The organism is Chitinophaga sp. XS-30, assembly GCF_008086345.1.
In the GTDB taxonomy this organism is placed as follows: domain Bacteria; phylum Bacteroidota; class Bacteroidia; order Chitinophagales; family Chitinophagaceae; genus Chitinophaga.
In genome coordinates, this window is record NZ_CP043006.1 from 115,343 (window position 1) to 230,685 (window position 115,343).

Sequence of the window (115,343 nt, forward strand, 5' to 3'; positions counted from 1 at the left end):
GCCAATAGCCTGCGACTGTAGGGAGGGGTCAAGGCTCATGAATTGCATGCCTTGCATGGTACTGGTCGCCTCTCTGGTTGCTACATCACGGCTGATGGCATGGGAAATATGGATGCCTGGCATTCCGCGTAGATCGTACACCGTTAGTTTTATGGGAATAACTGTCTGTCCGGCGGTGATGGAGGTTATCTCCACATGGTACCGATCGCCGGTTAAACGGCCCGTACCGCTGAGCAATACACCTTTGACGATGCGCTGGCCGCGAACGTAGATGTCCTGCGAGAGCTGCAGCGTAACAGATGCACCGCTGAGGACTTGCTGTGTGCCAAAAATTTCCGCTCTGATGGCATTGGGAAAAGCTATAGCCTGGCTATCGGCAGATTGAAGATCGTTGAAGGCGCTTATTGCCGGAATGGTATCCCCGGCTCCGGAACGGACACCCAGCGAAGAACTCCATTGTTTTCGGCTGGACGTAAATACGGGATAAATGGTATGCTGCGGGACTTCGGATCGCAAACGTTCCCGCACAAGATCCGGGTGTTGCACGTCCAGTACGTTTTTGAGCATTTGGTTGATGGCGGTGATTTCGCTATCGGTGGAGGTGGCGGATGCCTGCCGGATCTGCTCCTGCAGGGCAGACAGCTCCGCCTCTTCTGCGGTTGTCGTGGGTGGTTGAATCGCTGGGGTGCGCGGCATGTCCGATTCAGCGCTCTGCGCCAGTTGTTGTTCCAGCCGCGCCAGCTGGTCACGCACGCGCCGTTCTGTTTCATCGGTTCCACCAGGGTTAGTTCGTATGGGGCGCTTTGATCCATATTGTTCCATCCATTCCGGAATCTGTTCCCCTTCTTCATCTCCTTGTTGCGGATTAAAGAGGGGGTTTGCCCGCATAAGTTTTTCCCGCTGCGCAGAATCCTTATCCGCTTTGCGGTACAGCGCCAATTTGTCCAACGGGTTTTCCGGCAGTTGGGGTTCCGGCACAGATGTGTTGAGTCCTTGTTTTTGCGCTTTAGGCTGTTCGGTTCCTTTACCAACGCCGAGACCCCAGGCCATCAGCAGGATCAGCGGTACCAGTACCAAAGGTGCAAACAACAGCGCTTTCCCGGTTCTTTCCTTTTGTTCGGTTGTTTGTTGCATGATTAATTTTTTGAATGATGAAATTGTTGTTGCAATTGAAACAAGGTATCCCGCATACCCGGCCTGCGGGCAAAGAAGCGCTCAACTTGCAGGCGTCCGGTTTCTGTTTGCATCAGGCTATCGATCACCGCAGCAAAACGCTGAATGGAGACGGAATCTACCGGCGTGTTTCTTTCCGTGCGCAGGTCAGGTTGAAGTACCGGGGCCACCATCCGCTGCGGGTGCAGTACCTGTACCGTGGCGGACTTGCCGTTGAGGGTATGAAGCAGAATGGCTGCGCTGTATCCACCAAAGAGCAGCAGGAACAGCGCCAGCAGCAGTTTCTTCTGCCCGATAGATAACCTGGCTTCCAGTCGTTGCAGACGGTTGGCTGTATGAAGGGTAGCGCGTTGCAATAATCCCGGCTTACGGGGTCGGTCATCGAACGGCGTAATTTTTTTTCGTTTTAAAGTGAATATCATGGTTATCTTGGTTTACTGCTTTCATCGGCATTGTTGATAATGGTCCAGCGCTCAATGAGCAACCCGTGGGAATTGTTTTCCGTGCGTTCTATATTTCTCAAAGTCCCTTCTGTAATTAACCTGCGTATGATGGTTACTGTTGGACGATCAATTTTCTGATGGCCATAGTACCGGAAACGATAGGGATGGCTGCTCATATCTAGTTGGATGCTGTCGGCTGTGATCTCTTGTGATATATTGGCGTTGATGGCCCCGGCATAATAACCGGCTTCCTTCAGGTTGTCGTACTGGTCCTTCGCGCTCCGGTCGGCCAGGTACAGAGCTTTTCCTATATTGCGTTCTATGGATTTGTAGTCGGGCGAAAAGGAAAAGAACAACCGGTGAAATTCGGTTACATGGTCTTTCGCTTCCGCCGGTATATTTTCCCCCCTCGTGGAAGCCAGCGCTTCCATGATCTTACCTCCGCTCAATACATATATGCGGCTGCGTTCCCGCTCCACCGCCTGAAAAGCGGTAAAAGTCAGGTAACAGGTGATGCAGGTACAGGCGATGATGAGTGCCAGACTAAACAAACGTACATGCGTAAAGGCCCGATCTATATTTTTAAGTTGTTGAAACATTCATCCTCACATTTTCATTTTCACAATTGGCTGACCTTAGCGGCCTACCTTATCCTGGAAGTATCCTCCACTTGTTCCTGAACCCGCCATACCACCAGACATGCGGCCTTGCGCGTCTCCGTACATATCTCCCGACATACCTGCTGAGCGTTCACCACTGCTGCCAAACCCGCCACCCATGGACTGCACACCGGGAATTTGTCCCATTGCATTGCCCGCCATACCGGTCACTTTCTCCCGCAGTGCGCCTCCTGACCCCACATGTACAATGTATTCGCTGATACTGGGTACGGTGGTATAACCGACAATTCCGATGATCATAAATATGATGTAACCGAGATCGGAGGGATTAAAAAAGGAATCGCCGGTTTGGATGATCTGAGAGGTATCCATTCGTATCATATTCTCCTGAATCTTCCCCAGTAATGCACCAAAAATATTCGCCACCGGAAGCCACAGGTAACAATTGATGTAGCGGCCCAGATATACATTCAGCGTATGGGTGAACCCGTCAAAACAGGAAAGTCCAAAAACGATGGGACCCAGAATAGCGAGGATGATCAGATTGAAGGTGCGCAGGGTATTGATACAAAGGGCAACGGCTTCGTAAAGGATCTGCAGAACGATGGCTATAAATTCCTTCACCTCGTTCTTAAAATTGTAATACATCTTGTCCACCGTGAACATAAAATTGTTGCCGAGCTTCTCGAACCAGTTTTCGTCCCCTACATCTTCCGGGGCATATTCTTCTAGCCAGAGATTCCGATCACCCAAACCCGTTTCTCCAACCAGCATCCGCCATTTGGGCGTTTCGCGCATGGCTTTCTCTTTTGCCTCGAACAGCTTCTTCACCGTTTCATTGGAAGCATCCACCATTTTCTGTGTTCCTGCAACGGTGGGGTAGAGTATGGTGTCCATCAGCCGGATCACGTTGGGAAAGAATAAAAGGACCCCACAGAGCACAAAAGGCCGGAGCAAGGGGAATACATCAACAGGCTCCGCGTTCGCGATGTGCCGCCATACCCGGTAACCGATATAAAACGTGGCCCCAAATCCCCCAATAGCCCGGCCCGCATTGATCAGGTCGGCACACAGGGGCAGCATTTCATCTTTGAGATTGGCCAATACTTCATGCATGCTGCGGATGCCTCCGGCAATATCCTCACCGGTGGACTGTGCCAGGCACAGACCGGGCAGCAGTACGCCCACCAAGAGCAGTACAGTTCCATTCCACACGTTTTTCATTCCGCACATTTAAACTGTTTATAACATTGGTTTCTGCATACCGCTATTGTATGCCGTGTTGCTGCCGCAGCGTACTGATTTCCGCTTTTTCGCGGGTGAGTTGCACGGCCAGCAGTCGTGCCTCTGTTGTGAACTTCCGCAAAGCGATCAGCCGCCCCTGCATATTGTTGTGCAGCCGGTCAATGCCTTCCAGTCGCTCTGCATCGTTCATACGCATTTCTCCGGCGGTAAGCAGAAGTAGCAATTCCTCCAATTCCAAAAAGCTGCCGGAGGAGAGTTTCGATAATGTTTTCTCCAAAACCTCCATGTTTCCCGCGGAAAAAACGTCGGCAGACCGAAACATCGAAAGCGCCTTTTTTTTCTCGTCCAATACCTTAATCTGCATTTCGATGATATCGGCTACCCGCCAGTATTTTCGTACATCGGGGCTGACGGCATACAGACCATCCAGAAATACCTGATGCAGCTTAAAGTTGCCGGATGCCACATCCCGCACCTTATTGTAGCCATCGCTGAGCGTCTTATAACCATCGTACATGTTCTGCAAGATGGATTTGAACTGCGCCAGCTTCTCTACGTTCAATAGAAGTTGGGCAATTTCCTGTTCCTGCGCCCGGGATTTTCCGGGCCATAAGATTCCCATCAGCAGGAAATACCCTGCCGCTATCAACTTTTTCATACCTCACGATTTACAGGTTATACAAGCGGCGCAGTTGTTCGAGTTCCGCTGCCTCACGCGCGTATTGTATCAGCAACAGCTTACTGGATTGCTCGTCCTTACGGGTGTTGTTCTCCAGCGTTCGGCATTGTTGCAGCAGGGTTTCCAGCCGTTGGGTGCGCTGGTCGTCTGTAAGCTCCAGACTGCCGGAGGTAATGAGGGAGAGCAATTCCAGCGTAAGCTGTTCCACTTGCAGGAACCGCTTTCGGATGGTCTCTTGTAGGTTGTCCGGCGGTTGAAAAACGGCGAAGCTGGGGGAACGCAGCAACTTGCGGTGGCTGGTTAAGCAGGAAGAAGAAACTGCCAGGCTTTGTACGATAGCCGTTACCGTCGTACTTCCCCGAATAGCAGGCGTTACGGTTTTAAGCGAGGTAAAAAATACATCGTGCAGGTTAAATTCTCCTTTCTTCAGCTGGTCCACAAGACCAATGCCTTCCTTGGCGATGTCGTATCCTTTTTTCAGGGTTGTGAGGTGCAGTTGCAGAAAGGCGATCTGCTCGGCCAGGTATTTCCGCTGCGTGGCTTTTTGGCGGAACAGCTCGTTGAAAAGTTGTGCCTGCGCTCCGTCCGCGCATAAACATATTCCTATCATCACCATCCACTTTTTCATACTTCACATTTTTAGGTTTTGTCTATTCGATGCCATACAATGCCTTTATACGCAGCAGTTCACCGTAGTCGCGGGTCTTCTGCATACTGTACAGGGCATTACCATAAGTGTATCGGCGCAGGCGAGTGAGTTGGTTTCGGATTTCTTCTGTAACGGCGGCGATCCTTTCCACGCGGGCAGCGTCCGGCATTTGTAAAGAGAATGAGGTTACCACAGATTCGAGCTGGCCAATGCTTCGGGCACTTTCCTCGATCAGCGCCGTGTAATAGCCGATCATTTGAATTACCTGATCTGGCGTGAAGTTGGTGTCTTTGCTTACCGCCTGAATGGCACGGCGGTATTCCTCTACCATTGAGAGTTGCAATTGAATGGCCTCCCGCACTTTTTGTCCGTAGGCAATGGCGGTGCGTACACGCATCAGTTCTTCGTAATACACGGCGTACTGCTCCCGCTGTTTGTCCACCCAATCACCTATTTCATTGAGTTTTAATTTTGAAAGGGTGTTTTCCAGCGCTTTTTGCGCGTTCTGCAGTTTGATGGTCTGGTTCTGGATGCGCTGAATAGCCAGATCAGCGGCCTTGATGGCTTTCACCACCGCAGCTTTGATAATTTCCAATATGGGAAGCTGTGCTGCAGCCGGAGAAGCAGGCAGCATACACAGCATCATACCCATGACCATAGACCCTAAGATCCATCTCCTCATTTTCATACTTCACACATTTCAGGTCCCGGTAATAATTATTTATTGCCACACCGCCCGATTACCGGCAGTCGGTGCAGCGTGTATAGGTGATCTGACCGTTGGTCAGCTCGTCTTTGGCGTTTAGAATGAAGGGAACACCCTCCACCGTTAATGTGTTCGTGGCTTCATCGTAAGTGCCGGTGCGTTGTTTGCTGGTTTTGCGATCCGCAGCGGCCTGGTCATCCGTTCCCTTTGGTACCACACGCCCCCGGTTCGATAGGGTATATACCAGTGGTGTGGAAGCATCAGCCTGTTCAATGCGGATGGTATCGTACAAGGTATTGAACTCCGTTTCCATCACCCGTATATAGGTGCCAGCAAATTTTTGTTGCTTGTTGTTTCCGGCAGAACAGGCAGCTAAAGCTGTTAGTAATAGAAGTATTGGTGTACTTTTCATGGCAGATCGATTTTTTGATGATGTATAATTTGTGCTTATGGAAATTTACAAAAAAATCAGGCTGCTTTGTTCTTTAAATCTGCCACCAGCGCCTTCACCCCCGCCCGTATTGATCCATACTTTTCCGTATATTTTTCTACCAATACTTTTTCCTTCTGTTCCGTAGTATAGATGTAATATTCTTCCGGACTTACTTCGATGCGATATACCTTTGAGTGACCGCCCAGGTCGATCCACACTTCCTTGTACACCCTGCCGGGTTCTTTGTTCTTATTGAGTGAAAAGATCTCAGCTTTCTGTTTATCCGTAATACCCAACAGTTCCTGAATAAGTCCAAATTTATTCTGGTACTTGGTTTGGTCCAGCAGTATCTTACAGTCACTGTTATTGATAATTGCCTGTTTAACAACGGGAGACGAGATGATATCCTCTACTTCTTGCGTCACTACTATCGCTTCTCCAAAAAATTTACGTACTGTCTTAAACAAATATTTAATATACTCCGCCATACCTTCCCGCGCAATGGCTTTCCAGGCCTCTTCTATGAGAATCATCTTACGTACGCCTTTCAGCTTTCGCATCTTTGAAATGAAGACCTGCATTATGATCAAAGTCACGGCTGGCAGGAGGATAGCGTTCTCCTTAATTGCGTCCAGTTCAAAGATCACCAGTGGCTGATGCAGCAGGTTCAGGTTTTCCGTCGCGTTGAGCAAATAATCAAATTCTCCACCCTGATAGAAAGAGCGCATGACATACATAAAATTGCTCGCATTAAAATCCCTCTCTTTCAGGTTGTCGCGCCGGAATACTTCTAAATAATGATCCCGAAGGAATTCATAGAAACTATTAAAGCAGGGAAAGATTTCCGGATGATTGTCTAAGTGTTCGTAATAGCCTCCCAGTAAGTTAGACAGCGCGATGTATTCGCTGCGCGTAAAACCTTCGGTGTCTTTTTTCCATAAAGACAACAGTAGGGTTTTAATGCTTTCCTTCTTTTCTGTATCCAGCGTATCTCCCGGCTCAATATAAAATGGATTAAACTTTATAGGATTATCCTCTGAATAGGTAAAATAATAACCTCCTACCAGATCACAAAGTCCCTTGTAGCTGTGTCCTACATCGATCAACACGATGTGCGTGCCCTGTTCATAGTAAGAGCGTACCATGTGATTGGTGAAAAAGCTCTTACCTGATCCACTGGGTCCCAGAATGAAGCGGTTCCGTGCCGATGTCCATCCCAGCTTCATCGGAAGGTCGCTCAGGTCCGTCAGTACGGGTTTGCCTGTCTGGCGATCTCCGAGGCGGATGCCGAAGGAACTGACCGAACTTTCATACCCTGTTTCCTGCGACAGAAAGCAGGTGGCCTGCTCCATGAAGGATTCAAAAGTTTCGTTCAGCGGCAGGTCGGCGATATTGCCGGGTAGGCAGGCCCAATACAATTGCGCAGCGGAAGCTGTCTCCTGGTAAGGCAGCGCGTCCATCTGTGCGAGGGCAGCCGATACCCGGTTGCGGAGTTCGGTGAGCTGGTTCCTGTCTTCCGTCCAGGCCAGCAGCGAAAAATGCGCCCGTACCGGCGTGCGCTGGTGCGCAATGGATTCGTTGAGGTAGGCATTGGTGGCATCTAGATTGATCGCGTTTTCGCGGCTGTAGCGGGATAGGGATTGCAACCGCCTTCTGCGGGCCTCCATTTTTTTGAGGGTCTTGCTAGTGTCCTCAATTACCAGCACCTGGTTGTACACATGGTTGCAATGCAGAAGCTGGCCAATTGGGGCAGCAAAACTCACGCTGAACCGCGTTTTATCTGTTGAATACGCATCGTAATTCACCCGGGGACCGCAAATGGAGGGCAGATTGTCCACATCACTGAGCGTGTATAGCTGACAATACTTTGAGCCGATACGGAATTCGGGTTTGAACTCAATATCGGTCACGCCCGGCAGTTCCTTTTCTTCCAGCAAGCCACAATAGCGTTCCAATATGCCGGTATGCCTATCGGTGCCGCACCATTCATCGGTAGAAAGACGTACAGGGGTAATGAATCCACCCTCTGCCAGCAGCTTTTCAAATTGCGCGGTCTTCTCCTTGAACTCATCGTACTGGCGCTGTTCCATTTTGCCCGTGGCGATGAGTGCTGGCCGCAGCAAATTGGATAGGACAGAACTGGCTGGCCTTCGATGAATGTCTTTGCGGGTCACAAAAACATAGGTTTGATGCGCTAAAAACGGACGCTCGTTAAAAAAGCGATCGCTTGCTGCCGAGAGGAAGGACTTTTCTTCTGCGGTATCGGGCTGGTACGTGTCTTCCACAAACCAATCCTGTTTGTGTACAATGCAACCGGCGGGAAGTATTTTAATTGCCCGTAGCCATACATGATGCAGGGCTTCGTACTCTTCGTTGGATAGGGTGAATATCTCCGGCAGTGCCAGGCGGAAGCCCACGGTTACATCGCCCTGTTTGGAGAGTACAGCATCGTCCTCTACTTTATAGAGCGGAAAATGAGCCTCCATCTGCCTGGTCTTTTGCCGGGGCGCTTTCTCCTGCAGGATAAGCGCCGCCACCACCACCATCCCTATCATCAGCATCACTACCATACTTCACAATTTTAATATCACATGTTATTACTTATGGTGGCGCAATGCCCGGAAGCATTTCCGGGAGCGCCCACAAACGGCATCGGGTAGTTGTTTTTCCGCCAACTTTTTCATCAACCCGTACTCACCATACTTATGACTTAATGCATACATGCGGGTTATCAATACGCCTCCACAACCGCACACAATTGCAATGCACAGGTAAGGTGATACCCCCGTCATATACAGCACCGCAAAAACCAGCAGGAGCGCCACCAGTCCCGCCCCGAGGTACAGTATATACTGTGCTTTCAGCCCTTTGAACTCCAGCGGTTTGTTTATACCCTTATTGACGTTGTACACGGTACTCATGTTTGCCTGCGATTTAACCGAGAAAAAATGCCTTTAACACCGTTGCCACTACGATCAGAAAGATGCAGGAGCCAAACCACGCACTCGCCACTTTACTCGTATCCTGATCGCCACTATTCCATTTCTGAAATACTTTTACCGCTCCCACAAGCCCCAGTAACGCCCCCACCGCATACATGAGATCGGTTCCCGTATCAAAGTAGCCGGAAACTTCGGTGTAAGCCTGTAGTAAACCCTCTTCACCGCTTTGTGCCATCACCTGAATGGCAGAGGAACAGATCAGCACAGTTAGTATCAGCATCCAGGCGCGTTGGATACGGTGTTTACTTGTCAGCGGGCGGATCAATAACCTGCCGGGCCTGACTTTTTTTTCTTTTTCACATTTTTTCATACACACATACTATTTAAAAATCAATAATTTATTGGCAGATCAGGAGGTCGGCGCATCGTCCCAAAGACCGTTCAATTCTTCATCGGTAAGCTCCATACTGCACCAGGTTTTTGCCCCCTCGGCCATAACGCGATTGATGGCGCGGCGGAAGGCCGGCTTATGTTGCAGTGTAGGATATCGCCGAATCTCCTGACGAAGACCATTCAGCAATTGCTTGCGAGTACTCCCTTGTCCAGATTGCTGCAGTACAATGGTTACATCGGCTGCAAGCCCCTGAAGTCGTTCGTACTCCTGCTCTGTGTCCGGGCTTTCCCTGCCCTCTCCGTCACCTACTTCATCCAGCCCTGACTCGTTTGCTGCGGCGGTTGCATGCCTGTCGGGCTGCTCCTGCGGCTCCTCCACGCGCCATCTTCTTTTTGGAATATTGGCGGGGGGCTTACCCTGGCTGTGCCTGTTCTTGCGCCCATAGTTCCAAAACCACCACAGGTAATACAGCAACAGGGCACCCCCCAAAATCGTTAATATCGTTTCCCATGAAATTGCTTTTAGCATAACTGGTATTTTATCGTTTTGCAATAATCACAGGGCAAAGATGGTGTTGGCGAGAAGCGATATTTCACTAAAAATCACGGCGGGAAGAAAAAAAGGAATCAGTCTTTCATATCAAGATAGCGCTCCAGGTTGAGCTGCATCGTTTGACAGAATGCGGACCGGGCCTTTTTTCGCTGGCCGATCTCTTCAAATACTTTATGAATATTGGAATAACGCACACCGAAGAAGGCACAGCAATGATCTGCCAGTTCCCGCAAGGAAATGCTGCCGTTGTTGATGACGCCACTGGCATACCAGGCTAGTATTTGTTCAGCGAAGTCCACTTTTTTACCGGTAAACCGGAGGTTGGTTTCAGGTAGTGTTTGCTGAGGATTGGCCTCCATTTCATGATCCAGCCACCAGATTTTATGTTCTAAATCCTGTTGCAACTGGTCATAGGCTTTGATGCAGGCAAGGGTATGGCTCATGGGCGCGTTGTAGGCGTCACCGTATAACAGAAACTCATCGGCTGCAGCGCCGGGTAGCGGGCCTGCAACGGGCATAAAATAATAAGCATCCAGGTGGGTTGCTTCCAGCCGGTAGTAGCGGACGAACTCGGCGTGGGATACGTAAAAAGCATGTATCTTCTGTTGTTCCTGCCGGTAATAGGCGCGGATATGCTCCCTGCCCGTCACCGGGCATGCCTGCTCTATGCGCAGGAGCCGGTGGTAATAAATCAGCCGGTAATCCAGTTCCGGCTTAACCGTTTTGTAAAAATAGATGGCTTCCTTGTCGGTGCTAAAAGGATGCGCATCCTGGTAGGCTTTTAACAGAGAAATGGCCCTCTGGACTTCCTCCAGGCAACCGGCAATTCTTTTGAACGAATGGAGTTCTTTTAGTGTGAGCTTTTCAATCTCTTTGATCAGCTCGGCTATCAATGCACTGGGAGACTGAGACATGGCTGGATTGTTTTGGTGTACGTTAAAATTACCACCAAAACATCCTTATATATTGATTACCAGAATGTTACCGTCCATTACCAATCATTACCATTTGTAGAATAAATTACCTGTTCTCAGGTGAGATCAGTTGGTGCGGACCGTTTCATCCTCCAACGCTTTTTTTACTTTATCGACCCATTCCACAATACCGGTTTTTGCCGTTCTTACATTGGTAGCTCTGCTGTAATACTGCGTATGAAAAGAACTTTCGAGTATGGTCTTATCGCTGACGGACGAAAAGTTATTGGCAAAGAAACGAATGATCTCTCCAGGTTTGGCATCCGGGAAGAAACCCACCGATTCCAGTGTGCTGGCGAGTTGTGCCAGTTGCAGGGAGGATAAAGGCACTTTTAAGATGGTTTGCGAAGATCTGTCAACCTGGGTAGTGGCCAGCTCCTTAAGGTTTTCGCTGTCGATTAAATACTGGTATTCTTCTTCTATTACAGCAAGAGCCTGGTTAATGATAGAAGGCTGGCCGGGAAGCAATGCCACATGGGGCATCTGATGCAAACGGCGCAGCGTGCTTACATACCAATTTACTTTTTCGATTTTCTCCGAAAGGGTGGGCAGTTCCTCCAGTTTATCGTGCAGCCTTCCCGTACAATAAATACGGTACTCCACATTGTTAAAATTTAAGTAGTATAATTTATAATGCACCTGCCAGTTCATATCCTCTTCCGGTTTCATATCCAGCAATGGCAACCATTCTTTAATGAATGTTTGAAAGTACAGCAGTTCCCTGTATGTATATTGGCTATGGTTACGTTTCAGAAATTCGTTTATGGGGCGAAAAGCAATATCCAGTAAATGCGCATCAATTTCCGGACGCTGATAGAGCCGTTTTAATTCTAGCAAATTTCCAGCGATGCTTGCTTTTTCTTTTTGCAGGAAGAATTGCGGAAGCGGTAAATCCTGATCAATAAATGCGTTGTAGTATTTTAGAAGATGTACCAAAACTCTTTCCAGATAGGTGAGTAACATTTGATAAAATTCATTGGTAGAAGAGGGGTCTCTGCCAACAGTATTTTGGCTTTCGTCTTCAATGGAATCAATTAGTCGAAGGAGGTCGAGGAAATTCAACTGAATATATCTTTCAGCAACTTTGGGCTTTAGCAAATGGAAATTAGATTGAAATTTTTTCTGAATCCGGGATGTTTCTGCATGCAGGTATTCGTGCCAACTTTGCCAGTCGGCCTCAGAAGGGGGAGTAAGAACATTTTTTATCTGAGGTCTCAGATTTTCCATGAAATTTTCAAGCTCATGGATTTCCAAAGTCAACATAGTGCTCATTTTAAGGTTTAACAAACTAACCCGCCCCCTACACATATCAGTAAACTGATCTGCAAGGTGCTGCCATTTATTTCTACGGTTAACTCATTGCCGGAACTAAGTGCCGGCGAAAATGTAGGGTACTCGGAGTAATTCGGATGGGACTTTTGTACGCTGCAATTTCCACCTTTCACTTTGAGGACGTAATATATTAAATAATAATTACTTATCAAAATATAGGGTCATTCCATAGGGTATTATGACAGACTGAGAACTCTGATTATAACCTCGTGTTCGGAGGACGATTTTTTCCAAACACTATGTGCAGGTATGCAGGATAGCGGTATTCTTCATTCTTACAGAAGCGTAATACAACGCAGCGGTAATATCTTCTTTCTCCAATATCGGATGCTGATTAAGTATCTCCTCACTACTCATGCCATCTGCCAATAACTCTAAAATATCTCCGACAGGGAAACGCAGCCCCCTGATGGTAGGCCTGCCTCCCATTAGCCCAGGTGTCATTGTAACGCGATGTAAAGTATGTTGCCGGTGGGTGTTCATACTGCAAAAGTAAACAATCTATTTATTGCCTTGCCGAAAGTGACTGGCTTCATTGCACATTGACAGGTTTATTTTCAGCTTCTTTTACCAATTTGCCCTTACACACAAAAACATTAAATTATGTCAACTATAAGCCTTTTAAGCAGCTATGAAGCCATTCTCTCACTTCAATCCGTTTGCTATTCTATCATTACGGACCAGATCCACCGGGGAATTACTAAAAAACAGTTGGTTCAGTTCAAGGATGTTCTTGACATTACGTTTTCAGAATTGGCCGGGTTACTCCATGTGACTGACCGCACACTCTACCTAAAGAATAACGAAGACGTGCTTTCGGAAACTCTGGCTGATCATGCCTTTTCCATTGCACAGATATATAGCATCGTATATAATGCTTTCTTAAATAAAAAGAAGGCTGACAGGTGGATGAGGTTAAAGTCAAAGGCATTTGGTGACAAATCAGCCATGGAACTATGCAAAAGCATCGTTGGCAGGGAGGCTGTAGCACAAGAAATAATGCGCCTTAGGATGGGGTTATATTAAATCGCGGCAATTTCCATAAGCGCATAGAAAAGTGGGTCAGGAATGGCCCACACTGAAGATCAATCATATCTGTTGAAAAAATTTGAATGCTTGTAATCTCATTTCGTGCCATTGTCATGTCTTCTGACCAACCAGTACAAAGCGAGCGTAACATATTACTCACTCAAATCGGTCATCTTTCTTTTATCTTCCTGCTATTGCTCCTACCTTGTACATGGAATCGATACGTTCTACATGTCGGTCAGAAGACACGACATGGAATTCCGACTGCTAACAAAAAAAATCAAGAAAAAATGAATAAATAATTTTCTTCACATTTCATTAACGGACTTACCTTTTTTTTAAAACAGTGTCTGGACTGCCTAAGTCCAACTTAAAATCTCCGTACTTAATTCCTGCGATAACTGAACCACTAAGCATCGTAAGTAACCCCGCACCGACTGCGATCAGGAAAATGCTATCGATTTTCAAAGACAAAGAATCCTGAAACGCCGATAGCGCTGCAATGACAAATGAGCTTACAATTAATATCCATATTTTTAGTCTCCTCACCATCATGGTCCATTATCCTTTACTTTCCGGGAATCTTTTTGTATGACAATGTGGTCGTGTCCACTGTCAGATGCCGTTGTCATGCTTGCTGCTTGAAGCCGTTGCTGTGTCTTCTGACCAGCAATCTAAATTCCTGGTTGTGTCTTCTGACCAACCAGTACAGAGCGAGCGTGACATATTACCCAATCAAATCGGTCATCTTGCTTATAATTCTGGATATTCTGTGACTTCCATATCCCATTCTCGTTTGTACATGTCGGTCAGCAGACACGACATGGAATGCGGTGAGAATACGCAACTATTTTTCCCAGCCCGGATTTTGCGCAATACCCGTTTGCTCAATTATATCGTCCGGAATAGGAAAGGTGTATTTGTAGCTATTAGGCTCCAGCGTATAAGTAGTTCCGTCAACTGTACGGGTAAGCGTAACGGCAAAACGCGGATCACGATTCAGACGCCGTAAGTCGCTCCAACGCACGTTGCGGAGAATGAGTTCCTTTTTTCGCTCTGTCAATACTTTTCGAAGTGCATCTTCTGGATCAGTAGCAGTAATCTCGGGATAAGGAACATTCATATCCCACCTTTTCCTCATGAGTGCATTGAGATCTTCCATAGCATTGCTAACATTTCTGTCACGAGCGTAACACTCGGCTCTAATTAAGTACAATTCGTCCGTCGCCAATCCGCAGAAAAGGTTTGCTGTAGTGCCTTCGTAATTTCCCTTGAACGTAATATTGCCGGTACTCGCGTTTACTCTAAAAAATCGTGTTTTTCTAAGATCATCAGCATCATATTGGTCGTATAAACTCTTTTCTATTAAGCAATTTGATGTCAAAAATGGATCACTAAAGTATGCATGAAATATCACCTCTGCATTGTATCTTCCAATATTGCTGTTGGTGGCAGGTAGATTATTATAATCATACAAGGTTGAATAGATAGAAAGGGCTTCTGTTGAATACTTGAGTGCATTGTCGTAATCCTCCATACTCAGATAAATTCTGGCTAACAATGCCAGTACTGCGGATTTTGAAGCCCGGGTCAATAGATCCGGTCTGTCAGGTAGCAAATCTTTAGCTTCTAATAAGTCGCCCAAAATTCGATCATAAGTTTGCTGAGTAGTTGCTCTTTTAGACGCTATTGTAATATCTGAAGTGAGCCTTAAAATAACGCCTGGCATACTATTATCCCCATTTAGGTTATAGGGAGGTGCAAATATTCTCGATACTTCATAAAAACTAATGGCTCTTTGAAAAAGAGCTTGGCCCTTTATATTTTTGTATTCTATATTTTGAGTCCGATCTGAAAACTGCGTTGACTGTAGCCCATCCAATATTATATTGCAATATAATATTCTTTCATAGATTCGTCCCCACCCTGTGGAGGAGCCTATATAACGTACTGTTTTCGACCAGATATAGCTATCTGTAAAAACACTCTTCGCTCTATTTTGGTAACTAATGTCTGTTATAAAATGACCATCACTACCTATTTCACCATTTGAGGTTGACGTGTTTGTCATCATAGCTACATTATCAAGCATGCCCTGAAAGTCTGCTAGCGTAGTGGGCACAGTAAGAGATTTGTCTGTTTTGGCTTCCAACCAATCTTTGGAACAAGATGTTAGTATTGTGATTAAGCATGCCAATAGGTAGTATGTATGTTGTTTTTTCATAAATTTCCATATTACGATGTTAAGGTTAAGTTCATAATAGATATGTTATTGCTCGTTTTTTCCTCATCTTTCATTTCCTGTCGGTGTTCTCGCCTCGCGGATGCCCCGGTCGTGTCTTCTGACCGAACCGGAACAAATATTCACTTCCTATCTGCCGTGGTTGTGTCTTCTGACCAACTACTTTCCGTTCTGCTTAGTCTGGATATGCTGGTCGGACAATAATTTAAAAACTCACATTCACCCCTATAGCCCAGCTTTTGGGTGTTGGAATGCTTGACAAGCCCGGGAAATCGGGATCCAGTCCACTTTTATTTGCTCGCCATAATATTCCCAGATTATTGGCATACACATAAATCTGAGCGTTTGAAAAAGGTAATCGTGAAAAAGTGGCTCTATTAAAATCATAGGAAAGTCGAACGTCTTGCAATCGAATATGGTCTCCTTTTTCTACTAAATCTTCACTGTTACTGTAAAAGTTGAATCTATTGTCTAAGGAAGGAGGCAGCGAAGGGACTGTTGTGTTTTGTTCATCCCCGGATTCCTGCCATCTTTTCTCGTAGTCGAGATGACCACCCCAGTTTGCAACAAGGCTGTTGTAGTTAATGGTATTTCTTCTAAAGAAGTATTTGAATCGGTAGGTTATGTTAGCGGATACTGAAATGCTTTTAAATAACAAATTATTCCTAACAGCTCCAAAATATTGCGGAGTCAGTGTTCCAAAATATTTTATATCTTCCGGTTGTGCGTCAGTTAAGACTTTAGTAAAGTCCTCTACATTTCCATCCACATATCCTCTGGGATTACCATTTGTCGGGTCTAATCCAGCAGATGGATAGGCATAGGCTCGAATTAGAGGTTTGCCTATGACTGCAAAATTATCAATTAGATATAGGGTTGCTGACGAGGCAGTTTGCCTATAATCCGTTATTTCGTCAGTATTGTAACTCAATATAAAATTGGTCTGCCATTTAACTGATCGGTCTATATTAGTGGTATTTAGGATCAAATCAACTCCTTTGCCTTTCATACTGGCATAGTTTGCAACATAGTTTTGAACACCTACGGTGGATTCGATCACGAGAGAGCCTATAAGGTCTATTCCTCTTTTATTGTAATATTCAACACTTCCAGTTATTCTGTTTTTTAAGGTGCCGAAGTCAATACCCACGTTTATCATACGAATCCTCTCCCAACTTAGCCCAGGATTGGGTGGTGTCCTTAAACTTAATGTAGGTTCAGTATGATATGATCCTGATGGAAGATTATAAAAGGCTGTAGGTAAGGCAGTCGCACTATTATTCATGTTTCCGTTAAAGCCGTAGGTAGCTCTCAGTTTAAGATAGGGCAGCCATCCAACACTGTAAAACTCCTCTTTTGAGATATCCCACCCAATGCCTGATGACCATAAAGGAACCAGCTTTTGATTGGCCTTAATGCCAAAAAAATTACTCCCATCCACACGTGCACTGGCTGTTATTGCGTATTTACCTTGATAAGTATAACCCGCGTTGGCATAATAGCTGATGAAGCGATTTAATCTTCCGCTTAGAGCATCTCCACTTGAAATCCTATTATTATTTCCATAGTTTCCGTTTGGGCGGTTAGGGTAGGTGGAACTGTAATTGATAGTTGTTGCATAGAGATAGGTGTTGGGATTGTATCCGTACTTTCTGCTTCTGTTAAATTCATAAGATGTTTCTCTACCTTCCACTCCGGCAATAGCGTCGATCTGGTGGTCATTCCATCTCCTATTTAAATTTAGTTGTCCACGAGCATTCCAAGAAGTCTGGTTAGCATTTCCCTCATCCAGTATATCACCCAATGGAATGGGATAAACGGGTTTTCCTGTACCGTCTATTTGCATGAACCGGTTGATGAGATTCCGGGTAGTATATGTTGCTGTGTTGTAGTTGCTTCGGGAATTAGTCAGCCCTTTTTCATACTGGCCCCTGAACTCCGCAGTTAATCCTGGTATTATAGTGTATTTCACTGACCCGCCTAACCTTGCATTAAATAGTTTTACTTTATTATCACTGCTATTGAGTTCATCGATAGGATTATACGACCAATCGAGTAATCCAGGGGTATTAACTGTATCTAGGTATTTTTGCCTTAAGCCGCCAAAAGAATAGGGGATAGGTATTGGACTTCCATTATTATCAGTAAACTTAGTATAAGGCGCGGCGGGCAAAGTGCCTGTTGCTAAAAAATTCTGATAGGTTACATTGCTGCTTTGGCGCTCGCTTTGTGTATATACGATGTACCCATTCACTTCCAGGTTTTTTATAGGTTTAAACGTGTTGTCCAGCCGGAAGGTAAAGCGCGAATTGCCATTGCCTAGCTCATTGGATAGGTTTTTATCATATCCAATAGAGCCATAGTAGTTATAATTCCCGGTTCCACCATTGATGTTGACATTGAATTGCTGGTTGACTGATGTACGCAGCAAATATTTATCAATATCGTCCCGAACATCACGATTCGATAGCGCATTCAACTGCGCATCTGCTTCCGTTTTGGTCAATTCTCCCCGTCGCTCAGCCAGCATAATTTCAACGGCAGGCGACACTACAGGAAAATAGTTGAGGCTGGGATACAAATCATCATAGTCATTAAATACCCCGGTGGCAAACCTGGCTCGTTCAAACTCAATGGCATCTCTAGAGGAAATAATGGGGAGGTACCCAAGATTGGGCTTTTCAGTTATATTTACATTAGCATTGAGCTGAACCTTTGCCTTTTTATTAAAGCGCCCTTTCTTGGTTGTAATCACTATTACGCCATTCCCAGATCGAGCCCCCCAAATGGAAGCCGCAGCCGCATCACGAAGGATAGTTATGCTTTGCACATCATTGGGGTTAAGGTTATTAAGGAGGATATTTGTACTATTGCCATCCTCTTCATATGGAAAACCATCAATCACAATTAGCGGCTTCATGTTGGCATTAATGGTACTAAACCCCCGAATACTGATATTACTCCCATTAGCATTGGGGCTTCCTGGTCGCGGTTCAAACTTCAAACTACTGGTCACATTGTAGATGCGATCCAGGATATTGGTAGAAACAGTGCGATTCACCAATTCATTATCCAATTGCACAAAGGAACCCGTTGCACGTTCTTTGGGGATATCCTGGTAACCCGTGGAGACAACCTCCACATTTTCGAGCTCCGTAACCACTTCATTGAGTGTGATATCAATCACCGACCGGCCATTTAACTTTATTTGCTTTCCTTCGTATCCTATGGAACTGATTGACAGCGTTGCATTGGAAGCAACATTTGTAAGGATAAAACGTCCTTCGGCATTGGTACTCGTGCCCTGGTTAGCTCCTTTCTCAAGCACGGTAGTACCTGGCAATGGTTTACCCTTGGCATCCACTACTATGCCAGAAACAGTGATTTTGGGGATAGTATCCGCAAGCCGAGCTGCAGGTATTTCCTTTGGCATCGGCCTTGAGCCATTATCCTTCGGCAACACGGATATTACAATCGCTTTCCCCTCCATCGACCACTTCAGTTTTCTGCCTTCAAGTATCATATCCATGGCCTGCCCTAAGGATGCCTTCTGTACGTGTATGCTTATTTTCTCCGAGGGAGGGAGAAGTTGCGTATTGTACACAAAGGAAAAATTTGTCTGCCGCTCGATGGAGCGGAAAACTTCCTCTATGCTTGCATTTTTTACATTGATGGTAATACTGGCGCTATCTTGTACTGCCCTAGCGGAAGTGGAGGTAAAAGGCAGTAGTAGCAGAACGGTAAGGCGCGAATACCAAGAAAAAATGGTGGTGCGGTAACATTGTCTCATGAGTTGCAGTCGTTTGGTTGAAATACAAAAAATTACAGGTTCACTATCAAGTATAAGATCAAATTGGAGGGAGAAGGGGTGAACATTTTGCGCCCATTTTGAGAATTTATTTTTCAACTGGCCGCCTCGGAAAATAGCCACACTAGGCTGTTTGGTGGAAAAATGACACAAATATGCTATTGCGTGTATCCGTTTGAGTAGTTCTACGCAAAAAACGCCTTATTCGTCATATACAGATAAAACTTTTCAAGACCATGCTCACGCCAATTAACACTAGCAATGTCCGGCGCAAAGTCCTCATCCCAAGCTTCAGGTGTGTTTTAATACTATTTTTGGATATCCCCATGATGTCCGCGGCTTCTATGTAGCTACAGCCCTGCAGGTACACCAGCATAAAAGCCTGCTGGCGTTGCGGGCTTAATGCCGCGAGTAGGTGTTGGACTTTGTGCTGCAGCGTCATTTCATCCTTTAGGAGCTGAAGGGGATTGACATCCAGCCACAGGTCGTTGGCTGTTCGGCTATAGTTGATTTTTTGCGCCGCCTTTGCTCTTATCGCTTTCAATCTATGTAGTGCCAGGTTGTGCGCTGACCGAGCTATATAGGAGCGCAGGTCGAGCACCTTGCTCCACCCCTTAAACTCTAATAGCTTAACGAAGAGCTCCTGCACCACATCCTCCGCCTCCAAATCATCGTGCAGTATGGCATGTGCGTGGGTCAGCATGCGTGTGTAATGTTTTTCAAACAGCCATTCGAAAGCATCGGCATTGTGCTTCGCTAATTCTCGAACAATAATAGCATCTTCCATAGAGACCCCTTGGTTATATCACAAGTTTAGTTACAGTTGTTACACAGTATTCCTTGACATTTTGCCTGATTGTTTGGTGCTGATGTGGTTGGCTTAACTACGTTGGAGAAAAAAAACGAAAAACCTGTGAAGAAGAGCAGTATCATCAAAATGATAGTTCTGCCAGCAATTTGACCATAAATCTTGTAAAAAAATTATTAATTATTTGTTAAAAGCGGGTTAATGAGAAAAATTCTGGTTATTCCTTCCTGCCGCAACAAATAAGCATCCATTTCTTGCAAAACCCTTACTGGTACAGGCATTTTGCGAGTAGCGTACCTACTTTTGAAAAAAAATATCGCAAAATGTTCCCCCTTCCTTCACCCAATGCACTCCCGTTTTTCATCTTCTTATAGATCAGCTATTTTTATTAACTGGCAGGGAGCGCTTCCCCATTGGTAAAACCTTTACACATGTTCATAAAAAGCAAAAGAGAGCTCAACCTCCTATTCATTACACATAGCCAGTTGGTCGATCTGGCCGGGCTATTTCGCGCCCGGGTGTGCCGGGAGTGCGGCTGGAGCGAAGCCACATATTACCGCCGTATGAAGATTGTCAACAAGGGGGCACTAAGCAATGCGGAAAGGGAAAAAATAAGGTCCGTTGCCATAGAGCTGGTGGGGATAATACTGACCCACTGTAGCCTGGAGCATCCTGCTAAGGCATAATATAATAATTCCGTAACTTGCCGTGCATAACGGCTACGCTCTATTTTAATTATTAAATGTGATAGGATGGACAATCATTCCCGTCCTGACCTTACGGAGGAAGCTAAGGAGGCATTTAGCACCGTATTCAGGACGCACTATAAGCTACTCTGCGCCCACGCCTACACCTTGCTCCAGGACGAGCAGGCAGCAAAGGATGCCGTGCAGCAGGCGTTTATGCTCTGTATGCAGCGGCATGCAGACATTCACTCCATAGCCTCCTATTTACATAAGGCGGTGTACCATAATTGTCTGAAAATGATTGAGTTGCGAAAAAGACAATCAAGCACCTACTTGGATGATGCATTAGCTAATAAGGAATCAGTGTACCCCGACCAGGATTTGCTGGCAGGACAAGATTTTTCGAAAGTAAGGCAGTTGGAAACGGCGTTGGAGCAGCTTCCCCGCCAGTGCAAGGAAGCCATGCGACTGGTTTATATTGAACGGAGGAAATACAATGAAGCGGCAGACATCATGGGGATATCAAAAAATAGTATAAAAACCCATTTGCGAAAAGGGATTTCTTCTTTGCGACTTTTGTTAAAAAGCCCCTTTTCTAATGCCTAATTTCACCCTTATTTATTAACAGACGCTCTAATTTGGAGAAACAAGCCCCATATATGGAGGATTTCGAGATTCGGGATTTGATTGTGATGGCACATTATGGCATCATTTCCCCTGAAGATAAGGCGCGACTGGAGGCCATTTTGGCTTCCAATGAGGAAGCGCGCGCCCTACGGGCGGAAATTGAAGCCGCTGTTCCCCAACAGCAGGCGTTGGAATTTATGGAAAGAGTAGACACAGAAAAGGCGCATGCGCAGATTTTCGATCTCCATGCTAGAAAAGTTTATAAAAGAAGCAATCGTCGGCGTTGGTTGGCTGCTGCCGCTGTAATTGCAGGCATTTTGGCAACGGGCTACTTTCTATATACGCCGAAAGTTACCGAGGGGGACCACCTGTACGCCGCTGACCATTCCGCTATAACGCTCCAGCTGGCCAATGGACAAACGATTGTACTGAAAGATTCCGGGCAGCAAATCGTTACTGCGGGCCAGGTACAGCTAACCAATACCAACAGGGCGCTAACGTTTCGACCTGAAACAGGCATGACAAAGGGCTGGAACACACTCACCGTTCCACCACGATTAGATTATCGGGTGGAACTTTCAGACGGATCTGTTGTGTGGCTCAATAGCACCTCAAAGATGCGCTTCCCTTTTGCCTTTGAGCAAGAAAAGCGAGAGGTTTATATTGAGGGTGAGGCATATTTTGAAGTGATGGCCGATTCTCAACGCCCCTTTATAGTACATGCTAACAACACCAACATCCAGGTACTTGGCACATCGTTCAACGTTAACGCCTATTTTCCTAACCGCGTGACCACTTCCCTCGTTACGGGAAAAGTTGCTTTGGAAACCGGGCAGGAAAGGATAGCCCTGTCCCCTGGCAAGGAAGCCATTATCCAAAATGGGGCAGAAAGCAAGGTGCAGAACTTCGATACCCAGATCACGCTGGGATGGAAGCAGGGGGTTCACTATTTTGAGAACGCTCCAATGCGGGAAATTGCTGAAATGATTCCACGGTGGTTTAATGAAAGGATTGTAATTGACGATTCCAAGGCAGGCGAAGCCACTTTCCGCATCAAAATCTACCGCCATCAACCCCTAAAAGAGTTTATCAACCAGATCAACAGCACGCGCACCGTTGTGCTGTATTATAAGGATGGCATCTTGCACTGCAGGTCCGTTTAAGGAACTTATGTTCAGCCATGGTCGTGTTTGAACAGTGGCAGTACCTCCGATGTGATGCTCGTTAATCAAGACGATGGCAGGTTGGTCAGAAGAACACAACCTGGAATTATTACTACCGCTATTTATGGATCATAGGCACCAGTTTTATAGGCATGGAAACAACCGTAAATATTGTCACCCTGAACGTTACCCCAATAGTTATTGTTTCCGAATAAGCAAGCTGGCAAGGCGATGCAGAATGCCTAAAAAAACTACAGTGATCCCAGTCTAACCGCTGGCGCATCTTCCTTTCCATTCTTGATAGCAATTGAAAAGGAATAGTAAACAGCCTAAGCCCGTTCAAAACGTGGTTTAATCCTAAATCATTGTACAGCAAGAGCAAAAAGCTCCATTTGGAATTTACTTTCATAAAACGGTTGGTTTAATAAACTGTCATACTACTTCTACTAAAGATGCATTTTCAATCAAAATGAGTTAATACCAATCAGTTTTATTATCATCATTAACATTTCTATAGCAAATAGTTATTCCTGGTCGAGTCTTCTGACTGACCAGAAAGGAAGGAGGACCGGAGGTTCTACAAACAATGCAGGTGCTCCGGTTGGGAAGAAGACATTAACTGGGTGGGAACACAGTCACCATATACTATCGGGATGGCATCTTGCATTGCAGATCAATATGACCCGCTGCAATATGTCCGCAGTAGAAATCATTAAATTGTAGGTAATTGGAGGTGATGGATTAGAGCTCCATTACCCGGGTAGTAATCTCCGGTAAGGATAGACGAAGGACTGCTTTTACGAGCTTGGCGTTGTACACTTTTCCTCCACTTACTACTGCCAGTCAATATATTTATTTATGATCCGCTTTGTATCCCTGATGGTTGTATCCCTTTTCTTGTATGGACAAGCATTCGCTCAGTGTAATGTAGATATGGACGAGGATGAATTTCAGCCCATATGCTACACCTGGTGGGGTATGTATGCAACAGAGCTTGCTCCGTGGGCTATCGAAGAGCCGGGCTGGTCCTACTCATGGTTACCAACAACGGGCTTGGATAATCCCAATATCCTGCATCCAATGGCAAATCCGATGACAACAACGACCTATACACTTACCGTTACTGCACCGGGATGCGGTACTTTTGTGGGGGGCACCAGCAGAGTAGAGGTGATGCCTGCTACACCAGCCATTACCCCCGCAGGACCTGTTACTTATACTTATATGGACACAAGCCTGCTGGTGCTAAAGTCCAACGCTCCATACGGAGGATGGTATAAAAATGATGTGTTAGTTCAAGGCTGCTGTAATGACTCCTTAATAGTGACCTATTCCACCAGCAGCAATGTGACCGACTACTATAGGTACTACTCCCCTTATAGCTGCGAAAGGTGGTCAAATATTGTAGAGGTGAACTATATAGGATGCGGCATATGCCGGGTTACACTACATGATACCCCGGCGGACGTGTCCGGTCAGAAAACTGACAAGGTGAAGGCAATTGGTGAATTGGCAAGTATAAAGTTGTTCCCCAACCCTGCCAGCACTCGCCTTACTATTTCCTGCAAAAACCCGATCCGTGAAGTAGAGATTATAAACATAGCTGGCGTTAGTGTAAAACGCATGCACGCAAATGGCAGCAGCCCGTATAGCTTTGGCATAGAAGATATTCCGAACGGGTACTATATATGTAGTATCAAACTGACCAGTGGGGTAAAGCAACTCCCCTTTATAGTAAAAAGGTAATATGCCTATTATTCCCTTATAGGTACGCTCAACTGACCCGCACGAAGATCAAGCTCACACAAGGTGTTCCAATACTTTCCTGTAATGTAAAAATTACCGGTTGCATGATTATAAGCGATACAATATATCAATCACTCTGTGTCTTCCAACACACAATAAATATCTTGTAGCTCATACCTCCTCAATCCTTCCCCCAAATCTATTATAGGAGCCGATGAATTTGTAGTTTCCATTACAGTAGCGCAAAAGAAGTCATCACCGGCTTCAAGTACCGTATCTATGACGTTAACACGAATAGACGCGTATTGCACAAAAGGATAATAGCTCTGGATGTAGGGAATTAAATAGCAATCAGTAGTGGAAATATTATAGGTGCTCCAACCATTGGTAAGAAGGACGTTCTTGAAGCAGTCTGTAATAGTGCGTTTCCCTAGTTTTTGTCCATTGCTAGCAACGGTTACTACGGAGATCCCCAAAGCAATGAGGAAGAGCAGTATATTGTATTTTTTCATAATTAAAAAAATTAGTGCGTATTTTCTGTCATATATGAACAAAAAACGTTTCAATAGCGTATTTTTTTACCCATCGCCAATGTCTATAACCGGTGCTTGTGAATCCTTCACTTCAATCAATGTGGCACAAAGGAAAAGTTGAGTACCACCTAAAGAAGAGTCAGGATTAATTTCTGCTGATGCATTTATTATAAATCGACACTTTCCAACTGCCGACAGAGCCGAAGAACATGAAGAATTTGTTAAGGCTACTGAATCTGTTCCATTTGTAAGTGTGATGTTGGAATAGCAACTAGTAACAACGTTTGTGCCTAGCGAACTGACTTTGCTCGCGACTGTAAACACAACTATGGTGAAGGCAGTCAGAAATAATACTGGTATGCGATATTTCGGGTCCTGGGGCATAGATTATAATTGACGAGTAACCATTTTATATCAAGTTACGACCCTTTACTGCTATTAGCCAGCAGTTTAAATGTAAAATATTCTCAGCCGTTGTTAGTCTTACAATTTAGGAAGCCGTTGTTGTGTCTTTTGAGCAATAACCTGCGCGCCAGAATAAAGCTAACAAGTGCACAGGTAGCTTTGGATATCGTCAATGATGAGTGTCACGATGTGTCAATAGGTTCTGACCAGCAATCTCACGCCAGGAGGTATATAATTAAATCGGCAATTCACCTCCCTAATTTACGCTGCTTTGCTCCGTTAGTTTCACCCCGACTTCAGTTGTTGGTCAGAACTTAGCGAAGCGATCTCACTGGCTTCGGCCAGTAACCACAAAAACGGCATCGGCGCAGGAAGTCCATAACTATGCGCCGCGGGTTCAACAAGTGAGAACCCTCTGGGACAAAATACAATATAAGTATGATTTCCTTCCTGGAATTGTCTTCTGACCGACCGGCTCCAGAAGAAGGATCAGTTGTGTTCTTTCCGTTCGGTCAGAAGACACGACCGGGGCATCCAGGTTGAACACCCAATTGACCAGTTATTTTTGCCGCTCGTCATAGAAACTCTCATTTTGCACGAATTTCATTCACCCTTTTACCCGGCTGAATTCTCTTAATTTAAGCAGCAAGGATGTAGTGAAGGCTCATTCAGCTGACTATCAATATACTATAAAGTAAAAATATAATTAAGTAATGATTATAACACAAAAAGCCTTTTTTTTCCTTCCGTTTATAGTACTTAGCCTTCCTATCCATGCTCAGGAGGCCAATTCATACACTATTACCGCACACATCGAAGGGGTGCCTGATGGCACCGAGTATTTCCTCCGTAAAAATAAAGAAGGCGGAGGGACTGATACGGTAGCCAGAGGTGCCGTAGTGAGCAACAGGCTACATATTACCGGAGCTGTTAGGGAGCCTGAGCTTCACTTTCTATTCCTGAAAGATCAAAAAGAGTATTTCCCCTTACTCCTGGAGAATGACAAGTTCAGCATACGAGGAGCTTTTACAGAATGGCCTAAGATAAAAGTAGATGGTCCTGCTCATAACAAAGAGTATCAGGAAATGAAAGCTGTTCTTAATGTGGATTTGGATAAAGCTAAGGAGCTGAAGGATGAGATTGCCAAATATTCCATGAATTTATCCGACACTGCACGATTGCGAAAACTTTACAAGGAAAGGGACTCAGTATTGAATCACTATTATGAAGTTTTACTTCCTACCGTTATAACAAAATACCCTAATAATGTTTATTCAGCTTTTCTAATCCATAAACAGCTAAAAACAAACGCGTCAGAGAAACTGAAATTTTTTAAAAAACTATCCTCCATTGTTCAGCAAAGCAAATACGGAAGGGAATTGTTGCAGGAAACCCAAATTCTAGTAAAGTCTGAAGTAGCGGGAGTAACCAATTCCGCTCCTGATTTTTCTCTACCGGCATTACAAACGGGCGAGTTGGTTTCTTTAAGGGAGTTTGCCTCTAGTAATAAGTACACGTATGTTGATTTTTGGGCTTCCTGGTGTAAACCGTGCAGGGCGCAGTTTCCAGAGTTAAAAGAGATATATAAGGAATATAGAAACAAGGGATTCAACGTGCTAGGTGTATCTATTGATAAGGATAAGGCCGCTTGGAAAAAAGCCGTAAAGGAGGAGGGGTTGGTTTGGATAAATGTATCGGACTTGAAGGGAAGCAAATCGGAGGTAAGCATCCTTTACGCATTGTCCTATATCCCTCGGTCCGTTCTGATTGACAAAAATGGAAAGATTATCGCCAGGAATATACATGGAGAAAAGCTGAAAGGGAAGTTGAAAGAACTGCTTCCTTGATTCACCATTCCTTGTCGTGTCTTCTGACCGACCAGCAAAGGAAGTTGGATCAATTATACTTTTCTCGTCAAGCGGAAGACACGACCACTACGAAAGACCGGAATGAGAAAAAGGCTAATCGCACATTTCGGAGGTGCGCTACGATAACAACAGCCGAGGCTGAGAACCACCGGCAGGTAATGAGATATACAACCTAAGTTATTTTAATAAAATCAACATAAGTATATGGCAAGGCTTCTCCCTTCATTCTTCCTTATAGTCTTATTCTTCTCATACGGAAAGGGGCAATCCAGAATCCAGCAAATAAAAGTTGGAGACAAGGTTCCTGAGTTAGTTTTTGGGAACATGAAGAACTATTATAAAGACAAGGCTAATCTAAGCGAGTTTAGAAGTAAATTGCTAATTATTGATGTATGGAATAGATGGTGCTCAAGTTGCATAAACGCATTTCCAAAAATGGAAAGGCTACAAAAAATATTTGAAGATAAAATAGCTATAATTCTGCTTACCGATGATCCGATTGAAGAATTCAATAAACTAAGAGAAAAATCATCTATAGTTAAAAACACCCGCTTACCATTTTCTATCGAGGACACATTAATCAATAAATTATTTCCTCACAAAGGAGTTCCCATGCATATCTGGATTGATACCACGGGAACTGCCATCGCCATAACAAGTGGATACAATACTACAGAAGGAACAATAAGAAACTATCTTAATGGCAATTTGCCTTCTATGAACAGAAGAGATAACGATATAATAGATTTTGAAAAGAAAAAACCATTATTTGCAGAAGGAAATGGCAGACAGTTAGATAAGCTCGTAGCCTATTCAACGCTTTTTGGAAGTTTAAAAAACTATCGTTTTTCTTCATCTTCATATTTACATGATTCTATTTCAAAGAAAATAATAGGCTTTCGAAAGCTGAATGCGAATTTGCCATCGCTAATATCGTTTGCCTATAATACTTCGGACATTATCCTCGATTTTCCCGAAGGGGAAAAGTATTTCAGTCCAATATCTGAAGATTCTATGAATCAGTTTGTAGAAAAATATCAGTATTCTTATGAGGTAAAATTGCCAGAAAGGTGGTATGACTCAATTTCAACTATTCAAAAGTATTTGCAGGAAGACATATGCAGATATTTTAACCTCAAAATAAAATTGGAAAACAAAAAACTACTTACTTACAACTTAATTTCAACTGGGAGCATTCACAGAATAGTTTCCAAAAACAGTAATACACAAGCTATATCTGAATTCCACCCCATCCTCATTAATCTCATTTTCAAAAATGCTCCTATATTGGCATTAACCAATGGCTTATCTTCCATCATCAACAAAAATAGACGGACAGATAAAATAGCAGTAAATAACAACACGGGATATTCAGGAAATATTGACATGGAAATTTCAATACCAGATGCATCCATATGTTCTATCAACAAAGCACTAGCAGTACACAACCTGATGCTAATCCCAAAGTATGAAGTAAAGAAAGTTGCAATTGCCCGCTTAAGGGATTAAAAAAAAAGAGGCAGCCTCCAAAAGAGGCAGCCCCTAATATCAACTTTGATTTCGCTCAAAAAGCACTGAATCACTTAAGTATGCATTAAGGCTTGTAGAAAACTTCTTTTACCTGATATCTCTTGAAACCATCGCCAAGATCAATCAAAGGAGCACTAAGGTTTTCAGTTTCTTCTATTGTGAGGCAGCAGAAATCTACAAAGCTTTCGCATTCCTCAGCTTCAGCAGGAGTTGAAGCGTTAGCGATGTAAGGGCGGGCAGCAACTTTGGCATCAGCAGTTGCAGCAGGCGTGTTTGAAGCATTGGTCAATACATCGGTAGTGCTTCCATCGGTAAGGGTTAAGACTTCAAAACAGGCTGTAATTTGTCTTTTACCGAAAGTATTAGCTTGTGACACAAGAGCCGCGCTAATAGCGAGAATGGCGATAACTGCCATGAAACTTAATTTGAACTTTTTCATGATAAAATGTTTTAAATTTGTTAAATAATAAAGGGTGAACAAGAAGCTGTTTTTACAAGACAGATTGACAAACTTGTTTATTGCGCAATAAATATTTAGAAGTGGTGAGGAGATTTACTTCCCCTTTGTCCACTTGTTTAGTCTTAATTGAATGATTAACGCAATTAAAGCCAGTAGAGTTAACACTATGTTGAGCGTCAAATGTTGGTGCCAATCAAGTGAGGAAATGACGCCCCCGCAGCTACAGGGAATGTTACGCATATAGTTTAGAACATAATACACATGCGCTGTAAAGATTAGCATCAACCCTAGGGACGCTATTAGCCCAAGTAGCTTGGTCTTTTTAACAATAAGCAATAGTGCTATGGCAATTTCTAGTAGCGGAATGAAAAAGGTGAGAAATGGCGCATATTGGCTAAAGTAAGGCAACTTTCGCAACTGAAACCGAAAGTCATAGTATTCTATAAGCTTGCTGGTACCTGTGTAAAGCCATACTATTAGGAGGATAGCGCAGATTACCTCTACGGCGAGTCGATAGATTTTTACTGTCCTCACAGGAGATTGCGGAATTGACAAGGATTTTTGCTTCATAAGATACACGTATTTATGAATTAAGGGTATAACAATTAATTATCGTATATATTCAACTATGTAATAAAAAAATCTTGCAGAATACTTCATCAACAGCATATCTTTTTAACCCGTCACCCAAGTCAATCAGTGGTGCTCTCATATCAGCAGTTTCCATTACTGTGGCACAGCAGAAAATTTCAGGATTTCCAACACATTCGTCAATTGGATCTATTACATTAGATGCACTTTGCACAAATTGATTAACCGATGCCTGGATCGTTGCCGCAGTACAGCCTAGTCCATTAAGTGGTACAGAAGATCCCATACCATTAGTAACAGTCATAGTGGCAAAGCAATCAGTTATTTGCTTCTTCCCAATGTCGCCTGCTTTTGTAGCGAATGCGAATCCAGTGGCTAGTATGGATATAAGTATGAGGTGGTTTATGCGAAAGATTTTCATGACTTTAATATTTGGAGGCACAATACAAGCAATATAGCTTTACAATTATGTTAGAAATACCATCTTGTAATCAGGTATAATATGATGTGGAATAGAATAATTGGCTATATGGTTACAAATCCTGTCTTAAGCTATTGTTGACGATCCTATGCTTTCTGCTAAATTGGTTATACGAAGCTAAGAATGCCCGGATGTAATATGACCGCAGTGAGTTTTTCTTTTTCAATATTATACCAGAGATTTTCTACTCTTTGAACTGGGGCGCCCCTTTTTAGGAGAACCAGCTATAGTTGAAACATCAATATTAATATTCATTTGATCACCCCTTCGCCAAATGTAGCCTGCAATTACTCTAGGTTTTCCCTGAATTGCGGAAGCTATAATCTGATAGCATCGTTGTACAGAATCCGCTGCGGACTTGAGGGTATTATAGCAGGCCACGGGCGTACCATTGGGTGTGAATTTGGTGACCTTAACGGCTCTTGAATAGTCACCGCGATCAGCTATATCGCGTTTGCGGCAATCCGAAAGTTCTATTTTCCGGCCATTTATTTCGATATCATTTAACTGATAGGTTTGTACACCTATATTTCCTATTTCAAGTAGATTTCCTGCTCTCCAAATATAGCCTCCGGCGTTGCCAACCAACCCTTGAATATTTTGCGAAATTGCTCGGTGTGGTATTCCAGTTATCTTTGAGGCAAGTGATTTGGCGACATAACTAGCAAGGACATTTCCCTGTAGATCGAGTTGCGTAATAGGTTTCCCCTTCTTTTGTCTATAAGAGCTCCATCTTTTTACCTGGTGATCTTGAATTTCTTTCTTGTTTATTTTATCTGCATCACCCTCCCGCCAGTAGTAACCTCCCGCGGTGCACATGTAATGCCGGACTGCATAGGAAATACTAGAATGATTGATAGCAGTTATCCGCGCAGCTTCCATAATACTTTTAAACGTAGCAATGAATTTTCCATCTTTGTCATATTGGGAAACAACTTTTCTTGATTTCATCAGGGATACCTGAAGTATCTCCATTAACTTCTGTTTGTTAGTCTGAAAATGGCTCTTCTGTCGGCCTATATCGTATGATCGGTGATTTTTCTGCGTGTAGGTGAGCAATGCCAGATTTTCTTGGCGTATATCCAATCCGTTACCATTCTTAGTGGTAATTATCAGGTTCGCATCATCCATATTAAACTTATCAATAAAGCAATAGTAAACTAACCGTGCGACTTGAAAATGATAGGTTCGGTTTTCCACTTGAATGGTTGTCTGTAACCTGAGGGTCCAGTCTTTCATCAACATGTTTCTGTCCCTGTTAACCTGGGGAGCTTTAATTATACAGGGAAAAGTGTGCGGCCGTCCCAACACATCATACATCAATCGTTCCAGGCGCTTTATTCTGCCAAAATTGGACACCTGGTACAAGCCATCGAGCCCAGGAATGTCATCCCAACATTCTCCGGGGCGGTCGTCCAGGCTTGTGTCCTTGTACGGCAAGTCTGCTAAATTGGTACTTAGGGTCATGGGTAACAGATTGGGTGGACCTAGTTTATTTCTACCATCAATTTACCCAAAACCACTGCAGCCTATATGCAGTAGAATGGCATAAATTAGAATAGTAATAGTAAATGCTAAGCAAAATTTGGATTTTTCACGCTTTTGGGAAAGGGCTGTCGATTACTCACTCGGCGGCCCTTTTCTGCTATAATCGCATACTGAGAACCTTCTCCGTTTCGTCAAGAGATTCTAGGTTGTGTCTTCGGACCAACCTGTACCTTTATTTCGGAACGATGCTGAAAATATTATTAGAGTTTTGACATGATTTCCTTCACCCTGAGGGTGAAATTTTGGGTCATTAAAATGAGGATGTGCTGTCAGGAATGGGATACTGCAGGTCGGTCAGAAGACACGACCTGGAATGTAACTCCAACAGAAAATGAGAAGAACAGACCAGCGAAACACCTGTCGAGGCCGCAAAGAGTAAGGCAGGTCGCTCAGAAGACAAGGCATGGAATCATTTAACAGATGGAATCATTTAACAGAAAGTTCGCATATATTTGTATTAAGCATAATTAAACATACGCTATGAGCAAGAAAAGTATATTCATTCCAACACCTCAGACAAAAATGACGCAATCTCAAAGACCAATCACTTCAACATTGCTTGACAAAATGGAGGACGGAAGAGAATTTGAGAGTTTATTAAAATATCAATACCAAGAGTTGAATTTTCTTAGTGAGTTGCGTAAAAGTATCAATGAGATAAAAGCAATTCGAGGGAGGGAGATAATTTGCTATGTAGCAAACGTTGTTAAGCCAAGCGCAGCTATTTCCATCGAAGATGCTGATGATTTGCCTTTTTACGAAATGGTTTCATCATTACCTGCAGATTGTAAAGAAATTGATATCGTATTAGTAACGCCCGGCGGTTATGCGCATCAAGTTGCAAAATTTGTAAATAAGCTTAGACCGCGTTTTGATAGGATAACTTTTGTACTTCTAAATAAGACTATGAGCGCTGGTACAATCTTTATTATGTCAGGTGATGAGATTATAATGTCGAACCAATCACAAATTGGTCCAGTTGATCCACAAGTGCGAACAAAGACAGGTGAATTTGTTCCTGCTCAGTCTATACTTACTTTGATAGAGGACATCAGATTAAGAGGTGATGAAGCTATAAAAAAGGGAGGCAAGCCTTCCTGGACAGATATTCAAATATTAAATGGGATAGACCCAAAAGAAATAGGCAATGCGTTGAATGCAAGCAATTATTCAATCCAATTAGTTGAGGAATATTTGCATAATTTTAAATTTAAGGATTGGAATTTGCATTCGGACGGAGTAACACCAGTTACTGCGGAGGAAAAAAAAGCGAGAGCAAATGAAATAGCCAAACTTCTTTGTGATCATAGTAAGTGGAAAAACCATGGGCATGCAATTACAAGAGAAGCTGCATGGGAGGTTTGCAAACTTAGAATAACTCATTCTGAAAGTGTTGAGGGCTTAGACAGGGCAATGAGAAGAATGTGGGCCCTTTTTTATTGGGTATTTGAAAATACTCCAATATCCAAAGCATTTATTTCGGAAAACTATTGTATCATGCGTGCTGCTAACCAGAATAATCCCAAAAATTAACACAATGGACTCCAAAATTGAATTACTTACAAGACTTGGTTTTTCCAGCGAATTCCTAAAACATATCTCTGAAGACTTTTTGGAAGACATTGAAGCATTAAAAGCAAGAGAAAACTTTGTGTTTGAGGAATTAAATGTTTTCCCTACAGAAATAGTCTATCCTGTAATTGACAAAACTCAAGAACCAGTAAATAGCTATGTAAACAAAAGCTGAACGTTAATAACTGTGCCTAATATCAGTTTACTGAAAAGCCGGGCTGATGTCTTAGGTGGTAAATCATCATTTTATAAAAATATCCTTGGCAAGACGGTTTACGTTTCCAATGTCCCGTCCATCAGTAAGCCGTCCCGTATGCTATAATATTTCGTGCCGCTACGCTTAAACACTTACCGAGGAAAAATTTGGATTTTCCGTGATTTTGAGCTAAGCTACCAAGTACACTTGGTAGCCCTTTTGTTTTTCAGGGAAATTAAGTGTGGAGAATGTGCCTTGCTAGTTTCAGAGATATTTTTTCTTTTATAGCCTTAAGGCTTTCCCCTTCCATTTCCTCACCTTCTACGATGCAGGAAGTAGAGCCATTGTGGTGTTGCCAAATATCAACTTCATGTATATTACGCTTCGTATCAATATAATAGTAGTTGAGTAATTCTTCGCTGCATCTGTAATAGTTATCCAGCAGGAAATCTGTTATGTCTATTTTTACATTCCCTGCGTAGCCGTACCAGTCCTTTACAAAGGAGTGCAGAAAAGGAGTGTATAGTTTTAGCGCGGTTTTCTGGTTATAGAATATTTTGAGGCACAACTCCAAAGCGGTGACCTTGGCATTCTCTCCATCACAGCCCCACCCAAAAGGATCTGCGAAGAAAGGTCGGAGAGCCATAGCGCGTCTTCGTTGGAGCTTCTTCCCGTTGACCCAGATTAGCCCATCCCCGCCATTTTTTGCTCTATGCACTTCAGGTATGTCATCCAGTATTGGTATCAAGTCGTCAGGATATGCATAACGAATGTCCAAGTGCAAATTGTCAATAGCCAATATACGGCCGAGGTCGGCTTTCTTAACCGGGGGCTTTTTAAGGGAATTATTCATGGTCAAACAGATTGATAACTTAGATTTAAGGTAAGTCATCCCACTGCGATAATACCGCAGTTACTGGTAACCACAAATGATCCTGCACACTATGCGCGGGACCATTGAAATATTTACAAATAACATCTCTTGTCAAACTCTAATTACATTCGCCAGCATTTGCTTCCCCGAATCCCCTTCCCGAAACGGAACCGGGAAGCTGCCGCAGATCTTCCCCCAGGTTTCCCGGATTGAGGCCGCTACCGGAGAGCCACCATCCTTTAGTGCGGGGTAAGTGAACTCCTGCAGCATCCAGCATATCCAGTACATAGTTGGCGCAATTGTACGCATCAATATGATAATCGCCGGGGGCTTGTACAGCGAAGTTTAACATGTTTTGAAGTTGCGATCCACTAATTTCCGCAGACCACTTTATATTGAAACCCCTGCCGCCATCATCACCCAGCACACCTGGCGCGGTTTTGCGACGAAGCGGGTCTATCTTTGTATGGGGGTAAAAGCCAATCGTTCTTCGGGTTGTGTGTCCGTTTACTGTCTGCTCGATGGTCAGAAAAACGTGACCAATGCCACCAAATATGGAAACCGGATCGGTTGTGCCAGCCGTAGGTTGATCCACCTGAACGGTGACAGTAGCATTTACCTGAGTAACAAAACACTTCAGGTATGCTTCTATATCATCAATCGGCTTCTTGGGCGCAAGCAAGGTTTCCGTGGGTCGGTTCACCGGTTTTATAATACCATCACCACTGCCGCCGCCACCGCCAGAACCGGTAGTACCGCCCCCACGTGGATTGGAGCCATCCGACCCACCGGGATACACGGGAATGGCATCAGTAATCCATATGATTTCGTCAATACATTCCGTAAAGAAATATTCCGGTGTTATACAATTACCGTTACCATCTCCTATACATGCCGACCAGGAGTAGCAACGGGGTACGATGATAACGCCCTGCGGTTGTATTTGCTCACGCATAGAGTGCAGCGGGAAAGCATTTTCCATTATTGCTGCCTGCTGGCCTGCAGACAAGCGGTTTGCCTGATAAGGTCTTTTGCCAAAGCCAAAATGGTTAAGGGCATTGAACAGGTGATTGATATCAGTAGCACCAGGCAGGGAGCTGACAGATGGGGGCGTCCAGTCATTCAACTGCGACCAGGAATAAAACTGGATCCGAACACTCGTATCACTCTCAACGGCCATAAACGCATGAAACAAGGAATCCTCACCTCGTTTGATAGGAACGATAAATACATCCGTTTGTCCATGGTTTCCCGTAAGGGCTTTGCCCCAATACGACATACCCAGGGGGCGAAGATGCGATAGGCAGGCGGCTTTTAGATCCGGCGTTTCCTCCATACGCTTAATAATTTCCTGAATATCGGGGTCGAGCTTTTCCATAATCTGCCACACGGGCTTGATGGATACAGGCGCATCTGCTTGGGGGGAATGAATACGATCATTCTTGCGGCATCCAAATAACAGGATTGAAAACAATAAGAGTACTTTCAACGATGGGGTAAATAAACAATGGACTGATTTCATTTTTTTTGTTCTATAATGTGAATAATTGGGGAGGAATACGGAATTATTTTTCTGGTTTTTGCTCCGGTTTTTGGATGATGAGATGGCAGAGGTCGGGGTCGTTCTTTATTCGTTCCATTTCCGTTTCGGCAATGTCGTCTATGTCGTTTTTTATGGTGATGAAATTGTTCTGCACCATCAGTGGCGTAACATTGCGTACAACAGGAAGTGGCTTGTAATTATCCTCTTCCTCTTTCAGCGCAGCATCGTCAAGCGTAAACTCTGCGCTGAAAGCTTTTAACCGGATTTTCTCATGGGGGTTATCTGCAACAGTGCCTACCATAACACCGGCGGACAGGTTGGCGATTTTTGATACGGGTACAGCATAATCGAGCTGGGTATTTTTGCTGACGCTGGTATCTGTCCGGTTAATAGAGATGTTCTCCCGCACCTGCACAATCTTCCCAATGCGTTCAGAAACAAATTTGGCACTGTCTCCGGAACATTGTCCGGCTACAATATTGCCGCAGATACTGATCAGCACATCCGCTTGTTCTTTGGAATAGTCTTTCCTGATCTGCTCAATCGACTGGACAGAAATAATAGGGGCCAGTAAATTGGATCTGCCGCTGGCCACCGTATGGTCAAGCGGTAGGTAGATCGTAGGATATTCATCGAATACCAGGCCGCATTTGATTTTCCCTTTGCGGTTAACGAGTTTCAGCATCCGGTTTCCATAAAGGGAAATTACGGCACCGTAGGTCTGTAGCTTCATCGGGTTGTTGCCACAGCACACGATTTTGGGATCATCGGGGTTGTTAATGTCCAGTGTAAAGTCCGATCCACTTAATATATAATACAGATGTGGTGAAGAAAGCTGAGCCATGCCGATCTTTGCAGAGGCGACCTGGCCTTCCAATTGTTCCAGCGCCCGGTTGAGAAAGGCGCTCACGAAGGGGTTCACAATACTTTCCAGTTCCGGTACAGACCCCAGCATAGGAAACAGTTCCTCGTAGGGCAACATTAATAACTCTATAACATGGGGCAACGTGCAGTATCTACCATCTTTATACCGCTTCAAATACCATATACAGGCTGCCACAAAATTTATTGGCGAAGCCACAAAAAATTCGCCGGTCTTACGTGCCCAGTCACGGTTTAGGCCGATAAGGATGCTTCTGCTCGCCTCCATCGCATCACTCATATCTTCCATCATGTCCGGGTCGAGCGGGTTGCAACGGTGCGACCGGGAGAGATCGTCGAAATTGATGACGTAGAAACCGGGCGGCTTTTTGTAGGTATCCTTAAATTGGAGATAGGTATTGTAAACAACTTTGGTAAGATCATCGTACTTCCAGTCGTAGCAAAAAAGCACATAGCCTTTTTGCACCATTTGCTTCAAGGCTGGAATAACAAAGTACCTGGATTTACCTCCCCCCGGACCAGAAACCAGTAAGGTGGCCCTGTAGGGATTTACAATATTCACATACATTCGCCGCACTCGACCCCGCCAGTGATAAATGGCAGGGAAATTCAGGGAATGTTCGTTGGTTATTAATTGCTCCTCCTGGGGGAAAGATTCGTTTTCCTCATTAAATATGTCCCCCTTCAGTTGTATGTTGATCAGGCGGCTGACCTTACTGCCACCAGCGAGCAAGAGGAAGTACCCAAAAGTGGTCAGCGAAATATATAAACCTGCTGTTAGTTGTGTGGAAAGCGACAGGTAGAAAAAGAGAATGCCGCCCCAGAACAACACAATCCCGCCGGTACACAGCAGGGCTACCATAGCCCGGCTGGTCTTCTCGTCTTTCTTTCCCTTCGTTCCCGTTACGCTCACAAGCAACAACAGGAGTACCAGTGCTTTGGAGATATGAATATTGCCCAGCATTTCCGTGCTGGCAATACGTAATAAAATTTTATCTGAAATACCCGAACGTAACCCTACAGCTGCAAAGGCCTCGTAACAAAAAATGTAAAAATGCAACGCCAGTAAAACCAGGCTGCCTTTTCGCAAAAAATCTGTAATGCCGCGCAGCGCCTGCGCGTTTTCGCCAGTATCCATACCACACAATTTTCCTGTTCACAACTGGGGCATCAGAGCCGCCGTTTACGTCTTTTCTTTTTGGCTTCTTTCAGCAGTTCCGGATCAACAAAACTATTTGTACGGGCGTAGCCATCCGCCTGATCGAAAAGGGAGAAAATTTTTTCCGTTACCTCAACATCCATGTTGGTCACTAACCTGTCTAAAGTGGAAAGAGCCGTTTGCATAGGAGCCACCAGCGGAACATGACCACTGCACCGCAAATGATCGGAAAATTGGTTGATCATGGAAGCTGAAACAATATGCTGCCGGAGGTAAGCGTGCATGCGGTCGGGCGCAGAAACAACCTGATCCGGCGGGGAGTTAATATGTCCCAAACGAAACTGCATTCTCCCGTTGGTATCGGACTGGGTAGTGACCACCAGACCCAATTGTGACCATGCCGCCAGCACCTGTTTAAATCCCTTGGAATAATCCGTTTGTCGCAACACTTCCTGAACAAAGAGCCGGTTCCAGGCAAGTTCTTTTGAGACCGGAGTAACCTGCATGCGATCAAGCAATTTTTCCGCTGTGTATTGAGGCCCCATAGCCGAAGCTTTGAACACAGATTGCGTTTGGTGATCTATAAAGGTGATGCCGAAAATCCCACCTTCTTTGGTCGTATAATATAAAGTGTCTATGTGCAGTTTGGACAGTTTTTCCCGAAACCGCTCCGGGGTTATTTCTCCCACCGAAAGGGCATCTTCTAAAGCGCACCTAACCCTGCTATAATCCGTGTAGAACCGTTTATTGACCAGATATTTTTCCTGCAGGAAGGTGAGCGTAGGTTCATCATAAATACTACTTGCCTTGATGGCGTTTCCGATACGATTGCCCCCCTGATCCAGCATACGGTAAAGCAGACCTCCGTGCCGGTGCATCCGGGTGCCGGGTTCCCCCGGATCGGCCTCAACGTTAAACTGCCGGAGTACCGCATTGTATTGCTCAAAAGTCTTATACTTGTAATAGTTCGCCACGGTTCTTACAATCCGGGAAATTTCCCCCTTTGTTTCCGCTTTTCCATACAAAGCTTTCTTTAGATCCGCAGGCCGCAAAACAGCCAGCTCCTCTGCCTTCTGATCCTCTGCACGAACCAGGTTATACGTCCGCTCAATCGCTTTCCTGGCGGGTTCGGATTCCCGCTCCACCAGATGGTGCAGGTCGATCCGTTCGCCGTTTGCCTGAATAGGCGTAGTAACCAAATGCACATGTTGATGCCCGGCATCCCGATGCTCATAGAGTAGATAGGGCTGTCCCCGAAATCCGATCCTTTCAAGGTAGTCCGCAGCAATGACTTTTAAACGATCCGGAGAGAGGGTTTCCCGAGGCGAAAAATTCAGGGAAACATGCACGCATTTATGACGGACAGTACTTCGCTTTTCTGCGAGGCGTTCCAACCGTTTGAGCTTATCCAAAAAGTTCAAACGGTCTGCATCTTTATGAAAGCCCACAGCCGTCAGTAATACCGCTTCGCCACGATCCAGTTTCCGTTCATTATAGATCAGCGCACCCCGGAGGCTCTTGCCACTTTTAAACCGCACTACCATCGTTCTGCAACTTGATCGATTCGTGCCTGAATGCCTGCCAATTTCTCCAGCAGTTGCACCTGCAAACTATTGGCAACCTGCAACAGGATTTCCGGAGGGAATGGCAATGAATTGATGCGCCGTACCACCTGGTTAAAATTATTACCCAGGGCATTTAGTTCGGTGCGCAGCAGAATCAGTTCCTCCATCAGCTCATCCACCGATTTATCCCGGGAAAAAACCTTTACAGGTTTCTGAAAGATCAACACACGGATATAATCCGCCATCCGTGCGTAAGCCGTTTGAGCCTGTTGCCTGCGGAGGCGCTCCAGCTCTTCCTGTGTTAACCGTACCGTCAGCCACCTATCTCGGTAGGCGGATTTTACCTCTTCTGGCATACTCTTTCACATTTACCATTTACACAGCCCGACTTCGGAGGGTGTGTTTCCCGGACGCTTGTTGCGGATGGGCAAGATCGCGGCGTGACACGCCCGTATATCTTGCTGACCACGGCAAGGCAGGCTGGTCAGCAAGGTAACCTTTGGGCTACCGCAGCAAAAAATTGTCTCCGTAAACCACAGGCTTGCTTTCCTTTTTTAGACAATGCTACCCAGGATTAATAAAACAGGTCGGCAGATTTAACCCCGTATTTTTTAACCCGCTCCTTAAACTCACGCCATAGCTTTATATTTGATTCCGCCATTTCCAAAGCCTCATCATCTGAGAGTTGATATAGGTTGATCACTTTTTCGCCCGCATCGGAGCCGGATGGGTGAGACGGAGCCAGAATGTTCCTGCTTCGCCCTTCGGAAACTTCCATAGATGGTGTAATGGATAAACTGCCATCTTCCACCCTGGTTTGTTTACCGGAAGCAAATACCATTGTTTTGTTTCTGAATGTTGCCATAATATATATCTTAGGTTTTTACAATTTTTTTCCGTGATTCAAATCATTTTCATTCATCCGATGTCGCCTGGTGGAAACATATGGGTGTCTTGCCGCAACAACAAACTCCAACGGAGAAGGAATCTCATTATCTAAATATTGATGTAGGCTTATGCCACCGGGTCCTGTATAACGCAGACCATTTATTTCGAAATATGGCATATGCATGTGGGGATCGTAGAGCATAATAAATTCGAAATCTATTTGTTGGCCATTTTGTTGTCCGGATGAGTGTAGTGAAAATATTGTCCACTCCAGATTTTCCAATCTTTCATATTCTAACTGCAAATAGTTTGGTTGATCATACTCCACAACTTTTATATACTCACTAAGCTGCTCCACCAGCGAATTGCCCCCTGGATTGTTAAGATTCAAATGAGCCTCAAAATATCCTGCCTTTTTAAGCGGCTCCAAAAACTGCCCCGCCATCGTAAGACATGCATCATATGGAATATTTGCAAGTGTCATGTATAACTCTTTATTAAGGATGAAACCCTCTTTTCTGCCCTGGGTGGATACTTGTTTTCCACGACCTGTTTCTGCGCAGGCTTAGCGTGGGATCAAGAATATTTTTGACCAATTCTTTGGGTGAAGGCACTTGCGGTGGTCGGTCAATATGATAATGAAAACTTCCCTTTCCCGGGATGCTGGCATTAATGCTTTTAAGATCAGCCTGCCCCTGGTAATAAGTGAATGCAAATTCAAAGGAAACGGGATGCTTATCAGTAAGCCCGCTGCTATAAATGCGAAAGGCTGCTGGTGTATCGTTCAGCCGATCCGGGATAAGCATATCGCTAAGCCCAACGCTTTCCAGTCTGGAATCTTCTTCAAATGAGATGATGTTGGAACGCATTTGCTTTTCAAGACTGCCCTTATTGTTGTTTACATTCAGGGAAGGGTCGAGATAACCCTTTTCCTCCAACGGTTTTAGCTGGCGTCGGATTTCGCTGTCGAATGAATCAAGGTCATTAATGTTCATAGCTTACTTATTGGATGATGTGGTAAAGGAAATTAAACCTGAGTTTTGCGAGGTCTGGATGCAGGGATAGATTACCGCTTCCGCCTTTTATACTTTCCTGGTGGGATGTTGTGCTTCCTCATTTTTCTTTGCCGGTTCAGGTCTAACATAACACTGTCGATCAGCTCCAATGGAGGTGGAATTCTTTCGTTGATCTTCTCTACTTTAGGCGCTTGTTGGGGAAGCCGGACAGCAATGTTTATTAACCTATATGATGTGGTTGAGGATTCGTTGTCGAATTCAAATAAATAAATGAAATTGACGGGTTTTTCATTGAATCGGCCGTTCGACTTGAGCGTAAAATGCCCGAATGTATCCCCGGGGAAATGGTTGATGGGTAAATGTTTGTCGTTGGGCATGCCCAGGTCAATCACCTTGAGGTATTCTGTCAGCTGGTCGGTAAGGGATTGTCCGTTGTCGTTGAGGCCATTGAGACTGTCAGCCGTATATCCTGCGGTTTCCAATGGCCGGATAATATTCTCCGCCATTTCCTTTATGGCCAGATCTGTTTTGTCAGGGTCTAATGACCTCCAGGGAGCGGGAATAGGATACATGTCCAACTGTATTTCTTCCGCTGGCCGTCCCTTCAGGCTTGCCACTGTTTTTGAATGGCGAACGCCAGCAAAATTATCATCCAGACGGCATTGGAATGTATGGGTGTATGTAGCATCTATATTGCTGAAATCATTCCTGGTCGCTACCTGAAATTCAATCAAGTTTTGCCGTTTATTTTCATTATACCGGAGCTTGTTTGTGTTTGGTACTTCATTAAAAATCACATTAAAGTATTCAAAAAGAAAATCCTCCGTAGAGCGCTTGTGTTGCGGGTTTTCCGGCTGAATGACATCGCCCATTCCGTTAGCCGTTAAGTCGTTGGTAAAGTCTTTTGCAAGTTCACGTAAAGCCTTATCTCTTTTATCCATGTTGCAATTGTTATGTGGTTAGAAATGATAAAGATCAAATTCAAATGGAGGAGGGAAGCATGAGCCTGAAAGCCTATTTATTCAGTTGTTTTTCTGGCAATCTTTGCCGCCTCTCCAATGACTTACCAACGCAAAAATGCAATGCAGGAACAGGCGCATTTCACTGTTTTTCACAGAGGGAAAATAATATCTAAAAGAATTGAAATAGTGAACTGGAATGATTGTAGAATTAAATAAGAAAATGCAGGAAATAAATGTAGTTATCTGAACAGCAATGTTGGTATTTTTTAACCTCCAAATTGAGTTTTTATTTTCTCATTCCCAAGCCTGTTGAACGAAGCAAAGAACCACCTTTTAGAGATGATTTATTTTGTTCAATCAACTTATTGATGTCATCATAATCATATAAGAGCATTCCCCCAATTTTAGTGTACGGCAGAGTTCCATTTGCTCGTAAATGGTTCAAGGTTCCGGTAGATATATTGAGCAGTTCTTTTACTTCGTATGACTTTAGATATTTCTTCGTCTTGTTCTGCTCAAAAATCTGCTGGACAATTTCACGAAATTCCGATACTATCTCCCGCTGAAATTTTTCTAAATCTTCGATAGTTACAATCTGATGTCTGGATACATCAATAGCGGTCACCACCTTCTTCACACCTCCCATTACGCACAGTGATTTAGTTATGGCGAATTTCTGTCAGCAGAAAAGGGGTGTATCACTTTTTTTCACGTAGGGGAACAAAAAAAGGATCATCCTATGTGTAGAATGATCCTGATTTCTTAAAGGGAGCTGCGCTCTTTTTAAAGCCGTTCTTTCACCATTTCCATTGCCTGGCCTATGTTGTCTTTTTCTATTTTCGCGTATTTTAAAGTAGTAGCGAGTTTGGTATGTCCCATTAATTTGCTAACTGTTTCCAAAGGCACTTTGTTCTTCAAGGTAACAGTTGTGGCAAACGTATGCCTGGCCGTGTAAAAAGTCACTTCCTGCTGTACTCCGCAAATAGCGGCTATGACTTTGAGTGAATCATTAAGATCCTTGTTTGTGACAACCGGAAACAGCGATTGGCGCGGAATGTCACCCTCTTTAAGTTCATATTTTTTTATAATCCGGAGCGCCTGCGGGAGCAACGGTACATCAACGGATATATTGGTCTTGCTTCTGCGGGTTTTGATCCATAAGTTCCCATCATCTTCCAGTAGAATATTTGCTGGCTTCAGGCTTGTCAGGTCTTTAGGACCCAAACCGGTATAACAACTAAAGAGAAACAAATCCCGAACCATATTCAGCATCTTGTTAGGGAAATCCGGTTGCTCCTCTATACGCTGAAGTTCATGGCGTTTTAAATGGGGTATATCCGTTTCTTTGAATCTTAACTGGAAACTCTTGAAAGGATCTTCCCTCAGCCATTTCTGTTTTTTTGCCCAGGCGGTGAGTTTTTTCAAACGCTCCAAATGTTTCATGGTTCCGTTTATGGTACATGGATCGTTTGCTTTCAATGGAGTAGATTTTATAAACGGCTCTAAGCGTACAATAAAATCATAGTTCAACTCCCGCAGCGTTATATCATTTCTTCTAAGCACCTGTTTTAAATAGCGTTCCAGATATTTTTTTGTTGCCCGGTAGTTTTTGATTGTCCCTTCGGTCAATCCCTCCGGTTTCTCTTTAATATGCCTGTCGATCAGGTCGATCAGGGTCATATTACTGCTTTGGGTATCCGGATCAATACCTAAAAACCGCTGCTTTACCATCTCCGCTGTTACCACTTCCTTATCAAGCTGTAGATCCTGGTAATGCGCCGTTAATTTCGCCCGGACGTTCATCAGATAACTATTGACTTCTTTAAGTTCCGGAGATTTGTTTTTTGCCTCCCCTTTTGAGGCGTTCCAGTCCTTCGGAGAGAGGTACTGCTTCAACGCAAGTTCGAGGCGTTTTTTGTTCACGGTAATCCTTACATACAAGGGATGCTTACCGTCCTGTATCTGGTTCTTACGAAGCCAGAAATGGACACCAAACGTGTTTGTTGTTCTCATAACAAATCATTTTAAACGTGATTAAATCTGTTTACACTGTTTCTTTTTCACGATCACGAAAAACGACCTGCATTTTTATGTAAAACGGGTCAATTCGTACGTTACAACTTATTGCCTGTCAAACAGTTACAATAGGTTAGTCGACCTGCAAGTTAAGTCGACTTTTAGGTCGCCTTCTAGGTCACGTACAACTTGATAAAATATGTGTTGAAATATACCGGGTTGGAAACAAAAAAGCCAGTAAAACGTACATTTTACTGGCTTTTGAGCTTTTTTTTAATCCAAAATGTCGGGAAGACAGGATTATTTGTCGGGATGGCAAGATTCGAACTTGCGACCTCCTGGTCCCAAACCAGGCGCGATGACCGGACTACGCTACATCCCGAGCCTCAGGCGATGAAAATACATTCACCGGAATCCTTGTGGGCTGCAAAAGTACAAAAAGAAAATCAATAAAGCAACGGAAGTTCGGGGTTGGGCGTAATAATATTTTGGGGCACAGACGGGCGCATTCGCGGCGGGACCGCAATACAGCCCGGTACGAAGTTTGCCAGGCCGCTCCCCTGCTGGTTTCACGATCTGGCAATTGGTCCTGCTGAAATAATACAGCAGTGCGGGTATAATGCTTCGCAGTGGATGTATTCGGAGATCGTCGTTAGACTGCCGGAGATCAATCCCGCAGGTTGAAGATATTTTTCATCGCTTCATAGCTCAATTCCTGCCAGTTCACCTGGTTTGCGCCATCCCCGCTTTTCCGGGCAGCTACCTGAATACCCGCCGGTATCAGCACATATCTCAACTGCGGTGTTCCGGGTGTGCGGTTCAGAATATAAGCGGGCAAGCTGCTTGCTTCCAGGTCAATATCCGGCACAGGATCAGCTTCTTCGCGGTCACAGGCTGCCAGCATGCCAAGCAAAGCGATGGCCAGTAGTGGGGTTGTTCTTTTCATATTATTCATTTTATGATCAATCGTCCATTCATGCTCATGCAGCCACCGCAATTCCGAAAACGCTTTTGGGGTATCATATCTATTGGTGGCCTGCAACCCGGCACAGGTCCGGGCGTGTTCTGCTATTGATCCATAAAATTAGGGCTAACATTTTCGGGAGGTTTGTATAAACCCGACAAAAATCAACAGGCGCCCACGCAATTGTTTAAACCGGGAATTCGGGTTTAAGAATAATACTGCCTGTTGTTTTGCGTGATTCCATATCTGCATGAGCTGTAGCCGCCTCTGTTAATAAATAGATGGATGACTGTCCCGGTTCAAATACACCATTCCTTAACAAACAGAATATTTCAGACATTCCCTTTCCGCTTTTGTCCTGATAAAGCGGGTAGTCATTAAGTGCATCGTGCGCAAATTTTATTTTTCTATGCAGCATCATTTCGTTGTCTATATCAGGCATACCGGAAGGCCATCCGTATAATACAGCACTTCCGCCATCTTTAACTACAGTCAACGACTTCTCAAAAGTAGCCTTGCCTGTACCATCATACACAACATCAACACCTTTGGCCCCGGTATATTGGTTAACGGCAGCAACAAAATCCTCAGCCCCCATATCTATGACCTGATTGAAGCCGCGTTTTAACGCTAAATCTTTTTTTGCGGCACTTCCAACAGTTCCAATAACAGTAGCTCCCAATGCCTTTACCCATTGGCTCAATAGTGTGCCCACCCCGCCTGTCATGGCATGAATCAAAACCACTTCTCCTGATTCGACCTTATGGCTCTGTTTGATCAGCATGTGAGCTGTAAGACCCTTTATCATCACAGCAGCAGCTTGTTCAAAGGATATATCCTCCGGTAGTTTAAATATTTCATTGGTGTTGATGATTCTTCTTTCGGCATAGGCGCCGATTGATGCGTAATAGGCTACGCGGTCACCTACCGTAAATCCGCTGACATTTGTTCCAATTGCTTCAATGATGCCTGAGGCTTCGAAGCCAATGGGTGCAGGGTATTGGCTCATCGGAAAAGTTCCGTTCCTGAAAAATATATCCAAGAAGTTTACTCCTATAGCTTTCTGGGCAATCAGCACCTCATCAGGGCCGGGTTGTTCAAGTGTTATGCTTTGATATTTCAGTACGTCCGGTGCTCCCGGTTGTTCGATAAGGACAATACCACTTGGCTTATTGTTGTTCATTGAATTAATTTTGTTTTTGCAAAGCTAATGGTCACAGTCTCTTAATGCCAGTGTCTTCCCCGCAGGGAAGTACTTCCATGAAAGAAAGTTTTTAACTTTAGAGCATGGTTGACAAACTGGAAAATGGGAAAATATCCGACGATTGTAAACGCCACTTTAAAGCGATAAATGATACCTTGTACATTTTAAATGGTAAATGGAGAGTGATGATCATAGCTTGTCTGGCATCAGGTAAAAAGCGCTATCTGGAACTGCAGCGTATAGTTGAAGGTATAGGCCCCAAAATGCTTTCGAAGGAATTGAACAAGCTGGAATTAAACGGTCTGATTACAAGGTCAGCGCTGGAAACCAAGCCTGTTACAGTTGAATATGAACTTACTGAATATGCCCGGTCCCTTAAACCGCTGACAGATGAAATGGCTGTATGGGGTAAACAGCACCGGGATAAAGTTATTAAAGATATGACTGCAAAGTAGCTTTGGATTAAAACGAAAAAGGACAAACCATCTTTCGATAATTTGTCCTTTCTGGCTTGCGGTGAGGGCGGGATTCGAACCCGCGGTACAGTTTGACCCGTACGACGGTTTAGCAAACCGTTCCTTTCGGCCACTCAGGCACCTCACCTACGCTTGCAGGGCTGCAAAAATATGAATTATTTGCAACTTTCCAAAAGTGTCACGAACATTTTAAAGTCCCTTTCCTCCGTCGTCATTTATATTATCAATATCCGATATACGGCAACCTCGGCACCCGCAAACAATAAACCGGTGCAGCCACAAACGTGCTGCACCGGCAAGGCGTATTCGGGGTCAGGAGGATGTACAGGCCGGGAAATGTATCTGTCACAAAGATCCGGCGCCGGAGAACCATTGTAAAGCGTATTTGTACTGATTTTCAAGGGGTAGAAATACGCAAAAAGGCTGCCCGGGAGAGCAGCCTTTTTACATATCGTTCCAAAAAACAGCTTACCAGATCACTACCCTGTTCTCTGCGGGCAATACCATCTTCGCCCCTTCTCCGCAGCTCCAGGCTTCGGAAAATTCCGCCATATGCGGCAGCGGGCCGTTGATGCGGAAGCGTGCGGGGGAATGCGGGTCCGTCTGTATCTGGTTGCGCAGTCCGGCATCGGTAATATTGGCGTGCCATACCTGCGCCCAGCCCAGGAAGAAACGTTGCTTCCAGTTATAGCCGTCGATCAGTTCAGGCTCGGGCTTGCCTTCCAAAGATTTCTTCAGGGCGTAGTAGGCCAGTGTAAGGCCGCCCAGGTCCGCAATATTCTCCCCGATGGTCAGCGCCCCGTTGATCTTGAAACCGGGCAGCGGCTCCAGCCCGCCGAAATACGTAATATATTTTTGTGACAGCTGATCGAAGTTCTGACGGTCCTGGTCCGTCCACCAGTTCTGAAGGTTCCCTTCAGCATCGAACTGGGACCCCTGGTCGTCGAACCCGTGCGTGAACTCATGGCCGATCACCGCGATGATACCGCCGTAGTTGATCGCATCATCCGCATCGGGATTGAAGAACGGCGGCTGCAGGATACCTGCAGGGAACACGATCTCATTGTTCAGCGGATTGTAATAGGCGTTCACGGTCTGCGGCGTCATATACCAGTCGGATTTATCTACTTCCTTGCCGATCTTTTTCACCTGTTCATTGTGGTTGAATGCCGCGGCGCTCACCACGCTTTCAAACAGCTTGTCTTTCTCCACATCGATCTTTGAATAGTCCTTCCACTTATCCGGATAACCGATCTTGTAAGTAAATGCCTGCAATTTCTTATGCGCCATCTGTTTCGTGGAATCGCTCATCCAGGTGAGCTTGTCGATCCGCTCACCGTACACGGCGCGCACATTTTCGATCATTTCAGATACTTTCTGCTTGCTGGATTCCGGGAAATATTGCTTGGCGAACAGTTTGCCCAATGGCATGCCGAGCATACCGTCCGTGGAGCGGATAGCCCTTTCCATACGCGGACGCTGCGTAGTGCGGCCGGTCATCACGGTGCCGAAAAAGCGGAAATCCTCATCATCGAACTGCTTCGGCAGATACCCGGCAAAGCGGCTGAGCAGCTGAAAGCGGGTATAGGTCTTCAGCGTTTCCACCGGTGTGGATTTCAGCAGCTGATTCCCTTTGGCGATATAGTCCGTATTCTGCAGGATCAGGGTATCCGTCTTGACGTCCTGCTGGCCGGCAAAGCTCTGCCAGTCGAAGTCCGGCGCGAGGGTGGACAGTTCCCCGAAGGCGATCTTGTTATAAGTCTTTACAGGGTCGCGCAGCTCCACATTGGTCAACTGCAGTTTCGCCAATGCTGTTTCGAAAGCGAGGATGGCAGCACCGGGATTGGCGTCCGTAAATCCGGCCATGGAGAACATTTTATCCACATGCCCTACAAATTCCTGGCGCACGTTCATGGTGCTGGAATCCATTCTTTCGTAGTAGCTGCGTTCACCGAGGCTCAGCCCGTCCTGCCCACCATACACGGCATTCATCTTGCTGTTGCGTGCATCCGCCTCCACACCGAAACCGGCCCAGGTACTGACACCGATCTTCTGCAATTCGCCGCAGACCTTGGCCCAATCTGCCAGGGAGCTGATGCCGTTGATCTTGTCAAGATAAGGTTTCAGCGGCTCCAGTCCGCGTTTTTCAATCGTCACGGTATCCAGGAAAGCGGTATAATAATCCGCTATCTGCTGTTCTTCGGAACCTTTAGCGAGACCGCTGCGTTGGGCGATATCCTGGATGATGCCTTTGATGCGCACTTCCTTGTTCTCCTTGTCCAGGATGTTAAAAGCGCCCCAGCGGCTGTCTGTTCCGGGGATAGGGTTGGCTTTCTTCCAGTTGGCATTGGCAAAACCATCAAAGTCCTCACAGGGAGCAATGCTCTTGTCAATGGAAGTGGTGTCGAAAGCCGGGATTTTGGCTGTTTCAGGGCCCGCGGTATTACAGGCTGCACATGCAGCGAGCGCGAACACGGCCAGCATTCTCCTGCCGGCAGGGTTGTTTTGATGCATATTTATCAGGTTTAGTCAGTTAAATTTATCGAAGATTCGGCATTTATGAACATACTGTTGGATAAACGGCAGTATGGCTGGCCGGGCCGCCGTTGTGTCACTCCCTTCTGCGGCTGCTATGCTGACCGGGCTTCCGCTTTTCTTCCGGGGAGGGAAACCTGTGCAGCGCAGCGTTCCGGCCATTGCCGGGCAAAGAAACTGTCTTGTGAGCGCAGATAATTCGTAGGTTTGCAGGGTTAAACGAATAAACTTATGTCTTTTTCTTTCGGGCTGTTCCGTTTCCTTACGTATGGCAATATTTTCGTGGTCGGGCTTTTTATGTTACTGATGTTAATGGCTATGCTGATGGCGCCTTCCATGACCTCCGTAGTGATCTCCCTGACCATATCAGGCGTTGTGCTTTACCATAATATCCTTTGTCTCCGGCTGCAGCGGAGCCTGCGGGACGCCACGCTTCCCCTGGGCAATAATTTTCCCACTATCCTGATCGTTATGAGTGTGCTGAGCTTTATTTACAGCAGTTTCGTATTCAGCATGGTCGTAGATATGGCAAGGGTGCCCATGGCGGATTTCCGTAAAATGGTGGTGACCGGCAACGTGCCGCAGGAGCAGGTAACGCCGGAGATGCTGGATGCGATCCGCCGGATCGTGCTGACGCTGTTCGGCATTCATGGCCTGGCCGTCGCGGCCAACTGCGTTCTGTCCAGCTTCTTCCTCAACAAATGGAAGAACGCACAGGAAGAAGAAAAAGATTCATTCCTTGATATATAAACCCGAATCAGCCCATGCGAGCACCTCTGGCGGAAAGATTGAGACCGGCGTCACTGCATGACCTGGTGGGACAGGAGCACCTGACCGGCCAGGGCAGCATCCTGCAAAAAGCGATACTACAGGGTAAAGTGCCTTCCATGATCCTCTGGGGGCCGCCGGGGGTGGGCAAAACCACCATCGCCAATATCATCGCCAATTCCCTGCAGGTGCCTTTCTATACCCTCAGCGCTATTTCTTCCGGCGTGAAAGATATCCGGGAAGTGATAGATCTGGCCAAACAACGTCATGCCGTCCTGTTCATCGACGAGATACACCGGTTCAACAAATCCCAGCAGGATGCGCTCCTGGGCGCCGTGGAAAAAGGCATTATCACCCTGATCGGCGCCACCACGGAAAATCCTTCCTTTGAAGTGAACGCGGCCCTGCTTTCCCGCTGCCAGGTATATGTGCTGAAGGCCCTCGGTGAAGAACAACTCCTGCAACTGCTGCAGCAGGCCATGCAGAAAGACGAATGGCTGGCCACGAAAAAGATCGAACTGAAAGAAACCGAAGCGCTGTTCAATATCGCCGGCGGCGATGCCCGCAAGCTGCTCAACCTTTTTGAGCTGGTCGTGGATACGCTGCAGGATGAAGAACTGATCCTGGTCACCAATGAAAAAGTGATGCAGATCGCGCAGCAGCGGGTAGCTATTTATGATAAGACCGGCGAACAGCATTATGATATCGTTTCCGCTTTCATCAAATCCATCCGCGGCAGCGATCCTAATGCCGCTGTGTACTGGCTGGCCAGAATGATCGCGGGCGGAGAGGATGTAAAATTCATTGCACGGCGGCTGGTCATCCTGGCATCTGAAGATATCGGCAATGCCAATCCCAATGCCCTTTTGCTGGCTACCAGCTGCTTCCAGGCGGTGACGATGATCGGTCATCCGGAAGCGCGCATCATTCTGTCGCAATGCGCTACCTACCTGGCCTCCTCGCCCAAAAGCAATGCTTCCTACATGGCAATCGGCGCGGCCCAGGGCCTTGTGTCCCAAACGGGCGATCTTCCCGTGCCATTGCATATCCGCAACGCCCCTACGAAGCTGATGAAACAGCAGGGCTATGGAAAAGGATATGAATATTCTCACAGCTACGAAAACAATTTCTCTCAGCAGGAATACCTGCCGGATGCCATCAAAGGCACCAAACTCTACGATCCGGGAAAAAATGCGCGGGAGGATGAATTGCGGAAATACCTGAAACAACTCTGGAAAGAGAAATACGGGTATTGAAGCTGATGCAGGCGGGGCGCAAGCGGTTACTTCTCCTTGTCCAGTATCTCAAAAGTCAATTGCACCTGTTCGCCTTCGTCATCAACGATGGTCAGGGTATGCCTGCCTGCGGCGGGGCGCATGGGCATCTGGTGAAAATCGGTGGTAACACCTGCGAACACATTATCGAGGTGCCAGAATATCCTCGTGCCGGAATGGCGGTGCGTGGCCCTGAACACCGTCTGGCCTCTTGTACCATCCAGCTCTACCGGCACATATATCTTCGCATTCGGCCGCGGGTAGATCAGCTCCATGGACCGGCCCTGCGCCGCTTCTCCCTGGCAGCCGGGCTTGTAAGGCGGTAAGGGCTGGTAACTGTGGCGGGACCGGTAATAATGCTCCATCGCCGGTGGCAATACGAACCAGGATTTATGTTGCATCAGATGCGGCGGTTCACAGTCTGCCGTTACCCGGTAACGCCCTGTGGCGTCCAGATGTACCAGCTGGTGGTAGGGGCATGCGGCGGAGCGAAGACCGGCCGCGGGTACGGCCAGTGTATCCCTGTCTTCACAATGTTCCCCCGCGCGGTATCCGCTTTGGCGGCAGACGGCGATTTTCCGCAATTTGCCGGCGGGCGCTTCGAAGGTACCGGCAGTATGCAACAAACGGAATATGTCGAACATCACCGGCGCGGCGGTGGAAACACCGGTCAGTCCCGGCCTCCCCTCTCCGTCCGCATTACCTATCCATACGCCCACAACGTGCTGTGGCGTTACCCCGATCGCCCATCCATCCCTGAAACCGAAGCTGGTACCGGTTTTCCAGGCGATCCTCCTGGATGAGGAGAATTGCTGCCACAGGAATTCCTCACCAGGGCGCATCACTTCTTCCATCGCCTGGAAGGCATACCATATGGCGCCCGCGTCCAGCAGTCCGTGTAAAGCGGGAGCCTGCCGGGAAGGCAGGGTAAGATCTGGCTGGTATCCGGGCGGATGAAAATCGTCTGCATCATATTTGCCGTTGTATTGCTCCAGGTGCAGCATGGTGCGGGCCAGGCTGGCATAAATGCCGGCCAGCTCCCACAGCGAGGTTTCACCGCCGCCCAATATCATCGACAGGCCATAGTGGGATGCTGGTTTGCTCATAGTGGTCATCCCCAGTTTCCGCAACAGCAACAGGAAGCGCTCTGGACGGTATTGCTGCAGCAAACGCACAGCCGGGATATTCAGTGAACGGGCCAGCGCCTGCGATGCAGGCACGGCGCCGTCGTACTCCAGGTCGAAGTTCTGCGGCACGTACCCGCCCATTTGTGTAGGCACGTCAGGCACCAGGGCATGCGGCAACAGCAGGCCGTCGCTCAGCATGGCGGCGTAGAGCAGCGGTTTCAGGGTGCTGCCCGGACTTCTCGGCGCCTGTATCACGTCCACATAACTTTCCAGTTCAGGATCTCCCGGATCGTACACATTCCCGACGTAAGCGAGTGCCAGTCCGGTTTCCACATCCAGTACGAGAGCGGCGGCATTATTGATGCCGTTGGCCTTGAGCTGGTGATGATGACGCAGCAGGATGTCATTTACATTTTCCTGCAGCTCGCCGTCCAGCGAGGAGCGCAGGCGTGTAGGCGCATCCGTTGGCCGCTTGCGGAAACCGGCCCTGAAATGGTCGAGCAGATGCGGGGCCAGTTGCGGAAGGGGATGCGGTTTGTCCGGCAGCGGCTCGGCGCATGACAAAGCAAAGGTGGTGCTGTCTATCGTACCGTTTTGCCGCAATTTCTCCAGCAGTTCGTTTCGTTTATGGAAAAGCGTTCCCCTGTTCCTGCCGGGATGGATCAATGCCGGACTGTTGGGCAGTACGGCCAGGGTGGCGGTTTCCGCCCAGGAAAGCTGATGGGCGCTGCGGCCATAATACCGCCAGGCCGCGGCTTCCAGCCCTACCACATTACCGCCGAAGGGGGCGTTGCCTGCGTATAGGGCCAGGATGCTTTTTTTGGAATACGAGCATTCCAGCCGGGTGGCCATCACCATTTCAATCATTTTCTGCCACAGGTTGCGGGGCTTGTTGCGGTGCAGGCGGATCACCTGCATGGTGATGGTACTGGCGCCGCTGACCACCCTGCCCCCGGCGATATTCTGTTTGATGGCCCTGCCGAGCGACAGCGGATCTATGCCCCAATGGTAATAAAAGCGCTTGTCCTCATAAGCCAGGATACATTTTTCAAACTTCTCCGGCACCGCTTTGCCTGCCGGGAAACGCCACTGACCATCAGCGGCAATGGTAGCGCCAAGCAGCTGCCCTTTGCTGTCTTCCAGCACAAAGGAAGTGGGGGAACGGAAGAGCTTGCGTGGCAGCATGAAACCATACGCGATCAGCAATGCCGCCAGTATGCCCAGCCGCCACTTCCTTTTGATCACCCATTGCCTGAAGCGCTTCCAATGCATAAGTTCTGTTTACTTCACGACTTCCACCCACTTGCCGGGAGCAAAGGCATGTATCGTATTGTCATACATCGCTTCGCAGGAGGTGGCGGGAAGATAATACCTGCCGAGGTACGCAGCGTTCAGCAGTACCCGGTAGGTGACGCTGCGGTTCTCTTCCAGGTTGAAATAGGTGTACACCCTGTCGTCCCGGATATCCTGGTAGGTGTATGGGGATGAACGCATAACGCTGTCATTGCCCATCAGCCTTGTATTGATGATCTCCCATCCGGAGGGGAATACCTGTGAAAGGGCCATTTGCTCGTAATAACCGCGCTTTCCGGGGTTCCTCAGGGTAACCGTGGCTACGAAGTCAGTGCCCTGTTTCAGTTGCCCGGGATCCAGCTGCTGGCCGTTCCTGCTGGTGTATTGCACCTGCATGCCCAACACGTCAGGGTTATTCTCCGCATATGGATTTGTTCCCGCTTCAGGCTGGCCTCTCAAAATGAGACGGGCATACAGTACGTTCTGTCCCTTGTTCTGCAGTTGCAGCTGGCCATCTGTGTTTTTGAATGCCACCGGCGTTTGCGATACATAGGAAGCGCTGTTCACATCGCCGCCTGTTCCATTCAGTTTGTATGTGTAGGTCATTTTGCCGCCGGCTTTGTTCACCCCGCAATAATTGGCGATGGCGATGAGCGAGAAGGCGGTGGTCTGCGTACTGTACCAGGTATCCTGACCGAGACGGGCGGCCACCTGCCGGAGCAGCTCATTGGCGGTATTGCGCTGGCCCATGATCGTCAGGATTTCAAGGATCATAGCTTTATCCCGCAGGTCGGACCCGAAGGTGCCGCCCATCTGCGTATAAGGTTCTACGTTAGTGTTTAGTCCTTTAATGAGACTGTTGGCCGCTTCCGTTTGTCCGGCCAGCTTGTATGCCCCGGCCAGCCGCCATTTGGCGGCAACGGACAGGTACTGGAATGCTTTCAGGCGGTTCATGGCGCCCAGCTCCGGTGTTTTTGCCATGGCCAGGAGATATAACCGGTATGCCTGTACGAGATCTCCACGCGATGTAGTTATAGCTGCTCGGGCTCCAGCTTACGGCCTTGTTGCGCTGGAATTTCTTCCAGAGGTCCAGGAAACCGGCGGGTAACGCATATCCTCTTGCCTGCGCTTCCAGCATGAAATGCCCAACGTAGTTGGTGCTCCATTCATCCGCTGTTGTGGCGCCCGGCCAGTAACCGAGGCCGCCGTTCGTCAGCTGGAAGCCTTTCAGGCGGTTCAGCCCGGCTTTCACATTCCGTTCTATCTCTGCCGTCCGTTTTTCACTCAGGTCCATCAACTGGGACAATGCCAGCTGCGGGAATACAGCGGAAGTGGTCTGTTCCACACAACCATGCGGATAGCGGATGAGGTATTGCAGCCGTTTATCCAGGTTCATGGCGGGAATGGTAGATACTTCCAGTACGCCGCTGTTTGTGCCGGCCATACCCACGGCTTTGAAGTCCGTATTCCAGGAAGTGCCGGGCTCCAGTGTTTTTTCTATGACATTGGTGAGATAAGGGTTCGGGTTCCGCACATCCAGCTCTATCTCTTCTTCCGCCTTTTCCTTTCCGCTGGTAGCGGTGACCCTGAACTTGCCGATACCTGTCTTCGAACGGATCTTCACATCAAAATATACCATTTGCTCCCCGGGCTGCGGGAAGTTCACTTCTTTCGTACTTTCTCCCACCACTTCAAAGAAGGCATTGGAGGCCAGGGTAACACTGGCTTTGCGTACCTGCGGTTCCAGGCCGAATACGGTTACCGGCAGCTGTATGGTTTCGCCGGGCCCCAGCACCCGTGGCACTGTTGCCAGCAGCATCAGCGGTTTTTTAACGGCCGCGGTCTTATCCGCGGAGCCATACGCGCCATCCTGGCCGGCTACAACCATTGCTTTGACGGACCCGATGTATGGCGGCAGCTTGAACTGATGCGTTCTTTTCTCTCCTTTTTTCAACGCGAACGGCCCCATGAACACCACCACCGGTTTAAAGCGGTTGGCTTTTGCCGCGCTGGCATTTTTATTCAGCCCTTCGTCCCCGCCAATGCTCAGGATACGTTCCAGGTCCGCACCCCAGGCACCTAACACATAATCGAACAGGTCCCAGGTCTTTACACCCAGCGCCTCACGCGCATAGAAAACGCTGTGAGCATCCGGTGTTTTAAAGCGGGTAAGGTCCAGCAACCCTTCATCCACCACAGCAATCGTATAGGTCATGGCCTTGCCGCCGGTTTCGGAAACGGTGATGGCGGCCTCCGTCTCGGGCCGCAGCGTGGCAGGCAGGCTGATAGCGGGTTTCAGGATGGTATTCGGGTCTTCTACCAGGATGGGAATGGTACCGTACATGCGGATGGGCAGATCATTGGCTGTCTGCGCATGCGGCTGCAGCAGGCTGACGTTCACATAGATGTTGGGCGCCATGCTTTTATCTGCTTTGAAGCGGTACACCGTCTGCCCGGCTGTTGTATTGATCCAGTCCGTTTTCAACACCCTGCTGCCGGATTCTATACTGATGAGGCCCCTGCCGCCTTCGGCACTGGGAATGGTCAGCGTGATCTCGTCCCCTGCGTTATACTTTGTTTTGTCCGACGTAAAAACGAGCATGGCGGCTTCCGCAGGATTTTCTTTCTGCAGCCGTTCGGCATAGCTGGGCCAGTCGATATACACAGATTGGCCGGTGATATGGCCGCTTTCCAGGTCTTTCACCCGAACGAGGTAACGCCCCCACTCCGGCTGGCGGATCAGCAGCGGGTACATCCCTTTGCCGTTCTGCAGCGGGATGGTCTTTTTATCCAGCAGCTGATTGTAATTATCGTTCGTGAAATTGCTCAGGTCGTTCTCATTCTCATCCCACCACCAGCGCCAGCGCACTTTATACAGCTCTACCTGCACTTTGCGGTTGCCGCTGAGCAGTTTGCCATTGGCATCCACATTCACGATGCTTACCTGGTGTACTTTGTCCGTTACCAGCATGCCGGTAAGCCGGTCCCCTTCCGGAATGCTGACGCCTGCGTAGGAATCGAACACATGATAGGGCATGGAAAAGTTATCGATACTGAAATCGCCGCCCGGCTCAAATACCTTCACTTCAAAATTCGCCCGCAATACGCCCGGTGCGCGTTCTCCCACCGGAATATTGACCGGTACAGGGGCAGCGCCGCTTTCGTTCAGCGCTCCTTCAAAGATCGTTTTGTTCTCTGTATTGAAACTGGTCGTCGGATCATCGAAATGATAGCTGTCGAATTTCGGGAACACAGTGGTCTGCGAGCGGAGGGATACATCCACCTTGGCTTTGAGATGCTGTGCCGTGGCGCCGAAGAGCCATGCGGCGGTGAGTGTGCCTTTTGGCGCTTCCTTTCTGATCAGCGCGGGCTGATTGCCAAAATCCAGCTTTACTTTCAGGCGATTGGGCTTCACGGTTTCTATGCGCAGGTTCCGGGAGAATACCGCGCCGCCTACTTTAACCTTTGCCAGCCAGCTGCCGGTAGGCGCTTCCGGCTCCGTCAGCGTCTGGAAATTATAGAACCCGTTCAGGGATTCATGCTGATTGATCCTTTTATACAGCTGCCCTTTCGGGTTGTACAGTTCCAGTACCACAGGATGTTTGGGCGGCAGCTTATTGTCCTTGTCTTCCAGCAGGAAGGTGAGGAACAGGGAGTCGCCGGGCCGCCATACGCCGCGTTCGCCATACAGGAACCCTTTCATGCCCTGCTGCACCTCTTCCCCTTTCACATCAAAGCGGCTGAGCGGCAGGGAACTGCCGTCATCCAGCTTTAAATATCCCCTTTCATTGTCCCTTTTGGCGATGAGCATATACGGTTTGCGTTTCAGCTCAAACTGCGCGAACCCGTCACCATCGCTTTTGGTGCTGAAGATCACCTGCTGCTGATAGTCGAGCAACAGGAGGTCTACACCGGAGAGCGGTTTGGCATCCCGTATATCCGTTACCGCTACCATCATGCTGTTGTCATTCCCCCGCTTCGCAATAAGGCCGATATTGGAGGAAATGATATTGCGGGAAGCCCAGCGCTGTTTATTATAGTAAGAGTTGGTGCAGGGATCATCGCGCTCGGACCAGCTGTAACCATACGGGTAATAACTGTCGTACCGCCGCCAGAATGCATCGTCTTCATCAATTTTCTCCCCGTAATAGTATTCATCATCTTCATAGCTGCTTTCCTGCTGCCCGGCCGCGGTTGTGCCCTTGCAGGAATAGAGCGCATAGTCCCTGCGGAAACCGATCGTTACCCGGTAAATGGCGCCGGGCTCGGTTTTTACAAGGTTTTCCAGGTCTAAACTGAATCTCGTCCGTTTATGCAGGTCCAGCGACTTGTCTGTATCCAGCCGGATGGTCTTCTGTACTACGGGTTTGGCTACACGCCTCAGTTCTTCATCCCCGTTGAGGTTATTCCGTTGCAGGTATTGCGGTACATTGCTCTCGTAGATCTTCATCACCATAACATCTACCGCCTTCAGCCCCACGGCCTCGAAAGGCATGGCCAGCTTGCCGCTTTGCGGCATGATCACTCCTTTGCCCGGAATGCTGACGGAGGGAAGGCGGTTCTCGAACGTTACGCTGGCGGTGAAAGTTTTGTCCAGCCGGTCTTCAAATGCATTTAGGATACCTTCGTTCACCACTACGGAGTAGTTGCCTTCCAGCCGGTCCGGTGCATATACCCTTACTTCACTGCCATCAATGGTATAGCGCAATTCGCTGACGCCACCGATCCCGATCAGCCCTTCCAGGTTCTGGCTCATGTTGATGGGACAGGAGAATTGTACCAGCACGCATTCTTCCGGATCATAAACGGCTTTGATATCCAATACCTTGAAATCCCCGATGGCCGGTACTTCGATGGTTGCCGAATTTTTTTCTTCCGCGCCTATCGGCTGACCGTTCCAGGATATCGTCAACTGCTGGGGTGTCTGCTGCCGCACGATATTGCCGATGGTGAAGGTATAACTGCGGTTGGCCACATCATGCTGCCAGGTGATATTTGTTTTATCGCCGGAATATTTTGTGGTGATGAGTTTTTCCACAGCCTGCACATCTTCCGCATCCGCAGTGGACACGGTACCGGAAAAGGTCATGCGCTCTGTGCTGGTGCCGGCGGACCGGAGGCCATTGAGCACCACATCGAAAGATGGCGGGATCACCTGGAAATCAAACTTGAATTTCTCCAGTTTTGCCGGGACCTCCATGATCTTGCCGAGATGGAAAACGGCTTCGTATTTTTTCCCGGGCTCCAGGTTCTGGTCCGGCCGGAACTCCACGGTCGTGGCATCCAGCCAGTAAGCCTTTCCCTTGATGGACGGAGAGAAGGAGAACACTTCTTCTTTCAGGGCTTCATTCTGCGTATGCGTGATGTTCACTTCCCCCGCCAGTTGTACACGGATGGCGCTTTGTTTGGAAATGATGCCCGTTGTATAGGCTTCGATGTACTTTGCGAAAGCCGGGTCAATTTCTTTGGCGCTGCTGCCGCAGGCTGTTATCAGTGCGGACAGGCCGAGGCTTAACAACAAACAGGACAGGATTAAATACCGCTTGTTAAGGTGCATCATGAGGTTTGGTTTAGGACTGGCTAAAGTTATATTATTTTACCATTGCTGATGCGCAAAAAATTGTTCACGCATGCGGGCAATTCCTCCGTGTAGTGAGTGACGTAGATGAGCGTCACGGAGATGTGCCGGCACAATGTTTCAATGAGTTGTTTGAAATTATTCTTTTGATGGGCGTCCAGGCCCTGACAGGGCTCATCGAAGATGAGGAGCGGCGGGCTTTTCACCAGTGCGCGTGCCAGCAGTACCAGGCGTTGTACGCTGGCCGGAACCTGCCTGAACGGAACGTTCGCATACTGCGCAATTTCCAGTACCTGCATCCAGCCTGCTGCTTTTTCGAGCTGCGCCGGTGTGCAGGGACGGATGTAGCCGATGGTATCATAGAAGCCGGAACCGGTCACCTGCAGGCAGGTGGCCTGGGAGGAGAAATACTGGTGCAGTTCCGGGGATACGAAGCCTATTTTCCGCTTGATATCCCAGATGCTCTCCCCGCTACCCCGCCTGCGGTCGAACAAAATGATCCTGTTGGCGTATGACTGCGGGTTATCTGCGTTGATCAGGCTCAATAGCGTGGACTTTCCGGAGCCGTTAGGCCCCAGCAGCGCCCACTTTTCGCCGGGCCGTATGGTCCAGCTGATGCCATCCAGAATGGCATTGTCCCCATATTTCACATGAATATCATCCATTTGCGCGATCACCTCAAAACTGGCGGGTATGGCATCCGCTGTCAGTTTTTTGATGAGGGCGGCATCCGGCTCCGGCCCGGCATGCACGGCTTCCTCTTCCCGGTATTGCGCCAGGAAGGCCTGCCGGGTGAATGTTCCGGTTACACGGCCGTTTTCCAGCTGCAGCACGTGGGTGATGCTTTCCGGGAGCTCTTTGGGCGTGGTGACCAGCACCACGGTGGTGCCGGTGGCCGCCACATGGTCCACAATCCCGTGGAAGCCCTGCCTTGACTGTACGTCCAGCCCTATGAAAGGGTTATCCAGCAGGAGCAGGGAGGGCTTTTGCAGGAGGGCCCTGGCGATCATCACGCGGCGGGTTTCGCCATTGGAAAGCTTGATGAGTTCCTTTTTCAGCAGTGGCCGGAGGTTCAGCGGAGCCAGCAGCGGGTCTTCCCACTGCCCGTCCAGGTAAGCCTCCACCAACGGAGCGTCGGAGGAATCCATACTGTTGAAACGTTGCTGGTAGTAGAAATCTGTGGTATGGGACAGGTTCCTGAAATCATGATGATGCCCCACCATGGCCAGAAGGCGGCGATAATTGAAATACGGATCGGTCACGGGAAACGTTTCCCGGTAACGGTCGTAATAATGATGGGCCATCCTGCCATTGATGACGTTGTTCTTACCAAGTATGGTATGGAGAAGGCTGGTTTTGCCGGAACCACCGGGGCCTACAATGGCCCAGTGCTCCCCGGAGCGGATCTCCCAGCTGAGGTCCGTAAACAGGGTCTTGTCCAGATACCGTACCGTAATATGCTCAAGGGTCAGAAAAGGCTGCATCGTTTAAAAAGTTTGATCTGATGGTTTCCGGGGGCCTAATTTCGGCATACTGCCGCAGAAATCATATTCCAGGCGCTATTTATTTTGCAGACTGGTGCCGGTACGGCAAAAAGTGGTAAAAAGGTTTCCAAAAATATCGTACCTATGCAACGGTATGATCCAATGGCAAGTGAAGACATTCGGCGAACTGAGCCTTGAAGAGCTTTATCAGCTGCTGCGGCTAAGAAACGAAGTGTTTGTGGTGGAGCAGCATTGCCCGTACCTGGACCTGGACAATGCCGATCAGCTGGCGCTGCATGTGCTGGGGCATTCACCGGAAGGGCTGGCGGCCTATACCCGCCTGTTTGCTCCGGGTGTCCGGTCGGACCTGGCTTCGATCGGCAGGGTGGTTACCTCGCCCTCCGCACGGGGAACCGGGCTGGGACGGCAGCTGATGGAACGCTCCATTGCAGCAGTAGCCGCACATTGGGGACCCGTTCCGATCAGGATCAGCGCACAACTCTACCTGCAGCAATTCTATGAATCACTGGGTTTTGTAAAAAAAAGCGAAATGTACCTTGAAGATAACATACCCCATATCGAAATGGTAAAAGCGTAATATTCATTTAAAACAGCAACATGACACCACTCGAACAGCTGAAAACGATGCTGCATGAAAGGTATCACACCTACAAAAACGAAGAATACGGTATTGAGTTAATGCCCGGACTATCAGATGAAGAGATAGACACAGTAGCACGCCAGCTCCCTGGCAGGCAGGTACCTGCGGACATCCGGGAACTGTTGCAATTCACCAGCGGATTTTTATTTTTCGGCCTTGATGCCATTACTTTTGATGGCGTCAGGGAATTTGATATGCTCAATCTTATCCCTTTTCCAGTGCGCCTTGCGGGCGATGGTTATGGCAATTATTTTGTAGTGGATGTGGACAGAAGCGGCAAATGGGGCCCTGTGCTCTATGTACTCAATGATCCCCAGGTGATCATCAAACATTCGGAAAATGTTACCGAGTTCCTCCAGGATATCCATGCTTTCGGTAAAAGGACCGGCACTTCCTCCCTGGACGTGATCCATAACTCCACCATGGAAGATATCTGGGAGCGGAACAATGGCTTTATCACCCGTGATGATGCCCGTCATTCCAATGACCCGCAGCTGGAAGCATTTGCACAGCAACTCCCCTGGAATTACATGATCGCCGATCTGCGCGAAAAATCCGTGCGCTCCGGTTTTGCCTGGGGAAAGTTCGGCACCAATATGCGTAATGCGATCCGGGACAGGGATGCCCTGCTTTGGGGCATTGAGCGGAAACCGCCGCAACAGCGGAGACCGCCGTTCAACAACCGGCAACGATCGTTCAGATAAGTGAAAAAGCGCCTCCGGGCGCTTTTTTTATGTCTTTCTCCGGAGGAATGCCAAATGCTATAGCTTGACCGCCTGCTTCACTTTCCACATCGGGAACAGGTAAGACACACTGTATTGCATATCGAAAGCGCTGCCTTTATATCCTTTCCCGAAGCCGGGGATCACCAGCGGCGGAAAATCCTGCTTTGACAATTTGCTATTGATCAGGATACGTTCATGCAGGCTCCAGCCGAGGTAAAAATTCTTGAGCACTTCTACTTTGATGCCTACCGTCAATTCCACCCAATGCGCCATCTTGCTGGTTTTCGGATAACTCCCTTTCGTATCGCCCCAATAATCGTTGTAAATGGTGTACTCGGGTATTTCATAGCTGAAGAGGGCCAGGCCATAACGCATGCCGCCGTAGATCATAAAGTTCTCTTTCGGTATCTGTTTCTGCAGCAGGTTGTAGTTGGCGCCTATGGTGATGGACATGCCGCTGCCTTTGTAGGTGTAATTGCTGTCCGAATGCGAAGTATTGTTGTAACTGAGGTCCGAGGCTATGAACAAGCGGTCATTATACCTTGCATCGAGATTAACGGTCACATCCGTACGGTAAGGCTGAAAGGCCCTGACGGCAAACCGGGTGAGGTCCAGCCCCACCCTTACCCCGGCGGGCACGGATATCTTTATTTCCGGCAGCGAATCCTTTTTGGGGGATTGCGCTGCGGCGGCAAGGGCCTGCAACAACAGCAAGGCGCTAAAAATGTAAGGTAATATGCGTTTCATTGCCGGTTGTTACGTTGTTGTTTCTGATCTGGATGGACTGGACCACATTGCTGGTGTGCAACACCGTATCCAGTGTAAAATAGGTGGCGAAACCGCATCCGGCGGACACGAAACTCGGCTGGCGGCTGTAGCGGAAAATGAGGGTATCCGCTACCCGTCCGGAATCCGTCTGGAAATAGAACCGGCTGCTGTCCGCCGATCTGTCCAGCGAAAACTGCAGACCCTTCGTCGGGTCCCGGGCATAGATGCTGTCATCTTCCTTGCCAAAAGCATACAGCGTGACGCCTGGCATGGTCGTATCCTTCTCCACATTATTCAGCACATAGCGGAAGTTGGCGCGCAACTCCGTGCGAACGTCCACATCACAGACTTTTGTATCGTCATCACAGGCGGTAAGGCCGGTGATCATCACCCCGATCATCAGCAGGATATATCTCATTGCTTCAGTTCTTTTTTCAGAAATATGGCGGTATGGCTGTCTTTGCATTTGGCTACATCTTCAGGAGTACCGGTGCAGAGTATCTGCCCTCCGCCTTCACCGCCTTCAGGGCCCAAATCTACTACCCAATCCGCAACTTTCACTACATCGAGGTTATGTTCTATGACGAGTACGGTATTCCCTCTTTCCACCAGTTTGTTCAACACATTGAGCAACAGCTGGATGTCCTGGAAATGCAGGCCGGTGGTGGGCTCATCCAGGATGTAGATGGTTTTTCCCGTATCTTTTTTAGACAGTTCCGTAGCGATTTTCACCCGCTGCGCCTCGCCGCCCGAGAGCGTTACGGCGGACTGGCCGAGGGTAATGTATCCCAGGCCAACATCCTGCAGGGTCTTGATCTTGCGGTAAAGATATGGCACAGCCTGAAAGAATTCCACTGCCTCTTCCACGGTCATATCCAGTACATCTGAAATGGATTTGCCTTTATAGCGGATCTCCAGTGTTTCACGGTTATACCGGCGTCCGTTGCATTTTTCACAATGCACGTACACATCCGGCAGGAAATTCATTTCTATCACGCGTACGCCCGCGCCTTCGCAAACGTCACAGCGGCCGCCTTTTACGTTAAAGGAGAACCTGCCGGCATTGTATCCCCTGATCTTCGCTTCCGGCACAGCGGCAAACAGCTGGCGGATCTCCGTGAAGAACCCGCAGTAAGTGGCCGGGTTGCTGCGTGGCGTACGGCCTATCGGTGACTGGTCTATCTCGATGACCTTATCGATCTCTTCCAGGCCCTTTACGCTTTTGTAGGGCATCGGCACCAGCTTGGAATCATAAGCATGCCTGGAGAGGATGGGATACAACGTTTCATTGATCAGGGTGGATTTTCCGCTGCCGGACACGCCGGTTACGCAAATGAAAGCACCTAATGGCAGTTTGAGACTGACATTTTTGAGATTGTTGCCTGTAGCACCTTTCAGCTCCAGGAACTTCCCGTTGCCTTTTCTTCTTTTTTCCGGGATGGCGATCTCGCGGATACCGTTCAGGTAGCCTGCAGTGGCGGTATCCAGCCGGAGCATTTCTTTTGGCGTGCCTTGTGCCACTACCTGTCCGCCGTGAATGCCCGCACCCGGACCAATATCGATCAGGTGATCCGCATGCAGCATGATATCTTTATCGTGCTCCACCACGATCACCGTGTTACCCATTGTTTTCAGATTCCGCAAGGCATCGATCAGCCGCATATTGTCCCGCTGATGAAGACCGATGCTCGGCTCATCCAGGATGTAAGTGATCCCCATCAGCTGCGAACCGATCTGTGTAGCCAGGCGGATGCGTTGTGATTCGCCGCCGCTGAGCGAACGGGTAGCGCGGTTAAGGGTAAGGTAGGTCAAACCGACATCCAGCAGGAAGCCCAGCCGTTCGCGGATCTCCTTCAGCACATCTTTCGCGATCACATTCTGTTTATTGTCCAGCCGCTTTTCTATGCCGCCAAACCATTCCGCCAGCCTGCCCAGGTCCATTTCACCCAGCTCGGAGATGTTCTTTTCATCTACCTTGAACATCAGGCTTTCCTTTTTCAAACGGCTGCCGTTACATTCCGGGCAGGTAGAGAGCTGCATGAAACTTTCCGCCCAGTTGCGCACAGCATCGGAAGACGTATCATTGAAATAACGGCGGACCATGTTCACCACACCCTCGTATTCGGTCTCGTACATCTGCGTTCCGTTCTCTTCGAAGCCCATATCCACTTCCAGCTTGCCGTTCTCATCACCGTAGAGCAGCACATTCATGGCTTTCTCCGGGATCTTTTCGAGGGGAGCGGATAAAGAGAATTTATATTTTTTAGCGAGTTGCTGTATCTGTTTGAAGGAAAACGTGTCCCGCGCTTCGCCCAGCGGCACCAGCCCGCCATCGTTGATGGATTTGCTGTGATCCGGGATCACTTCATCCATATTGATCTGGTAAATGGTACCGAGACCTTTGCATCTTGGGCATGCGCCGTAGGGCGAGTTGAAGGAGAAGGTATTGGGAGACGGCTCTTCGTAGGAAATGCCGGTATCCTCGCACATCAGCTGGCGGCTGTATTGCGATACCTTATTCGTATCATGGTCCATGACGAACATCAGCCCTTTGCCCATCAGCAGGGCTTTCTGCACGCTCTGGCTGATCCTGGTGCGGGCGTCTTCCTGCACCTGAATGCGGTCGATCACCAGCTCGATGTCGTGGATCTTGTAGCGGTCCACCTGCATGCGTTCTTTCAGGTCCATCACTTCCCCGTCTACCCGCACTTTGAGATATCCCTGTTTGCGCACCTGCTCGAACAGTTCGCGGTAATGGCCTTTGCGGCCGCGGACGAGGGGAGCGAGGATGACCATCTTCTTTTTCGGGAAGCGGGTATAAATATGCGCCAGTATCTCTTCTTCCGAGAAACGCGTCATCCGTTTGCCGGTATTGAAGGAATAGGCTAAGCCAACGCGGGCGAACAGCAGGCGGAGGAAGTCGTATATTTCCGTGATGGTACCCACCGTGGAGCGGGGGTTCTTGTTCGTTGTTTTCTGTTCGATGGAAATGACGGGGGAAAGACCCATGACCTTATCCACATCCGGCCGCTCCATATCGCCGATGAACTGGCGGGCGTAGGCGGAGAAGCTCTCCATATACCGCCGTTGCCCTTCGGCATAAATGGTATCGAACGCCAGTGACGATTTGCCGCTGCCGCTGATTCCTGTTATCACCACCAGGCTGTTCTTGGGTATCTGGATGTCCAGGTTCTTGAGATTATGTTCCCGGGCGCCGTACACTTCGATCATCTCATCGTTCAAAGCCACCGGAGCGGGTTTTCCTGTAGTTTGTTGCTTTTGCTTTGCCATATAGTTCTCCGTACACGAAATTCAGGGTACTAAAGTACGGTTTTTACGGGGAATGGGGGTTGGGGAAGTTCGAATTCGGGGTATAAAAAACCGGGATGAAGTTTCCCCCATCCCGGCCAATATTTACAGGAAACTTTATCCTTTGAATTTCGCGAAGGCAGCAATGGCGTTATGCCCGCCAAAGCCAAAAGTATTGCTCAACGCCACGTTAATCGTGCGGGATTGTGCTTTGCCCAGGGTCAGGTTCAGGCCTGCGGGAATGTCTTCTCCCAGATCCGTTGTATTAATGGTGGGTGGAACCACATCGTCCTGTATCGCTTTGATGCAGGCAATGGCTTCGATAGCGCCGGCCGCGCCGAGCAGGTGCCCGGTCATGGACTTGGTGGCGCTGATATTCAGCTTGCCGGCATGGTCCCCGAAAACAGCCTGGATCGCTTTCAGCTCACTCACGTCGCCCAGCGGGGTGGAAGTGGCGTGCGCATTGATATAATCCACGTCCGTGATGCTCAGACCGGCATCTTCCAGTGCTTCTTTCATGCCCAGCTGTGCTCCCAGCCCTTCCGGATGGGTAGCGGTGAGGTGGTAGGCATCGCAGCTCATGGCGCCGCCGACCATTTCTCCGTAGATGGTAGCGCCGCGCGCAATCGCATGATCGTAGTCTTCCAGTACGATAGCGCCCGCTCCCTCGCCCATTACAAAACCATCACGGTCTTTATCAAACGGACGGGAGGCATGCAGCGCGTCCCCGTTACGGGTGGACAATGCTTTCAGCGCATTGAAGCCCGCAATGCTGGCGCGGGTGATAGGCCCTTCAGAGCCTCCGGCAATGATCATATTGGCCTTGCCGAGACGAATATAGTTGAAGGCATCCACCAATGCGCTGTTGGAAGAAGCGCAGGCGGAAACGGTGCAGTAGTTGATGCCCATCAGGCCATATTTAATGGCGATCTGGCCCGCCGCGATATCGGATATCAGCCGGGGTATGAAAAAAGGACTGAATTTGGGAACGAAATTAGCGGCGGCGAAGTCCAGTATCTGCTCCTCGAAAGTTTGCATACCACCGTTGCCGGAAGCCCATATCACGCCGAACTTGCTGCGATCGGTCTTCTCCAGGTCTACCCCGCAGTTGTGGATGGCCTCATGTGCAACCACCATGGCGTACTGTGTAAAGGTGTCCATTTTACGGGCTTCCTTCTTTTCGATAAAAGCATCGATATCCAGGCCTTTCAGCTCGTGGGCGAATTTTGTCTTGAATTCCGTAGTATCGAATTTGGTAATAGGTCCTGCGCCACTTTTGCCGGCTTTCAGGTTTTCCCAGAACGTGTTTACATCATTACCGATCGGCGTGATAGCTCCCATTCCGGTGACCACAACCCTCCTCAGTGTAACAGTACGCATAGATTTTTGCTTTAATAACAAAAGTTAAGGACGCAAAGGTAGTTACTTCTTATCAGGAAAATGCATACGCATAAAGAAAAAATAATATACGGCCTAAAATTGAAAATAAATGGGGATCATCGGCTCAGTGGTCTTCACCTGGGACAGGAACCAGATGAACAGTGCCATCACGGCCACGCTTCCCGCTACCGGCAGACGGGCCAGGCCGGTTTCCAGCTTCTGCTCCGCAACGGCGGGCAAAAAGTGCAGGAGGTAACCGGTCCCCATCAAAATGAATACCTGGGGGTAAGCGTACAGCACCTGGAAGAGCAGGCCTCCCTGGAAGTCATATACCACCTGGTGCAACAGCGCCCAGGCATCCCGGAAGGAAGCGGCATGGAAAAATATCCAGCAGAAACAAACCAGGTGAAAGGTAAAAAGGATGCCACCCAGTTTCCAGAGGCGCGCGGGCATCCGGGCTGCACCGGTCCTTTGCCGCCAAACCTTGTCCACCGCCAGCGCTCCGCCGTGGATACCGCCCCATACAATAAAATTCCAGCTGGCGCCGTGCCAGAACCCGCCGATGAGCATCGTGAGCATCAGATTGATATACTGCCGCAGCTTGCCTTTGCGGTTACCACCGAGCGGAATGTACACGTAATCCCGCAGCCAGGTGGATAAAGAGACATGCCACCGCCGCCAGAATTCCGTGATGGAGCTGCTTTTGTAAGGTTTATCGAAATTCGCCGGTATTTTAAAACCCATCCAGCGGGCAATGCCGATGGCCATATCAGAATACCCGGAAAAATCACAGTAGATCACCAGCGCGTAAGCATACACGCCGAGCAGGCATTCAATGCCGGTATGCCGGGAGGGATCGTCAAAAATATACTGCACGAAGTTCTGGTACACAAAATCGGAGATGACCACCTTCTTGAAAAGCCCCCCGAGAATGAGGAACATCCCCTTGCCCACGTCTTCCCGATCCAGCACATAAGGCTGCCGGATCTGCGGGATGAAGTCCGCCGCCCGCACGATGGGGCCCATCATGAGTTTCGGGAAGAAGGAGAGGAAGAACAGGTAGTCCATGAACCTGTCCACCGGCTTGATATCACGCCGGTACACATCAATCGTATAGCTGAGATTCTCGAAAGTATAAAAGGAAATGCCGATGGGCAGCAGGATGTGCAGCGGTGTGATGCGCCCCGCACCAAGGTCGTTGATAATGCCGATAAAGAAGTTCGTGTATTTGAAATACATCAGCATGCCGATATTGATCAGTATGCTGAACCAGAGCAATCCTTTCCTGACCTTTTCGCGCTGTTCCCGGTGGATGCGGTTGCTGAGATAAAAGTCCACAATAGCGGAAAGCACCACCAGGCCCACATATTCATTACAGGCTTTATAGAAAAAGTATAATGAGAACAGGGTGAACACCCATACCCTCCCCCGTTCGTACCTGCGTACCAGCTGGTAGCAGAGCAGGAAGGCGGCGAAGAAATAAAGGAAGAACGCACTGTTGAAGAGGATCGGGTCCGCTTCATTGTACCTCAGAACGTTCCACAGGTTTTCCGGTAAAGACATCGGTCAGTTCATTGTTTTTTATCCATTCATCATAAGCTGCTGCCACGGCATCGTACAACAGTTTTCCCTGCAGCGTATATCCATATGCGTTAAAATGTACCCTGTCGTTGCTCCATGCGCGGGCGAATCTTTTATCATTGCGCATGGCTTCATAAAAATCCCAGCAGGCGTAGCCGTTGTTCCGGCAGTATTCCAGTATTTCCTTGCGCAATACGGCTACCTGGGGGTTGGCGGCGTACGACACGCGGTAATAGGTGCGTGTTTTGGTGCCGACCTTCTTGCGGTAGGGGATCTGGCGCTTTTTCATCATGCCATACGGCGGCGTGGTAAAAAGCACTGCCGCTTCCGGCGCATATTCCCGGACCGTCTGCATCGTTCTCTCCATTTCCTGCCGGAGCTGTGCTGCGGTGCCCCCGCCGAAAGCCTCGTTGGTGCCAAGGGAGAAGATCAGCAGCTGCGGCTGCAGGATGTGCAGCTGCGCCGGCAAAGTAGCCGCATGCTGGTTGTAATGCATCCACTGAGCGCCGTTGATACCGATGGCGTGATACAGCACTCCGCAGGCCCCATTCTGCAGCAGCGCGCCATAAAAACGGAAACTGCCACCGGTGTGTTCCGGCCAGCGCAACTGAAAAGCGTTCAGGTTGCTGTCAGGCACGATCGTGGCTTGCTGCCCGTTTTCCGGGAAACCGGCATCTTCCTGTATGATGTCGGCATGGGACATGAACACCGGCGCTTTGCCAGGGCCAGCATCGTAAAAGACCTTTATGCGGCTGACGCTCCCCTGCTTTGCGGAGAACGACAACACGGGGCGCGGCTGCATCGTGGAGATCACGATCCCCCCGGGGCCGGGCCAGTATGCCTGGTTCCTGTCCACCACACGGTCTGCCGACCAGCGGATGGGGCTGCTCCAGCGGTAGCTGTCAGGACCATTAGTGCCGCCCAGGTTGTAAGGGAATACCCATCCCGCACCGGCGTCACCGAACTTTTCCCTGAACCCCCTGGCGGCAGCCTCGGGCAAAAAGCCTGCCTGTATGTGGGAGTCCCCGAGGTGCAAAATATTCACTACCTGACTATCCGCCTGCCGCAGTTGCTCAAAGAACGGGTACAAAGTACTGTCGTTATACAACTGCGCCTGCGCGGCAACATTACTATATGCTGTAAACATCAGGATGATAATGACCCTGCTAAAATGTCTCCTCCTGATATTCATCCATGATGGCTTTGTACAACAGGGCGCCTACTTTGGAGGCTCCCCGGAAGTTGAAGTGTGTATAATCCCTGTTTGCCAGTGTTGTATCCCCTTCCACCCATTTAGCCATGGCGCCGTCGCCGCCCATGGCGGAATACAGGTTCCAGTAAGCAAGGCCATGGGATTCCGCTACGGTATGCTGCACTTTCAGCAATGCTTTCACGCCCGGCGCCGTTACATATTTCCCCTGTTTACGGTACGATTTATCCGCCGTGCCAACGATCAGCAGGGAAGTCCGCGGAAAAATGCGGCGGAGGGAATCCACCACTTTCACCATCGTTCTCCCGTACCAGTCATATTTTGTGTTTTCCGGTTTGTACAAAACGTTTGCACCGTAATGCAGTACGATCAGGTCGTATGGGCGGACGGATTGCATCTGCCGCCACATGGAGGTGCTGAGCCTGCCCAGTTCGATGCCGCTGATGCCCCGGAAAGAATAGTTGTCCAGGAAAATGCCCTTCCTGCTTTCGAAACAGACGCCGTAAAAAGGCACCGGTTTGTCATCCGAAAAACGGAGGGTCAGTGCGCGGGCGGTGCTGTCTGTTGTAAAAGAGCAGGCATTGACCTTCCTGTTACCATCGAGGCGGAGCGGTTTATTGTTCACAAATACATCCCGGTTGCCGGAGCCATAGAGCAGGCTCACTTCTTCGAACCGGTTCAATCGCTTCTTATGTTTTACTGGCGTATAACGCACCCAGCTATCGGCCGAAGGCAGGAAAACGTGGCCGGATATGCCCAGTTCCGTGCCCTGTGGCGGCGTATTCATGAAATGATAATCCGTCCAGTTCCCGGAATAGGTATGCCCGATGGAGGTGCGGAAGCCTGATACTACGGAGGTGGCCGGCACATAGCCTACGCCGTAGCCGCCGAAGTAAGCCTGGAGACTGTCCCGCAGGTCCTGCGTGATCAGGTCCCCCTCGATCATGGAATCCCCGAAATAGGCGATCCGCACTTTCTTGCGCTGTCCGGCCCGCAGCGCTTTGAGCGCCTCCACGAAATACTGCATGCCCGGCCCCTGAACACTGTCGGAATGCCCGTAATCCAGAATGCCGGAGTAGGTGAGGTAATCTCTTTTGATAACGGCCGCCATGACGGTATCCGTTTCCGGTGTGGCCGCAGGCTCCGGAATCACAGCCACGGTATCTTCCGGTGGAGATGAGCGGAGCTCCGCCAGTATATCCAGCGGGCGTAATGTATGGCTACCTATGGAAAAGTCGTTCGGGACGAAGGAAAGCCCTGCCAGGCAGAGCAAAGTACCCATCACAATGACGAGTGGATAGGGATGTTTATTTCCGGTGGGCATATTCGGATGAATTGGAACTGCGCGACGTATATCCGTCTCCGTATTTTTTCACGGCTGCAAAGCTATTGTTTTGCGAGCTTTAAATCACCATCCAGTTCATATAATTTGTTATGTTTGATCACGGCCGTTACCCTGTCTATCCAAACCTGCCCCGCTGTGGAGTAGTTGGACTGGATCAGTTTTTTCAGCCATTCCCCATAATCATCATTCCCTTTCATGGCGGTGAACCATCTTTTCCGGGTCACCAGTCTTGCGAAATACCGGTAGGAAGCGGTATCCGATTCAAATTCACGGTACACGGAGCGGTAAGTTTCCCCGCGTTTGGCCAGGTTGTTCTTTCCCACGATCCCGAAATGATTCCTCAGCAACCGGGCATTTTTGCTGGTGCCCAGGCCGGATTCCAGCATGGCTACGCCAAGTATTATGCTGGCCGGAACACCGGTTTCTTTCATCAGGTTAACAGCAACGGGTTCAAATTTCTGACGATACTTTTTCAGGGTTTGGGTTTGCTGCGATGAAGCGGCCATGGTGGTAACCAGGATGCCGCTGAGCAGCAGTTGTTTTTTTACGGAAAGCATGCGCTTGTTTTAAATGAGCCGATCTGCACGGTATGACTGTTTCACAAGCGCAAAATTAGGTTAATCAAGATACATAAAATGTAATTAATATGTTAATCTGTTATAATTTAATTTTATTTTGATGGGGTTCGGGGGTGGGCTGATCAGCAATAACGTCCAACAGGTGCGAGAGACAAAGCCGCTTTACGCGATATCCGGCACCTTCACGTCACTTTCTGATCAGCCCCTGACTTATCCTATTTCAGTAAAGAAAGCTTCAATTCATCCAGCTGCACCTGGTCTATCTCGCTTGGTGCGTCCAGCATTACATCGCGGCCGGAATTGTTTTTCGGGAAAGCGATGAAATCACGAATGGTTTCGCTGCCGCCAAGGAGGGAGCAGAACCGGTCGAAACCAAAGGCGATACCGCCGTGCGGGGGAGCGCCGTATTCAAATGCGCCCAGCAGGAAGCCGAATTTATGGTTCGCTTCTTCCTTGCTCATGCCCAGTGCTGAAAACATCTTTTCCTGCAGGTCTTTCTGGAAGATACGGATAGAGCCGCCGCCTATTTCGGTGCCGTTCAGCACGATGTCGTATGCATTGGCTTTGATCTTCCCGTACTGCGCCGGATCGTCCATCAGGTGAGTATGTTCAGGCTTCGGAGCGGTGAAAGGATGGTGGCGCGCTACCCAGCGGTTCTCTTCCTCTGCGTATTCAAACAGCGGGAAGTCAATTACCCAGAGCGGCTTGTATTCATCCTTGTTACGCAGGCCGAGGCGTTCGCCCATTTCCAGGCGCAGTTCGCTCATGGCTTTGCGGGTGCGTTCTTCCCTGCCGGCGAGGATCAGGATCAGGTCACCGGGTTGCGCCTGGCACTGGTCTGCGAACAGTTGCAGGCCTTCCTCGTTAAAGAATTTATCAACAGAGCTTTTCAGCGATCCGTCCGTATTGTATTTGATATAGATCAGACCGGTCATGCCGATCTGGGGGCGTTTCACCCATTCGGTCAGTTCATCGAGCTGCTTGCGGGTATATTCACTGCAGCCTTTGACGTTGATGCCTGTGATGAGCTCCGCTTCGTCGAATATCTTGAATCCGTTACCGCGGGCCGGTTCACCGAGATCAACGAGCTTCATTTCAAAGCGGATGTCCGGTTTATCGTTCCCGTAATATTTCATGGCGTCTTCCCAGGTCATGCGCGGGAAGGGATCGGGAAATTCGATGCCTTTGATCTCGCGGAACACATGTTTGGTCATTTCCTCGAAATGCTGCAGGATGTCTTCCTGTTCCACAAAGCTCATTTCACAGTCGATCTGCGTGAACTCCGGCTGCCGGTCTGCGCGGAGGTCTTCATCCCGGAAGCACTTCACGATCTGGTAGTACCGGTCGTACCCGCTGACCATGAGCAGCTGCTTGAAGGTCTGCGGGGACTGGGGCAGGGCGTAGAACTGGTTAGGGTTCATGCGGCTCGGCACCACAAAGTCACGCGCGCCTTCGGGCGTTGACTTGATGAGATAAGGCGTTTCTATATCCATGAATCCCCTGCTGTCCAGGAAGTTGCGCACAGCACGGTTCACCCGGTAGCGGAGGGTTAGGTTCTGTTTAACGAGATTACGCCGCAGGTCCAGATACCGGTATTTCATGCGCAGTTCATCGCCGCCGTCCGTATCGTCCTGAATAGTGAAGGGCGGTGTTTTTGAGCCATTAAGCACAGTGAAACCGGAAACGGTGATCTCGATATCGCCGGTAGGAATATTCTTGTTCTTGCTGGTCCTTTCCGTTACGGTGCCTTCCACCTGTAATACGAATTCCCGGCCAAGGGGCTGGGCGTCCAGCTGATCGTTCAGGCTTTCGCCGAGTAACAGTTGCGTTATACCATAGCGGTCGCGCAGGTCTACAAACGTAATGCTTCCAAACTTGCGGACGGTTTGCACCCATCCTGCCAGTGTCACCGGCTGCCCTGCATGTTCCATGCGCAATTCACCACATGTGTGCGTTCTGTACATTATTCTAAGCTTTTCTTTTGATAAGGGAGGTCAAAGATAAGATAAGGCGGTCTGAAAATCTACCTCAAAGCATTAAAATACCGTTTAATATCTATTTCAGCTGGCAGTGTAGCGCCTTCCAGGAGGTAGCGGACAAACTGCTGAGCTGCCCAGGGAGCCAGGGAGCAGCCTTTGGAGCCCATTCCGTTGAAGATGCCCGCCTGCGGGAAACGGGGGTGCATGCCCACCAGCGGGCGGCGGTCCGGGCCGGAGGGGCGGATAGCGGAAAGGTGGGCTTCCGTGGTGTAGGAGATCTTCAGCAACTGCCGCAGATCTTCTTCGATAACAGCGCGTTTTTCCGCAGTGGGGGCAGCATCCGCATAATCCCAGGAAAATGTGGCCCCGGCCCAGTAAAGATCGCTATCCAGCGGAACAAGCGTGATGCCCTTTTTGATGATATTGTCCGTATGGAGCGCTGCGCGGATAATAAGCGCCTCACCTTTATTGGGCAGGAATTTCAGCTTGCCGAAGTACGGATTGGCAGGACTTTCCACGCCTTCGCAAAAGATGACCGCTTTGGCGTTTACATCACGATAACGCACGCCCTCACCTGTAAAAACCATTTCATCCGCATTAAATCTTTCTTCGCGGAGATGCAGCCGCTCCCGCCAGGCAGGCAGCAGTGCATTGAGCCGTACGTTAGCGCCTTTTACGATGCCTGCGCCGAATGGCTGAAACAAAGTATCTGTATGGCGCGGCGCCTCCTGCTGCATCATCAGCGGCGTAGCTTCCAGCACCGGGGATTTTTTCACAGCAACGGTAAACGCATCCCTCATCTGCGCGGAGGGCCATACATTCCAGATATCCCGTTCCTGGAAGCAGGTGATGCCCAACGCTGTTTCCATCTCCCGGTAAGTTTGCGCGGCAATTGGATATATCGTTTCGTATAGCCATGCCAGTTCGAACTTCCTCCCGGAAACCGGGTTGATGATGCCGGATGCAATGCGGGAGGCGGTGGCGGGGCGGGCATCATCGTACACCAGCACCCGCTGCCCCGCTTTTTGCAGGAACCAGCTGAGCATGGTGCCGGAGATGCCTTGTCCGACGAGGATGTAATCGTACTGCTGCATAAGACGGGGCAAAGGTAGTTATTCTGGTATTTTCACAACCATCCCTTCGCTATGTGCGCTAAATTCCGGTGCATACATGCATTGCAATGTGCTGATTCCGCCTGTAAAACGTCCGGCGTGTGACACGAACAAGGGATATTCCAGCACATGGGTTCCTACCGTCAACCTGTCGAAAAAGAAATGGGTCGCCAGGTCTTTCGTACTTTCATAATACCCTATTCCGTTCTCCCATTTGTACCCGCTGAGTACATTTATCGGTTCCAGGCAGGCGGGGCGCATATCTTCCAGATGTACAAATTCCATTTCACGGTTGCTCTTCACAACGATACGCATGACCACCCTGTCGCCTACCTGCAGGGGATGCTGGTCATCTATCCGGACCAAAGCATTTCCATCCTGCCGGAGCAGTTCCCGCTGTATCTGCAATGCGCCGGAAGAGGCGCTGATCTTGTCTGCCTGCTCGAAATACTGCCAATGTGCCGCGCCCCACGACAGCTGATTACCATTGCCCGAAACTGTCAGTGTAATATTACCATGTGCTGGTTTTACTGCAGGCCCGGCAATAAGGGCTTCAGTCCCTACAATCTGTCCGCCTGCCTTGATCTCTACCTGCGGAGAACTCCCCAGCCAGTCGGTACCTGTTGCAAGCAATGCATAACAGGCCTCAGTAGTTGCCTTTGTGGTGCCCCACCCCTGTGTCTGCCTCTTTCGAAGCAACCAGGTTTTCAATGCATCCACGGCAGCAGTATCGCGGGTTATCATTGCAAAGGCTGCTATCAGCATGGATTGGGTTTCAACCGGAGCTTCGTTCCAGCCATATCCCTGCCGGTTATCGCGCCAGTACATTCCTCCTTCTTCTGATAAAAAGGCATTTTCTTTCAGCGATTGCATGATTTTCAATGCGGATGACTTATCGCCATTCCGGTAGAGTACAATCGCCAGCAATCCTTTATCATAAAGCGGCAACTCTTCGTTTTGTGCATGTTCCAGCAGGCTATCCATTACTGCCTGTGTGGCCGGAGAAGGAGTAAATTGCGGGAAAGCCGTTCGGGCATATAAATAAGGTAAAGCAGGAAAATGCCTTTCGCCACGCATAGCGGCGTTGTCTATGTAATTAAGTGCATATTTAATCAGGGAATCCGTTCCGGGGATGTGGCCCTTCAGTGTTTTGAGGTGAGCAAATCCCTGCAAAATATGGAGCGTAACATCCAGATTGCTTCGCATGCCACTGAACCAGGGAAAAGCCCCATCCGTCAATTGCATAGCTCTCAGGCTGTTCAGCGCTGTTTTCCCCTCCTTCTCCAGACGATAAGGATCGAATAGCGCCGCATCCTTCTTCTCTTTTAGCATTGCCGCAACCCCGGGTTTTGTATCTAAAATCTGCGATGCTATTGCATTTGCATACAAACGCGCGAATGTCTGTTCTGCACAGGCATGCGGAAACTCCATAAGAGAGGGCAGAGACTGGATAGCTGACCATACCGGACTGCTATTATACGTAAACAGCAGTTTCCCATCCTGTAATGTTGTGGACGTATCCGCATGCAGCAAACGATCAAAGACGAAATTCCTTGAACCGTCACCTGACATCACGAGCGGTAAATGTTCCGTGACTGTTAACCGGTCAGACAACACGGGAACAACAGCCTCCTCTCCATCGCTGAAGGAGCCACTTACTGCTGTAATCCGGTATGTAAGCGGGCGGGCAAACTGTTGGGGGATTTTAACCTTAAACCGTACAACGGACGACTGGCCCGCCTCAGTAACAAATACCTGCGGAGAAAAGGCGTCCAAGGACTGACCAGTAGCGTCATCAATGAACGCCAATTTTACGATCCCGGTCAGCTGCTTGTCTGTTACGTTACTAATTTTTGCGCCAAGTTCCAGTTCATCCCCTTCACGCAGGAAACGCGGTAAATTGGGAACCACCATCAGCGGTTTCTGGGTGATGACCGTACTTTTGGCCAATCCGAAAGAAGCATCCCGGGTATGGGCCAATGCGCGGAAGTTCCACTGCGTTAAAGCATCAGGCATCGTAAACCTGAGGTTTACAAGCCCTTTTTTATCCGGTACAAGATGAGGAAAGAAAAAAACCGTTTCATTAAAGTTTCTCCGTGGCGGTGGCAACATCTCAATATTTACGGGTATTTTCTGTTCCGGGAACATGTTCATATCAAGAAGACCTGCGCTGCTGCCATATATAGCAGTATATTGCAGGGCAGCGGTACTCATGCTCCTTTTTTCCCAAACCATGGCCTCCCGCATCGTATGCGCTGCTGCGATACCATCCATAAGGTAATTGTAGTCAGCAAGGTCATCGTCCCAACCGGGATCGGACTGTTTGACCATATTATTGATACCGCTCCACTTTTCAAAATTGTCTTCTCCATCCCATTTCCTGAATTCCCACCGCAATTCTCTCCGCGAAGGTACCTGCCAGTCGCTTTTTTTAATTTCGTCCAATGACGCGTCATACATGGAAGCCAGTAATTCAGCTCTGCCGGCACCGGAAATCTGCAATTGCCAGCTTTCTTCCTCCCCGGGCAAAAGCTTGTTCCGGTGCGTAGCCACTTTAATATCAAGCGGTTCCCGCCGATCGGTCACATACACATCCACAAAACGGGTGAACAGCCGGTTATCCTGCACATACGCAAAGGAAAAGCGGTTGGGATAACCAACATACCTTCTTTTCATCGGGAAGATGAATGCTGTCACCGGCCCTTCTGACCGGTGTGTGGCAGTTTGCAGTGAACGTCCCGATTTTTCCTGTATGCTTTGCAGCAGGAAAGCCGGACCCGCTGTTACCACCGCTAATGATAACTTGTCACCAGGCAAAACCACCTGTTGGTAACTGTAATGCAGACCAGCGTACTCCGGAAAAGCTGCTGTACCGTCCCACAACCGAAAATATCTCCGTTCTTCAACAGATTTGCCATACGGATCTTTCCCTGATATCACGATCTCATACCAACCGGCATTCAGCGACAAAGATGCCAGAGGTGATAAAAGCCCTCCTGTCACGTATTGCAGGGTAACCGGGTTTCCTTTGGGCCAGGTTGCCTTGTCATCTTCATCTTTATAAACATCATTAGGGAAATACCGGTGAAACTCCTCCTTTGTCATACAATACTGATCCGGCTCCCAATAACGCGGGCGCATCAGGTGCCCGGGGTGCTGCAACGGGAACAGCTCGATTTTCAGCGGCATTGAAGTAGCGACGCCCTGGGTAGTGCTGGTTGATATCATCACCTTGTCAAGGTCCGAACGCTGCAGTTCTTCCCCGATATTCGTTACGATCATTACAGTAGCATCGCCGATAGTCATGGAGTAACTGCCGGAACGGGTTTCTCCATTTACATCCGTTACATCGGCGGTGATCCGGTACCGGTAGGTTCCGGGCTGCGCTTTACCTGTTGCTACAAAGCGGAATGAAAAAATTCCGTGGCCGTCTGTTACCGTATCCTTTTCCACAATATCGTCCCTTTCATAGCTCTGCATAAACGACTCCCGTGTTACCCGGTATGTAACACGGGCATTGCTCAAAGGACTTCCGGCTAAAGATTCCGCAGCGCCTTTGATCGTAATGGTATCTCCTGTCCGGCAGACCGTCTTGACAGAATCCAATACCACTTTAAAACGAGGGCGTTTATACTCTTCCACGGAAAAATACACATACCCTTCATATTCAAGGTTGCTGATACTGCATCCGCCGGACAGAGAGGCAGGTAGCTGAAATTCCCCATGGAAAGAGCCCCAGGCATTACTGCTAAGCTCAAGTGAGTCAACTTTCCGGCGATCGGTATCTTTCAGGTACACTTTTAGCCGGAGACCTTTCTTCGGTCGCGCGGGGCCTCCCTCCCGTTTTCCGGTTGTCAGCGCGATCCCCTTGAAATACAATTTCTGTCCGGGCCGGTAAATTTCCCTGTCCGTATAATAATGAACCCTGATCTGCTCATCGTTTTCCCGCATCTCCTCTCTTTCGTCCAGCATGTCAAAATAACTTCCCCAATTATCTGTACTGGCATAGTCATAATCGTTATTGAATAGCGTGTCCTTTCCGTCTATCCATTTTAAAGTAAGGTCCGGCTCTTTGTCTGCATCTATCTTTAAGCTGACTCTCCCGTTCCGGTCGGTACGCAGATGCGTTATTCTGCTATCATCTTCATTATTGACAACCAGTTGGATGCCGGACAGCGGTTGCCCCGTCTTACGGTGCAGTGCATATAGATGAATATTATCTGTGGTGACGTAGGAGATGTTGGAAATATATATCTCACCCGCAGCCAGTAAGCTCTTCTCCGGATCAAACCGTTCATCAGCAGATGCCAGCAACATATACCGCCCTGTTTCCAGGGCATCCACTTTTATTTCAACCTTGTGTGGTGAATAATCTGCCGGATCAGGCACCGGCTGATACCATGTACGCAAATAAGGCATGCCTGTTACGCGTTGAAAAACAGCTGCCTGTTTCATCGTATCCAGCATCTGCGCCTGATATTGGTGCAAGGGAATTATCCGCAGATGAATACCTTTCAGATTTTTGTAGTTGACCAGAACCAGCATTGGCTCTCCGGGGATATTCACTTTTTCCGTTGTGAGGCCCAATACGCTATTGGTCAGTTTGGCATGCAAGGTACTACACTGACGATGTCCCGGGCTTCCGGGAAAAAACTGCATACCCTGGCCGGAGAATGCAACTGCCTCCGCACCGCTATGCAGTTCCGCCAACAGGAAATATACTGTTGAAATACCATACACGCCGGCATACTGTTCCGTCAGTCCCAACAGGGCACGTTTATATAAGCTGTCTCTCTCGGCGAGCCTTGTCCATTGAAAAACGTGCTGTAGCCGTCCAATATCAACATGCAGCAATGCCTCCCGGTTGTTGCGCTGGATGTGCAAATGAATAAGCTTGCGGTAGACCTCCAGTTCAGGAGCGGCTTCCTGTACCGCAAATGTGGCGGCTGAAGCAAAAAGTGATGGGTCGTTGTAAATATAGGGCTGTGCTGTGAGCGCATCAACAAAACGCCAGGCCAACAAATCGTATAGTGTCGGCCGAAGACGATGGTTCCGGTCCGGCCCTGCCAGCATGGGGCTAAACTGATCCGCCGGGGTATTTTGCAGGATATTTTCTTCAGCCAGGGATGCTTTGTACAATGCATTGATCGTATCAAGCAAACGCTGATTGTCCCATTCTGTTATGCTGACGGCTGTATCCCCGATTATTGGCTTTCTTTCCTGGATTGCATACCGGTTAAATAGCTGGTAAACACGTAGATATTCACCTTTCGCATTGAGTAGCACCGCCTTCACGGCGCCCTGCTGCTGTGAAGCAAAACTGTCAATAACCTCCCGCATCCGGTCAGGGTCATTCCCCGCCAGTACACCTGAATAGGCACAATACTGCAAAGCCGCTTTAGCCTGCTGACCCATATTCCTGTCAGTTACTGCCTGCTGATAGATCCTTCCGGCCAGCAGAAGGGATAAACGGGCCTTTTCTCCCGAAGCCCGGGGGTTTATGCGCGACCATTCGCTTTCATAGTCATATTGCGCAAATGCCGTTGCACTGACTAAAAAGAAAAGAAGGGACAACTGGTAACGGACATAACGCATGAGAAGAAAAATTTATCTATGGATGAAAATACGTATGGGTTTCCATAAGAAATGTTAAAGAAACTTCCCCCCCAAACACAAAAATCCCCCGAAGCTATAAACCTCCGGGGGACTTCTGCAAATTCCAATTCAATATGTTCGCTATACAACGCCGGTGGCTCAGGCTGGTACAGCTTTACCGCTCAGTACTTCGGCCATTTTCTTGCCGATGTCAGCGGGACTGTCCACTACGTGAACACCGCAGGCGCGCATGATCTTCATTTTAGCGGCGGCGGTATCGTCCGCTCCGCCGATGATGGCACCGGCATGGCCCATACGGCGGCCCGGAGGCGCTGTCTGTCCGGCAATGAAGCCTACAACAGGCTTGCGGGGATTTGCCTTGATCCATTCGGCTGCTTCGGCTTCCATGCTGCCGCCGATCTCACCGATCATGATGATGGCATCCGTTTCGGGATCGTTCATCAGCAGTTCCACGGCATCTTTAGTGGGGGTGCCGATGATCGGGTCTCCACCAATACCGATGGCGGTAGACACACCCAGACCGGCTTTTACCACCTGGTCTGCCGCTTCATACGTCAGGGTACCGGATTTGGACACAATGCCCACACGGCCTTTCTTGAAGATGAAACCGGGCATGATGCCTACTTTGGCCTCTTCCGCAGTAATCACACCCGGACAGTTCGGGCCGATCAGGCGGGTGTTATGGGATTGCAGGTAACTTTTGGCTTTTACCATATCCTGCACGGGAATGCCTTCTGTGATACAAACGACCAGTGCGATGCCTGCATCGGCAGCTTCCATGATCGCATCAGCAGCAAATGCCGGGGGCACGAAAATGATGGAAACATCCGCTCCGGTGGCTTTTACCGCATCCGCCACGGTATTGAATACCGGACGGTCCAGATGGCTGCTGCCGCCTTTACCCGGGGTTACGCCACCTACCACGTTGGTGCCGTACTCAATCATTTGTGTGGCATGGAAAGTACCTTCAGTTCCGGTAAACCCCTGCACGATCACTTTACTATGCTTATTTACTAAAACACTCATCGCGACTGATTTATTTATGATATTATTGATTCTTCCTGTTTAGGCGGGACAAAAATAACGGATAATGGCTAAAAAGTAAAGGATCGGGGATATTAACTATTTCCCTTCTCCCCTCCTTCCTTTCCGCCGCCCCGCCATTTATTATCCTGGAAATACTCGCTCTGGCGCATTTCCTTGATATCCTGGAAGAATTCGGAGGCGAATATGAAGTCGTTCAGCTTCTTGTCTTTCGCGAAAATGATGTCTTTATTGCTGCCTTCCCACTGTTTGAGGCCCTGGTGCATATAAATGATATGATCGCCGCTTTCCATTACGGTATTCATATCGTGGGTATTGACCACGGTGGTAATGTTGTATTCTACGGTCAGTTCCTTGATCAGGCGGTCGATCACCAGGGAGGTTTGCGGGTCCAGACCGGAATTTGGCTCATCCACGAACAGGTATTTCGGGTTCAGCACAATAGCCCGGGCTATGCCCACCCGCTTTTTCATCCCGCCGCTGATCTCGGCGGGATACTTTTTATTGGCGTCTTTCAGGTTCACACGGTCCAGGCACTCCTGCATCCGTTTCCGCTTTTCCTTGTAACTGCCTCTGGCGAACATATCAAGCGGGAACATGATATTCTGTTCCACGGTCATGCTGTCGAACAGCGCGGAGCCCTGGAACAGCATGCCTATTTCCTGCCGGATGGGCTTTTTCTCCACATCGTCCATCGCCGTAAAATCTTCTCCATTGTACAGTATCTGTCCGCTGTCCGGTTTGATCAGGCCTACCATACATTTCATCAACACGGTCTTTCCACTGCCGCTGGCGCCGATGATCAGGTTGATCTTGCCGGCTTCCATAGTGGCGGATACATCCTGCAGGATCACCTTTTCCCCGAAGCTTTTGCGAATATTGATCAATTCTATCATAAATCAGTTCGTCTCGTTTGAATGTTAGAGCAGCATGGCCGCCAGGAGATAGTCCGTGAACAGGATCAGGATACAGCTGACCACTACCGATTTGGTACTGGCCCGGCCGATCTCCAGTGCGCCGCCGGACACATTGTAGCCGTAATAGGCCGGGATGCTGGAAATGATGAAGGAATAAGTATAGGATTTGCTCAGCATTACAAATACGTTATACCCGTCAAACGATCCTCTCAGCCCTTCCATATACTCCTCTGAGGAGATAATGCCGCTGAGCATGCCGGCCTGAAGGCCTCCCCAGATCCCCAGGAACGCGGCGATCACCACCAGGCAGGGGATCGTGAGCATGGATGCCAGTATCTTCGGCCCTATCAGGTAGGCTTTTGTATTGATGCCCATGATCTCCTGTGCATCGATCTGCTCCGAAATGCGCATATTGCCCAGTTCAGAGGCGATCTTGGAACCTACCACTCCGCCCAGCACGATGCATACCATGGTGGGCGCCAGCTCCAGGATGAGGGTATCCCTCACGATCTGGGCGATAGTGGATTTCGGAATGAAACCCGCTACCAGCTGATAAGCCGTTTGCACGGTAGTAACCGCACCCAGGAACAGGGAAATAATGAATACTATCCCTAATGACCCTACGCCGATATCATTGCACTGATGCATGAACTCCTTCCAGTACATCCGCATGTTTTCCGGACGGGAGAACATGCCGCGTATCATCAGTATAAACCTGCCGAAATGATAAAAAAGCTTGAATTCCATAACTGGTCAAAGATAATTGAAAATCGGTTTGATGGGCAAGATCGGCCGGTATTTAACGCAGGCTGTTCACCAGCAGGCGTTTCAGGCTGCGTTCGATGATCTCCCCCATCGTCTTGCACCGGGAAAAAACCGCATCATGATAATGTTGCGCCAGCTCTTCTCCGAGTTGACTGATCTTCTCGGGAAAGGATACACGGTCCGTCATGATCACATCGCGCAGGTCTTTGATGCGGTGCCGCTGCACTTTGATGCGCCGGGCTATGAGCGACCGTTCTTCCTGCTGGTATTGCTTGACCACTTCCGCGTTAAGATGCTGCATCGCCAGTTCCACGAATACCCGGTTCTCCTTGAAGAACTGCGGCATATAAAGGGTTTTCTTGCCTTCATAGAACTGCTGGTCAAAGTCGATAGCCCGGATGCGGAACTGCACATCATCAAAATCCGGTGTGATATCGAAGATAAAATTATAGGAACGCATATCCCCCAGCAGGCGCACAAAACAGCGCTCATTGAACTTCACGAACTCCTTGGCGATGCGTTTTTTGTTGAACTCCGGCCTGTCCAGGTAATCCTTTGCGAACTGGTCTCCCGGCACACCGGCGATATGCTCTTCCACCAGCGTATTCCCGTCTACCAGAAAGTTCATCCAGTACGGGGAAACGATATGTTCCAGCTCAAGGCCGTAGATGCGCGATGCATCGGCGATCTTGATATAGAAATAATCGTACACCTCATTGTAGTTATTGACGATCTTGATGCGGAAGGGATGAGAGTTCCCGAAAGTGCAGTAATCGATCCGCTCGATGTGCAGGTGCTCCTCCGCGCCCTGGTCCCCACCGGCTTTCAGCAGGGAATAGATGCGTTTCAGGCCGGCATGCAGCTGGGCGGTCATGCTCTGGGGATATAGCACCGATTCCCATAGTGTATCCTTGCCCGTTTTGTCATATACCGGGATGCCGGAATCGTAGTACTTCAGCTCTTCATAAGATACCGGCAAAGATACTTCCCGCTCATACAGCTTCAGGTATTTCCTGAATGCCGGGTTGAGCGGGAAGAATATTTTCTTGCGGGAGATGGATTGCATCCTGAAAATTACAAATTATCAATGACGCGGGATCATTTGCGTTTTTTCCCCTCGGTCCCGTCCGTCTCTTTACAGCATTTTGTTTGTGCATCCACTACGGCAATCAGCACTACGTTCACGATCTGCCTTACGGTGGAACCGAGCTGCAGGATATGCACCGGTTTTTTCATGCCGAGCAGGATGGGGCCGATGGAATCGAAGCCGGCCACTTCCTGCAGCAGGTTGTAGGCCACGTTCCCTGCCGCCAGGTTCGGGAAGATCATCGTATTCACATCCCCTTCTATCAGTTCGGAGAAAGGGTAGTTGTCTTTCAGGATTTCCTTGTTGAAGGCCATAGCCGCCTGTATCTCGCCATCCACTGTGAGTGTGGGATCTTTCTGCTTCACGATCCGGCGGGCCTGGCTGACCAGCTGCGCTTCCGGCGTCTGGCTGGAACCATAGTTGGAATAGGATACCATCGCGATCCTGGGGGTGATATTGAACTGCCGCACTTCCTTGGCTACCAGCAGGGTAATGTCCGCCAGCTCCTCGGCGGTGGGATTGAAATTGACGGTAGTGTCCGCCAGGAACAGCGGCCCGCGTTTTGTATTGATGATATACATCCCGGCTACACGTTTCGCGCCTTCTTCCATACCGATCACCTGCAGGGCGGGACGGATCGTATCGGGGTATTTGCGGGTGAGGCCGGAGATCAGCGCATCCGCTTCGCCGGTTTCCACCATCATGCAGCCAAAATAGTTGCGCTCCCGCATGATCTTCTTGGCTTCATAAAGATTAAAGCCTTTACGCTGGCGTTTTTTAAAGAACAGCTCCCCGAAGTGATGACGTTTGGCGGCCATCTCGTCACTTTTGGGATCAACGATCGCCACATTCTCTATCTCGATGCCGTTTTCCTCCATCAGTTGACGGATGCGCTTTTCATTGCCCAGCAGAATGGGAATGGCGATATCTTCATCATTCACCACCTGCGCGGCTTTCAGTATCTTGATATTGTCTGCTTCCGCAAATACAACGCGGCGGGGGTCTTTCCGGGCTTTGGAACCGATCACGCGGAACAGCTGGTTATCCAGCCCCAGACGGTTGTTCAGTTCCACACCGTAGGCTTCCCAGTCGGTGATATTTCCCTGTGCCACACCGCTTTCAATGGCCGCTTTCGCTACTGCGGGCGCAACCGTGCTTAACAGGCGGGGGTCAAGGGGTTTTGGAATGATATAATTGGCACCGAACACAAGGTTGCGTTCGTTATAGGCGAGGTTCACGATATCCGGAACGGGAGATTTTGCCAGCTCGGCCAGGGCCTGTACCGCCGCGAGCTTCATGGCTTCATTGATCTGCGTGGCCCTTACATCCAGCGCGCCGCGGAAGATATAGGGGAAACCCAGCACATTGTTCACCTGGTTGGGATAATCGGAGCGGCCGGTGGCCATGATCACATCGGGGCGGGCCTGCGTGGCCGTGTCCCAGGAGATCTCGGGGTCCGGATTGGCCATAGCGAACACCACCGGGTTCTTCGCCATGCTTTTGACCATCTCTCCGGTCACCACATTGCCTACGGACAATCCTACGAATACATCCGCCCCTTTCAGCGCTTCCGTCAGGGTGGTTGCTTTGGACGATGTGGCGAACTGTTTTTTCATCTCATCCAGGTCTGTCCGCTGTTTGTTCAGCACACCATCCTTGTCGAACATAATGAAGTTCTCCGGGTTGGCCCCGAGGGAAACATACAATCTCACGCAAGCCATCGCCGCAGCTCCGGCTCCGTTCACCACGAACTTCACTTTCCCGATCTTCTTCTTCACCAGCTCCAGCGCATTCAGCAATGCGGCACTGGAGATGATGGCGGTCCCATGCTGATCGTCGTGCATGATGGGTATCTTCAGCTCTTTCCGCAGCCGGTCTTCAATAGCGAAGCACTCCGGGCTCTTGATATCTTCCAGGTTAATGCCGCCGAATGTAGGTTCCATCGCTTTCACCACCCGTACAAACTCATCTACATCCTTTGTATTCAATTCAATATCAAATACATCGATGTCCGCAAATATCTTGAATAATACGCCTTTCCCTTCCATCACGGGCTTCCCGGCTTCCGGCCCGATGTCCCCCAGGCCAAGTACAGCTGTACCATTGCTGATCACGGCCACGAGGTTTCCTTTAGCAGTGTATTTATAGACGTTCTCCACGTCGCGGGCGATCTCCTTGCAAGGCTCCGCCACACCGGGCGAATAGGCAAGGGAGAGGTCCCACTGGGTTTTGGTATCTTTTGTGGGTATGACTTCTATCTTTCCGGGCCTGCCCATCGAATGGTAATCGAGCGCATCCTGTTTGTTGAGTTTTTTCGCCATAAAGATCGTATTGGGCGTGCAATATACGAAGTATCCGAGGAACGGGTCTGATAACGTTCGTGCAGGTTCGCAATAATTATCTACTTTTACGGGGTTAAACATTGACAAATACCATGATACAACGCATCCAGACCCTCTTTCTATTGGTCGCCGCGATAGCTGGCGGCGCCATGGGATATTTCAACCTGTGGAAAGCAAAGATCTCCAAAGGCACCGTTATCAGCGAAGAGTATTTTAATGCTACATCCAGCTACCTGATATTTACCGCTTTAATGGTCACCACGCTGCTGTCTCTCGTTTGCGTCTTTCTTTACAAGAACCGGAAACTGCAGTTCAGGCTCACGGTATTGAATATACTGCTGGCCATCGGCGTGCTGGTGCTCATCTATTTTAAAGTGCAGGACAATGCCAATTCCATTGTCAACAGCGGCGGCACCATTGTGCAGGCTTCGTTCCTGCTGCCGGCCTTCCTCCCGGTAGTTATGGTGGTTTGCCTGTTCCTGGCAGCGAGAGGTATTTATAAAGATGAAAAACTGATCAAGTCGCTGGACAGGTTGAGATAACCTGCAGGCAGCTATATATGAAAACAGGGGTGTATCCATTATGCGATACACCCCTGTTTTTATGAGCGCTGCGTTGGCGAAAATTACTTTTCCGGTTCCTGTGCTATGGCGCTGTATTTGCCATGCAGGCCGTCTGCCACTTACAAGAACTTCCCTGTATAACTTTCCTTCACTTTCTTCAGCCCTTCCGGCACACCGGTATATAACAGGTTGCCGCCGCCTTCACCGCCTTCCGGCCCCAGATCTATCGCCCAGTCGGCCGAGCGGATCACATCCAGGTTATGCTCGATCACCAGTACGGAATGCCCCTGATCGATCAGCGCATTGAATGAGCTGAGCAGTTTTTTGATATCATGGAAGTGCAGGCCCGTCGTTGGTTCATCGAAGATGAAAAGAATATGCCCCTGCGCCTTGCCTTTGCCCAGGAAAGACGCCAGTTTTACCCTTTGCGCTTCACCGCCGCTCAATGTGTCCGACGACTGGCCCAGCTTTACATAACCCAACCCCACATCGCTCAAGGGACGGATCCTTCCGATCACATCTTTTTCATCCCTGAAAAATTCTATCGCTTCATCCACACCCAGTTCCAGTATATCGTAAATGTTCTTGCCCTTATACATCACTTCCAGCACTTCATCCTTGAAGCGTTTGCCGCCGCAGCTTTCGCAGGTAAGATGTACATCTGCAAGGAACTGCATTTCCACGATCACTTCCCCTTCGCCCTTGCAGGCATCGCAGCGGCCGCCATCCACATTAAAAGAAAAATGTTTCGGCTGAAATCCGCGCATCTTGCTCAGCGGCTGTTTGGAAAAAAGATCGCGTATCTCGTCATACGCCTTGATATAGGTTACGGGGTTGGAACGGGAGGATTTGCCGATAGGGTTCTGATCGATCATCTCTATCTGCGTAACATAATCTACATCCCCTTTCATGATGCGATGCTGCCCCACACGGTCCGTAAATTCTCCCTTCAGTTTCATCAGGGCTGGGTATAATATCTGTTTAACGAGCGTGGTCTTCCCCGAACCGCTCACACCGCTGACTACGGTGAGGATGCCCAGCGGAAATTCCACATCGATGTTCTTGAGATTGTTCTGCCGGCAGCCTTCCAGCACAATAGAGCGTTTCCATTTGCGGAGATGTGCCGGCGGTTCTATGCGGAGATGCCCGCTGAGGTATTTGCCGGTAAGGCTCTGACCGTCTTTCAGTATTTCAGGATAAGTACCGGCGAAGATCACTTCCCCGCCCAGATGGCTGGCCAGCGGCCCCATGTCAATGATGTAGTCCGCCTTCTCCATGATCTGCTCGTCATGCTCCACGATCACCACGGTATTGCCAAGGTCCCGCAATTCATGCAGTACCTTGATCAGCCGGTGGGTATCCCGGGCATGCAGGCCGATGCTTGGCTCATCCAGGATGTAGAGGGAATTGGTGAGATTGCTGCCGAGTGTGCGCGTCAGCTGAATGCGCTGGCTTTCCCCGCCGCTGAGCGAATTGGCCAGCCGGTTCAGTGTCAGGTAACCCAATCCAACGTCCAGCAAGGTTTTTATCCGGTGGTTCACTTCAATCATGATGCGTTTGGATACCTGCTGCTGGTATTCGTTCAGTTCGAGCTTGTCGAACCATATTTTCAGTTTTTCTACCGGCATGTCCACCAACGCCGCAATGCTCTCCCCGCCTACTTTCACGTACAGGGCTTCCTGCCGCAGCCGGGCGCCCTTGCAGGCGGGGCAGGTGGTACGGCCACGGTAGCGGGCCTGCATGACGCGGTATTGCACCTTGTAGAGGTTCTGCTCCACCATTTTGAAGAACTCGTTCAGCCCGTAGAAATGCTCATTGCCGTTCCACAACAGCTGTATCTGTTCATCCGTCAATTCCGATACCGGCTTATGAATGGGGAAATTGAACTTCCGGGCAGCCTTGATCAGGGCCTCCTTGTATTCGCCCATCTTCTCCCCCCGCCAGGGCGCGATGGCGCCTTCATAAATGCTGAGGCGCTTGTCCGGCATCACCAGGTCCGGATCGATGCCCAGCACCTGTCCAAAGCCTTCACAGACGGGGCATGCCCCGTAGGGATTGTTGAAAGAGAAGAGATTGGGCACCGGTTCCTCGAACTGAATGCCATCCAGTTCAAAACGGTTGGAGAACCGCTGTTTGATATCGCCATCCACTTCCAGGTAACAATCACCCTCTCCTTCATAAAAGGCCGTCTGCACACTATCCGCGATCCGGTGTTTGTCATCTTCATCAAAATCCTTCGCCACTATACGGTCTATCAGTACGTAAGCAGATTTGGCGATCTTCAGGGTCTTCTGTTCCAGCAGCTCTTCTATACGCACCAGGCTGCCATCCGCATACAATCTCGAAAAGCCCTTCTGCATGAGGATATTCAGTTCCTCCGCAGGCTTGCGGTTCGCATGCTGCCGGAAAGGCACCAGTATCTGCACTTTGCTGCCTTGCTTTAACCGGGAAAGGTAATCCACCACATCGCTCACCTCATGTTTCTTCACTTCTTCCCCCGATACGGGAGAATAGGTTTTACCCGCGCGGGCATAGAGCAGGCGCAGGTAATCATACAATTCCGTCATGGAGCCAACGGTGGAACGGGGCGTGCGGGTAACGACCTTCTGTTCAATGGCAATAGCGGGACAAATGCCCTTGATATAATCAACATCCGGTTTGTTCATCCGCATGAGGAACTGGCGGGCATAGGCGCTGAGGCTTTCCGCGTAGCGGCGCTGGCCTTCGGCGTAAAGCGTGTCCATCGTAAGGCTGGATTTGCCGGAGCCGCTGACGCCGGTGACCACCACCATTTTGTTTCGGGGGATTGACACGGTAACATTCTTGAGATTATGCACCCTGGCGCCTTTAATAAAAATATGGTCCTGTGTGCTTTCCGGTTCGCGTTCAGCAATTGCTTCCTTGGTCTTTTTTGTGCGCATAGCGTTACAAATTTAGGGAATTCGCGGATGGGATATGCACCCGCAAAAATCTATTTTGCGACTTCAGCCCCTGCTATCCTCATTCAAAAAATAATGAACCATTTTACCCTTTCTTGGTTAAATTTGAAAAGCCCAAAGGAATAAGCAATGGACAAGCTCTCGCCAGGAATAATGCTGATAGCGGATCCTTTTCTGAAAGATCCGAATTTCGCCCGCACGGTCGTACTGCTTTGCGAACACCAGGAAGAACAGGGAAGTTTCGGTTTTATCATCAACCGGCCTTTTGAACAAAAGCTGGATGAGCTGATCCCGGATGTACTGGTGCCCAATATCCCCGTTTACCAGGGAGGGCCTGTGCAGATGGACACGGTACATTTTATCCACCAGGTGCCGGAGCTGATCACCGGGGGAGCGGAGATTATTCCGGGGCTCTACTGGGGCGGGGACTTTGCCGCCGCCATTCAGCTGGTGAACAGTAATCCTGAAGAAAGCGGGAAAATACGGTTCTTCATCGGTTATTCCGGCTGGAGCCAGGGGCAGCTGCAAGGGGAGCTGGACGAGAAAAGCTGGATATTGTCCGCCATCGACCCGGTATTGTTGTTTGCTGCGGACGGGCAGGAAATATGGAAGCAATCCCTGCGGAACCTGGGGCACAGCTTTGCCATGATGGCCAATTTCCCGATAGACCCTACCCTTAACTGACAGCAGCAAAAAGGCCAGGCTTTTACGCCCGGCCCTTCTCTATTTCAAAAATCGCCTTAATTCTTCTTTACATCGCTACGGCGCCTTCTACCAGAACGGTAGCCTTGTTGTTCAGCACCTCCACGAAACCACCGTCTATAGTGAAATGCTCTGCACTGGCCTTGTTTTTCAGCACCTTCATCCTGCCCTTTCCCAGCGCTGCGATCAGCGGGGCGTGCCGGTCCAGTATCTCGAAAGAACCATCCACACCCGGTAGCTGGATGCCGTAAACTTCGCCTGTGTAAAGCTTTCTTTCCGGTGTTAATATTTCCAATAACATGTTAATCGGTTTTGTGAGTGATCATCCCTTATTTAGCAGCGGCTGCCAGCAGCTTCTTGCCTTTCTCGATGGCGTCGTCGATGGAACCTACGAGGTTGAATGCTGCTTCAGGATATTCATCCACTTCACCATCCATGATCATATTGAAGCCACGGATCGTTTCTTCGATCGGCACCAGCACTCCTTTCAGGCCGGTGAACTGCTCTGCTACGTGGAAGGGCTGGCTGAGGAAACGTTCCACACGGCGGGCGCGTGATACGGTCAGCTTATCTTCATCGCTCAGCTCGTCCATACCCAGGATGGCGATGATGTCCTGCAGCTCCTTATAACGCTGAAGGATCATTTTCACACGCTGTGCACAATTGTAGTGCGCCTCGCCTACTACCGCAACGGTGAGGATACGGCTGGTAGAATCCAGGGGGTCTACCGCGGGGTAGATACCTTTATCGGAGATCTTGCGGGACAGTACAGTTGTGGCATCCAGGTGGGAGAAGGTTGTTGCCGGAGCGGGGTCGGTCAAGTCATCCGCCGGTACATATACCGCCTGTACGGAGGTAATGGAACCGTTCTTGGTGGATGTGATACGTTCCTGCATCAGGCCCATTTCAGTGGCCAGGGTGGGCTGGTAACCTACCGCGGAAGGCATACGGCCTAACAGGGCGGATACTTCGGAACCTGCCTGGGTGAAACGGAAGATGTTGTCTACGAAAAAGAGGATGTCGCGGCCACCACCTGCGGTACCATCGCCATCACGGAAATATTCTGCCATGGTCAGACCAGACAGGGCTACACGGGCACGGGCACCGGGAGGCTCGTTCATCTGTCCGAAGATGAAGGTGGCCTGTGATTCCTGCAGTTCTTTACGATCTACAGATGCCAGGTCCCAACCGCCATGTTCCATGGATTCCTTGAATTTATCACCATACCGCACAATATTCGCTTCGATCATTTCACGCATCAGGTCATTCCCTTCACGGGTACGCTCACCCACACCCGCAAATACGGAGAGGCCGGCGTGGCCTTTTGCGATGTTGTTGATCAGCTCCTGGATCAATACGGTCTTGCCTACACCCGCACCACCGAACAGGCCGATCTTGCCACCTTTTGCATAAGGCTCGATCAGGTCGATCACTTTAATACCGGTGAACAACACCTCGGTGTCGGTCGCCAGGTCTTCAAAACGGGGAGGCTGACGGTGAATGGGAGCGCCATTGGTCGTATCCAGCTGGCCCAGACCGTCGATCGCTTCACCTACCACATTGAACAAACGGCCTTTGATGGCATCACCAATCGGCATTTTAATAGGGAATCCCTTGTCCACAACAGCCATTCCGCGCACCAGGCCATCCGTGGAGTCCATGGCTACAGTACGAACGCTGTCCTCACCCAGGTGCTGCTGCACTTCCAGCACTACTTTCTGGCCATTGTCGCGCGTCAGTTCCAGGGCGTTATAAATTTCGGGCAATTTTCCTTCAAAATGCACGTCCACAACGGGACCGATGATTTGTTTGATCTTACCTGTGTTAGGCATATTTCTTAGAAGTTTATGGAATGCAAGTAATAAGTGCTGATGCAAAATTTCGCGCAAAGGTAACGATTGAAGCCTAAAACCCAAAATAATGCCGGGATGATTTGGGGTGATTTTCGTCAGGTTTAAAGGCTGGCTACAAATATATTAAGTTTCTTGAATAAGTTATATTATCTAATATGAGGTCATTATTTACCTCGCCGCGGGCACACAGGCAAAAGGGTCAGGGTCCCCCGGGGCTGCCTTTTTGTCTGCCGACCAGCAGAAATTCATCGGCTGGCTGGTGATGCTCACCAGCCGTATATTCACCTTGCTGCCTTTGCGGCTGTTCGATGCCGTTACCGACTGAACACCCTTGGCGGGGATGTTGTGCACCGTGTATTGCTCCGTTTTGAACACATCGCCGTTATTACGGAGATATTGAACGGATACTACGGCGTTATCCAGCGTGTATTCCGTTTGATTGCGCACCTGCACCTGCAGGTTTTTGATACCGCCCAGGAAGCCGGTCTTGTAATCCCCGTTATTCACAGAAATATATTGTTTCCAGTTACGCCGGAAATACTCCCTGCGGTCCACAAACTGCGCCTGTGTCATCTGCTGCATGTCTTTCCGGTCCGCGATCTGCTGCGCGGTACGGTGGCTGAGCGTGAGACTGTTCCGCAGGTCACGGTTCTCGCCGATGAGGCGTTCGTTCTCATGCAGGATGGTACGGGCGCGCTTTCTGTCGCGGTACGCGCTCAGACTGACCACTATCAATAAAAATCCCAGTATGGCGGGGAGAAGGAACCTTCGCATAGGTCATTCACAGAAAAAATGATGCCAATAGCTGTTATCATCCTTCCGTAAATTCGTACCGTATCTTTTCATTCCGCTCAAAATCGTACAGCGTAAGCCTCCGTACGGTATAATAGGCATTCCAGTAGGAGCGCAGGGCATTGATGTAATTCTGGCTGGCCTGGTCCTTCTCCTGCTGGGCAAGGTTGAGGTCTGTAATGGATATTTTGCCGATAAGATAACGCTGTTTGGTGATCTCGTAACGCAGTTGCGCGATGGTATCCGCTTTGGAAGCGCTGGCCAGCAGCCTCTGCTGGATATTGAATTGCTGTGTTTGCAGGTATATTTCCTGTTCAAAGCTGCGTTCGGCCTGCTGTATATCGATCTCTATCAGGTCCCGGTTCGCCTTTGCCTGGCGTACGCGGTTGCGGGCGCGGCCCCAGTCCATGATCGGGATGGCCACTCCAATGGAGAGATTCTGCTGCACATCCCCGCCCCCATAGGCGCCGCGCATTGTGGAGTCGTTATTGGACTGCCCAAGCTGTGCCCGCAGGTTGAACTCGTAGCCGTTGCTGCCCCTGGCGGAGGCTACATCCTGTTCCGCCTGCAAACGCCTGCGCCTGAATTCCAGCACAGCCTGGCGGTTGCTGCCGGCTTCAGCCACCGCTTTGTCCAGCGGCACGGTGAACAACGGCGTGGCGCTTGGCAGGTTAAGTTCTATTTCCGTATCCTTGGGCATGTTCAGGAAACGTTTCAGCTCCTGGTAAGCCACTTCCTTGGCCAGCGTGGCCTGTTCCAGGCTATTCCGGGCGTTGAGCAGGTTCAGTTCTATCTGCAAAAGTTCATTTTCCGCGATCTTGCCCAACTCAAACCGTCCTTTTGATATTTTGTACAGCGTATCCGTATTCTCCACATTCAGCAACAGTATCCTTTCCTGCGTCTGCGCGGAGAGGGCGCGGAAAAAGTAGTCCGATGCGTCCAGCGCCACCACTTCCAGGTCTTCGATATACTGTCGTTTGCTTTCTTCATACAGCAGCGGTGATATCAGGCGCTCCCAGCGGTAGGGATTATACATCACCGAAGGCTGGTAGTAGTTGATGGAAAAAGGGGTGGCCAGATAGGCTTTCCGCGTTTCGGGCGAAAACTGGTCGAACCGGGAAAGGTCTGTACGCACGGCAAATTGACCACCGGTCCAGGGTACGATTTGTCGTAACCCCAGACCCAGTGATGTATTAGAAGTAGAACGGCGGCGGTATTCGATCTTGCCATCCGGTTGCGGCACCCCCACGGTCTCCCCGAGAGGGCTGCTGGAATTGTTCAGGTCCAGTACCAGCTGCGGCAGCTGGCCGGAACGGAAATACCGGTAAGCATACAGGTTGTTGAGGGCTCTGCTTTGCGCACGGTAATAGGAAGGCGAGCTTTTCTGCGCCAGGCCCACCACATCGTCCAGCACCAGCACTTGCTGGGCCAGGCAGGTTGATGCAGCCAGCATACAGGAAAACAGGAATTTTAATCTAAGCATGGCGTAAACATTCTATCGGGTTCTGGTCAGCAGCCTTTCGCGCAGGAGAGATACCGAATATCAGTCCCACGGAAGAGGCCAGTACAAAGGATAAAAAAATGGAAACAGCGGAAACGATGGTCTTGATATCGGCCACCTTGTCTACAATATAAGCGCCCAGCACACCGAGAATGATGCCGATAATGCCGCCGCAAAGGCTGATCAGCACTGCTTCAAAGAGGAACTGCATCACAATATCGTTCTTCTGCGCACCCAAAGCCATGCGGATGCCGATCTCTTTGGTCCGCTCCAGCACGGAGGCCAGCATAATATTCATGATACCGATGCCGCCTACCAGCAGCGATATGCCTGCGATGGCGCTGAGCACAATATTGAACACATCCTTCGTTTTTTGCTGCTGTTGCAGCAATTGCTCGGGGATGCTCACTTCAAAATCCATCACATCGCTGTGCCTGCGCTTCAGCATACGGCTGATGATGCCGGCGGTTTCCGTCAGTTGCTCCGGCTGCCGCACTTTCACGATCAACTGGTCCAGCTGATGCGGGGAAGCCGACTGCGGGGTATTGCTCTCCTGGAACCATGCCAGCCGCTCGATGCGGATAGCTGGATTCTTGTACCGCACGAGGGCGGTCTGTATCGGTACGTAGATATCCATGTTATAATCGCGGATGCCCAGGTTTTCCTTTGTAGCGCTGCTGATCATCTTCTCATCTGTCACCCCGATCACTTTGAGCCATTGCTGGCCGCATTTGATAACCTTGCCCAGCGGATCTTCCGAAATAAAGAACTTCCGCTTCACGCCCGCACCGATGATGCAAACGCCTTCTCCTCCGGTGAGCTGGGTACTGTTGAACATTTTGCCGGAGGACAGGCCGATGTTGTTCAGTTCAAAGAATGCCGGCTCAATGCCCACCATTTTGAGTTTCCGGCTTTTGCCGCTGTAAATAACGTCCTGGTCCAGGATCATTTCCGGGCTGACGGCTTCCACGGTCGGGATCATTTTCAGGATACTATAAGCATCCTGCAGGCTGAGGCCTTTGGAGAACTTTTTCTTTTCTTCCATACGCGCCGCTTTGTTTTCCTGATCTCCGCTCTCCTCTTCATTTTTCTGTTCTTCCGTAACCGGCCTGATCACAATATTGTTGACGCCCACCAGTTTCATCTGGTTCATGATCTCTTCCTTTGCGCCGCGCCCGATGGCGAGCATGGCGATCACTGCGCCCACGCCGAAAATGATGCCCAGCGCGGTAAGGAACGAGCGCAGCCTGTTGGCCACAAGCGAATCCAGTGCAATGTTGAGATTGTTCATATTACGGGCTCCCCATAATTTTCGCATGCTGGCTGTTTTAAGGGATTATTTTACGGGGATGATCTTATCGTCTTTTGCTGATGCCGGTTCTGCGAGATACACCACATCTCCTTCCTGGAGACCTTTGGTCACGATCACTTCCTCATCGTTGCTTTTGCCCAGCTTCACTTCCTGTTTGCTGACGCCGGTGCCTTTGCGCAGGTACACATAACTGGTATTCTTCTCGGAAAAAACAGATTCGAGGGGAATGATGAGCTGGTCTCCCACCTGGTTGATGAGGATATTGTTGGAGGTGGTCATACCGGGCTTGAGGATGGAATCCACCTTTTCCAGTTTGATGAGCACTTCAAATACTTTAGCATTGGAGCCGGGCCTGTTCTCCCCGATATTGGCCACGGAGGAAACGGCGCCTTTCAGCTTCACTTCGGGAAAGGCATCCAGGCCCATATCCACTTTCTGCCCTTTTTTGATCTTGCTGATGTCCACTTCATTGATATAGGTTTTGGACAACATGCTGGAAAGGTCCGGCAGCATGGCCAGCCTGGGGTCCCAGGTGCGGATGGTGGAGCCGGCTTTCTTTTTGCCGCCGGAATTATAGTCGGTAATATATACCAGCAGGCCGTTCTTCGGGGCGGTGATCCTGAACTGGCTGCGCAGTTCTTCCAGGCTCTGCATCTGTTGCTGGCGGCGCTGCAGCTCGCGGTAAGCCTGCTCCATCTTGGTGGCTGCCTGTTGCTGCTTGATCTTGTAGTTCTCCAGCAGCTGCGCCAGGTCCCGGTTCGCTTTCTCCACGTCCAGCTCCGCCTGCCTTACGGTAGCGGGCGGCTCATACTTGCTGAGTTGCAGGGCCAGGGACTTCTGCTCCATCTGGAAGCGGAGATTGGTAATATTATCCCTTACCTCCCGCATTTGCAGCGCGGTATCCAGCGCTGTCTGCGAAAGGGTGGAATTGGCCCTGTCCAGCTCCATCTGCACATCCCCGATCTTTTTGTTCACCACGGCAGGGTCCAGCGAAGCGATATAATCGCCCTGTTTCACGGAGATGCCCTCCGGAGCCATATCCTGTATCTTGATCTCTTCGTAAATCTGGTTGGATTGAAGGCCGGTTGGCGCATTGATATACTCCGTATTCTCGGCCATCAGTTCACCGGGGCTGACAACAATGTCGCGAAAGTTTCCTTTCTTTACCAGTACGGTGGTACTGCTGTCAACGGGTTTATTGGCAAAAACATAATACAGCACGCCTGTGCCGATGATGCATAACGCGGCAACAAGCCACCATTTTTTCTTTAACATAGGTTAAATGTGTGTGTATAAACAAGGGTGAAATAGTTATATTTTTGCTGAATGTCCTATGAATTAACTACCGGGATGCACACTTCCGCATTTTCCATAAAAATATACGGGGATACTTAAACAAAATGTTAATTGTTACAGATGCAGGGAATTCATACATGAACGACAGATCATTTGATTTTCAATCGGGTTATAAACGGATGAATATTAACTTTTATTTTTGCAGCAAATTATCAGGATGGAATTAATTATTGTCAATAATGAACAGACGGCCCGTCAGTTCCTGGATGTGCATGTGCAGCTCAATAAACATCATGAGGGATGGATACGGCCACTGGATAAGGATATCAACGATGTGTTCGATCCTGAAAAGAACAAGGCATTCCGTTTCGGTGAAGTGGTGCGGTGGATCATGAAAGACGACAAGGGCCGCCTGGCCGGCCGTATCGCGGCATTCGTGAACAAAAAATACAAGACCAAAGGCGATGAACAGCCTACCGGCGGCATCGGCTTCTTCGACTGCATACATGATCAGCAGGCTGCCAACCTTTTGTTCGATACCGCGAAAGCCTGGCTGGCAGAGAAGGGCATGGGAGCGATGGACGGGCCGGTGAATTTCGGGGAGCGGGACCGCTGGTGGGGCTTGCAGGTGAAGGGATTCGTCAATCCGCCTTATGGCATGAACTATAATCCGCCCTATTACCAGGAGCTGTTCGAGACTTACGGTTTTCAACCGTTCTTCCAACAATACTGTTTTGCGCTGAAAGTAAAAGACCAGGTGCAGGAGAAGTTCTATGCCCGTCATGCCGCGCTGGAAGCCGATCCGAATTATAAGGCCATTCATATCGACAAGAAACAGCTCCGGAAGTTCGCCACCGATTTTTCTATCGTATATAACAAAGCCTGGGCTACACACGGTGCCGGGAAAGAGATGTCTGCGGAACAGGCTTATCTGCTCTTCAAAAAAATGAAGCCGGTCATGGATGAAAGGATCATCTGGTTCACCTACTATAAAGATGAGCCGATCGCCTGCTGGCTGAACCTGCCGGACCTGAACCAGTATTTCAAGCATATGAAGGGGAAGCTGGGTCCGCTGCAGAAGCTGCAGTTCCTCTGGCTTAAAATGATGGGCTCCTGCCGCAAGTTCACCGGCATTGCATTCGGTGTGGTCCCTGAGTTCCAGGCCAAGGGCGTGGATGCATTCATGATCATGGAAGGCGCAAAGATCATTCAGCGGAAAATGATATATGACGACTATGAAATGCAGTGGATCGGGGATTTCAATCCCAAAATGATCAACATCGCGGAAAGCCTCGGCACCTACCGCAGCCGGCAGCTCACCACCTACCGTTATTTGTTCGACCGCACGAAGCCCTTCAAAAGACATCCGCTGTTGTCCTGATACATAGCATGTACGGGGGATGCCGTTTACAGGCGGATAGTGTATATTGGGCGCTCCAATTCAGAATGAACCTACCTATGAGCAAATTCGTACACTACCCTCCTAACCCGGTGAAGGTAGACCCTGCGCTTATACAGCCCGCATCCAGCTATAAAAAGCAGGTGCGGAAAGTGATTGCAGGCCTGACCCTCTTCTTCGTGGTGTACGTGATATTGCTGGTGACCGCCGTGGGCCTTGCAGGCGCATGCATATGGGCAGGCTTTGCCGTGATCAGGTTTTCCATGGATGTACTGCCCTCTGTTCTCCTGTACATCACCGGTGCAATGATCATTACCTATGGCGCTGTAGCCTTGTTCTTTCTTGTCAAACACATCTTCACACCGGCAGCGGATCATCCCCCCTACCGTGTACAGCTATACGAAAAAGACCATCCCCGTTTATTTGCATTCATCCGCCAGCTCACCATCGATACGCAGACCAATATGCCGGATAAAGTATTTGCCATTCCGGAGGTCAATGCCGCAGTATCATACGATTCCAGCTTCTGGAGCATGTTCTGGCCGGTACGCAAGCATCTCATGATAGGACTGGGGCTGGTGAACACGGTCAATCTCAGTGAATTCAAAATGGTACTGGCCCATGAGTTCGGGCATTTTTCGCAAAGCAGCATGAAGCTGGGCAGCTATGTGTACACGGTGAACCGCGCCATTTACAAGATACTGTACCAGCGGCAGAACTGGGGGAGCCGCATGGTCAGGAAATGGGCGAGTATCTCCGGAGTGATCAATATCCTCAACATCATTCCGCAGGTGACCATATGGATGATGAAAGGCGTACAGGTCAGCCTGCGTTTGCTCTACCGGATGGTGAACCGTCAATATATGGAGCTGTCCCGCGAAATGGAATTTCATGCCGATGCCGTTGCCATTGCAGTAGCCGGCAGCCAGCCGGCCATCTCCGCCATGCGCAGGTTCAATCTGAGCACACATTGCTTCAGGCATTGCTGCGAGCATCTGGCGGCGCTGGCAGCAAAGGACAGCTGCCTGAAAAACGTTTATGCGGCGCAAACGGCGCTGATGCAGTATATCGCCGGGCTGAACAGGCTGGAACTGGTAAACGGTATTCCCGAAATCTCTGATGCTTACCTGCAGACCCAGACGAGCAGCCGCATTCAGTATAAGGACCAATGGGCCTCCCATCCTTCGGATGAAGAACGCGAAGCCCGGTACAGGGCCGCAGCGGTGGAAGCAGTGGTGGACAACACCCCTGCCTGGGTATTGTTCGGGGACGCAGAAGCCTTCCAGGAGCAGTTTACCCGGGCATTGTATCACCAATCCTTCCCGGAAAGGAACACGATACGGCATTACGAACCGGCAGCGGCCTTCATCGATACCATTGCCCAGCAGCATAACCGTTATCTTTTCCCCGGGATATTCGCGGATTACTACAAGAACAGGCCCTTTGCGGACATGACGGGCGTAGTGTTCCAGGAGCAGGCGGCGGGCAACCCGGCCATCACGGAACTGTATCACCCCACCGTCACCCGGAAGATCCGCCGTCTTGAACAGAACCGGTATGATCTGAATATCCTGCTGGCGATCGGCAACGGGCTGATCGAGACCAGCCATTTTGAGTTCGATCATAAAAAACATAACCGGCAGGATGCCCATGTGCTGGCACAACAGCTGGAAGCGGAGATAAAAGTGCAAACGGCATGGCTGCAGCAGGCGGACATCGGGCGCTACCGTTTTCACCTGCAACTGGCAACGCAGCAAAGCAGCACCTCCTTTCATCAGCTCAGGCAGATGTACCACCACGTTATCCTGCAGCAGGAGCTGGCTGCTGAAATGGAAGCCCAGGCCACCCGGATCATCAACGAGGTGCAAGCCATCTACAGCAGGCCACAGGTGACCATGACGGACCTGCTGGCCGGCCTCAAAGCCCTCAAAAAAGAAGAGAACCTGTTCAAGCCCCTCCTGCAGAAAATGCTGCAGCACGCCGAGGTCCCCGAGGCCATAGACGCCACCTTCACCGCCGATGCCCGCCTGTTCCTCGAATCCAACTGCACCTACCTGCGGGACGATGCCGTGCGCGAAGAGGAGATACTCGCCCTTTACCAGCTCACCCACCGCGCCGTCAGCAATCAGCTGGATGTGACGGAACTGGGCAAAAAGGCCTACCTGGAATATGCCGCCGGCCTCATGAGCCGGTACCTGCAGGATACGGAAATACCCGGAGCGCGCGCTCCCGGGCACTGATCCGCCGGACCGCCCTTTCCGCCGCCACAGCGGATCCGAGACTTTTTACTTTTTAGTTCTCCCTTTTTGCGTTACTTTCGGCACCTGGAAAGGAGCGAATCCCATCATGGAAAATTTTATAGTATCCGCCCGGAAATACCGTCCGCAGAACTTCTCCACGGTAGTAGGGCAAGCCCATATAACAACAACATTAAAGAATGCCATCCGCAACAATCAGCTGGCACATGCCTTCCTGTTCTGCGGTCCCCGCGGCGTCGGTAAAACCACCTGCGCCCGCATCCTGGCAAAGACCATCAACTGCGAGAACCTGCAGGCAGACGGAGAAGCCTGCAACTCCTGCAACTCCTGCCGGACCTTCAATGAAGGCAGCTCTTTCAATATTCATGAGCTGGATGCCGCTTCCAACAACTCGGTTGACGATATCCGCACCCTGGTAGACCAGGTGCGCTTCGCTCCGCAGGCAGGCAAATACAAGATCTATATCATCGATGAGGTGCACATGCTCAGCTCCTCGGCATTCAATGCTTTTCTGAAAACGCTGGAGGAACCGCCCTCCTACGCCATTTTCATTCTGGCTACCACGGAAAAGCACAAGATATTGCCCACCATCCTCAGCCGGTGCCAGATATTTGATTTCAAGCGCATAACCATACAGGATACGGTAGATCACCTTCAGGAGATCGTTACCAAGGAAAATATGACCGCCGAAGGCGACGCCCTTCACCTGATCGCTCAGAAGACGGACGGCTGTATGCGCGATTCGCTCAGTACGCTGGACAAGATCGTGAGCTTCACCGGCGGCAAACTGACCTACCAGAATACGCTGGAACACCTCAATATCCTGGACTACGACTATTATTTCCGGGTGATGGAAGCCGTAGCGACCCAGGATGTGGCCGGCGCCCTCCTTATTTTCGACGAGATCCTGCAAAAGGGCTTTGAAGGCGATAATTTCCTGGGCGGATGGGCGGAGTTCCTGCGTAACCTGCTGGTTTGCAAAGATGATAAAGTGCTGCACCTGATGGAAGTAAGCGCCAACCTGAAAGACCGCTACCGCCAGATGAGCGGCCGCGTCAGCGCTGCTTACCTGGTGACGGCCCTTCACCTGCTGAACGAGACCGAGATCGGCTACCGTATGGCACGCAATAAACGCCTCCATGTGGAAATGGCCCTCATCCGCCTTTGCTATCTGCAACAGGCCGTCACGCTCGTCAGCAACGACCAGTCCGGCGAAGTGGTAAAAAAAAACCTGATCCCTGAAGGTACCCCGCAGCGCCTCCGGGCGCCGCTGCCGCAACCGATATACGGTAAACCCGCCACCACCAAAACTATCACTCCGGAAGCCCCGCGGCTGACGATAGAATCAGGCGCCATGCCACCGGGAAATGCAGTTGCGCAGGATAACGCCGGCCTGCCAGGGCAACAGCGGCACGGTGCAGGCACCGGGCAAACTGCAGGAACTGGCTCATCCGGTCAACAGCAACATGCCGCAACACCCGCCAACGCGGAAGCCAGGCAAACTGCCGGAACAAACCCATCCGGTCAACAGCAATATACGCCCGTCTCCGGAACAGGCAGCACCGCTCCGCAGCAAACTGCCGGAACAACATCAGCCGGCAACACCCAACCGGCAACGCCACGTCCCGCAACAACAACACCCGCCACTAAACTTACCGGCCTCGCTGCCATGAAAGAGGCACTGGCAGCCAAACAACAGACCGAAACCGTCCAGAGCAACGCCATTCCCATGACCGCAGGGGCTTTGGCCGTATATTGGGACGAATTCATCGATAAATTCCGCCAGGCCAATAAAATGACCGTGGTGAGCAATCTCCAGCTGGCACAGACCGTATTGCTGGGCCCTGAAGAGATCGGCATCATCAGCCGGAACATCGTCCAGTTCCGCTTCATGGAAGAAGAGAAACTGGAGATATCCGAGTTCTTCAAAAAGAAATTCCGGAACAATGCCCTCGTGCTGACCCTGCAACTGGACGAGAATCAGCAACAGGTAACAGACACCGGTCCAGCCCCGCTGACCAGCCGGGAACAGTTTGCCCGTATGATGGAAAAATACCCGCTGGTGAAAGAGTTGAAAGACAGACTGAATATGGAACTGGACTTTTAGGCCCGCGCCGCATTGAATAATAATTAATTTTAAACGCCCCGCCTCCCGATGCTTTGCGTTTTTGCGCAAAAACTTGTAGGTTTGGGCAAAATTTCGAAGAAACACTATGGCAGAAGTTATCAGAATGCCCCTTTTAAGTGATACCATGACCGAAGGGGTGATTGCGGAATGGCATAAGAAAGTAGGAGATACCGTTAAGTCCGACGATGTTATTGCTGAAGTGGAGACCGATAAGGCCACAATGGAAGTAATGGCGTATGCGGACGGTACTTTGTTATATATCGGTGTAGAGAAAGGCAAAGCGGCAAAGGTAAATGATGTCATTGCCATTGTGGGGAAACCCGGTGAAGACTACAAGCCCCTGCTGGAAGGTGGCGCAGCAGCAGCCCCTGCGGCGAAAACCGATGCTCCGGAAGCTGCCAAACCGGCGCCGGAAAAAGAGAAAGAGGACGCTCCCGCAGCAGTTGATAACGGAGAACTGGAAAAAGCCCTCAAAGACGCTACGGTGATCCGCATGCCGCTGCTCAGCGATACCATGACGGAAGGCAAGATCGTAGCCTGGAACAAAAAAGTAGGCGATACCGTTAAAAGCGATGACGTACTGGCGGAAGTGGAAACCGATAAGGCGACCATGGAAGTGATCGGTTACGCGGACGGCACCCTTCTCTATATCGGCGTTCCCGAAGGGGAAGCCGCCAAGGTAAATGGCATTATTGCCATAGTTGGCAAGAAAGAAGCGAATATCGAAGCGATCCTCGCCGCGGAGAAATCCGGTGGCGCCGCTCCCAAAGCTGCCGGTGAAGCACCCGCCGCCAAGGAATCCGCAACTCCGGCACCCGCCGCTGCTCCGGCCGCACAAAGCAGCAATGGGGACGGCCGCGTGAAAGCCTCCCCCCTCGCCAAAAAACTCGCCGAAGAAAAAGGCATCGATATCAGCCAGGTACCCGGTTCCGGTGATGGCGGCCGCATCGTGAAAAAGGATGTGGACAGCTATGTTCCTGCAAAATCTGCCCCTGCTGCAGCCGCAGGTCAGGCTGCGCCGGCCGCGAAAGTGGCCGCATTTGCACCCGCAGGCCAGGAAGCATATACAGACACGCCGCTCACCAATATGCGCAAAACCATCGCGCGCCGCCTCGGTGAAAGCAAATTCGGCGCCCCGCACTTCTATCTCACCATGGAGATCAACATGGATATTGCGAAAGAAGCCCGCGAAGCCATCAACAAAATATCCCCGGTGAAGGTCTCCTTCAACGATATGGTGATCAAAGCCGCTGCCATGGCGCTCCGCCAGCATCCCGATGTAAACAGCAGCTGGATGGGCGATTTCATCCGCCACAACCAGCACATTCATATCGGTTCCGCCGTAGCAGTAGACGAAGGTCTGCTGGTACCGGTGATCACCTTCGCCGATCAGAAAAGCTTCTCCCAGATCGCTGCGGAAACAAAAGAACTGAACGACAAGGCCAAGAACAAGAAACTGCAACCGCAGGAAATGACCGGCAACACCTTTACCGTGTCCAACCTCGGCATGATGGGTATTGAAGAATTTACCGCCATCATCAATCCTCCCGCCTCCGCCATTCTCGCCGTAGGCGCTATCAAAGAAGTGGTGGTAGCCGGAGAGAAAGGCCAGTTCAAAACCACCAGCGTCATGAAAGTGACCATGAGCTGCGATCACCGTACCGTAGACGGTGCCGTGGGCGCCAGGTTCCTCGTAACGTTCAAACAACTCATGGAGAACCCGGTGAACATGCTCGTATAGGCATAACATAACTGAAAATAGCTCCGGAAGGGTGTATCAGGCAATCTGGTACACCCTTTCTGTTAAAACATCCCCTGTTTCTGTTCATACATCGCCCAAACCATCCCAAGGACCAACGCATAACTCAGTCCCCCTGTCATATGCAGATGATGGATTTTAACCCAACATTCAATATGCCGTATGATCGCATTGATCTTTTTGTTAAATTTATCATTACATCCCCAAACAAATTCAAATGCGTAATCCTACCCATGCGATCAACTGGTTTGAGATCCCTGTTTCTCAATTTGACAGGGCAAAGGCATTCTACAGTACGATCCTGGATATCACTATTACCGAAATGCAGCTGGGCGGAGACCGGCTCGGACTGCTGGCGTATGATGCTGAAAGCGGCGGAGTTGGCGGCGCCATTGTGGAGGGGCTGGACTATGTGGCCAGCCAGCGCGGCTGCCTGATCTACCTGTACTGCGGAGAAGATCTGAACGATGTGCTCGGCAGGGTGATCGGAGCAGGCGGACGGATAGAACGGGATAAAACACCGGTATCCTATGAACTGGATATGGGCTTCCACGCCATTTTTATTGATACGGAAGGCAATCGCATCGGCCTCCATTCCCCACAATAACTATATTCCCCCTAACAACACTATATTTCAATGTATTTTGAAAGTTCAAAAACTTTCCATACATTTGAAGTATGAAATTCTCTGATGCAAAAGCACAATTCATCCAGGCCTGGGGCTTGCTTGGCGCGCAATGGGGCATCAACCGCACGATGGCGCAGATCCACGCTCTCCTGCTTATTGCGCCGGAGCCGATGAGCGCCGAAGAGATCATGGAAGCGCTGGATATTTCCCGCGGCAATGCCAACATGAATGTACGGGAGTTGATGAACTGGGGCATTGTGGAGAAAATACTGGTGCCGGGAGAACGCAAAGAGTTCTTTGTGGCGGAGAAAGACATCTGGAAAGTAGGCACCGCCATCGCCAGGGAAAGAAAAAACGGGAACTGGACCCCGTGCTCAAAGTGCTGCTGCAGCTCAACAAGATCGAGGGGGACCAGAAGGATAAAGACATCAAAGCATTCCGCGACACCATGCAGAACATCCAGAAATTCGCACAGCAGGCGGATGCCGCGCTCAATACCTTCATCAAATCAGAAGAGAACTGGTTTTACAGCACCCTGCTGAAAGCGATCCGCTAAGCAGCAGGAAACTCCCGTGGAAACAGCAGCACACCTTTAGCGCGTCCCGTGCTTACCCTGTTGCTATGGCCCGGATCACTCCCGCACCGCCCGGAGCCGCCGGAATGTTGCGGGCAGCACTTCGGGCAGGGCATCGTTCCATTTCATCTCCATCAGCACCGTTCTGCGCGGACCAACCTTCTTTTCATCAAAATGAATATGAAAGACATAATACCATTTCCCTTCGCTGAACAATACATCCCCATGCCCTGAGCCATTGGCCCCCGTGTTATGCCGGCTGATCACCGGGTTCTGCGGGATGCGCCGGAACGGCCCCTGTGGTGAATCCGCCTCCGCAATGCCTACGGCATAATCGATATTGCGGAAATCGTTGCAGGAATAGAAAAGATAGTACCGGCCATCTTTTTTGATGACCGTAGGCCCTTCGGCCACCGGCCAGGACGCTCCGTTGGTATTTTCCCAGCCCGTTCCCGCACGGATACACTCCTGCAGGGTACCGGGCACAAAATCTGTCAGGTCATCATTCAGCTGCCCGGTAAAAATACGGTTACCGCTGTCTACCCGCACATGATAGAGCCAGGCCTTCCCCTCCTCGAAAAACACGAAAGGGTCGATCTGCCGGGATGAGCCGGGCAGGCGCCGGTGAAGCTGCTGCCGGAAAGGCCCTTCAGGATGATCACTGACGGCAATGGCAATGGATTCATTGGCCGTGTACGCCATGTAGAATTTCTTCCCGTGGCGGAATACCTGCGGTGCCCAGAACCCGCGTTCCCCGAAAGCCTCTCCTTTCTTCAGCGCAAAGCCTTTATCTGTCCAGTGTACAAGGTCGGTAGACGTGTAAACGGGAATACCGAGGTTGGCATTGGCACCATTTGTGCCGTAAGCATAGTGTTTGCCTTCCCAGGTGAAGATGGTCGGGTCAGCCAGCAAAAGCGGCGTGCTGTCTTTCACCGGCAATACGGAAGAAAGCAGCAGCAAAAATGTGATCAGGTCCATACCATAAAAATATCCTTATTTTTACATTATGAGCACACCAAAACACACGGTCGTCATCGGCGCATCTCCCAATCCGGAACGATACAGCTTTCTGGCGGTGAACAGGCTTCGCGCCAACGGGCACCCGGTGACCGCCATCGGCAACCGGGAAGGTGTGATCGGGGAAACCCCGGTGATCAAAGCGCATCCTCCCCTCGAAAACGTAGATACCATCACGTTATACCTCAACCCCACCCGCCAGCAGGAGTATTACGACTATATCTTCAGCCTGCAGCCCAAACGCATCATTTTCAACCCCGGCACCGAGAACACCGAACTGATCCGTATGGCCGCCGAAAGAGGCGTTGAGGCAAAAGAAGCCTGTACCCTGGTGATGCTCAGCACCGGGCAATATTAGATCCTTTTCAAAAACTTCATCCTCCCGGCAGGTCCTACAGCAGTTATTTTTCGTATATTGAGATAATATATCATGCATTTTGTTGCCCCTGCCCAGCCAAAGATCCATCAGACCGGCATATAGACGCGACCGTTAGTATTCAACTTGAAAAATTACTGACCCATGAAATGGAGAAGATTTAATGGCGATCCCATCAATCTGCCCATCAAAGAGGAGGTACGTCAGGCTATCGTCCGGGAAACCGCGACGGGCCACCATTTAAAGGTGTGCATCGGTACCGACTCGCAGGTGAAAGGCGCTGACACGGAATTTGCCACCGTCATCGTATTCCTCAGGGAAGGCCACGGCGGGTTCATGTTCATTCACAACGAAAGAACGAAGGACGTTTATTCGATCAAGGAAAGGATGCTGGTGGAAGTGGCCAAAAGCATCGAGATCGCTTATGAACTTTGCGACCTGTTCACAGAATATGATGTGGATATGGAGGTGCATGCGGACATTAACACCAATCCGCAATTCAAAAGCAACCTGGCCCTGCGGGAAGCCATGGGCTACATCCTGGGTATGGGCTTTGCCTTCAAGGCCAAACCAGAGGCCTTTGCCAGCAGCAGCTGCGCGAACAAGATCGTGAACTGACCGTTCGCAGGCCCCGGGCGTTGGCGTTAAACACCTGGTGCCGCCGCTACACTTCCGCTGCCTGCCGCACGTTGCCCCACCTGTTCTGCCGCATGCCGTTCCCCCGGCATGATGCCGTTGTCATCCCCTACAGGCCCGGCTTACGATCTCCCCCCTTACGCGATCCCGCGGAAGCGCACGTTCATCTCATCTATAAATTCCAGTATCTTGTCCCGCCCCGTTTTTTTAACCGTAGACGTTATATAGCTGGCGGGCAGAAATTCCCAGCTCTCGCGCAGTTTGTTCAGAAAGGCTTTTACATTGCGGCTTGTATCCAGTTGCGTATTCTTGTCCGCTTTCGTAAATACCAGCTGGAAGGGCACTTGCCACTCCCCCAGCTGATTGATGAACTCGATATCGATCTTCTGCGGTGTCAGGCGGCTGTCTATCAGCACAAAAACATTCACCAGGTTGGGGCGCTTGCGGAGGTAGTTCTCTATCATCTGCTCCCAGCTGCGACGCTGGCTCTGCGACACCTTGGCAAAGCCATACCCCGGCAGATCCACGATATACCATTCATTATTGATGAGAAAATGGTTGATCAGCTGGGTTTTCCCCGGTGTACCGGAGGTTTTCGCGAGCTTCTCCCGGCTGGTGAGCATATTGATCAGGGACGATTTGCCCACGTTGGAACGGCCGATAAAAGCGTATTCCGGCTTGTCGGCCGCCGGGCATTTTTGCCAGTCCACATTACTGATCAGGTATTCAGCAGATTTGATCACCATATATTTTCGATTTGCGGTCCCTCAGGTAATTCTATTAACTTTGCGCCACTATGGCGAGCAAAGAGAATGTACAGAAAGTGGTTCCTTTTGAAGGGTCAAAATTAAGCAAGAAGGAGCAGATAGCCCACATGTTCAATGATATTGCCGGAAGGTACGATTTCCTGAACCGGTTCATGAGCCTGGGCATCGACGTGGGATGGCGCAAAAAGGCCCTCAGGATACTGCAGCCGATGCAGCCGAAAGTGGTACTGGATGTAGCTACCGGCACCGGCGATGTGGCCATTATGGCCGCCCGTATGTTGCAACCGGAAAAGATCATCGGTATTGATATCTCCGAAGGTATGCTGGCATTTGGCCGGGAGAAAGTGGAAAAGGCCGGTTTAAGCGGCAAAATTACCCTCCAGGAAGGGGATAGCGAAACAATAAGTTTCCCTGACGGGACGTTTGATGCCATAACGGTCGCCTTTGGCGTCCGGAACTTTGAGCACCTGGAAAAAGGGCTGGCCGAAATGAGGCGGGTGCTTAAACCTGGCGGTAAAGCGGTGATCCTGGAGTTTTCCAATCCCACGAAAACGCCTGTAAAACAACTATATAACTTTTATTTTCGCTACATTACCCCCTCCATCGGAAAGTGGATCGCCAGGAACAAAGCAGCCTATTCCTATCTGCCGGATTCTGTGAAAGCCTTTCCCCAGGGTCAGGCGATGTGCGATATTTTACACAAAACCGGGTTCCAGGCAGTTACATGCAAAACATTAAGCTTCGGCATATGCTCTATTTACTCCGCTACCCGCTGATAGCGGCCGCCCTTCTGTTGCTGGGCAGCTCCTCCGCCAGCGCACAGCTGAATATGGAAGAGCACGACCGCAAACCTTATTATTTCGGCATCACCCTTGCCGTCAACCAGTCCAATTTCAAATTGTCCCATTCCGATCTCTTCCTGAAAGGAGATTCCATCATGGTGGCCGAACCGCTGAAAACCATCGGGTTCAACCTTGGACTGCTGGCCAATCTGCGGCTTAACCACCGGTTCGACCTCAGAATAAATCCGCAGCTGGTATTTGCCAATAAAAACCTCTATTACCAGGAAAACTACCCCCAGCGCGAAACGGAAAAAAAGATCGAATCCATACTGCTCACCTTTCCATTCCAGTTCAAATTCAAGTCAGACCGCATCAATAATATGCGCGTTTACACCATCGCAGGGCTGAAATTCGACTATGACCTGTCTTCCAACGCCCGTACCCGCCGTGCGGAAGACCTGGTAAAGATCGGCAAGATGGATTATGGTTACGAGATCGGCGCCGGCTTTGAATTTTATATGCCCAGCTTCATCTTCACACCTGAATTCAAGATCAGCAATGGCATCGGCAATGTACATGTAAAAGATCCGAACCTGCGTTACTCCAATGTGATCGACCAGCTGAAATCCCGCACCATCGTGTTTTCCATTCACCTGCAAGGTTAAAGCCTGCGCCGCCAAACGGTATCGACAAGCGCTCAACCGGCGTAGCCGCACAACAGTCGCATTCCGTTCCTGCATTAACGCGGAAAATGTAACTTTGGGGCATGCAAAAGACCATCATCAAAAATATATCCGTTGTAAACGAAGGCACTACAAAAGTGCAGGACGTGCTTTTCCGGGACGGCCGCATTGAAAAGATCGCGGCGCAGATCGGGGAGACCGGTACGGAGATCAACGGGGAAGGCAAATACCTGCTGCCCGGCGTGATCGACGACCAGGTGCATTTCCGCGAGCCCGGCCTCTCCCACAAAGCCAATATTCATTCAGAAGCGCGCGCAGCCGTGGCCGGCGGCACCACCAGCTTCATGGAAATGCCCAACACGAAGCCGGAAGCCGTTACACAGGAAAGGCTGGAGGATAAATACAATATTGCCGCACAAGGGTCCCTCGCCAACTACTCCTTTTTCATGGGCGTATCTAACGACAATGCGGATGAAGTGCTGAAAACCAATGCCAAAAAAGACCGGGTATGCGGCGTGAAGATATTCATGGGCTCATCCACCGGTAATATGCTGGTAGACAACTACCTCACCCTGGAAAGGATATTTTCCGAAACCGAATTGCTGATTGCCACACATTGCGAAGATGAGAAGATCATCCGCGCCAATATGGAGAAATACAAACAGGAAAGAGGGGAAAGCCTCACCGCTGCCGATCACCCGCTGATCCGCAACGAGGAAGCCTGCTTTGAGTCCTCGCTGGTGGCCATCCAGTTCGCCAAAAAACACAACTCCCGCCTGCATATCCTGCACATTTCCACAGAAAAGGAGTTGCAGCTGTTCGGGAACCTCCTGCCGCTGGAAGAAAAAAGGATCACCGCCGAAGTTTGCGTACATCACCTCTGGTTTACCGCTGACGACTATACGCAATACGGCAACCTGATCAAATGCAATCCCGCCATCAAAGCCCCCCATCACCGCGAAGCACTGTGGAAAGGCATGCTGGATGACCGGCTGGACATTATCGCCACGGACCATGCTCCGCATACCTGGGAAGAAAAACAGCAACCCTATCTGCAGGCGCCATCCGGCGTACCGCTGGTACAGCACAGCCTGCTGATGATGCTGGAATCCGTGAAAGCCGGCCGCTTGTCGCTGGAAAAGATGGTGGAAAAAATGAGCCATGCCCCCGCAAAATGTTTCCGGATCAGGGAAAGAGGTTACCTGCGCGAAGGGTATTACGCCGATGCCGTGATCGTGGACCTGCAGCAGTCCACCACTGTAACGGAGCAGAATATCCACTATCACTGCGGATGGAGCCCCTTCCAGGGATATACCTTCCCCGCGGCCATCACCCATACCTTCGTCAACGGGCACCTCGCATACGAGAACGGAACTTTCAACGAGAATCAGCCGGGGCAACGGCTGATGTTCAATGTATAAAACCGTTTTTATGGAAATTTCCGTGTCCGGCATCTACATCCTTAACATTACACCCTAAATTCACGTAAAAGTCTGCGAATGGAGCTGGATAAAACAACCTACCTGGATCTCTCTATTTTTAACCGGGATGACGAATATTCCCTGTTTCATAAACTGGATTTCACCACCACCTCCGGCGGCCGGGAGTACCTGCGCAAATTGTTCAGCACACCGCTTCAGGATATTCAGGCGATCCACAACCGCCAGCAAATGCTCCGCTACCTGCTGGAAAAAGAAACGCAATGGCCGCCCATGATCTCCAACGGCTCCATTGTGGTAGTGGAGAATTACCTGAATGCGGAAATAGAGCCGATATCCAGCTCCGGGGGCATTTCACTGTACCTGAACGCTGTTGTCACCAAAACCATCTACGCGCCGGACTACGGTTTTATCAAATTCTCCTTCGATCAGCTGCTCAACCTTATCAAAGGTTTCAAATACCTGGAAACACATTTCAATTCCGATGACGCTCCCGTTACCCTTAAGCTGCTGCTGGACAGGGCACGGGTACTGCTGGCGCAGAAAGAGTTCGACGACATCGTGGAACTGCAGGAAAACGGCCGCTTCAGTTTCGTGGAGATACTGCGGTACGACCGGCTCATCCGCCGGAAGCACCGGAAAGTATTATGGGAACTGACGGAACTGTACACCCGGCTGGACGCCTATCACAGCATGGCTATGGCCATACGCCACTTTTCCCTGCAATTCCCGGCGTTCACAGACGATAACAAACCGCACATTGCCATCCAGCAACTGTATCACATGATCCTGCCGCAACCGGTAGCCTATGATATTGCGATGGACCCGCATAAACATTTCCTCTTCCTTACCGGCGCCAATATGGCCGGCAAGACCACCTTCATCAAAGCCGTGGGCATCGCCGTATTCCTTGCGCACCTGGGGATGGGCGTACCGGCGAAAAGCATGCAACTGACTTTTTTCCATGGCATTCTCAGCAACATCGATGTAAAGGATAATATCTTCAAAGGCGAAAGTTATTTCTACAGTGAAGTGCAACGCATCAAGAATACCATCATCAAGATCAGTGACGGAAAAAACTGGCTGATCCTCATCGATGAAATGTTCAAAGGTACCAATGTGGAAGATGCCAAGAACTGTTCCCTGGCGGTGATCAACGGCCTGCTGCATAACCACAACTGCCTCTACATCCTGTCCACGCACCTTTATGAGATCGCCGATGAATTGCAGGGAGAAGACCAGATCATTTTCAAATATTTCCAGTCTGAAGTGATCGATGACAATCTGCAGTTCACCTATGAACTGAAGGACGGAATCGCTAAAGAAAAGATCGGCTTTCTCATCCTGAAAAAAGAAAAAGTAATTGAGTTGCTGGAGAAGATGAAATGATTTTTCCCTTATCTTCGACATGAAATAAACCATTGTTTGTCCCATGCTGGTTAAAATCTTCGGCAGCGCCGTGCAGGGCGTGGAAGCCATCACCATTACGATAGAAGTGAATGTAGGCCAGGGCACCAAATTCTATATTGTGGGCCTGCCTGACAATGCCGTGAAAGAAAGCGGTTATCGCATAGAAACGGTCATCAAGAATGCGGGATACAAAATGCCGCGCCTCCGCACGATCGTGAATATGGCGCCCGCGGATATCCGCAAAGCCGGTACTGCATATGATCTTCCCATTACGGTTGGCATCCTGGCCGCATCGAAACAATTATCTTTTGCCCTTCCCCCCGAACGTTTCGTGATCATGGGCGAGCTGTCGCTGGACGGCACTTTACGTCCCGTTCGCGGTGCATTGCCCATGGCGCTGCAGGCGAAAAAGGAGGGTTTCCACGGCATGATCCTCCCCTTGCAGAACGCCCGTGAAGCAGCCATGGTGGAAGGATTGGATGTCTATGGTGTGAAGCATTTGACCGAGGTGCTGGGATTTTTGGGTGGGGAGGTGAAGCTGGAAAGCTTTCCGGCCGAACCATATACGGAGCAAGCGTGTTTCGATGTGGATTTTGCAGAAGTGAAGGGACAAAATGTAAGCAAGCGCGCCATGGAGATTGCGGCGGCAGGTGGACATAACATCATCCTCATCGGGCCTCCGGGAGCAGGAAAAACCATGCTGGCCAAACGGCTGCCAACGATCATGCCACCGTTGACCTTGCAGGAAGCGCTTGAAACCACAAAGGTATATTCGGCGGCGGGCAAACTTCCTGAGCATACCGGCATTTTTCGCGGCAGGCCCTTCCGTTCGCCGCATCATACCATCAGCGATATTGCGCTCGTTGGCGGCGGCAATCCACCACTGCCGGGAGAACTCTCCCTCGCGCATAATGGTGTATTGTTCCTCGATGAACTGCCGGAATATAAACGGACTGCCCTGGAGGTGCTACGGCAACCTGTAGAGGACAGGAAAGTGACTGTATCCCGCGCCAGGATCAGTCTGGATTTCCCAACCGGCTTCATGCTGGTAGCGTCCATGAATCCCT

General features: G+C 49.4%; 95 protein-coding genes, 2 tRNA genes and 3 pseudogenes (2 of these 100 running past the window's edge). 29 read left to right on the forward strand and 71 right to left on the reverse strand.

Annotation, left to right across the window (positions count from 1 at the left end):
• The 15 genes from traM to FW415_RS00565 form a co-directional block, all read right to left on the reverse strand.
• Positions 1-1,134 carry the 5' portion of a conjugative transposon protein TraM gene (gene traM / locus FW415_RS00495; protein ID WP_148382360.1) on the reverse strand. Its footprint begins 108 nt before the window's first position, so 1,134 of the gene's 1,242 nt are visible here — the first part of the coding sequence; its start codon is at positions 1,132-1,134; its stop codon lies off the left edge, out of view.
• A 2-nt stretch (positions 1,135-1,136) separates the two neighbouring features.
• The gene (locus FW415_RS00500) at positions 1,137-1,595 is read right to left on the reverse strand and encodes a hypothetical protein (RefSeq protein WP_148382361.1); all 459 of its coding nucleotides are present in this window, start codon (positions 1,593-1,595) and stop codon (positions 1,137-1,139) included.
• Positions 1,596-1,597: 2 nt separating this feature from the next.
• Positions 1,598-2,215, reverse strand: coding sequence for a conjugative transposon protein TraK (gene traK / locus FW415_RS00505; protein ID WP_148382362.1), 618 nt, complete (start codon positions 2,213-2,215; stop codon positions 1,598-1,600).
• A 36-nt stretch (positions 2,216-2,251) separates the two neighbouring features.
• On the reverse strand, positions 2,252-3,460 hold the full coding sequence (gene traJ, locus FW415_RS00510) for a conjugative transposon protein TraJ (protein ID WP_148382363.1): 1,209 nt from the start codon (positions 3,458-3,460) through the stop codon (positions 2,252-2,254).
• A 43-nt stretch (positions 3,461-3,503) separates the two neighbouring features.
• On the reverse strand, positions 3,504-4,139 hold the full coding sequence (locus tag FW415_RS00515; RefSeq protein WP_148382364.1) for a TerB family tellurite resistance protein: 636 nt from the start codon (positions 4,137-4,139) through the stop codon (positions 3,504-3,506).
• A gap of 10 nt (positions 4,140-4,149) precedes the next feature.
• Complete coding sequence (locus tag FW415_RS00520) at positions 4,150-4,788, reverse strand: hypothetical protein (RefSeq protein WP_148382365.1); 639 nt, start codon at positions 4,786-4,788, stop codon at positions 4,150-4,152.
• A gap of 22 nt (positions 4,789-4,810) precedes the next feature.
• On the reverse strand, positions 4,811-5,491 hold the full coding sequence (locus FW415_RS00525; RefSeq protein WP_148382366.1) for a conjugal transfer protein TraI: 681 nt from the start codon (positions 5,489-5,491) through the stop codon (positions 4,811-4,813).
• 58 nt (positions 5,492-5,549) lie between these two features.
• Positions 5,550-5,927 (reverse strand): hypothetical protein, encoded by a 378-nt coding sequence (locus FW415_RS00530; protein ID WP_148382367.1) that lies wholly within the window; start codon positions 5,925-5,927, stop codon positions 5,550-5,552.
• 56 nt (positions 5,928-5,983) lie between these two features.
• Positions 5,984-8,518 (reverse strand): TraG family conjugative transposon ATPase, encoded by a 2,535-nt coding sequence (locus FW415_RS00535; protein WP_246858867.1) that lies wholly within the window; start codon positions 8,516-8,518, stop codon positions 5,984-5,986.
• Positions 8,519-8,545: 27 nt separating this feature from the next.
• Positions 8,546-8,869 (reverse strand): DUF4133 domain-containing protein, encoded by a 324-nt coding sequence (locus FW415_RS00540; protein WP_148382368.1) that lies wholly within the window; start codon positions 8,867-8,869, stop codon positions 8,546-8,548.
• Between the two features lie 13 nt (positions 8,870-8,882).
• Positions 8,883-9,260 (reverse strand): DUF4134 domain-containing protein, encoded by a 378-nt coding sequence (locus tag FW415_RS00545; RefSeq protein ID WP_371417026.1) that lies wholly within the window; start codon positions 9,258-9,260, stop codon positions 8,883-8,885.
• Positions 9,261-9,299: 39 nt separating this feature from the next.
• Entirely contained in the window at positions 9,300-9,812 is a 513-nt protein-coding gene (locus tag FW415_RS00550; protein ID WP_148382369.1) for a hypothetical protein, read from the reverse strand.
• A 98-nt stretch (positions 9,813-9,910) separates the two neighbouring features.
• Positions 9,911-10,750, reverse strand: coding sequence for an RteC domain-containing protein (locus tag FW415_RS00555; RefSeq protein WP_148382370.1), 840 nt, complete (start codon positions 10,748-10,750; stop codon positions 9,911-9,913).
• Between the two features lie 126 nt (positions 10,751-10,876).
• Positions 10,877-12,073: a hypothetical protein gene (locus FW415_RS00560; protein ID WP_148382371.1), complete on the reverse strand. Its 1,197-nt coding sequence runs from the start codon at positions 12,071-12,073 to the stop codon at positions 10,877-10,879.
• Between the two features lie 306 nt (positions 12,074-12,379).
• Positions 12,380-12,586 (reverse strand): DUF433 domain-containing protein, encoded by a 207-nt coding sequence (locus FW415_RS00565; RefSeq protein WP_246858868.1) that lies wholly within the window; start codon positions 12,584-12,586, stop codon positions 12,380-12,382.
• 159 nt (positions 12,587-12,745) lie between these two features.
• Here FW415_RS00565 and FW415_RS00570 point away from each other — a divergent pair, with 159 nt between their 5' ends.
• Positions 12,746-13,168: an antitoxin Xre/MbcA/ParS toxin-binding domain-containing protein gene (locus tag FW415_RS00570; RefSeq protein WP_148382373.1), complete on the forward strand. Its 423-nt coding sequence runs from the start codon at positions 12,746-12,748 to the stop codon at positions 13,166-13,168.
• An 850-nt stretch (positions 13,169-14,018) separates the two neighbouring features.
• On the opposite strand, the gene FW415_RS00575 is transcribed toward FW415_RS00570, so the two are convergent.
• From FW415_RS00575 to FW415_RS00585, 3 genes are all read right to left on the reverse strand, one after another.
• Positions 14,019-15,395, reverse strand: a complete 1,377-nt coding sequence (locus FW415_RS00575) for a RagB/SusD family nutrient uptake outer membrane protein (protein ID WP_148382374.1) — start codon at positions 15,393-15,395, stop codon at positions 14,019-14,021.
• A gap of 223 nt (positions 15,396-15,618) precedes the next feature.
• The gene (locus FW415_RS00580; RefSeq protein WP_148382375.1) at positions 15,619-19,344 is read right to left on the reverse strand and encodes a SusC/RagA family TonB-linked outer membrane protein; all 3,726 of its coding nucleotides are present in this window, start codon (positions 19,342-19,344) and stop codon (positions 15,619-15,621) included.
• 85 nt (positions 19,345-19,429) lie between these two features.
• Entirely contained in the window at positions 19,430-20,008 is a 579-nt protein-coding gene (locus tag FW415_RS00585; protein WP_148382376.1) for an RNA polymerase sigma factor, read from the reverse strand.
• A 773-nt stretch (positions 20,009-20,781) separates the two neighbouring features.
• Here FW415_RS00585 and FW415_RS00590 point away from each other — a divergent pair.
• From FW415_RS00590 to FW415_RS00600, 3 genes are all read left to right on the forward strand, one after another.
• Positions 20,782-21,321, forward strand: a complete 540-nt coding sequence (locus tag FW415_RS00590) for an RNA polymerase sigma factor (RefSeq protein ID WP_148382377.1) — start codon at positions 20,782-20,784, stop codon at positions 21,319-21,321.
• 53 nt (positions 21,322-21,374) lie between these two features.
• Entirely contained in the window at positions 21,375-22,505 is a 1,131-nt protein-coding gene (locus FW415_RS00595) for a FecR domain-containing protein (RefSeq protein ID WP_148382378.1), read from the forward strand.
• 858 nt (positions 22,506-23,363) lie between these two features.
• Positions 23,364-24,251, forward strand: coding sequence for a T9SS type A sorting domain-containing protein (locus tag FW415_RS00600; RefSeq protein ID WP_148382379.1), 888 nt, complete (start codon positions 23,364-23,366; stop codon positions 24,249-24,251).
• Positions 24,252-24,259: 8 nt separating this feature from the next.
• Here the strand turns inward: FW415_RS00600 and FW415_RS25650 are convergent, their stop codons facing one another.
• Complete coding sequence (locus tag FW415_RS25650) at positions 24,260-24,382, reverse strand: glutaminyl-peptide cyclotransferase (protein ID WP_148382380.1); 123 nt, start codon at positions 24,380-24,382, stop codon at positions 24,260-24,262.
• Complete coding sequence (locus FW415_RS00610; RefSeq protein ID WP_148382381.1) at positions 24,383-24,763, reverse strand: hypothetical protein; 381 nt, start codon at positions 24,761-24,763, stop codon at positions 24,383-24,385.
• A 1,139-nt stretch (positions 24,764-25,902) separates the two neighbouring features.
• On the opposite strand from FW415_RS00610, the gene FW415_RS00615 reads away from it, so the two are divergent.
• Together FW415_RS00615 and FW415_RS00620 are read left to right on the forward strand one after the other, a co-directional pair.
• Positions 25,903-27,036 carry a TlpA disulfide reductase family protein gene (locus FW415_RS00615; RefSeq protein ID WP_148382382.1) on the forward strand — a complete coding sequence of 378 codons (1,134 nt, stop codon included), beginning with the start codon at positions 25,903-25,905 and terminating at the stop codon, positions 27,034-27,036.
• Positions 27,037-27,261: 225 nt separating this feature from the next.
• The gene (locus tag FW415_RS00620; RefSeq protein ID WP_148382383.1) at positions 27,262-28,566 is read left to right on the forward strand and encodes a redoxin domain-containing protein; all 1,305 of its coding nucleotides are present in this window, start codon (positions 27,262-27,264) and stop codon (positions 28,564-28,566) included.
• An 85-nt stretch (positions 28,567-28,651) separates the two neighbouring features.
• On the opposite strand, the gene FW415_RS00625 is transcribed toward FW415_RS00620, so the two are convergent.
• The 5 genes and pseudogenes from FW415_RS00625 to FW415_RS25660 all read right to left on the reverse strand — a co-directional run.
• Positions 28,652-29,026, reverse strand: a complete 375-nt coding sequence (locus FW415_RS00625; protein ID WP_148382384.1) for a hypothetical protein — start codon at positions 29,024-29,026, stop codon at positions 28,652-28,654.
• Between the two features lie 114 nt (positions 29,027-29,140).
• Positions 29,141-29,617, reverse strand: coding sequence for a MauE/DoxX family redox-associated membrane protein (locus tag FW415_RS25655; RefSeq protein WP_148382385.1), 477 nt, complete (start codon positions 29,615-29,617; stop codon positions 29,141-29,143).
• 52 nt (positions 29,618-29,669) lie between these two features.
• Positions 29,670-30,059 (reverse strand): hypothetical protein, encoded by a 390-nt coding sequence (locus tag FW415_RS00635; RefSeq protein WP_148382386.1) that lies wholly within the window; start codon positions 30,057-30,059, stop codon positions 29,670-29,672.
• Between the two features lie 228 nt (positions 30,060-30,287).
• Positions 30,288-31,358 (reverse strand): NUMOD1 domain-containing DNA-binding protein, encoded by a 1,071-nt coding sequence (locus FW415_RS00640; protein ID WP_246858869.1) that lies wholly within the window; start codon positions 31,356-31,358, stop codon positions 30,288-30,290.
• Between the two features lie 96 nt (positions 31,359-31,454).
• Positions 31,455-31,586 (reverse strand): annotated as a pseudogene (locus tag FW415_RS25660) (NUMOD4 domain-containing protein); the annotation flags it as partial.
• Between the two features lie 561 nt (positions 31,587-32,147).
• Here FW415_RS25660 and FW415_RS00645 point away from each other — a divergent pair.
• Positions 32,148-33,200 (forward strand): hypothetical protein, encoded by a 1,053-nt coding sequence (locus FW415_RS00645; RefSeq protein ID WP_148382388.1) that lies wholly within the window; start codon positions 32,148-32,150, stop codon positions 33,198-33,200.
• A 4-nt stretch (positions 33,201-33,204) separates the two neighbouring features.
• Positions 33,205-33,414, forward strand: a complete 210-nt coding sequence (locus FW415_RS00650; protein ID WP_148382389.1) for a hypothetical protein — start codon at positions 33,205-33,207, stop codon at positions 33,412-33,414.
• Between the two features lie 256 nt (positions 33,415-33,670).
• Here the strand turns inward: FW415_RS00650 and FW415_RS00655 are convergent, their stop codons facing one another.
• From FW415_RS00655 to FW415_RS00720, 14 genes are all read right to left on the reverse strand, one after another.
• Positions 33,671-34,288 (reverse strand): DUF6166 domain-containing protein, encoded by a 618-nt coding sequence (locus FW415_RS00655; protein ID WP_148382390.1) that lies wholly within the window; start codon positions 34,286-34,288, stop codon positions 33,671-33,673.
• A 139-nt stretch (positions 34,289-34,427) separates the two neighbouring features.
• Complete coding sequence (locus tag FW415_RS00660) at positions 34,428-35,798, reverse strand: hypothetical protein (protein WP_148382391.1); 1,371 nt, start codon at positions 35,796-35,798, stop codon at positions 34,428-34,430.
• A 76-nt stretch (positions 35,799-35,874) separates the two neighbouring features.
• The gene (gene mobC / locus FW415_RS00665) at positions 35,875-37,872 is read right to left on the reverse strand and encodes a conjugal transfer protein MobC (RefSeq protein WP_148382392.1); all 1,998 of its coding nucleotides are present in this window, start codon (positions 37,870-37,872) and stop codon (positions 35,875-35,877) included.
• A 32-nt stretch (positions 37,873-37,904) separates the two neighbouring features.
• Positions 37,905-39,437, reverse strand: a complete 1,533-nt coding sequence (locus tag FW415_RS00670) for a relaxase/mobilization nuclease domain-containing protein (RefSeq protein ID WP_148382393.1) — start codon at positions 39,435-39,437, stop codon at positions 37,905-37,907.
• Entirely contained in the window at positions 39,431-39,814 is a 384-nt protein-coding gene (locus FW415_RS00675; protein WP_148382394.1) for a plasmid mobilization relaxosome protein MobC, read from the reverse strand. The genes FW415_RS00670 and FW415_RS00675 overlap by 7 nt, the downstream gene beginning before the upstream one ends.
• 218 nt (positions 39,815-40,032) lie before the next feature.
• Positions 40,033-40,323, reverse strand: a complete 291-nt coding sequence (locus FW415_RS00680; protein WP_148382395.1) for a hypothetical protein — start codon at positions 40,321-40,323, stop codon at positions 40,033-40,035.
• 18 nt (positions 40,324-40,341) lie between these two features.
• Positions 40,342-40,830 carry a hypothetical protein gene (locus FW415_RS00685; RefSeq protein WP_148382396.1) on the reverse strand — a complete coding sequence of 163 codons (489 nt, stop codon included), beginning with the start codon at positions 40,828-40,830 and terminating at the stop codon, positions 40,342-40,344.
• A 13-nt stretch (positions 40,831-40,843) separates the two neighbouring features.
• Positions 40,844-41,341 (reverse strand): hypothetical protein, encoded by a 498-nt coding sequence (locus FW415_RS00690; RefSeq protein ID WP_148382397.1) that lies wholly within the window; start codon positions 41,339-41,341, stop codon positions 40,844-40,846.
• A 71-nt stretch (positions 41,342-41,412) separates the two neighbouring features.
• Positions 41,413-42,303, reverse strand: coding sequence for a hypothetical protein (locus FW415_RS00695; RefSeq protein WP_148382398.1), 891 nt, complete (start codon positions 42,301-42,303; stop codon positions 41,413-41,415).
• 307 nt (positions 42,304-42,610) lie between these two features.
• On the reverse strand, positions 42,611-42,970 hold the full coding sequence (locus FW415_RS00700; RefSeq protein WP_148382399.1) for a helix-turn-helix domain-containing protein: 360 nt from the start codon (positions 42,968-42,970) through the stop codon (positions 42,611-42,613).
• Between the two features lie 137 nt (positions 42,971-43,107).
• Positions 43,108-44,337, reverse strand: coding sequence for a site-specific integrase (locus tag FW415_RS00705; protein WP_148382400.1), 1,230 nt, complete (start codon positions 44,335-44,337; stop codon positions 43,108-43,110).
• A 310-nt stretch (positions 44,338-44,647) separates the two neighbouring features.
• Positions 44,648-44,722: transfer RNA gene (locus FW415_RS00710), tRNA-Pro, on the reverse strand.
• A 285-nt stretch (positions 44,723-45,007) separates the two neighbouring features.
• Positions 45,008-45,286 (reverse strand): hypothetical protein, encoded by a 279-nt coding sequence (locus FW415_RS00715; RefSeq protein ID WP_148382401.1) that lies wholly within the window; start codon positions 45,284-45,286, stop codon positions 45,008-45,010.
• Between the two features lie 205 nt (positions 45,287-45,491).
• The gene (locus FW415_RS00720) at positions 45,492-46,487 is read right to left on the reverse strand and encodes a quinone oxidoreductase (protein ID WP_148382402.1); all 996 of its coding nucleotides are present in this window, start codon (positions 46,485-46,487) and stop codon (positions 45,492-45,494) included.
• A 104-nt stretch (positions 46,488-46,591) separates the two neighbouring features.
• Between FW415_RS00720 and FW415_RS00725 the strand changes: the two genes are divergently transcribed.
• Entirely contained in the window at positions 46,592-46,963 is a 372-nt protein-coding gene (locus FW415_RS00725) for a helix-turn-helix domain-containing protein (protein ID WP_148382403.1), read from the forward strand.
• A gap of 59 nt (positions 46,964-47,022) precedes the next feature.
• Here the strand turns inward: FW415_RS00725 and FW415_RS00730 are convergent.
• Both FW415_RS00730 and FW415_RS00735 read right to left on the reverse strand, forming a co-directional pair.
• Positions 47,023-47,111, reverse strand: a tRNA-Ser gene (locus tag FW415_RS00730).
• A gap of 341 nt (positions 47,112-47,452) precedes the next feature.
• The gene (locus FW415_RS00735; protein WP_210420797.1) at positions 47,453-49,498 is read right to left on the reverse strand and encodes a M13 family metallopeptidase; all 2,046 of its coding nucleotides are present in this window, start codon (positions 49,496-49,498) and stop codon (positions 47,453-47,455) included.
• Positions 49,499-49,750: 252 nt separating this feature from the next.
• On the opposite strand from FW415_RS00735, the gene FW415_RS00740 reads away from it, so the two are divergent.
• Both FW415_RS00740 and FW415_RS00745 read left to right on the forward strand, forming a co-directional pair.
• On the forward strand, positions 49,751-50,269 hold the full coding sequence (locus FW415_RS00740; protein ID WP_148382404.1) for a hypothetical protein: 519 nt from the start codon (positions 49,751-49,753) through the stop codon (positions 50,267-50,269).
• Between the two features lie 14 nt (positions 50,270-50,283).
• Complete coding sequence (locus FW415_RS00745) at positions 50,284-51,543, forward strand: replication-associated recombination protein A (RefSeq protein WP_148382405.1); 1,260 nt, start codon at positions 50,284-50,286, stop codon at positions 51,541-51,543.
• Positions 51,544-51,569: 26 nt separating this feature from the next.
• Here FW415_RS00745 and pbpC read toward each other — a convergent pair whose 3' ends face one another.
• From pbpC to FW415_RS00760, 4 genes are read right to left on the reverse strand one after another with little or no spacing between them, the layout of a single operon-like run.
• Positions 51,570-53,960 carry a penicillin-binding protein 1C gene (gene pbpC / locus FW415_RS00750; protein WP_148382406.1) on the reverse strand — a complete coding sequence of 797 codons (2,391 nt, stop codon included), beginning with the start codon at positions 53,958-53,960 and terminating at the stop codon, positions 51,570-51,572.
• A 9-nt stretch (positions 53,961-53,969) separates the two neighbouring features.
• Entirely contained in the window at positions 53,970-54,935 is a 966-nt protein-coding gene (locus FW415_RS25665; protein ID WP_371417069.1) for a hypothetical protein, read from the reverse strand.
• Positions 54,829-59,541 carry an alpha-2-macroglobulin gene (locus FW415_RS00755; RefSeq protein WP_210420798.1) on the reverse strand — a complete coding sequence of 1,571 codons (4,713 nt, stop codon included), beginning with the start codon at positions 59,539-59,541 and terminating at the stop codon, positions 54,829-54,831. The genes FW415_RS25665 and FW415_RS00755 overlap by 107 nt, the downstream gene beginning before the upstream one ends.
• 26 nt (positions 59,542-59,567) lie before the next feature.
• Positions 59,568-61,043 (reverse strand): ATP-binding cassette domain-containing protein, encoded by a 1,476-nt coding sequence (locus FW415_RS00760; RefSeq protein WP_148382407.1) that lies wholly within the window; start codon positions 61,041-61,043, stop codon positions 59,568-59,570.
• 154 nt (positions 61,044-61,197) lie between these two features.
• Here FW415_RS00760 and FW415_RS00765 point away from each other — a divergent pair, with 154 nt between their 5' ends.
• Complete coding sequence (locus FW415_RS00765; protein ID WP_148382408.1) at positions 61,198-61,641, forward strand: GNAT family N-acetyltransferase; 444 nt, start codon at positions 61,198-61,200, stop codon at positions 61,639-61,641.
• A gap of 20 nt (positions 61,642-61,661) precedes the next feature.
• On the forward strand, positions 61,662-62,408 hold the full coding sequence (locus FW415_RS00770) for an SMI1/KNR4 family protein (RefSeq protein WP_148382409.1): 747 nt from the start codon (positions 61,662-61,664) through the stop codon (positions 62,406-62,408).
• A gap of 57 nt (positions 62,409-62,465) precedes the next feature.
• Here the strand turns inward: FW415_RS00770 and FW415_RS00775 are convergent, their stop codons facing one another.
• The 17 genes and pseudogenes from FW415_RS00775 to FW415_RS25675 all read right to left on the reverse strand — a co-directional run.
• A complete protein-coding gene (locus tag FW415_RS00775) occupies positions 62,466-63,176 on the reverse strand; it encodes a DUF6048 family protein (protein ID WP_148382410.1) in 711 nt (236 codons plus the stop codon).
• Complete coding sequence (locus FW415_RS00780; RefSeq protein ID WP_148382411.1) at positions 63,148-63,615, reverse strand: DUF6452 family protein; 468 nt, start codon at positions 63,613-63,615, stop codon at positions 63,148-63,150. Before FW415_RS00780 ends, FW415_RS00775 begins: the two co-directional genes overlap by 29 nt.
• Positions 63,612-66,488, reverse strand: a complete 2,877-nt coding sequence (uvrA, locus tag FW415_RS00785) for an excinuclease ABC subunit UvrA (protein WP_148382412.1) — start codon at positions 66,486-66,488, stop codon at positions 63,612-63,614. The genes FW415_RS00780 and uvrA (FW415_RS00785) overlap by 4 nt, the downstream gene beginning before the upstream one ends.
• Before the next feature lie 135 nt (positions 66,489-66,623).
• Positions 66,624-67,886, reverse strand: coding sequence for a beta-ketoacyl-ACP synthase II (gene fabF, locus FW415_RS00790; RefSeq protein WP_148382413.1), 1,263 nt, complete (start codon positions 67,884-67,886; stop codon positions 66,624-66,626).
• 93 nt (positions 67,887-67,979) lie between these two features.
• Positions 67,980-69,449 carry an MBOAT family protein gene (locus FW415_RS00795; RefSeq protein WP_148382414.1) on the reverse strand — a complete coding sequence of 490 codons (1,470 nt, stop codon included), beginning with the start codon at positions 69,447-69,449 and terminating at the stop codon, positions 67,980-67,982.
• Positions 69,406-70,614: a GDSL-type esterase/lipase family protein gene (locus FW415_RS00800; RefSeq protein ID WP_168208609.1), complete on the reverse strand. Its 1,209-nt coding sequence runs from the start codon at positions 70,612-70,614 to the stop codon at positions 69,406-69,408. Before FW415_RS00800 ends, FW415_RS00795 begins: the two co-directional genes overlap by 44 nt.
• 19 nt (positions 70,615-70,633) lie before the next feature.
• Positions 70,634-72,001: a hypothetical protein gene (locus tag FW415_RS00805; protein ID WP_148382416.1), complete on the reverse strand. Its 1,368-nt coding sequence runs from the start codon at positions 71,999-72,001 to the stop codon at positions 70,634-70,636.
• 62 nt (positions 72,002-72,063) lie between these two features.
• Positions 72,064-72,579: a glucosaminidase domain-containing protein gene (locus FW415_RS00810; RefSeq protein WP_148382417.1), complete on the reverse strand. Its 516-nt coding sequence runs from the start codon at positions 72,577-72,579 to the stop codon at positions 72,064-72,066.
• 236 nt (positions 72,580-72,815) lie between these two features.
• Complete coding sequence (gene aspS / locus FW415_RS00815; RefSeq protein ID WP_148382418.1) at positions 72,816-74,564, reverse strand: aspartate--tRNA ligase; 1,749 nt, start codon at positions 74,562-74,564, stop codon at positions 72,816-72,818.
• Between the two features lie 59 nt (positions 74,565-74,623).
• Positions 74,624-75,673, reverse strand: coding sequence for an FAD-binding oxidoreductase (locus FW415_RS00820; protein WP_148382419.1), 1,050 nt, complete (start codon positions 75,671-75,673; stop codon positions 74,624-74,626).
• Between the two features lie 18 nt (positions 75,674-75,691).
• Complete coding sequence (locus tag FW415_RS00825; RefSeq protein ID WP_148382420.1) at positions 75,692-81,286, reverse strand: alpha-2-macroglobulin; 5,595 nt, start codon at positions 81,284-81,286, stop codon at positions 75,692-75,694.
• 159 nt (positions 81,287-81,445) lie between these two features.
• Positions 81,446-82,333, reverse strand: coding sequence for a succinate--CoA ligase subunit alpha (gene sucD, locus FW415_RS00830; RefSeq protein WP_148382421.1), 888 nt, complete (start codon positions 82,331-82,333; stop codon positions 81,446-81,448).
• Between the two features lie 92 nt (positions 82,334-82,425).
• Complete coding sequence (locus FW415_RS00835; RefSeq protein WP_148382422.1) at positions 82,426-83,247, reverse strand: ABC transporter ATP-binding protein; 822 nt, start codon at positions 83,245-83,247, stop codon at positions 82,426-82,428.
• A gap of 24 nt (positions 83,248-83,271) precedes the next feature.
• Positions 83,272-84,015 carry an ABC transporter permease gene (locus FW415_RS00840; protein ID WP_148382423.1) on the reverse strand — a complete coding sequence of 248 codons (744 nt, stop codon included), beginning with the start codon at positions 84,013-84,015 and terminating at the stop codon, positions 83,272-83,274.
• Positions 84,016-84,067: 52 nt separating this feature from the next.
• On the reverse strand, positions 84,068-85,099 hold the full coding sequence (locus tag FW415_RS00845) for a hypothetical protein (RefSeq protein WP_148382424.1): 1,032 nt from the start codon (positions 85,097-85,099) through the stop codon (positions 84,068-84,070).
• Between the two features lie 32 nt (positions 85,100-85,131).
• Positions 85,132-86,232 carry a phosphate acyltransferase gene (locus tag FW415_RS25670; RefSeq protein WP_371417070.1) on the reverse strand — a complete coding sequence of 367 codons (1,101 nt, stop codon included), beginning with the start codon at positions 86,230-86,232 and terminating at the stop codon, positions 85,132-85,134.
• Positions 86,215-87,441, reverse strand: a pseudogene (locus tag FW415_RS25675) (malic enzyme-like NAD(P)-binding protein); the annotation flags it as partial. The gene FW415_RS25670 and the pseudogene FW415_RS25675, both read right to left, overlap by 18 nt.
• 113 nt (positions 87,442-87,554) lie before the next feature.
• Here FW415_RS25675 and FW415_RS00855 point away from each other — a divergent pair.
• On the forward strand, positions 87,555-88,004 hold the full coding sequence (locus FW415_RS00855) for a DUF4293 domain-containing protein (RefSeq protein WP_148382426.1): 450 nt from the start codon (positions 87,555-87,557) through the stop codon (positions 88,002-88,004).
• 140 nt (positions 88,005-88,144) lie between these two features.
• On the opposite strand, the gene uvrA (FW415_RS00860) is transcribed toward FW415_RS00855, so the two are convergent.
• Positions 88,145-90,946, reverse strand: a complete 2,802-nt coding sequence (gene uvrA, locus FW415_RS00860) for an excinuclease ABC subunit UvrA (protein ID WP_148382427.1) — start codon at positions 90,944-90,946, stop codon at positions 88,145-88,147.
• A gap of 147 nt (positions 90,947-91,093) precedes the next feature.
• Between uvrA (FW415_RS00860) and FW415_RS00865 the strand changes: the two genes are divergently transcribed.
• On the forward strand, positions 91,094-91,648 hold the full coding sequence (locus FW415_RS00865; RefSeq protein ID WP_148382428.1) for a YqgE/AlgH family protein: 555 nt from the start codon (positions 91,094-91,096) through the stop codon (positions 91,646-91,648).
• 67 nt (positions 91,649-91,715) lie between these two features.
• Here FW415_RS00865 and atpC read toward each other — a convergent pair whose 3' ends face one another.
• The 6 genes from atpC to FW415_RS00895 form a co-directional block, all read right to left on the reverse strand.
• Positions 91,716-91,967: an ATP synthase F1 subunit epsilon gene (gene atpC, locus FW415_RS00870; RefSeq protein WP_148382429.1), complete on the reverse strand. Its 252-nt coding sequence runs from the start codon at positions 91,965-91,967 to the stop codon at positions 91,716-91,718.
• A gap of 28 nt (positions 91,968-91,995) precedes the next feature.
• A complete protein-coding gene (gene atpD / locus FW415_RS00875; protein ID WP_148382430.1) occupies positions 91,996-93,498 on the reverse strand; it encodes a F0F1 ATP synthase subunit beta in 1,503 nt (500 codons plus the stop codon).
• A gap of 189 nt (positions 93,499-93,687) precedes the next feature.
• The gene (locus tag FW415_RS00880) at positions 93,688-94,293 is read right to left on the reverse strand and encodes a hypothetical protein (RefSeq protein WP_148382431.1); all 606 of its coding nucleotides are present in this window, start codon (positions 94,291-94,293) and stop codon (positions 93,688-93,690) included.
• A gap of 37 nt (positions 94,294-94,330) precedes the next feature.
• Positions 94,331-95,764 carry a TolC family protein gene (locus FW415_RS00885; protein ID WP_246858870.1) on the reverse strand — a complete coding sequence of 478 codons (1,434 nt, stop codon included), beginning with the start codon at positions 95,762-95,764 and terminating at the stop codon, positions 94,331-94,333.
• Positions 95,765-95,786: 22 nt separating this feature from the next.
• Entirely contained in the window at positions 95,787-97,130 is a 1,344-nt protein-coding gene (locus tag FW415_RS00890; RefSeq protein ID WP_148382433.1) for an ABC transporter permease, read from the reverse strand.
• A gap of 18 nt (positions 97,131-97,148) precedes the next feature.
• Positions 97,149-98,399 carry an efflux RND transporter periplasmic adaptor subunit gene (locus tag FW415_RS00895; protein WP_148382434.1) on the reverse strand — a complete coding sequence of 417 codons (1,251 nt, stop codon included), beginning with the start codon at positions 98,397-98,399 and terminating at the stop codon, positions 97,149-97,151.
• 238 nt (positions 98,400-98,637) lie between these two features.
• Here FW415_RS00895 and FW415_RS00900 point away from each other — a divergent pair, with 238 nt between their 5' ends.
• The 7 genes and pseudogenes from FW415_RS00900 (at position 98,638) to FW415_RS25225 (ending at position 107,148) form a co-directional block, all read left to right on the forward strand.
• Positions 98,638-99,801, forward strand: coding sequence for a hypothetical protein (locus FW415_RS00900; protein WP_148382435.1), 1,164 nt, complete (start codon positions 98,638-98,640; stop codon positions 99,799-99,801).
• A gap of 77 nt (positions 99,802-99,878) precedes the next feature.
• Positions 99,879-102,059 carry a M48 family metallopeptidase gene (locus FW415_RS00905; RefSeq protein WP_168208610.1) on the forward strand — a complete coding sequence of 727 codons (2,181 nt, stop codon included), beginning with the start codon at positions 99,879-99,881 and terminating at the stop codon, positions 102,057-102,059.
• Between the two features lie 106 nt (positions 102,060-102,165).
• Positions 102,166-104,184: a DNA polymerase III subunit gamma/tau gene (locus tag FW415_RS00910; protein WP_148382437.1), complete on the forward strand. Its 2,019-nt coding sequence runs from the start codon at positions 102,166-102,168 to the stop codon at positions 104,182-104,184.
• Positions 104,185-104,290: 106 nt separating this feature from the next.
• Positions 104,291-105,946 carry a pyruvate dehydrogenase complex dihydrolipoamide acetyltransferase gene (locus tag FW415_RS00915; RefSeq protein WP_148382438.1) on the forward strand — a complete coding sequence of 552 codons (1,656 nt, stop codon included), beginning with the start codon at positions 104,291-104,293 and terminating at the stop codon, positions 105,944-105,946.
• A gap of 235 nt (positions 105,947-106,181) precedes the next feature.
• Positions 106,182-106,571, forward strand: a complete 390-nt coding sequence (locus tag FW415_RS00920) for a VOC family protein (RefSeq protein WP_148382439.1) — start codon at positions 106,182-106,184, stop codon at positions 106,569-106,571.
• 191 nt (positions 106,572-106,762) lie between these two features.
• Positions 106,763-106,819, forward strand: a pseudogene (locus FW415_RS25680) (hypothetical protein); the annotation flags it as partial.
• Positions 106,820-106,962: 143 nt separating this feature from the next.
• Positions 106,963-107,148, forward strand: coding sequence for a hypothetical protein (locus tag FW415_RS25225; protein WP_246858871.1), 186 nt, complete (start codon positions 106,963-106,965; stop codon positions 107,146-107,148).
• Positions 107,149-107,223: 75 nt separating this feature from the next.
• On the opposite strand, the gene FW415_RS00930 is transcribed toward FW415_RS25225, so the two are convergent.
• Complete coding sequence (locus FW415_RS00930) at positions 107,224-108,144, reverse strand: glycoside hydrolase family 43 protein (protein WP_148382440.1); 921 nt, start codon at positions 108,142-108,144, stop codon at positions 107,224-107,226.
• 28 nt (positions 108,145-108,172) lie between these two features.
• Here FW415_RS00930 and FW415_RS00935 point away from each other — a divergent pair, with 28 nt between their 5' ends.
• Complete coding sequence (locus FW415_RS00935; protein WP_148382441.1) at positions 108,173-108,541, forward strand: CoA-binding protein; 369 nt, start codon at positions 108,173-108,175, stop codon at positions 108,539-108,541.
• Between the two features lie 162 nt (positions 108,542-108,703).
• Positions 108,704-109,177: a ribonuclease H-like YkuK family protein gene (locus tag FW415_RS00940; protein ID WP_148382442.1), complete on the forward strand. Its 474-nt coding sequence runs from the start codon at positions 108,704-108,706 to the stop codon at positions 109,175-109,177.
• Positions 109,178-109,332: 155 nt separating this feature from the next.
• Here the strand turns inward: FW415_RS00940 and yihA are convergent, their stop codons facing one another.
• On the reverse strand, positions 109,333-109,941 hold the full coding sequence (yihA, locus tag FW415_RS00945) for a ribosome biogenesis GTP-binding protein YihA/YsxC (protein WP_148382443.1): 609 nt from the start codon (positions 109,939-109,941) through the stop codon (positions 109,333-109,335).
• Positions 109,942-109,991: 50 nt separating this feature from the next.
• On the opposite strand from yihA, the gene ubiE reads away from it, so the two are divergent.
• The 5 genes from ubiE to FW415_RS00970 form a co-directional block, all read left to right on the forward strand.
• Positions 109,992-110,738: a bifunctional demethylmenaquinone methyltransferase/2-methoxy-6-polyprenyl-1,4-benzoquinol methylase UbiE gene (gene ubiE, locus FW415_RS00950; protein WP_148382444.1), complete on the forward strand. Its 747-nt coding sequence runs from the start codon at positions 109,992-109,994 to the stop codon at positions 110,736-110,738.
• On the forward strand, positions 110,711-111,409 hold the full coding sequence (locus FW415_RS00955) for a porin family protein (protein ID WP_148382446.1): 699 nt from the start codon (positions 110,711-110,713) through the stop codon (positions 111,407-111,409). Before ubiE ends, FW415_RS00955 begins: the two co-directional genes overlap by 28 nt.
• Positions 111,410-111,510: 101 nt before the next feature.
• The gene (locus FW415_RS00960; protein ID WP_148382447.1) at positions 111,511-112,848 is read left to right on the forward strand and encodes a dihydroorotase; all 1,338 of its coding nucleotides are present in this window, start codon (positions 111,511-111,513) and stop codon (positions 112,846-112,848) included.
• Positions 112,849-112,926: 78 nt separating this feature from the next.
• Positions 112,927-114,255, forward strand: coding sequence for a DNA mismatch repair protein MutS (locus FW415_RS00965; protein ID WP_148382448.1), 1,329 nt, complete (start codon positions 112,927-112,929; stop codon positions 114,253-114,255).
• A gap of 43 nt (positions 114,256-114,298) precedes the next feature.
• On the forward strand, positions 114,299-115,343 hold the 5' portion of the coding sequence (locus FW415_RS00970; protein ID WP_148382449.1) for a YifB family Mg chelatase-like AAA ATPase. It continues 458 nt past the right edge of the window; the window shows 1,045 of its 1,503 coding nt (coding positions 1-1,045); the start codon lies at positions 114,299-114,301; its stop codon lies beyond the right edge, outside the window.

Excerpts from the sequence above, each read along its gene's own strand:
- FW415_RS00500 (WP_148382361.1), bottom strand. The coding sequence starts at position 1,595 with ATGATATTCACTTTAAAACGAAAAAAAATTACGCCGTTCGATGACCGA.
- traK (WP_148382362.1), bottom strand. The coding sequence starts at position 2,215 with ATGTTTCAACAACTTAAAAATATAGATCGGGCCTTTACGCATGTACGT.
- traJ (WP_148382363.1), bottom strand. The coding sequence starts at position 3,460 with ATGAAAAACGTGTGGAATGGAACTGTACTGCTCTTGGTGGGCGTACTG.
- FW415_RS00515 (WP_148382364.1), bottom strand. The coding sequence starts at position 4,139 with ATGAAAAAGTTGATAGCGGCAGGGTATTTCCTGCTGATGGGAATCTTA.
- FW415_RS00520 (WP_148382365.1), bottom strand. The coding sequence starts at position 4,788 with ATGAAAAAGTGGATGGTGATGATAGGAATATGTTTATGCGCGGACGGA.
- FW415_RS00525 (WP_148382366.1), bottom strand. The coding sequence starts at position 5,491 with ATGAGGAGATGGATCTTAGGGTCTATGGTCATGGGTATGATGCTGTGT.
- FW415_RS00530 (WP_148382367.1), bottom strand. The coding sequence starts at position 5,927 with ATGAAAAGTACACCAATACTTCTATTACTAACAGCTTTAGCTGCCTGT.
- FW415_RS00535 (WP_246858867.1), bottom strand. The coding sequence starts at position 8,518 with ATGGTAGTGATGCTGATGATAGGGATGGTGGTGGTGGCGGCGCTTATC.
- FW415_RS00540 (WP_148382368.1), bottom strand. The coding sequence starts at position 8,869 with ATGAGTACCGTGTACAACGTCAATAAGGGTATAAACAAACCGCTGGAG.
- FW415_RS00545 (WP_371417026.1), bottom strand. The coding sequence starts at position 9,260 with ATGAAAAAATGTGAAAAAGAAAAAAAAGTCAGGCCCGGCAGGTTATTG.
- FW415_RS00550 (WP_148382369.1), bottom strand. The coding sequence starts at position 9,812 with ATGCTAAAAGCAATTTCATGGGAAACGATATTAACGATTTTGGGGGGT.
- FW415_RS00555 (WP_148382370.1), bottom strand. The coding sequence starts at position 10,750 with ATGTCTCAGTCTCCCAGTGCATTGATAGCCGAGCTGATCAAAGAGATT.
- FW415_RS00560 (WP_148382371.1), bottom strand. The coding sequence starts at position 12,073 with ATGTTGACTTTGGAAATCCATGAGCTTGAAAATTTCATGGAAAATCTG.
- FW415_RS00565 (WP_246858868.1), bottom strand. The coding sequence starts at position 12,586 with ATGACACCTGGGCTAATGGGAGGCAGGCCTACCATCAGGGGGCTGCGT.
- FW415_RS00570 (WP_148382373.1), top strand. The coding sequence starts at position 12,746 with ATGTCAACTATAAGCCTTTTAAGCAGCTATGAAGCCATTCTCTCACTT.
- FW415_RS00575 (WP_148382374.1), bottom strand. The coding sequence starts at position 15,395 with ATGAAAAAACAACATACATACTACCTATTGGCATGCTTAATCACAATA.
- FW415_RS00585 (WP_148382376.1), bottom strand. The coding sequence starts at position 20,008 with ATGGAAGATGCTATTATTGTTCGAGAATTAGCGAAGCACAATGCCGAT.
- FW415_RS00590 (WP_148382377.1), top strand. The coding sequence starts at position 20,782 with ATGGACAATCATTCCCGTCCTGACCTTACGGAGGAAGCTAAGGAGGCA.
- FW415_RS00595 (WP_148382378.1), top strand. The coding sequence starts at position 21,375 with ATGGAGGATTTCGAGATTCGGGATTTGATTGTGATGGCACATTATGGC.
- FW415_RS00600 (WP_148382379.1), top strand. The coding sequence starts at position 23,364 with ATGATCCGCTTTGTATCCCTGATGGTTGTATCCCTTTTCTTGTATGGA.
- FW415_RS00610 (WP_148382381.1), bottom strand. The coding sequence starts at position 24,763 with ATGAAAAAATACAATATACTGCTCTTCCTCATTGCTTTGGGGATCTCC.
- FW415_RS00615 (WP_148382382.1), top strand. The coding sequence starts at position 25,903 with ATGATTATAACACAAAAAGCCTTTTTTTTCCTTCCGTTTATAGTACTT.
- FW415_RS00620 (WP_148382383.1), top strand. The coding sequence starts at position 27,262 with ATGGCAAGGCTTCTCCCTTCATTCTTCCTTATAGTCTTATTCTTCTCA.
- FW415_RS00625 (WP_148382384.1), bottom strand. The coding sequence starts at position 29,026 with ATGAAAAAGTTCAAATTAAGTTTCATGGCAGTTATCGCCATTCTCGCT.
- FW415_RS25655 (WP_148382385.1), bottom strand. The coding sequence starts at position 29,617 with ATGAAGCAAAAATCCTTGTCAATTCCGCAATCTCCTGTGAGGACAGTA.
- FW415_RS00635 (WP_148382386.1), bottom strand. The coding sequence starts at position 30,059 with ATGAAAATCTTTCGCATAAACCACCTCATACTTATATCCATACTAGCC.
- FW415_RS00640 (WP_246858869.1), bottom strand. The coding sequence starts at position 31,358 with ATGAAAGACTGGACCCTCAGGTTACAGACAACCATTCAAGTGGAAAAC.
- FW415_RS00645 (WP_148382388.1), top strand. The coding sequence starts at position 32,148 with ATGAGCAAGAAAAGTATATTCATTCCAACACCTCAGACAAAAATGACG.
- FW415_RS00650 (WP_148382389.1), top strand. The coding sequence starts at position 33,205 with ATGGACTCCAAAATTGAATTACTTACAAGACTTGGTTTTTCCAGCGAA.
- FW415_RS00655 (WP_148382390.1), bottom strand. The coding sequence starts at position 34,288 with ATGAATAATTCCCTTAAAAAGCCCCCGGTTAAGAAAGCCGACCTCGGC.
- mobC (WP_148382392.1), bottom strand. The coding sequence starts at position 37,872 with ATGGATACTGGCGAAAACGCGCAGGCGCTGCGCGGCATTACAGATTTT.
- FW415_RS00670 (WP_148382393.1), bottom strand. The coding sequence starts at position 39,437 with ATGGTAGTGCGGTTTAAAAGTGGCAAGAGCCTCCGGGGTGCGCTGATC.
- FW415_RS00675 (WP_148382394.1), bottom strand. The coding sequence starts at position 39,814 with ATGCCAGAAGAGGTAAAATCCGCCTACCGAGATAGGTGGCTGACGGTA.
- FW415_RS00680 (WP_148382395.1), bottom strand. The coding sequence starts at position 40,323 with ATGGCAACATTCAGAAACAAAACAATGGTATTTGCTTCCGGTAAACAA.
- FW415_RS00685 (WP_148382396.1), bottom strand. The coding sequence starts at position 40,830 with ATGACACTTGCAAATATTCCATATGATGCATGTCTTACGATGGCGGGG.
- FW415_RS00690 (WP_148382397.1), bottom strand. The coding sequence starts at position 41,341 with ATGAACATTAATGACCTTGATTCATTCGACAGCGAAATCCGACGCCAG.
- FW415_RS00695 (WP_148382398.1), bottom strand. The coding sequence starts at position 42,303 with ATGGATAAAAGAGATAAGGCTTTACGTGAACTTGCAAAAGACTTTACC.
- FW415_RS00700 (WP_148382399.1), bottom strand. The coding sequence starts at position 42,970 with ATGGGAGGTGTGAAGAAGGTGGTGACCGCTATTGATGTATCCAGACAT.
- FW415_RS00705 (WP_148382400.1), bottom strand. The coding sequence starts at position 44,337 with ATGAGAACAACAAACACGTTTGGTGTCCATTTCTGGCTTCGTAAGAAC.
- FW415_RS00715 (WP_148382401.1), bottom strand. The coding sequence starts at position 45,286 with ATGAAAAGAACAACCCCACTACTGGCCATCGCTTTGCTTGGCATGCTG.
- FW415_RS00720 (WP_148382402.1), bottom strand. The coding sequence starts at position 46,487 with ATGAACAACAATAAGCCAAGTGGTATTGTCCTTATCGAACAACCGGGA.
- FW415_RS00725 (WP_148382403.1), top strand. The coding sequence starts at position 46,592 with ATGGTTGACAAACTGGAAAATGGGAAAATATCCGACGATTGTAAACGC.
- FW415_RS00735 (WP_210420797.1), bottom strand. The coding sequence starts at position 49,498 with ATGCATCAAAACAACCCTGCCGGCAGGAGAATGCTGGCCGTGTTCGCG.
- FW415_RS00740 (WP_148382404.1), top strand. The coding sequence starts at position 49,751 with ATGTCTTTTTCTTTCGGGCTGTTCCGTTTCCTTACGTATGGCAATATT.
- FW415_RS00745 (WP_148382405.1), top strand. The coding sequence starts at position 50,284 with ATGCGAGCACCTCTGGCGGAAAGATTGAGACCGGCGTCACTGCATGAC.
- pbpC (WP_148382406.1), bottom strand. The coding sequence starts at position 53,960 with ATGCATTGGAAGCGCTTCAGGCAATGGGTGATCAAAAGGAAGTGGCGG.
- FW415_RS25665 (WP_371417069.1), bottom strand. The coding sequence starts at position 54,935 with ATGAACCGCCTGAAAGCATTCCAGTACCTGTCCGTTGCCGCCAAATGG.
- FW415_RS00755 (WP_210420798.1), bottom strand. The coding sequence starts at position 59,541 with ATGATGCACCTTAACAAGCGGTATTTAATCCTGTCCTGTTTGTTGTTA.
- FW415_RS00760 (WP_148382407.1), bottom strand. The coding sequence starts at position 61,043 with ATGCAGCCTTTTCTGACCCTTGAGCATATTACGGTACGGTATCTGGAC.
- FW415_RS00765 (WP_148382408.1), top strand. The coding sequence starts at position 61,198 with ATGATCCAATGGCAAGTGAAGACATTCGGCGAACTGAGCCTTGAAGAG.
- FW415_RS00770 (WP_148382409.1), top strand. The coding sequence starts at position 61,662 with ATGACACCACTCGAACAGCTGAAAACGATGCTGCATGAAAGGTATCAC.
- FW415_RS00775 (WP_148382410.1), bottom strand. The coding sequence starts at position 63,176 with ATGAAACGCATATTACCTTACATTTTTAGCGCCTTGCTGTTGTTGCAG.
- FW415_RS00780 (WP_148382411.1), bottom strand. The coding sequence starts at position 63,615 with ATGAGATATATCCTGCTGATGATCGGGGTGATGATCACCGGCCTTACC.
- uvrA (WP_148382412.1), bottom strand. The coding sequence starts at position 66,488 with ATGGCAAAGCAAAAGCAACAAACTACAGGAAAACCCGCTCCGGTGGCT.
- fabF (WP_148382413.1), bottom strand. The coding sequence starts at position 67,886 with ATGCGTACTGTTACACTGAGGAGGGTTGTGGTCACCGGAATGGGAGCT.
- FW415_RS00795 (WP_148382414.1), bottom strand. The coding sequence starts at position 69,449 with ATGTCTTTACCGGAAAACCTGTGGAACGTTCTGAGGTACAATGAAGCG.
- FW415_RS00800 (WP_168208609.1), bottom strand. The coding sequence starts at position 70,614 with ATGTTTACAGCATATAGTAATGTTGCCGCGCAGGCGCAGTTGTATAAC.
- FW415_RS00805 (WP_148382416.1), bottom strand. The coding sequence starts at position 72,001 with ATGCCCACCGGAAATAAACATCCCTATCCACTCGTCATTGTGATGGGT.
- FW415_RS00810 (WP_148382417.1), bottom strand. The coding sequence starts at position 72,579 with ATGCTTTCCGTAAAAAAACAACTGCTGCTCAGCGGCATCCTGGTTACC.
- aspS (WP_148382418.1), bottom strand. The coding sequence starts at position 74,564 with ATGTACAGAACGCACACATGTGGTGAATTGCGCATGGAACATGCAGGG.
- FW415_RS00820 (WP_148382419.1), bottom strand. The coding sequence starts at position 75,673 with ATGCAGCAGTACGATTACATCCTCGTCGGACAAGGCATCTCCGGCACC.
- FW415_RS00825 (WP_148382420.1), bottom strand. The coding sequence starts at position 81,286 with ATGCGTTATGTCCGTTACCAGTTGTCCCTTCTTTTCTTTTTAGTCAGT.
- sucD (WP_148382421.1), bottom strand. The coding sequence starts at position 82,333 with ATGAGTGTTTTAGTAAATAAGCATAGTAAAGTGATCGTGCAGGGGTTT.
- FW415_RS00835 (WP_148382422.1), bottom strand. The coding sequence starts at position 83,247 with ATGATAGAATTGATCAATATTCGCAAAAGCTTCGGGGAAAAGGTGATC.
- FW415_RS00840 (WP_148382423.1), bottom strand. The coding sequence starts at position 84,015 with ATGGAATTCAAGCTTTTTTATCATTTCGGCAGGTTTATACTGATGATA.
- FW415_RS00845 (WP_148382424.1), bottom strand. The coding sequence starts at position 85,099 with ATGCAATCCATCTCCCGCAAGAAAATATTCTTCCCGCTCAACCCGGCA.
- FW415_RS00855 (WP_148382426.1), top strand. The coding sequence starts at position 87,555 with ATGATACAACGCATCCAGACCCTCTTTCTATTGGTCGCCGCGATAGCT.
- uvrA (WP_148382427.1), bottom strand. The coding sequence starts at position 90,946 with ATGCGCACAAAAAAGACCAAGGAAGCAATTGCTGAACGCGAACCGGAA.
- FW415_RS00865 (WP_148382428.1), top strand. The coding sequence starts at position 91,094 with ATGGACAAGCTCTCGCCAGGAATAATGCTGATAGCGGATCCTTTTCTG.
- atpC (WP_148382429.1), bottom strand. The coding sequence starts at position 91,967 with ATGTTATTGGAAATATTAACACCGGAAAGAAAGCTTTACACAGGCGAA.
- atpD (WP_148382430.1), bottom strand. The coding sequence starts at position 93,498 with ATGCCTAACACAGGTAAGATCAAACAAATCATCGGTCCCGTTGTGGAC.
- FW415_RS00880 (WP_148382431.1), bottom strand. The coding sequence starts at position 94,293 with ATGCGAAGGTTCCTTCTCCCCGCCATACTGGGATTTTTATTGATAGTG.
- FW415_RS00885 (WP_246858870.1), bottom strand. The coding sequence starts at position 95,764 with ATGCTGGCTGCATCAACCTGCCTGGCCCAGCAAGTGCTGGTGCTGGAC.
- FW415_RS00890 (WP_148382433.1), bottom strand. The coding sequence starts at position 97,130 with ATGCGAAAATTATGGGGAGCCCGTAATATGAACAATCTCAACATTGCA.
- FW415_RS00895 (WP_148382434.1), bottom strand. The coding sequence starts at position 98,399 with ATGTTAAAGAAAAAATGGTGGCTTGTTGCCGCGTTATGCATCATCGGC.
- FW415_RS00900 (WP_148382435.1), top strand. The coding sequence starts at position 98,638 with ATGGAATTAATTATTGTCAATAATGAACAGACGGCCCGTCAGTTCCTG.
- FW415_RS00905 (WP_168208610.1), top strand. The coding sequence starts at position 99,879 with ATGAGCAAATTCGTACACTACCCTCCTAACCCGGTGAAGGTAGACCCT.
- FW415_RS00910 (WP_148382437.1), top strand. The coding sequence starts at position 102,166 with ATGGAAAATTTTATAGTATCCGCCCGGAAATACCGTCCGCAGAACTTC.
- FW415_RS00915 (WP_148382438.1), top strand. The coding sequence starts at position 104,291 with ATGGCAGAAGTTATCAGAATGCCCCTTTTAAGTGATACCATGACCGAA.
- FW415_RS00920 (WP_148382439.1), top strand. The coding sequence starts at position 106,182 with ATGCGTAATCCTACCCATGCGATCAACTGGTTTGAGATCCCTGTTTCT.
- FW415_RS00930 (WP_148382440.1), bottom strand. The coding sequence starts at position 108,144 with ATGGACCTGATCACATTTTTGCTGCTGCTTTCTTCCGTATTGCCGGTG.
- FW415_RS00935 (WP_148382441.1), top strand. The coding sequence starts at position 108,173 with ATGAGCACACCAAAACACACGGTCGTCATCGGCGCATCTCCCAATCCG.
- FW415_RS00940 (WP_148382442.1), top strand. The coding sequence starts at position 108,704 with ATGAAATGGAGAAGATTTAATGGCGATCCCATCAATCTGCCCATCAAA.
- yihA (WP_148382443.1), bottom strand. The coding sequence starts at position 109,941 with ATGGTGATCAAATCTGCTGAATACCTGATCAGTAATGTGGACTGGCAA.
- ubiE (WP_148382444.1), top strand. The coding sequence starts at position 109,992 with ATGGCGAGCAAAGAGAATGTACAGAAAGTGGTTCCTTTTGAAGGGTCA.
- FW415_RS00955 (WP_148382446.1), top strand. The coding sequence starts at position 110,711 with ATGCTCTATTTACTCCGCTACCCGCTGATAGCGGCCGCCCTTCTGTTG.
- FW415_RS00960 (WP_148382447.1), top strand. The coding sequence starts at position 111,511 with ATGCAAAAGACCATCATCAAAAATATATCCGTTGTAAACGAAGGCACT.
- FW415_RS00965 (WP_148382448.1), top strand. The coding sequence starts at position 112,927 with ATGGAGCTGGATAAAACAACCTACCTGGATCTCTCTATTTTTAACCGG.